Origin of the sequence: Salinisphaera sp. S4-8 (assembly GCF_040361235.1) — a bacterium.
Classification (GTDB): domain Bacteria; phylum Pseudomonadota; class Gammaproteobacteria; order Nevskiales; family Salinisphaeraceae; genus Salinisphaera.
Genome location: NZ_APNF01000002.1, coordinates 57,672 through 173,014, shown reverse-complemented (window position 1 = coordinate 173,014; position 115,343 = coordinate 57,672). Strand labels below are relative to the sequence as shown.

Here is a 115,343-nt window from a genome sequence, read left to right as displayed (position 1 = left end):
ACAGGCGGGCTGTGCGGCCACATTGGCGACCGGATAGATCTCATGCGGCATGCCGGCGCGCTCGCTGACACAACCGCAGACTTCGGCGTCCGGCTGTTTCTGGGCTTCGAACAGCAGCCGGGTGGCCAGCATCCGGCTCATCTTCACGGGTTTCACGCCTGGATCCTTTATCTGCAAAAGACGCGCATCATAGCGCCCGATACCAATTCAAACGAGCGCGGCACGCGCACAGGGCTAGTGCGCGGTACGAATCGCGTTCGCGCAACGCTCGGCGCTGACCGGGACCAGTTCGAAATCCAGCAGGCGCCAATCCAGTGACTCGATATCGCGGCGTGCGCGTTCGAAGCGCTCAAGCACGTCGTGCGTTTGCGGGTGTGGGCAGACAAAGGCAATACCGGTCAGGCGCCGGCCTTCCTCGCGCAGGCGTACCCGGGCTTCGGCGACCCAGTCCAGCGCTTCGAGATGATCGCGCAGTTGCTGGCTCAAGGGATCGACTTCGCTGGTGCCGAGCTTGCGCGGCACCTCGTCGATGAGATCGCACACGGCGGTATGCAGATGGCGCAGGCCGTGACGCAGGATATCGGCGCCGATGATCAGCGTGGCCACGAAATCCGCCCACCACAGCCCCAGGCCGATACCGAGTACGCCCACAATGGCCGCACCGCCCGCCAGCCAGCTCGCGCGGCCCATGGTCGCATCCGCATACAGGCCCTTGTCGTGCAAATCGATCGCCAGACGCTGGCGCGAGCGCCCGGCAATCACCGGTACGAGCATGCTGTAGGCCAGCGCGGCGAGCACCGGCCAGCCGGCCCAGTGCCAGATCGGTGTTTGCCACCAGCTTTGAAGGGCCGGATGCTTGAGTTCGATCAGGCCGCGCAAGCCGACATACAGCAGAAACAGGCCCATGGCCGATAGCGCCAGCGCGCCGCTGAGAAAGGCGATGGTGCCGGCACGATAAAACCCGTAGGGAAAACGCGGCCGGGGCGGCAGACGCTCGACCCGGCAGGCCACGAGAAACGCCACGGGCGGCAACAACGCCCACAGGCTTTTCAACCAGATGGCGGTGAGTGACTGGGTCGTGCCCAGCGCGAGATACAGCGCGCCCACCGCCGTGATACGCAACATCAGCGTCAGCCATTCGACACGCCGTGCCCGCGCGAGCGCGCGTTGTTTGGCCGCGGGCAGGCGGTTCGGGTCGCGCGGTGCGTGTTCGGTCATGACCGGGCCGCAACGCCGACGAATGCCGGGTACGCGTTGCGATCAGGGATAAATATGAATCCGCGTACCATCGCTCACGCGCTCCCAGATCGTATCGATCGCTTCGTTGGAAACCGCGATACAGCCGTTGGTCCAGTCGCCCTCGCGCTCGCGATCGTCGTAGTCCGGCTGGCCGTGGATCATGATCAGATCGCCCGGATCGGTGCCGCGGGCGGCGGCATCGCGACGGTCGCGCTCGTTCGGATACGAAATATGGATCGAGCGGTGGAAGATGCTGTCCGGATTGCGCCAGTCCAACCGGTAAAAGCCTTCAGGCGTGCGGTTGTCACCGCGCTGACGCTTTGTGCCGACAGGATTCTTGCCGAGCGCGATCGGAAACTGATCGACCAGTTCGCCATCGGCATACAGATACAGCACGCGATTGGCCTTCATCACCACCACCAGGTCCACTGGTGGTCGGTTGCCATCGTCGGCATAGTCCTGGGCGGGCGCGGCCGTGGCCAGCATCAGCCCCAGTGTTGCCAGCGCAAAGAGCAGCAAACGGATCGTAGGGGTTGCTTTAAAGCGCATGGCGAGCTCGGTTGAAAACGAAACAACGCGCAGGGTGCGCGCGGCAGATGGCAATTCTGCCGCGCAGTGCGCGCTTGCGCCAACCGTAACAATGCGCAGGGTTCAGGCGCCGCGCTCGCATGAAACCGCGACACGCCCTAGGATGAGCTCAGCAGCATACGTATCCCGAAGGCGCGCCGCCGGGCGGCGGTTCGTCGCGCCAGCCTATTTAGCAATCTAGAGGAATCGACATGAGCAAGACGCCGGTCACAGTCATCAAGGGCGACGGCATCGGCCCGGACATCGTCAACGCGGCACTGCGCGTGCTCGACCGTCTGGATACCGGTTTCGACTACGAAGAGGTCATCGTCGGCCAGGCCGCGCTCGACGCGGGCGAGTCCGACGTCATGCCGGAGTCCGCACTCAAGTCCATCGAGCGTACGGGGCTGGTACTCAAGGGCCCGGTCACCACGCCGTCCGGCAAGGGGTATCGCTCGGTCAATGTGGCCATGCGCAAGCATTTCGATCTCTATGCCAATGTCCGGCCGACGCTGTCGATGCCCGGCACGCAGTCGCGCTACAACAATCTCGACATCATCACCGTGCGCGAAAACACCGGTGGCATGTATTCCGGCCAGGGCCAGAAGGTCTCCGAGGATGGCAACCGGGCCGAGGCGCTGTCGGTGATCACCCGCTCCGAATGCGAGCGCATCATCCGTTTCGCCTTCGATATGGCGCGGGCGCGCGGTCGGCGCAAGGTTACGCTGGCGCATAAGGCCAACATCATGAAATCTACCTCCGGTTTGTTTCTGGAGGTCGGGCGCCAGATCTCGGAAGAGTACGACGATATCGAGCACGACGAGGTGATCGTCGACGCCTGCGCGATGAAGTTGGTCATGCATCCCGAGCGCTTCGACGTCATCGTTACCACCAATCTGTTCGGCGATATTCTCTCGGATCTGTGTGCCGGGCTGATCGGCGGCCTGGGCCTGGCGCCGGGCGCGAATATCGGCGAAAGCTGTGCCATGTTCGAAGCCGTGCACGGCAGCGCGCCGGATATCGCCGGCAAGGGCATCGCCAACCCCACGTCGGTGATTCTGGCCGCGGCGCTCATGCTCGAGCATGTCGATCAGGCGGAAAACGCCAATCGTCTACGTCGCGCGGTGCGGTCGGTGGTTGCCGAGCATGATCGGGTCACCCCGGATCTGGGCGGCAACGCCACCACCGAGCGCTTTACCGACGCGGTCATCGAACGGTTGGGCTAGCGCCCGGGCAGGGTGTGGCGTTCTACCCGGCGCCGCACCCTGCGCCATGACTGCCGGGCGCGGATACGCCTGTTCTTAATCGATTCGGCACCAAAACAGCTGACTTGGACCGCTGTTTTCAACGCCATTGAAAAACGAATGACCGCACCTTGCCGGTTGTGCGTGGTTCGGCGGCTTCGCGGTCTTCGGCCGCGCCGCGCAAGCGCTCGCATGTGCGTATTCAAGTCGGAAATCCCCTGTGTTTATGGCGGGTTAACAAGGCCTTAGAACGGTCATGGGCCATGGCGGGCATGGCATGGCTGATGGGCCAAGCTCGATGCCTGGTGCGAATGCCCCATGTTCGTCGGCGCAATGCTAGGCGTTGCTGCATTGTTGCTGGTGTATGCCAGCAATGTCGCGCAATGTCGGTATGGGTAATAATGAGTACAGGCGCGCATCGCGATTGCGGCCTGTTGCCAACGCCGACGGGGAGATGAAGATTACCGTGGCAAGCGCGCGCAACATCTGTAACGTGCGCGGAAAGTAACCGAGTCGGCAAGGCGTTGGCACGGTTTCGTGCATTAACTTGTCTCGAACGTGCTGCAAGCGTTCGGATTTCGATACGACGTCGGCTGCGGGGAATCGGCTAGCGCATGAACGATTACCATTATCTGGCCGAGCACAGCCCGGCGGCGCTTTTACTGGTGCAGGCCACGGGCACGATCATCGCAGCCAATCCGGCGGCCTGTCGGATGCTCGGCCGGCAACGCGAACAGTTGCAAGCGCTGGCGGTCGATGACTGGTTGCAGCACGCCAGCCAGGTTCTCTCCGTGATCGCCGCCGCGCCCGACAAGGCCGTTGCCGTGACGCTGTATACAGGCGATGGCGCGCAATTGGCAGCACAACTGCATGTGCGCTGGTCCGAGCACGCCGATCACGGGCGTGTGGCCAGTCTCGCCTTGAGCCGGATCGCCACCCAGGCGCGGCGGACCGACGATCGTGCGCGTGCTGCTCGCACCGCGATCGAGCATATGGACGAGGCCGCGGTGCTGCTCGATGCCGAGGCGCGTATTCGCGCGCTGAATCCGGCCTATACGCGTATCACCGGTTATACCGAAGCCGAAGCCCTCGGCCAGCCATTGCAGTTGCGCGATTCGCAGCACGAGGAGGGCTTTCTGCTCGATCTGCTTGCCGGGCTCGAAGCCGGCCAGGGATGGGCGGGAGAGATGAATAGCCGCCGCCGCGCCGGCGAGTATTACCCGGCCTACGTCAAGATCACCGCGCTCGATCGTGCCGATAAGGATGGCGATCGGCTATTCGTGGCCGTGTTTCGGGATCTGAGCGCCGACAAGGCGTATGAAGCACGCATCGAGTATCTCGCCCATTACGATACGCTCACCGGTCTGGCCAATCGCACGCTGATCGAAAAACGCGCCGAACTCGCGCGGATCGCGGTGGCCCGCGATGGCCGGCACCTGGCTCTGTTGTTTCTCGATCTGGACGGTTTCAAGGCGGTCAACGATTCGCTTGGCCATGCGTTGGGCGACGAGCTGCTCTGCCATGTCGCCGACCGTTTGCGCAGTGCTGTCAGCAAGACCGATATCGTCGCGCGTCAGGGCGGCGATGAATTCGTGATTCTGCTCGACTCGATTTCCAAGCCGGAAGATGCCGCCTATGTGGCCACCCGCATCCAGGAAAAGTTGCGGGTGCCGTTGACGCTGGGCGACCAGACGGTGTTCACGACCGCCAGTATCGGCATCAGCTGTTACCCCGACGACAGTCAGGACCTGACCACGTTGCTGCGTAATGCTGACATGGCGATGTATCGCGCCAAGCGTCAGGGGCACGGCCGCTATGTGTTCTATCGGCCCGAGATGGATGCCAATGCGCACTGGATGCTGCAGCTGCGCAACAACCTGCATCGCGCGCTCGAACGCGACGAGCTACATGTGTATTACCAGCCGTTCGTGGATGTCACCACCGGGCGGGTCACCGGCATCGAGGCACTGCTGCGCTGGCAAAGCGACGAGCTGGGCATGGTATCGCCGAGCGATTTCGTGCCGATTGCCGAGGAAACCGGGTTGATTCTGGAAGTCGGTGAATGGGTATTGCGCCAGGCCTGCCAGCAGCTTCAGCGTCTGCACGCCCAGGGCTACGACCATTTGCGCGTGGCGGTGAATCTGTCCGCGCGCCAGTTCCGCCAGACCGATCTTGTCGCCCAGATCGCGGCCGTGCTCGAACAAACCGGCCTGGACGGACGCCATCTGGAACTCGAGATCACCGAAACGGTGCTCATGGAACAGGCCGGCGCGACCCTGGATACGCTGCATGCCCTGCAGGCGCTGGGTGTTGCGGTCGCGCTCGACGATTTCGGTACCGGCTATTCGTCGTTGAGCTATCTGCGCCGGTTCCCGATCACCTATCTCAAGGTCGACAAATCCTTCGTCGACGGCATCCCTGGCGAAAAGGGCGATCTCACCATCACCCGCACGATCGTGGCCATGGCTCGCAGCCTGGGCATCCGCGTAACCGCCGAAGGCGTGGAAACCCTCGAACAGCGAAAATGGCTGCGCCATTGGCACTGCGAAGAGGCCCAGGGTTATCTCTACAGCCTGCCGCTGGCCGCAGACGATCTGGAATGGCTGCTGAGCAATCACGAGGTGTTGCCGCTGGGCAACGAAACCGGCACGCTGGCGAGTGAACCAACTCAACTGAGCAAGGAATAGACGTAGTGGCGAAGCGAGAACTCGTAGCCACGCCGCGCCTGGCGACCGGTGTCGAAGGCCTGGACGCCTTGCTCGGCGGTGGCTTGCCCGATCGACGCCTGACCCTGTTGTACGGCGGTACCGGCGTGGGCAAGACCGTGCTCGCGCTGGAAATACTGGTCAACAGTGCGCGCGAGGGGCTGCCCGGCGTGGCCGTGGGTTTCGAAGAAGGCCCGGACGAACTGGTCGAAAACCATGTCTCGTTCGACTGGGGCCTGGCCGAGACCGTGGACGACAAGATCCATCTGATGGCTGCCCGTGTCGAGGACGAGTTCTATAATGCCGGCGCTTTCGATATTTCCGGTCTGCTGGCCGCTATCGAAGCCAAGGTCAAACAGACCGGGGCGCGCTGGGTACTCATCGATGGCCTCGATGCGCTGCTGGGTACGCTCGGCGACCGCGTGGCGGCGATGCGCGAACTGTTCCGGCTCAAGCACTGGCTCACGGGCTGCGGCGTGGCGGTGATCATGACCGCCAAGCTCGATCACCCCGATACCACCGGCGGTACGCATTTTCGCGATATGCCTTATGTCGCCGATTGCGTGATCAAACTCAGCAACGTCGCCCACAAGCGCACGTTTGCGCGCACGCTGCGGGTGGTCAAGCTGCGCGGCGGCCAGAGCAGCAGCGCGGAAATGCCGTTCGTGATTCGCAGCAGCGGCGTGCTCGTTGCCGAACGAGAAAACTACCCATTGACCGCCAAGGTGTTCGACGAGCGCCTGGGCACCGGCCTCGATCGGCTGGATACCATGCTCCGTGGCGGGTTGATCCGTGGCAACAGTGTGCTCGTATCCGGGCCGCCGGGCGCAGCCAAGACCAGTCTTGCCGCCTGTTTCGCGCGCGAGATGGCCGAGCGCGGCGAGCGTGTGCTCTATGTGAGTTTCGACGAGGCAGGTGATCAGATCGTCGAGGATTTGCTGTCGGTGGGTATCGACCTGCGTCCCTATGTGGGCAGCGGCTTGTTGCAGATCCACGGCATCCTCGCGGGTGCGACGAGTGCCGAAGCGCACTATATCGATATCCATCACGCGATTCGCGAGTTCGCGCCCGCGCATATCGTGGTCGACCCGATCTCGGCGCTGGTCAAGGCTGGCGGCCTGGAGATGGCGGTCGATGTCAGTGATCGGCTGCTCGATCTCGCCAAGGCCAGCGGTACTACGTTTTATGTCACCGCGCTGTCGTCGTCGCGGACGCCGGGCTCGGATATGGAAAGCCATCTCGCCAATATCGTCGATGTATGGATCGGCGTGAGTTATCGCGTCGATGAGGGCGAGCGCAATCGCGCGCTGTCGGTGATCAAGGCGCGGGGTATCAACCATTCCAATCAGATACGCGAACTCACGCTCGACGACAGCGGGCCGAGCCTGGCCGATGTGTATATCGCCAGCGGCGAGATGCTGATGGGCTCGGCGCGCCTGCGCGAAGAACAGGACGCCGCCGCGCGCCGACGCAGTGAACAGCATCGCTACGAACGCGATCGTCAGCGCGTGGAAAACGAGATCGCCGATACCAGCGAGCAGATCGCCACCCTCACGCGCAAGCTCGATCAGCAGCGCGTCGATCTCGAACAGCTCGAGCGCCACGCCCAGGACCATCTCGAGCAGCGCGTACAGGATCGGGGACGCCTGCTGCGCAGCCGCGGCGCGGATGCCAACGATCGCCGGTTTTCCGATGAGTGGCCGTCATGAGCGAAGTGCAGCCGGTGAACTGTGACGCAGAGCCGACGCAGGCCCATCCTCGGGTTCAGTTGTTCGTCGCGGGCGATTCGCCCAGCTCGCGGCGGGCGCGGCGTGCGGTCGAGGCAGCGCTGGGTGCGCAGGCACAGTCATCGGGCCTGCGTTTCGAGGTGGTCGATGTATTACGCGAACCCGAACGCGCGCTCGAATCCAAATTGCTGGCCACGCCGACGTTGATTATCGAACATGGCGGTACCGTCAGCCGCTATGTCGGCGACCTGTCCCAACGCGAAGACGTCGCTTACGAACTGGCTCAGGCACTCGAGCGGGACTGAATCGGCCCGCGCTCATAACCGGGCACAGGTGACCCGCTCGTTACCGCCCAGGTCGCGGATCGTTTTCACGTTTGCCCAGCCGCCGAGCAGGCCACGTACGGCCGCGCCCTGATCGGCACCGTGTTCGAGATACAGCGCGCCCCCGGGATTGAGATGATCGCGCGCGCCGGCGACGATCTTGGCCAGATCGGCCAGGCCATTGTCGGCTGCGACCAGCGCGGCCTCGGGTTCGTGGCCGAGCTCGGGCGCGGCCAGATGTCGATCGCCGGGCGCGACATAGGGTGGGTTGGATACGATGATATCGAAACGCTGATCGCCTATGGCGCCATACCAGGGCCCGCGGGCGAAAACGACCGTTTCGATGCCCAGTCGTGTTGCGTTGGCCTCGGCACAGGCGAGCGCCGCGGCGCTGGCATCGGTGGCTACCAGCCGCCAGTCGTTGCGTTCGCTGGCCAGCGCCAGGGCGATGGCGCCGCTGCCCGTACCCAGATCCAGCACATCACGACGCTGCGCATCATGGTGCTCGAGTACCGCTTCCACCAGCGTTTCCGTATCCGGGCGCGGAATGAGCACCGCCGGCGTGACCGCGAGGTCGAGTGTCCAGAAGCCGATATGGCCGGTGATATAGGCCAGCGGCTCGCCGGCGGCGCGGCGCGCGAGCAGGGTATCGAAGCGCGCGCGCACGGCATCGTCAACGCGCTCATGCGCATGAATCAGCAGCCAGCTGTGGCCCACGCCCAGCGCGTGTTCGAGCAATCGGATAGCATCCAGATCGGGGCTGTCGCTGTGTCCGCGCAGGCGTGTACCTGCGGCGCGGCGCAGCGTCTCGACGGTCGCGTGCACGCGGTGTTTAGGCTGCGCCCATTTCGGCGAGCAGGTCGGCCTGGTGTTCGCTGGTCAGGGCATCGACGATCTCCTCGAGATTGCCGGCCATGACGTCGTCGAGCTTGTAGAGGGTGAGGTTGATACGGTGATCGGTGACGCGGCCCTGCGGAAAGTTGTAGGTACGGATACGCTCGGAGCGATCGCCGCTGCCCACCAGTTTCTTGCGCGTGGCAGCCTGTTCGCTGGCCTGTTTGTCCTGTTCGGCGGTCAGCAGCTTGGTCTGCAGCAGGCTCATCGCGCGTGCCCGGTTTTTATGCTGGGAGCGTTCCTGCTGGCACTCGACCACCACGCCGGTGGGGATATGGGTGATACGAATCGCCGAGTCGGTCTTGTTGACGTGCTGGCCGCCCGCGCCGGCCGCGCGGAAGGTATCCACGCGCAGATCGTTGGGGTCGATCTTGATCGCCTCGATTTCGTCGGCCTCGGGCAATACCGCTACGGTGCACGCGGAGGTATGAATCCGGCCCTGGGATTCGGTGGCCGGTACGCGCTGAACGCGGTGCGCGCCGGATTCGAACTTCAACCGCGAAAAGGCGCCGCTGCCGATCAGGCGCGAAATGACTTCCTTGTAGCCGCCATGTTCACCCTCGCTGGCCGACAGTATCTCGACCTGCCAGCCCTGTTTTTCGGCATAGCTGGAATACATGCGCAATAGATCGCCGGCGAACAGGGCGGCTTCGTCGCCGCCGGTGCCGGCTCGGATTTCCAGATACAGATTGGCATTGTCGTTCGGGTCGCGCGGGATCAGGTGCTTGCGCAATGCGGCTTCCAGGCCGGTCAGGCGGTCGCGGGCATCGTCGAGTTCCACCTCGGCCATTTCCCGCAACTCGGCCTCGTCGGATTGTTCCATTTCCTCGAGATCGGCGATTTCATCGACCAGAGCGCGCCAGGCGCGATAGTCCGCCGCCAGCGACTCGAGCTGGGCGTATTCCTGGGACATGCGGCGGAACTTGTCCTGATCGCCGATGACCTCGGGGTCGGCCAGCGAATGCGCGAGGTCCTCGTGGCGTTCGACCAGTTCCTCGAGTTTTGCGCGCAGGGAATCTTTCATTCGTTGTCTTCTATATTCGTCTTGGAAAACAGGTCGCGCGCGCTGTAGGGCGGCGTTTCGCGATCGAGCTGGAACAGCTGCCGGGCGCTGGTCAGCAGTTCCTGCTGGTGCGCGCCGCGGGCCTTGCGCAATGTGGCGCTCGGCTCGTGCATGAGCTTGTTGGTCAACGTGTGGGCCAGGTAGGCGAGCACGTCGTCGGCGGCTTCGCCCCGGCCCAAACGCCGTCTTGCCTTGGCGAGCACGTCGTCGCGATCGGCATAGGCCTGATGGCGCAGATCGCGAATGGTATCGATCGCCTGGCGCGAGTCCAGCCAGTCTATATATTCCTCGATACGGACATCGAGCATGCCGTCGGCCAGCGTGGCCGCCTTTTCGCGCGAGCGGCGATTATCGTCGATCACGCTTTGCAGGTCATCCACCGAATACAGGTAGATATCCTCGAGCTTGCCGGCGGCCGGGTCGATATCGCGCGGCACGGCCAGATCGAGCGCGAACATGGGCTTGCGTCGGCGTTGTTTGACGGCGCTGCGTAGCTCGTCGAAGCGCACCAGATAGCCGGGCGCGGCGGTCGAGGAAATCAGCATGTCGGCTTCGGCCAGATGGGTGGCGACATCCTCGAGTGCGATGGCATAGCCGTGATAGCGCGTGGCCAGGGCCTGGGCGCGCTCGATGCTGCGGTTGGCGAAGATCATGCGTTGCACGCCGGCCTCGGCCAGGTAACGCGCGGCCAGATCGACGGTTTCGCCGGCGCCGATGAACATGGCCGTGGTTTCGGTCAGGTCGGCAAAGATCTGGCGGGCGAGGCTGACCCCGGCATAGGCGACCGATACCGGATTGGCGCCGATATCGGTCTGGGTGCGAATCTGCTTGGCGACGGCAAAGCTGTGCTCGAACAACCGGGTGAGCAGTGGCCCGGCGCCGCGCGCGGCACGGGCGCTGCGGTAGGCGTTTTTCATCTGTCCGAGAATCTGCGGCTCGCCCAGAATCATCGAGTCCAGGCCGGCGGCTACGCGCAGGCTGTGGCGCACGGTTTCCCGGTCGCGATGAATATAGAAATAGGGCGCCATATCGTCGTCATTGAGGCCGCGCTGTTCGCACAGCCAGTGCCGCAGGCAACCGTCACCGGGGGCGTCGGTTACCGCATAGAGTTCGGTGCGGTTGCAGGTCGACAGGATCGCGCCCTCGTGCACATGCGGCAGACGCAGAAAATCGTCGAGCGCGGCATCGAATTGCTCGGGGGGGAATGCCGCGGTCTCACGTACCGAGAGCGGGGCGGTGATATGGTTCAGGCCGACGGTCAGCAGCGTCATTGCACTATTCTACCGCTACAGTCACTTACGACGCGCGCTTTGCATAGCCGCTGGCTGGATCGTCGCGCTATCATTGATTCATGCATATTATTAATCCGGCACCAAAACGGCTGACGGTGTCAGCTGTTTTCAACGCCATAGGAAAAAGAACATCGGCGCCTGTTCGTCGTTCTTTTCCTATGGCTTCGCGGCGGCTCCCCGCGGCGTCGCTCGTCCTGGCTGTGTTGCTGGCCAGTGGCTGCGCGAACACGTCGGCCATGCGCGCCGATACCGATGTACGTATCGACGCCAACGCCATGCCTGCGAGCCCGGTAAGTCGCCGCGAGGCCTACGAATATCACGTGCTCGCCGGCGAAATGGCGATCCAGCGCGATAACCGCGTCCTGGCTGCGCGCGAATATGTGGCCGCGCTCGATTATTCCAACGACCCGGCGCTGGCACGACGCGCCACGCGGATTGCGCTGTTCGCCGAGCAGCCCGCGCTGGCGTATCGCGCGGCCGGCACCTGGGCGCGCACCGCGCCGGATTCGCTCGACGCGCAGCGTACCGCTGCACGCATGGCGGTGGCCAACGAAGATGCCGAAGGCCTGGCGATCTATGCGCCGGCGCTGGTCGCGGCCGCAGCTTCGCCGGATATCGGTTATCGCCTGCTTGCCGACGTGGTCAGTGGCGCGCCGAATGCCACCGACATGGTGCTCGATACGCTCACCGACATGGCCCGCGCCGATCGTGACAGTGCGCCCGCGCAATACGCGCTGGGCGTGGTCGCGCTGCGTTATGGTCGCAGCGAAATCGCCGCGCGTGCCGCCGAGCGCGCGCTCGCGCTCGATCCGAACTGGAACGATGCGGTGCTGCTACAGGCCGGGGTCTGGATTCGTGCCGGCGAAACCGAAAAGGCTCGGCAGCTGGTCGACCGGCTGCCCGGTAATGCCGCCAGCCGTGCCCAGTACCATCTGGCGCTGGCGCGGCTGCTCATCGAAGCCGATCAGGAAGATGCTGCGCTCGGGGAATTCGAACAGGCAATCGAGCTGCAACCCGACAATACCGACGCCCGCTATGGTCTGGCGATTCTGTCGTTGAGCCTGGGCCAGCTCGCACGCGCCGAAACCGCGTTCGAGCGGCTCTACAAAAATGGTGAGCGTGCCGACGACGCAGCCTTCTATCTGGGTACGATCGCCGAACAGCGCGAAGACTATGGCCAGGCCCAGCGCTGGTATCAGCGGGCCGAAAACGGCGGGCATGCCTTCGAAGCCCAGGTGCGCGCCGCACGCATGATCTTCATGCAAGACGATCTGCCGGGTGCACAGCGACGGCTCGCCGAGTTGCGCACTACCTATCCCGATCTGGTCGAACAGCTCTATGCGGCCGAAGGACAGCTGCTCTACGAGGCCGATGAGCCGCGCGCGGCGCTGGATATCTACAATCACGGCCTCGAAGAAGTGCCCGATAGCAGCGAGCTGCGCTATGGGCGCTCCATGGCCTACGAACGCCTCGGCGATATCGAAGCGGCCAAGGCGGATTTGCAGGCCGTGCTCGATGCCGAGCCGGACGATGCCCGCGCGCTCAATGCCCTGGGTTATCTGATTGCCAATCACGGCACCGATTACCAACGCGCCGCAGACTATATCCAGCGCGCCCTCGAAGCCGAACCCGACAATCCCGCGATTCTCGATAGCATGGGTTGGGTGGCGTATCGTCTGGGTGATCTGGACGCGGCCCGGCATTATCTGGAGCGTGCCTATCGCGAATTTCCGGATGCCGAGGTGGCTGCGCATCTGGGCGAGGTGCTCTGGCAGCAGGGCCAGTACGAGGCCGCGCGGCGCATCTGGCAAAAGGCCATGACCGACAATGCCGAGCACCCGGTGCTCACTGAAACCATCAAGCGTCTCGACCCATGAAGAAACTGTTTATCGTGCTGCTCGCCGCGGCCGTGCTGTCCGGCTGCGCGATCATCCGCAAGCCGCCGGAAACCGAAGCCGGTGTCGTCAATGCTGCGGCCTGGGCCGCGCACAAGAAGGAATTGGCCGATTTTCGTATCTGGTCGCTGCAGGGGCGCGTGGCCACGGGCCAGTTGCTGGGCTGGACCGGCAATCTGAGCTGGCGCCAGCAGGGCGACGCGTTCGATGTGCGCCTGTCCGGGCCGCTGGGCGCCGGCGGGTTTCGTGCCAAGGGCTCGCTGGACGACGTGGTCGTTATTCAGACCAAGGATGAACGCTTTGTCACCACCGAGCCGGATGTGCTGGTCGAGCGCACGCTGGGTTGGACGTTTCCGCTCGAGCCGCTGCGCTTCTGGGCGCGTGGGCTACCCGCGCCCGGCGGCTACGATCGCATCAGCGTGAATGCGCAGGGGCGCATGATCTCGCTCGAACAGCAGGGCTGGGCGCTGTCGTTTCCAGACTATGTCGAACCTGAAAACACCCCGGCCGTGCCGCGCCGCATCGTGCTCGACAACGGCGAAACGCGTATTCGGCTGGTGGTCGATCGCTGGTTCGATATCGATGCTGTATCGCGCGCGAATTGACACCGGCCGGAGCAGTCAAGAAAATACGCGGCCTTCGAGCCGGATGACGATTGGTTTTCAGCCGGCTTGAACCAAAGCAACGACCGATGGATGGTCGTAGCCAGGCGGTAAGGCATCGGGTTTTGATCCCTCTGCGCCGCAGGCACGATGATCCCGCAGGTTCGAGTCCTTGCGCGCAGCGGCAGGATTCGAACGAACGAAGACGATGAAGTTAGATGGGGTGGTGCAAGCGGTAAGGCATCGGGTTTTGATCCCCCTGCGCCGTAGGCACGATAATCCCGCAGGTTCGAGTCCTTGCGCGCAGCGGCAGGATTCGAACGAACGAAGACGATGAAGTTAGATGGGGTGGTGCAAGCGGTAAGGCATCGGGTTTTGATCCCCCTGCGCCGCAGGCACGATAATCCCGCAGGTTCGAGTCCTTCCGCGCAGCGGCAGGATTCGAACGAACGAAGACGACACAGTTTAGATGGGGCGTAGCCAAGCGGTAAGGCATCGGGTTTTGATCCCGTGTACCGCAGGTTCGAATCCTGCCGCCCCAGCCATACAAGCGTTCGCGTGAGCGGACACGAGAGACAGCCGGGGCGGCTGGATGAGGACCTGCAAGGTTCGACGCAGCGCGCGAAGCGAACAGCATCGCCACGCGCAGCGCGACGACATGACAGGGCTCAGGCGATAACGCTGCGCCGCCCGCGCTTGACGCAGATTAATCGTCCGCAACGCGGATCGCTCATTTTCAATTGACAGCACGGCAGCACGAACGCATGGCGGACTCCAGGTTGATGGTCTTTACCGGCAACGCCAATCCGGCGTTGGCCAAGGATGTGGCCGGTTACCTCAAGCTGCCGGTGGGCAAGGCGAGTGTCGGCAAGTTCTCCGACGGCGAGATCGCGGTCGAGATCGAGGAAAACGTGCGCGGGCGCGACGTGTTCGTGGTGCAGTCCACCTGCCGGCCCACCAACGACAACGTCATGGAACTGCTGATGCTCATCGATGCGCTGCATCGGGCATCGGCAGGCCGTATTACCGCGGTGGTTCCATATTTCGGCTATGCCCGCCAGGATCGACGCCCGCGCAGCGCGCGCGTGCCGATTTCGGCCAAGGTTGTCGCCAGCATGCTGGGCGCGGTGGGCACCGATCGCGTACTCACGGTCGATCTGCATGCCGATCAGATCCAGGGCTTTTTCGACATGCCCGTGGATAACGTCTATGCCTCGCCGGTGCTGCTCGGCGATATCTGGCGTCAGAAGGACGAAAAGCTGATTGTCGTCTCGCCCGACGTGGGCGGCGTGGTGCGCGCCCGGGCGCTGGCCAAGCGTCTGGACGATGCCGATCTGGCGATCATCGACAAGCGTCGTCCCAAGGCCAACGAGGCCAAGGTGATGAACATCATCGGCGATGTCAGCGGCAAGACCTGTATCATGGTCGACGACCTGGTGGATACCGCCGGCACCCTCTGCCAGGCGGCCGATGCGCTCAAGAATCAGGGCGCGACCAAGGTCAAGGCCTATGTCACGCATCCGGTGCTTTCGGGCAAGGCCATCGAAAACATCAGCAATTCGCGCCTGGACGAGTTGGTAGTCACGGACACCATTCCGCTGTCGCCCGATGCGGCGGCCTGCGGCAAGATTCGCCAGCTGCATATTGCCGCACTTCTGGCCGAAACCATCCGCCGGGTAAGCAACGAGGAGTCCGTGTCCACGCTGTACGTGGACTAGACGCGTAACCGGCGCCTGCCCGGTCGCGCTGCGGGTCGTGCATTTGCCGTTCAAGCGCGTATACTACGCGGTCTTTTGAGGCCGGTGGGCGGCGGCCCGCCATAAAACACAACGATCGAGCGGTCGACGGAGCGTCCGGCGGCCGTCCTTATTATTGGAGCGAATCGATATGGAAGCTTTCGAGCTGAATGCGGAAAAACGTACCGCGAAGGGCCGCGCCGAGAACCGTCGCCTGCGTCGTGAAGGCCGCGTGCCGGCCATTATCTATGGCGGCAACGGCGAGCCGGTGATGCTCACGCTAGAGCATAACGACCTCGACCATCATCTGGATAACGAGGCGTTCTTCTCGCACATTATCAAGATCAAGATCGACGGCGGTGCCACCGAAGAGGTCGTACTGCGTGATCTGCAGCGTCACCCGGCCAAGCCGTTTATCGAGCACGCCGACTTCCTGCGCATCGTCGCCGGCGAAGCGCTGCGCATGAGCGTGCCGCTGCACTTCGTGGGCGAAGAAGAGTGCCCGGGCGTGGCCGACGAAGACGGCGTGGTCCAGCACAACATGAACGACATCGAAATCGAATGTCTGCCGCGCGATCTGCCGGAGTACATCGAAGTCGATTGCTCCAAGCTGCATCTGCATGACTCCGTGCATCTGAGCGAGCTGGTGCTGCCGGAAGGCGTCCAGATCGTCGAACTGATGGGCGACGAGGAAGACCAGACCGATCGCACCGTCGTGTCGGTTCAGGTGCCGCGTGCGGCGATCGAACTCGAAGCCGAGGAAGAAGCCGAAGCCGAGGCCGAGGCCGAAGCGGCTGTCGTGGAAGGCGAAGAAGGCGAGGCCGAAGACGGCGAATCCGAGGGCGAAGACGCGGGCGACGCCGCCGACGAAGACGAAGACAAGTAGTCTTCGTCTCGCTCGGGCGAACGTGCGCGCAGGCACCGCGGTGATGGCGTGAGCGAGTCGATTCGCGCGGTCGTGGCGCTGGGTAATCCCGGCGCCGATCATGCCAGCGACCGACACAATGTCGGTTTCTGGCTCGCCGATCGGCTGGCCGAGCGCTGGCGCGTTGCGTTTTCTTCCGAGCGCAAGTTCAAGGGCGATCTGGCACGCCACGGCATGGGCGATGCCAGCGTCTGGCTGCTCAAGCCGACGACGTTCATGAACCGCAGCGGCGATGCGGTGCAGCCGTTATGCGCCTTTCACAAGATCGCGCCGGAAAGCGTGCTGGTCGTGCACGACGATCTCGATCTGCCGGCTGGCACCGCCCGCTTCAAGCAGTCGGGCGGTCACGGCGGACATAACGGCCTGCGCGATATCACCCGCGTGATCGGCGCCCAGTACAAGCGCCTGCGCATCGGTATCGGCCATCCGGGTGATCGCGCTCAGGTGTTGTCCTACGTGCTGGGCACGCCGTCTCCGGATGATCGCATCGCAATCGACACCGCCATCGATGCCGGTATCGAGGCGCTCGAACTGGCCCTCGACAAGAGCTGGGATCACGGCGCGCAGAAGCTCAATTCCCGCAAGGCGCCGTCCGCTTGACGCGCGCTTGGTAGCGCGGCCCGCGTTACACGCCATCAAAAGGTAGATCAAATGGCTCTTCAGGTCGGTATCGTCGGTTTGCCCAATGTGGGCAAGTCCACTCTTTTCAACGCGCTTACCGCGGCCGAAATCCCGGCCGAGAACTACCCGTTCTGTACGATCGACCCGAACGTGGGCGTGGTGAGCGTGCCCGATCCGCGCCTGGCCGCGCTGGCCGGTATCGCCAGCCCGGAGAAGACGATCCCCACCGCGATCGAGTTCGTCGATATCGCGGGCCTGGTCGCGGGTGCCTCCACCGGCGAGGGGCTCGGCAACCAGTTTCTGGCCAATATCCGCGAAACCGATGCGATCCTGCATGTCGTGCGTTGTTTCGAAGACGACGATGTCATGCATGTGTCCGGCCGGGTCGACCCGATCGCCGATATCGAAACCATTGATACCGAACTGGCGCTGGCCGATCTGACTACGGTCACCCGTGCGGTGGATCGCACCGCAAAGGCCGCCAAATCCGGCGACAAGACCGCGAAGCGCAATTTCGAGCTGTTCGAGCGCGTGCGCGATCATCTGGACAGCGGCGCGCCGGTGCGGGCGATGGATTTGAGCGATGACGACCGGCTGACGCTGCGCGAGCTGCATCTGATCACCGCCAAGCCGGCCTTGTTCGTCGCCAATGTCGACGAGAACGGCTTCGAGAACAATCCCTTGCTCGATCGCGTGGCCGAACATGCAGCCGCCCAGAATGCGCCGGTCGTGTCGGTATGCGCGTCTCTGGAAGGCGAGCTGGCGCAACTCGATGGCGACGACAAGAACGAATTCCTGGCGGATCTCGGCCTGGAAGAGCCCGGCCTGGATCGCGTCATTCGCGCTGCCTACGAACTGCTCGGCCTACAGACCTTTTTTACCGTCGGGCCCAAGGAAGTGCGCGCATGGACCGTACGTCGGGGCGCGACCGCGCCGCAGGCGGCGGGCGTGATCCATACCGATTTCGAACGCGGCTTCATTCGCGCGGAAGTCATCGGCTACGACGACTATGTCACCCTCAAGGGCGAGAAAGGGGCCAAGGAAGCCGGCCGTCAGCGTCTCGAGGGCAAGGAATACATCATGGTCGAGGGCGATGTGGTGCACTTTCGTTTCAACGTCTGAAAACAGCCCGTTGGGTGCAGCGTTGTCGCCTGTCACGAAAGGGTTGACACAACGGCCCTCGGCGAAGAAACTACGCGGCTTTCCGGCTATGTAGCTCAGGGGTTAGAGCATCGCATTCATAATGCGAGAGTCGGTGGTTCAAATCCACCCATAGCCACCAGGCGACGTGCCCCTTCGATCATCTCGAAGGGTAAAAAGGGATCCGGCGGGCGCCGGATCCCTTTTTTTATGCCCGCCCGCGTGGGCTGTTACGGTACGCCGCGCGTATGGGTATCGATCCTGATCCGGCAAGCGGCGGCGACCTGATAGACTGCCAACTTTATCCGGCGTTCCGAAAGCCCGTATGCCCAGCAAGTCCGACCGTAACCGGAAGCCGCTCAAGCTCAAGACCGGCTCCTTCGACCGTAATGCCGCCATGGCCCGTATGGGCGTCATGGCCGGTGCTTCGTTTGCTGGTCATACGCTGGGCAACATGTTCCGCAGCAAGGAAGGCCGCGAGCGCCGCAACCGCGAGTTCTACGTCAAGCAGGCACAGTTTCTTGCCGATGAACTGGGCCAGCTCAAGGGCAGCGTGATGAAGGTCGGCCAGATGCTGTCGGTCTATGGGCAGTACTTCATGCCGCCGGAAGCCATCGAGGTATTGCGCAGCCTGCAGGACGACAGCCCGCCGGTGGCCTGGGAAGAGCTCGAGCCGGTGGTCGTCGAGCGCCTGGGCGAAAAGCGTCTGGCCGAGCTGGAGATCGACCCGGAGCCCATGGCCGCGGCGTCGCTGGGGCAGGTGCATCGGGCCACCCGCAAGTCGGATGGCATGGAGCTGTGCGTCAAGATCCAGTACCCGCGTCTGGCAGACGCGATCGACAGCGATATCCGCACCCTCACCCAGATCGTGCGGCTCGCGCGGCTCGTGCCCAAGGGCATGGAGCTCAACGCGATCATGGAAGAAGTGCGCGAGATGATCTACCGCGAGGTGGATTACGACCGCGAACTGCGCATGACCCGCGAGTTCGCCACGCGCCTGGAAGGCGACGACCGCTATGTGGTGCCGCAGGTGTTTCCGGAATACTCGACGGAAACGGTGCTGGTGACGTCCTATGAAAGCGCCCATCACGTGCAAAGCGAGACGGTGCAGGGCCTGGAACAGGGCCGAAAGAACGAGATCGGCCGGCATGCCCTGGATCTGTTCTTTCGGGAATTCTTTGTCTGGGGCATCGTTCAGACCGACCCGCATTTCGGCAATTACAAGATTCGCCTGCGCGACGACGGGCCGGATCAGATGGTACTGCTGGATTTTGGCGCCACGCGCGAATTCGCCCCGCGTTTTCTCGGCTCCTACTACGATGTGGTGGCCGGCGCCTTCGAAAAGGATGCCAAGCGGCTGATCGACGGCGCGATCGGAATCAACCTGTTGCGCCGCGATTCGCCCCAGCATGTTTTCGATGCCTTCGCCAAGGTCGGCATGCTCATGATCGAGCCGTTCGCCGATGATGCGCCGGATGAGCTGACCACGCCGGACGGCGCCTATCGCTGGGGCGAATCCGACCTGCCGTTTCGTGTATCGCGCGCGGTATCGGATGCCGCGATTTCACGCTGGTTCCGGATTCCGCCCCGCGAGATCGTGTTTCTGCATCGACGCATGGGCGGTGTGTTCGTACTGCTGGCGGTGCTTGATGCCGAAATCGACGCACACGACATGCTCGCCAGCTATCTTTATCGCGAAACGGAAGTCGACCCCGAGCGCGCCGGCTGATACGAGCCGTTGCGCGCTGCGATTCATTCAAAGGAAAAGCATAAATGAAGTTTGAGGAAACCTTCGATTTCGATTATTCGCTCGAAACGGTGATGACCATGTTCACCGACGAGAACTACTTCATCGCCAAGTACGAGCGCATGGGCACGCACAAGCCGGAGCTCGTGAACTGCGAAAAGAAGGACGATCATTTCTCGATCACCGTACGCCACGCGCTCGATGCCAACCGGCTGTCGTTCCCGGAGATCATCCAGAAACGCATCGGCGATCGCGTAATGCTGCGCCAGACCGATGCCTGGGACATCCCGCGCCGTAGTGGCCGGATCGATATCGACATCGAAAAAACGCCGGTCAATATCGCCATCGATATGCGTCTGACCGACGATTCCGGTAAGGCGCGTCTGAAGCTGGCCTTCGATATCGACGCCCAGGTGCCGTTGCTCGGCTCCAAGATCGAAAAGGCGATCGCCGGCCCGATCACCGAACGCTTCAAGCGCGATATGCAGATATCGAACAAAATGGCGGCCGAGTACGCCAGCGCCTAGGTCATGAGCGAACACAAGCGCCCGCAAGAACAGGACTCTGAGACCCGGCGCCCGCCGACGCTCTGGCAGAGCTGGATGAGCGTGCTGGCCGCGTTTTTCGGCGTGCAATCGAGCGCCAACCGCGAGCGCGACTTTACTCGCGGCAAGGCCAGCCATTTTATCCTGCTGGGGGTGGTGGCGACCGTGTTGCTGATCGCCTTGCTGATCGGGCTGGTGAAGTTCGCGACGTCGATGGCCTGAGCGCGCCGAGCGCGGCCAATCGCGGCTTAGCCCGGCTCGCCGCTTTGCGAGGCCAGACGCTTGAAGCGGTAGAGCAACTCGAGCGCCTCGCGCGGGGTGAGTTCGTCGCAGTCGAGTTCGGCCAGTGCTTCGTGGATCGGGTCGGGCTCAGCCGGTTGTTTTTCGCTGGGCGCTGACTCGAACAGGCCCAGCTGTGGGCCGGATTGGGCACGCGACTGAGCTTCCAGCTCGGCCAGATGCTTTTCGGCCTGGCGAATCACGGTTCGCGGCACGCCCGCCAGCGAGGCCACCTGCAAACCGAAACTGCGCGAGGCAGGCCCGGGACGGATTGCATGCAGAAACACCAGTTTCTGCTCGCCGCCGCTGTTGTAGTCGGCGACTTCGAAATGGGCATTACGGCTGGCGGGCCAGTCCTCGGCGAGCTGGGTGAGCTCGAAATAATGGGTCGCGAACAGCGTGTAGGCCCGGTTGTGACGGGCCAGGCGCTCGGCCACCGCGCGCGCCAGGGCCAGGCCGTCGTAGGTCGAGGTGCCGCGCCCGATCTCGTCGAGCAACACCAGCGAGCGCTCGGTGGCGTGGTGCAGGATCTGCGCGGTTTCACTCATTTCCACCATGAAGGTGGACTGGCCGGCGGATAGATCGTCGCCCGCGCCGATGCGGGTGAAAATACGATCGAGCGGCCCGATTTCGGCAGCCTCGGCCGGCACGAAACTGCCGATATGGGTCAACAGCACGATCAGCGCGGTCTGGCGCATGTAGGTGGATTTGCCGCCCATGTTCGGGCCGGTGATCAGCAGCACACGGCAATCGTCGTCGAGCTGGGTGTCGTTGGCGACGAAGGGCGTATCCGAGAAATGCTCGACCACCGGGTGGCGTCCGCCGGTGATATGAATACCGGGTGTATCGGTGAGCGTGGGTGCGACCCAGTGATAATCGAGCGCACAGCGCGATAGCGCGCAGAGCACGTCGAGGCTGGCCAGCCCCGCGGCGATCGCCTGCAGTTTGGGCAGATGCGTGGCCAGGGTCTCGACGAGCTCGGCATACAGCGCCTTCTCACGTGCAAGCGCGCGCTCGCGGGCCGACAGCACCTGATCCTCGAACTGCTTGAGTTCGGGCGTGATATAGCGCTCGACCGCCTTGAGCGTCTGGCGGCGTTGGTAGTCGATGGGCGCCGCATCGGCATGTACGCGGCCCATTTCGATGTAATAGCCGTGTACGCGGTTGTAGCCCACCTTGAGCGTATCCACGCCGGTACGCTTGCGTTCACGCGTTTCCAGATCGGCGAGATAGCCGTCGGCGTTGGCCGACAGATCGCGCAGTTCGTCGAGTGTGTCGTCGTAGCCGCGCGCGATCACGCCGCCGTCGCGCACAACGACGGGCGGCTCGGCGACCACGGCGCGCTCGAGCAACGCGCGCACGTCCTCGGCCGGGTCGATCTGTTCGTGCAGCGCGGCCAGCAAGGGCGCATCCAGGTCGGCGAGCGTCCGGCGAATGGCCGGCAGTGCGCCCAGCGCACGGCTCAGGCCCGATAGATCGCGCGGGCGTGCCGAGGCCAGGGCGATACGGGTGGCGATACGCTCGACATCGGGAATTTCCTTGAGGCGTTCGGACAGCCCGGCATGGCTACCCGAGAGCAGCGTTTCGATCGCCAGATGCCGGTGGCGCAGGATATCGAAATTACGCAACGGCTCGGCCAGCCAGCGGCGCAGGGCTCGCGCGCCCATGGTCGTGGCACAGTGATCGAGCAAACCGACCAGGCTGTGCCGGCTATCGCCCGAGGCGCTGCGTTCGATTTCCAGATTGCGGCGCGTGGCCGCGTCCAGCACCAGCGTATCGGTGACCGCATAGGTGCGCAGACTCTTGATATGTGACAGCGCCGCCTGCTGTGTCGCCTCCACATAATCGATGAGCGCGCCGGCCGCGGCGATTGCCCGCGGCAGATCGGCACAACCGAAGGCATCCAGCTGGGCGACTTCGAAGAATCCTTCCAGGCGCCGGCGTGCGCTGATTGCATCGAACAGCCAGGCCGGGCGATGGGTGAGAGCCACGCCGTCGCTGGGCAATGCCAGCGTGGTCTGCTCGCTGATCACGATCTCGGCAGGATCCAGGCGGGCCAGTTCCGCGGCCAGCGCGGTTTCATCGGCGACCTCGGTGACCGCGAAATCGCCCCGCGCGAGTTCCAGCACGGCGATACCGATCGCCCGTTTGGCCGGCGCGATAGCCACGATCAGATTGGCCCGACGTGCATCCAGCAGGGCATCGTCGGTGACCGTGCCAGGGGTGACCACGCGCACGACTTCGCGCTTGACCGGGCCCTTGCTCGCGCCCGGCGCTTCGAGTTGTTCGCAGATCGCCACCGACTCGCCGCGCGCGATCAGGCGTGCCAGGTACTGTTCGGCGGCGTGGTAGGGCACACCGGCCATGGGAATCGAGCGCCCCGCCGATTCGCCACGCGCGGTAAGGGTGATATCGAGCAGTTCGGCGGCGCGATGGGCATCGTCGAAGAACAGCTCGTAGAAATCGCCCATGCGATAGAACAGCAGCATATGCGGATAATCCGCCTTGATGCCGAGATACTGGCGCATCATCGGCGTATGCGCGGCGTGCGCGCTCGCTTGGCTGTCCGTCGATGATTCGGTGCTGGGGCGTGCGCTCATGAAGCAGTCTGTATGGATAAACAAGCCAGGGCAGGCCCGGAACGGGCCGCAGCGCGCAATTGTAGACGCGTGCGCCCTTGCGCGCAGAATCCTGGCGGCCTGACAGGCGGGGTCAAGCTTGAATTACGATTCATGCGATCGATTGCGCAACACCCACGGGGCTGATGCGCGGTTTTCCAGCGCCGTTAAAACCAGCGCTGCCGGGCGCTGTCGTAGGGTCCAAGGCCCTGCAAGCGCTTGCGGCAACGCGGTGTTCAAGTCGCCGCGTCGATATTTTCCTGGCCGATTAACAGGCATAATACTGTCATGACCGTACCTTACGATGCCCGACGTTCGATTGCCTCGTTGGTCGATCAGCTCGCCACACTGCTGCCCGGCCGCGGTGAAACGCTGGCCACCGCCGAGTCGTGCACCGGCGGCCTGATTGCGGCTGCCTGTACCGAGCGGGCCGGCAGCTCGGAATGGTTCGAGCGGGGGTTCGTGACGTACTCGAATGCGGCCAAGCACGAGAGTCTGGGCGTGGACGCGGATCTGATCGAACGCCATGGCGCGGTCAGCGAGCCCGTGGTCGCGGCCATGCTCGAAGGCACGCTCGGCCATAGTCCGGCCGACTGGGCCATTGCCGTATCCGGCGTTGCCGGCCCGAGCGGCGGCAGTGCGGACAAGCCGGTGGGCACGGTTTTTATCGGCTGGCGCGCGCGCGGGGCAGAGCCGGAAGTCGTGCGCTATCAGTTCGAGGGCGACCGGGACGAAGTGCGCAGCCAAAGCGTGGTCGCGGCCCTCGTGGGCCTGCGCGAGCGTATCGACGCCGGCTGAATCGAACCCCGGATCGTTCGTGGTCGACACGCAACCGCCGAGCGCAAACGTACAACGGCTGTTCTTTGCCTTGATGCCCCCGGCCGGGATCGCCAAGGCGATCGCAGCTCGTGGCCAGACGCTGGCGCTCGACGGGCGTGTGGTCGAAACCGAGCGCTTGCACCTGACTCTAGCGTTTCTCGGCCGCATCGAGGCCGAGGCCTGTACGCAGCTATGCGAAAAAGCCAGCCGTGTGCAGGCGCCGGCATTTACGCTCGTGCTGGATCGGCTGGGCTGTTTCGTACGCCCGGGTATTGTCTGGTTGGGGCCATCGGTCGTACCGGGCCCATTGCTGGACTTGGCGGCGAAACTGGATAAAAATACAGCGTCGGCTATTGAGAAGGGGCGCTACCGGCCGCATGTCACGATCAGACGCAAGGCCATGGCCGTCGAAGGCCGAGCGATCGCGCCGATCGAATGGCCGGTCAGCGATTTTTCCTTGATTGCCAGCGGTGAATCCGGCCGGCCGGGCGTCTATCGCGAGCTGGGCCGATGGCCATTGGGCGCCCGCTCGGTTGGGCCGCGCGGGCTATGAAATAATGGCGGGGCGCGTCACCATATCGCTGTGATCGATACGGCGATCGTATCCACGAACGACAAAGCGACGAGAATTATGGACGAAGATCGTAAAAAAGCACTGGCCGCTGCGCTGAGCCAGATCGAGCGCCAGTTCGGCAAGGGCTCGGTCATGCGGATGGGCGACCAGGACACCAGCAATATCCCGTCCATCTCCAGCGGTTCGCTCACCCTGGATATCGCGCTGGGTATCGGCGGTTATCCGCGCGGTCGCGTGGTCGAAATCTACGGCCCGGAATCGTCGGGCAAGACGACGCTTACGCTACAGGCGATCGCCGAATGCCAGAAGGCCGGCGGCACGGCCGCGTTCATCGACGCCGAGCACGCGCTGGATCCGACCTATGCCGAAGCGCTCGGCGTGGATATCGAAAACCTGCTGATTTCCCAGCCCGATACCGGCGAGCAAGCGCTCGAGATCGCGGACATGCTGGTGCGTTCGGCGGCCGTGGATATCGTGGTGGTCGACTCGGTGGCAGCGCTCACGCCCAAGGCGGAAATCGAAGGCGAAATGGGCGACTCCCATGTCGGTCTGCAGGCGCGCCTGATGAGCCAGGCACTGCGCAAGCTCACTGCGAACATCAAGCGTACCGGCACCACGGTGATGTTTATCAACCAGATCCGTATGAAGATCGGCGTGATGTTCGGCAGCCCCGAAACCACGACCGGCGGTAACGCGCTCAAGTTCTATGCTTCGGTACGCCTGGATATCCGCCGTATCGGCGCGATCAAGAAAGGCGACGAGGTCATCGGCAACGAAACCCGGGTGAAGGTGGTCAAGAACAAGATGGCGCCACCGTTTCGCAAGGCCGAATTCGAAATCCTCTACGGCGAGGGCAGCTCCCGCGAAGGCGAAATCATCGACCTGGGCGTGGCCAACAACCTCATCGAAAAAGCCGGCTCCTGGTATTCCTACAACGGCGATCGTGTCGGTCAGGGCAAGGACAATGCCCGCAACTTCCTCAAGGAAAACCCGGAAATCGCCCAGCAGCTCGAAAACGCACTGCGCGAAAAGCTGCTCGCGCCCAAGCGCAAGAAGAAGGACGAGCAGCCCGAGGCCGAGGCTGCCGAGGGCGAAGCCGCAGACGATCTGCTGGGCTCGGCCCAGGGCGGCAAGAAAGGCTAGCGCCATGCCGGTTCACGCAGCGACAAAGCGATGAGCCAGCCAACCTATAGCGACGAGCCGCTCGACCCCGAGGCCGAGCGGCTCGCAATCCGAAAACGGGCGATGGATATGCTCGCACGGCGCGAGCATGCGCCGGCGGAACTGGCGGCCAAGCTGTCCAAGCGCGATCACGAGCGCGATCAGATCGATTCAGTGCTGGACGAACTGATCGACGACGGGCTGTTGTCGCCGAGCCGCTATGCCGATGCCATGGTGTCGTCGCGCGCGTCTCGCGGCATCGGCCCGGTGCGCATCCGCGCGGAATTGGCGGCGGTACAGATCGACGACGCCGAGATCGAACGCGCACTCGCCGACAGCGAAACCGACTGGAACGTGCTCGCCGAGGAAGTACGCGCCAAACGCTTTGGCGCGGCCCAGCCCGAGGATTTTCCCGCCAAGGCCAAGCAGATGCGTTTTCTTCAACGCCGCGGTTTCGATATGGACATGCTCAACGCAGCCTTTGACGATTGAACGGCCGGGCGTCGACGCCCGGCCTGCCGGTGCCAAGGCATGCGTGACCACGCGCAAATGCCGGCAGGCCGCATCCGCAGCAGACCGGGCAGGTTGCCAGCGATCAGCTTCGTTCGGTCCTGTTTCATCAAGCAAACCGGTCCGCGAATGAACGCCAATAAACGCGAATACGAGCCAGCACTTTTTATGTAAACCGTTGAGCATGCCGCGCGAACAGCAAGCCAAGTGGCCTGGCGCGATCTGTCTTTCGCCTTATTCGCGTGTCTTCGCGTTCATTTGCGGACAACCTGCTTGCTCTGTGCATAGCCAGCTGCGGTTCATGCATAGTCAACAGGTAACTTTTCAGCCCAAGCGTTGCCGCCGCGGAGTGCCTCATGAAAATCACCGCCGAAATCTGTGTCATTCCCATGGGCGCGGGTGTGTCCGTATCGCGTTTTATCGCCGCCTGTCAGCCGATTCTCGACAACGCCGGTCTGAATCCGGTCGCGCATGCCTACGGCACGAATGTGGAGGGCGAGTGGGACGATGTGTTCGCCGCGTTCAAGCAATGCCATCAGACCATTCATGACCTGGGCGCGCCGCGCGTGTTCACCACGATCAAGCTCGGTAGCCGCAGCGACCGCGAACAAAGCAATCAGGACAAGCTCGATAGCCTGCGCCAGCAGGCTGACTGACGAGGCATTCAGCGGTAGGGCAGGCGGAAAGGCTCTGTTAAACTATCGCGCTATTTGCTTCCCGCTGATTTCGTAAGAGGCGCCTGCCCATGATGTCCACCAACGCGTTGCGTGCGCGTTTCGTCGAATATTTCGAACGGCACAAGCATCGATTCGTCGCCTCGAGCAGCCTGGTGCCGGCCTCCGACCCGACGCTGCTGTTCACGAACGCCGGCATGGTGCCGTTCAAGGATGTGTTCCTCGGCCGCGACAAGCGCGACTACAGCCGTGCGGTATCGTCGCAGCGCTGCGTGCGCGCCGGCGGCAAGCACAACGATCTCGAGAACGTTGGCTATACCGCGCGTCATCACACGTTTTTCGAGATGCTCGGGAATTTCAGCTTCGGCGATTATTTCAAGCGCGAAGCCATTCATTTCGCCTGGGAATTTCTCACCGTCGAACTGGGCCTGCCCAAGGACAAACTGTGGGTGACCGTCTACGAGGAAGACGAGGAAGCCGCGCGTATCTGGCTCGATGAAATTGGCGTGTCCGAGCAGAGTTTTTCGCGTATCGGCGCCAAGGACAATTTCTGGCAGATGGGCGATACCGGCCCCTGCGGGCCCTGTTCGGAGATCTTCTATGACCACGGCGATCATATTGCCGGCGGCCCGCCGGGTACGCCCGAAGAAGATGGCGATCGCTTTGTCGAGATCTGGAACCTCGTGTTCATGCAGTACGACCGCCAGCCGGACGGCACGATGGTCGATCTGCCGCGCCCGTCGATCGATACTGGCATGGGCCTGGAGCGTATTGCCGCGGTCATGCAGGGCACGCATGACAATTACGGTATCGATGTTTTCCAGACGCTGATTGCCGCCGCCGCGGATGCCGTGGGTATCGATGCCGACAAGGCCGAGCCCGCACACCAGGCGTCGCTCAAGGTGGTGGCCGATCATATCCGGGCCACCGCATTTCTGATTACCGATGGCGTCATGCCGTCCAACGAAGGCCGCGGTTACGTGCTGCGCCGGATCATGCGGCGTGCGATTCGCCATGGTCACAAGCTGGGCGCGACCGGCACGTTCTTCTACAAGCTGGTCGGGCCGCTGGTCGAACTCATGGGCGAGGCCTTTCCCGAGCTGGCCGAGGCGAAGGCCCAGATCGAGCGCGTGGTCGAGCAGGAAGAACAACGCTTCGCGCTCACGCTCGCCCAGGGCCTGCGTATTCTCGAAGACGCCATCGGCGCGATGAGCGGTACCGAAATCCCCGGCGAGACGGTATTCAAGCTCTACGATACCTATGGCTTCCCGGTCGATCTGACCAACGACGTCGCGCGCGAACGCGGTTTGACCCTGGATACACGCGGCTTCGATGCCGAAATGTCGGCCCAGCGCGAGCGCGCACGGGCAGCCAGCCAGTTCGGTGCCGACTATCACGCCAAGATCGACGTGCAGTCGCCTACCGAATTCATCGGCTACACCGAAACCCGAGGCAATGCGCAGGTGGTCAGCCTGGTGCAGAACGAACAACCGGTGGAACGCCTGAGCGCGGGTGACGAGGGCGTGGTCGTACTCGATCGCACCCCGTTCTACGGCGAATCCGGCGGTCAGCTGGGCGACCACGGCGTGATCGACGCCGAGGGCGCGCGTTTCGTGGTCACGGATACACAGAAACAGAATGGTGTGTTCCTGCACTTCGGCCGGGTCGAATCCGGCGAATTCGCCGCCGGCCTGGCGGTGGATGCCCAGGTGGATACCGCCCGCCGTCAGGATATCGAGCTCAATCACACCGCCACCCATCTGTTGCACGCCGCGCTGCGTGAAACGCTGGGAACGCATGTACGCCAGAAAGGCTCGATGGTCGCGCCCGACCGGCTGCGTTTCGACTTCGCGCACTTCGAATCCGTCACGCCCGAGACGCTGGCCGATATCGAAGCCCAGGTGAATGCGCGCGTACGCGAAAATATTCAGGGCCAGTTCTATACCCGCAGCTACGACGAGGCCATTGCTGAAGGCGCGTTGGCCTTCTTCGGCGAGAAATACGGCGATGAAGTACGCGTTGTGCGTTTTGGCGATTACTCGGTCGAGCTGTGTGGCGGCACCCACGTGCCGGCCAGCGGCGCGATCGGCCTGGTCAAGATCACCGAAGAGCGCGGCGTGGCCGCGGGCGTGCGCCGCCTGGAGGCCGTGACCGGCGCGCATGCGCTCAAATGGGTACAGGACACGATGGCCCGCGAGATTCGGGTGGCCTCGCGTCTCAAGGCCGCGCCCACCGAGCTCGAAGACAAGCTCGATCGCATGCTCGAGCGTGTGGCCGGGCTGGAAAAACAGCTCGACCAGGCCAACCAGAAGCTTGCCGCCAGCCAGGGCGATGATCTGGCCGATGCCGCTCGCGAGATTGGCGGCGCCCAGGTCGTCATCCGGCGCATGGACGGCGCCGATCGCAAGGTACTGCGCGATACCGTGGATGCGCTCAAGAACAAGCTCGACAATGCGGTGGTGGTCCTGGGTGCGGCCAGCGACGGCAAGGTGGCCCTGATTGCCGGTGTGGCCAAGAATCAGAGCAAGACAGTGCCCGCGGGCGATCTGGTCAATTTCGTGGCTGAACAGGTCGGCGGCAAGGGCGGCGGCCGTCCCGATATGGCCCAGGCGGGCGGCAGCGACGCGAGCAAGCTCGATGAAGCGCTGGAAAGTGTCTACGCTTGGATCGAGCAGCGACTCGGGTAAGCTTAGGCGTACCAAGATTCACGACAGGCGCGATTGCGCGCCCGACAAGGAAAACGGGATTCATGGCACTCATTGTCCAGAAATACGGCGGTTCCTCCGTCGGCACGGTCGACAAGATCAAGCGTATCGCCGAAAAGATCAAAGGCTATCGCGACAACAGCGACGAAGTCGTGGTGGTGGTTTCAGCCATGGGCGGCGAAACCGATCGCCTGCAGGGCCTGGCCGAGGAGCTTGACGGCCGGCCGGTACCGCGCGAAATGGATGTGCTGCTGTCCACCGGCGAGCAGGTCACTATCGCGCTGTTGTCGATGGCCCTGCGCCATGCCGGCGTCTCGGCGCGTTCGTTTACCGGCTGGCAGGTGCCGATCCTCTCGGACGACGCGCACTCCAAGGCGCGTATCCAGAAAATCGAGCCCGCCAACCTGCGCAGCGCCCTGGATGAGGGCGATGTAGCGGTGGTCGCCGGTTTTCAGGGTATTACCGAGTCCAACGAAATATCGACCCTGGGACGCGGCGGTTCGGATACGACGGCCGTCGCCCTGGCGGCTGCGCTGGATGCGGACGAATGCCAGATCTATACCGACGTGGACGGTGTCTACACCACCGATCCGCGCGTGGTATCCGGCGCGCGTCGTCTCGAACAGATCACCTTCGAAGAAATGCTGGAAATGGCCAGCCTCGGCTCCAAGGTGCTGCAGATTCGCGCGGTCGAGTTCGCCGGCAAGTACGGCGTGCCCCTGCGCGTGCTCTCCACCTTCGACGACGGCCCCGGCACGCTCATTACATTGGAGAAACAAGTGGAAGAACCGATCATCTCCGGCATCGCCTTCACCAAGGACGAAGCCCAGCTCACCGTACTCGGCGTGCCCGACAAGCCCGGCATTGCCTACGCGCTGCTCGGCCCGATCGGCGAGGCCAATATCGAAGTCGACATGATTCTTCAGAACGTGTCGGGCGACTCGTCCAGCGATTACACGCTCACCGACTTCACCTTTACCGTGCATACGCGCGATTTCGATGCGGCCAAGGAGCTGCTCGAGAAAGCCGCCAAGGATCTGGGCGCGCGCGAAGTCTCGGGCCAGGCCGGCATCGCCAAGGTATCGCTGGTGGGCGTGGGCATGCGTTCGCACGCCAATGTCGCCGCGCGCATGTTCAAGGCCCTGGCCAGCGAGAACATCAACCTGCGCATGATTTCGACCACCGAGATCAAGATCTCGATCGTGATTGAAACCAAGTACCTGGAACTGGCGGTACGCGCGCTGCACGATGAATTCGAGCTCGACGAAGAGCCCAAGAAGGTCGAAAGCGAACTCACGCCGAGCGCGGAACAGAGCTGATCGCGCGCCGTGCTGATCTTCGAACGTCGCGCCGGCGAGGGCGTACAGATCGGCGACGAAATCGAAGTACGGGTGCTCGATAGCGACGGCGAGCGGGTGCGCATCGCCGTCGAAGCCCCGCGGGATGTGCGCGTTGAGAGCATCGACTCGGCGTACGAGAACGGCGAATCGACAGACGATATGAAATGAAGTGGAATAAGGGGTTTACCCGCAAGGCTTAGCCGGGTATTATTCGCGGCCTTGAACGAATGAGAGTTCGTTTTCGCAAGGCCGCTACTCCGGTAAGTCGGTTTGTCGAACAGTCGACGCAAACGGCTTTTTAGAACGGCGATTGCGTTTCGCAGGACAACGATTTTTGGAGAGGTGGCCGAGTGGCTGAAGGCGCTCCCCTGCTAAGGGAGTAAGGGGTTTATAGCCCCTTCGAGGGTTCGAATCCCTCCCTCTCCGCCATGACAACCAGTCAAGGGCCCGTAGCTCAGTTGGATAGAGCGTGCGGCTACGAACCGCAAGGTCGGGAGTTCGAATCTTCCCGGGCCCGCCATGCTGAAAAGACCAGAAGCCATCGGCCTCTGGTCTTTTTTTTGCGCGCTAACAGCGCGTTAGCTTTGCTACTGCCCTCCGTGGTCGCGCTAGGCCGTATTTCGAGGGTGGGTGCCTCCGGCGCTCGATCGAGCTCTGTGCCCATCTCGTGCCCATTCCGCGCCCACATTCCTCAGGGCCGTTTTTGCGCGCACGTCGATTCGACTCTGAGGCTCTTTGCCCAAGTGACCCCTTCATTTTTCTGCAACGAGTTCGAAGAGGTCGCCTACTTCGCATTCAAAGAGGCGGCATAGCTTCTCGATTGCGTCCAGATCTACGCGGGTAGCAGTTTCCTTGTAGAGCAGCGTGACGGTATTGCGGTGTAGCCCAGTCTCTCGCGCTACGTCCATCACTTTCACTTTGCGCTCCCCCATCATCCTCGATAGATGGCATCTGATCATCTTCGCTTCCTAAATGTCGTTTAGAACGACAAAACGTTGACAACCGAGGCGTCTAGTCATACTGTAGGACATACAGGATGACAAAACGCATCGTAGGCAAGCGTTTTGCTGGCCTGAGAATCATATCGTTATTTGCCAGGAGGCGACAATGACCAACGAGATCTATCTCACTACCGAAGAGTTGGCACAGCGAATCAAGTATGACTGCCGAACGATCCGAGATCGGCTTAAGGATTCGGTGTTAATTGAGGGCAAGCACTATTTTCGGCCATTCGGTGGCCGAAAAATTCTCTATATCTGGAGCGCGATTGAGCGCGACATGAAAGCGGGTAGTGCGCCTCAGTCAGCCCCGGTTCAGACCGCCGGCATTCCGATGGCGTCGGGAGGGTTCTGTAATGTCTAGTATTCGAGCGCGGGCGGATACCGGACTGCTTTTCTTCGACTTCCGGCTGAAAGGGAAGCGTTGTCGTGAGCAGACGATGCTGCCGGATACGAAACGGAACAGGAAACGGCTGGAAAAAATTCTCGACCAGATTGATGCTGAAATCACGTTAGGTGATTTTGAGTATCGCAAGTACTTCCCCAATAGCAGCCGGGCTACTCAGTTCGATTCCAGTGTTGGCCTACCCGAAGGCGACTCGTCACGAGGCTCGCCGCTGTTCAAAGACTTCGCCGACACGTGGTGGCGCGAGAACGAATTACGCTGGCGCCGCAATACGATCTTGGGCAACCGAGCTGTACTGAATCGCCATTTGCTCCCTGCATTCGGTGACCGGCCGGTCGGCGAAATCACCAAAGCCGATGTGCTGACCTTCAGGGCTGAAGTTGCCCAGTGCGCGGGCCGTTCCGGCAACGCGACGCTGTCGCCCAAGACCATCAACAACCTGATGGGCATCCTGAACATGATCATGACCGAGGCGGCTGACCGCTTCGAGTTTCAGAATCCTGTTCGGAATATCAAGCGACTGCGGCTGCGCCGGAAGGATATCCAGCCGTTCTCACTCGACGAAGTCCGTCTGATCCTCGACACGGTTCGCAGCGACTACAAGCAGTACTACACGCTTCGGTTCTTCACGGGCATGCGTACAGGCGAGCTTCATGGCTTGAAGTGGTCACGCGTCGATTGGGATGCACGCCAGATACTCGTGCGAGAGACCGTAGACAAGGGCGTCGTCGACTACACCAAGACCGATGGCTCCCAGCGCGAGATCGCCATGTCATCCGTCGTATACGACGCTCTGCGGGCCCAGCACGAGGTCACCGGAGAAAGCGAGTACGTCTTCGTCACTCGAGACGGCACGCCACTCGACACGACCAATGTCACGCAGCGTATCTGGTACCCGCTATTGCGATATCTGGAACTCGCGCCGAGGCGTCCGTATCACTGTCGCCACACCGCAGCCACGCTCTGGCTCGCCGCAGGCGAAAATCCCGAATGGATCGCTCGGCAGATGGGGCATACCACCACCGAGATGCTATTCCGCGTGTATTCGCGTTACGTCCCTAATCTCACGCGCCGGGATGGGAGTGCATTCGACCGTTTCGTGTCGGGCGCGCTGAACGGCGGTCTGGATTCGGGGGAGCAATCATGACGCGCATCGCAAATTGGCCCCACGGTGTCGGCTGCCCGGTTCGAGGCTGTTACCGCGTGCTCGCTATACGACCGGCTAAGACCCCTGACGTGAGTATGCCGCAGAGCGTCCTACGCGTCGCCGACGCGACGGGTATTGGTGACTGTTTGATTAACGAGCCCGTCGACGCCGTACGTTCGCAGGTCGGAAAGGGTGTGCCCGTGATGCGCCTCGGGGGAATGATCGTCGAAGCGTCTGGTAGCAAGCAACTGCTCGTCAGTGACCTGGCGCCATTCGATGGCATGCCTCAGCCGGAATGGGCACTGATCCCGCTCGCGTGGGTCCCCGAGAATGGTCGTCCCGCGTTTGCCCGATTGCAGCGACTGCTCGACGGCCTGAATGATTCGGCCCTGCGCGCATTTGTCGGCAGCGTGTTTGCCGATTCCCGGATCGCGGAACCCTATATGTGTGTGCCCGGGAGCCGAGCCCACCATCACGCTTACGATGGCGGGCTGCTGATCCACAGTGTGCAGGTTGCAGAGACAACGGCAGCGACCGCTGCTCTTCATGGCGCGACCGCGCGTGAATGTGAACTGGCCGTGGTGGGAGCGTTGTTTCACGACATCGGCAAGATACGGCTCTACGCCCGTAGCATCGCGGGTATGAGTCCCCTTCAGGGGACGGATCCCGAAGCGCTGAACCTGGAGGTGCTCGCGCCGGCGCTGTCGTGTCTTGATGCGCGCTGGGGCGAGGGAGCGGCGGCTCTTCGTTCGATTCTGGCGCCGGCGCGCAGTTATACGCACGCCCCTTATCTGATGACGGATCTGGTGCGAGCGATGGATCGACTCAGCGCGGGGCAGGATCTGCGTGAACACGCGTTTCAAGATGCCGAAAATTGGCAACGCTATACGAGTACGGAACGCGGACAGCTACTGGCCCGGCTCACGCCCAAAGCAGTTGTTTCCCCGCAGGACTGGGTGGGGGCGATCATATGAGTAATTTCTGGCCACATGAAAACGATGCAGCAGAACAGCTGCCAGCCCGTCGCCGCACGCCTCTGGTAAAGGTATTCGACACGGACGCGGCGCATGACGCGTTCGAAGCCGAAAATAGTCAGTCGACACGTCGTGAAACGCTGAACCGACTGCGCACGAGCGGCCCGGATCGTACGCTCACGCTAATCCAGCCATCGATGCTCGACCAGCTCGATTGCATGGTGGAAAGCCAGCCTAATTTCGCGCCGGTCATCGATCATCTGCGACGACAGTTGGCTCTTTGTCGGTTGGCTCTGCCTCCGGTCCTTCAGTGGGCGCCTTTGCTGCTGGATGGCCCGCCGGGGATCGGCAAGACCTTCTTTGCTAGAACGCTCGCCGAAGTGCTCGAGACCGAGTTCGCTGTGATTAACTGCTCTTCAGTTACCGCGAGCTTCGTGCTGGGCGGCAACAGTCCCAGTTGGCAAGGCAGCCGGCCGGGGCGTGTTTACGAGGTCTTGCAAGGTGGCAGTTGCGCGAACCCTATCGTCCTGCTCGACGAAGTCGACAAGCTCTCTACTGACGCACGATTCGACGGGTATGGGCCGCTTTATCAACTCCTGGAGACGGGGACGGCCAGAGAATTCGTCGACGAGCATGTGGGGTTGCCGATGGACGCATCCCATATCGTTTGGATTGCGACCTCCAACAACGCTGACGCCTTGCCGGGGCCGATTCGCTCGCGATTTGACGTGATTACGGTAGATGGCCCCAGCGCAAAAGATTTGAAGGCGATTGCGCAGTCGGTTTACGCGGGGATCCTCGCCCAAAATCCGGGTTGGAGTGCGGCCTTTCGGGCAAAGCTACCGGACCACGTGTTGAACCGCTTAGCAGGCATGCCGCCACGTAGCATACGAAAGCGTTTGATCGACGCCATGGGGGCGGCTGCTTTACAGCGAAAAGGGCGTAATCGACTTGTCCCGGATGCGGGGGGAACTGATTCGAATAACCTGAACTCGCGGCGCTCGATCGGGTTCTTGGGCTAGGGTCGCTAAAGCAGCGCGCAACCAATCTGCGTTCGAAAAACTCCCGTATCCCCGATGTCTAGTTGTTATAGGTCATCAATACGCGCGCTGGAAGACGTTTCGAGGTCAATTGAGCCAGGGCGTGCTCTGCCCGCTAGAGAAACTGCGTGCGCATATCTCGGGCCGCAAACTCAGTTCGATAGCATTTCTGCTAACCCGCGTTCCCCACCAGTGGCGCTTTTGCTACTCTCGCTCGCTCGCCCGTATCGTGCACGTCTATACGGCTCGCGCGGCCGGCAAACCAACGATCTCTCGATTCAGGCAGCCTTGGGGGCCTATGTCCGATCTCTATACCCTCGCCGATATAATGGGTGGTATGACCCAGGGTCGGTTTTTCTCCATCCCGGATTATCAGCGCGGATATTCTTGGCAGAACTCCCATCGCGAGGATCTGCTGGACGATATCGGCGACCTCGCGAACCATCAGGCGATGCATTTTACGGGGACGATCGTCGCTGCCGGGCCCGAAAATGCGAATGACACGTTCAGCGTGGTCGATGGCCAGCAACGCTTGACCACATTGCTCCTTCTAGTTGGACGGCTGCTGTTGGAGCTAGAAGCGAACGATGTTTTCACGCTCAACAATGGGGTCGGCCTCGAAGCCGCAAGGGCACAGTACCTGGTGGCGGGGTCGATCGGAAATGCGGTGCTGCGCCTGACACCCAACGGCGGTACTGCTACGCGCTTTGAGCGGTTAATTTCTAAGCACCAGATTGACTCCCACTCTCGTCCATCGCAGAACAAGGCCGACGATAATCTCGTGGATGCGGCAGAGCAGTTCGATCGTTGGTTGAGTAGACGTAATCCCGAAGAGCTTTGCCAGGTTTTTGATCTCGTTACAGAGCGACTCGGTTTCTTATTCTATTCCCCTAAGAACACGCTCGAAGTCGGACTGATGTTCGAGGTCATTAATAGCCGAGGTAAGCCTCTGAGCGAGTTGGAAAAAGTCAAGAATTTCTTGATTTTTTACGCAAATCGCCATGGCTTTAAGAAGCTACACGCACAGGTGAACACCGCCTGGAGCCGAATCCTTACTTCCCTGAATAGCATCGGATTGACAACCAATGGCGAGGAGCAAGGCTTCCTACGCGCGTGCTGGGTGGTGTTCGGGGATCCCAGTCCGCGGCCGAGAAACCCGGTATACGAAACTTTGCGGCTTAGAGTTGGTGGTATGGATAAGAACCAAGGATGCGAACTCCTGCAGGAGTTTGTTGAGGTGCTTGAATATGCTGCCGAGACCTACCGTTGCTTGTATTCTCAGACCGAAAATCACGCGCTGTCAGTCGACGCCGAAACGCGCTGGCTGAGACCGCTTGCGTTTCACCCGCGTCTCGCAGGCGTACTCCCACTAATTGTCGCGCTTGACCAAAAAGAACCGGGCGACAGAAATCTCGAAGTGCGCGCACAAACGTTAGAATTGATAGAGAAGCTCAACTTCCGTTACTTCGTGCTTGGTATAGCGCCACGAGCTGACTCCAGTCAGGCTGAGCTCTTCGACATGGCGCATCGCTATTTCCACGACGAGCAGAATGCGTCAGGAAATGTCATCGACAACGCAGAACTTCAGACGATGTTGAAGGGCTTCATCGGTCGACAGGCAAAGGTCGGCAGTGTTATCAAGCATCTGGTTCTCGAGGCGGATGAGAACTGGGACTTCTACGATTGGAATGGCCTTAAGTTCTTCCTTGCCAGTTATGAACAGAGTCAACGCGAGAAGCGTAAGGAAGGGGGCTCACTTGCGGCCTTATTGCGCCGACGCGATCCCAAAGCCTATAACGACTTCTACCATCTCGAGCATCTAGTCGCCCAGCACCATGATGAAGGCATCGAGGATGAGTGGGTCGATTATCTGCAGCGTCGCCTGGGGAATTTCATACTGCTTCGTGAAGGTACTAATAAGGCGGTTTCGGCATCGCGAGTCGAAGAAAAGGTTTCAAGGAAATATCGATCTTCCGACCATACGATGCTCTATCAGGTACGCGAACTGGAATCGGTTTGGCAGGCGGCGAAGAAGTATACGTTCAGTGCGGATGGACTGGACTGGAGGAACTCGACTACGGGATCAAGAACACAGGTTCTTCAGCGATTCGGTGATCTGCGGGAAGAAGAGCTCGTTCGGTTTGCCTTATCCCGATGGCACGTGCCGGCTGTCGATGGTGAGTCGCCCATGACGGTGTCCGTTCAGTCTACGCATAGACGCAGTAATGAATATGGCGCTGATCTTCAGTATGCCAAAGCGAGCTGATAGCCGAACGACTAATTAGTTACGGACTATTTAGAATAGCGCGTGCGAGTTGGCGGGTGATCTTCTCAATCTCATCAGCTCGCATGCGATTACCATGCCGGAAGTGCTTGGGACAGTTCTCCCCATCCCGCTAGACCGCTATATGCGATTCGAATCTCGTGTGTATCTAACTAGCGAGGTGTGACTAACCAAATTCCCGCGTGCCGAAAGTACCTCGGAAATTTTGCGTCTCCGCTCTGAATCTTTCGTCGACGCTGCGACTCGCTCTACTCCGTGGCGTGTCAGCCCAATGAACTACCCTGCCGACCAGCGCAGCGGTCAAACGATGACGAAGAAAACCGCCTGAGGGTAGGCAAGTTCACCGATTGATTGCCTGGTATTTAGCCAACACGACCGACTCAGTCCTTTATTCTTGCTTGACCTGCTCGAGGGCCCGAGTCGGATCTCTAACAGGTCAGATTGAACCTTCGGATGTGCGTTCGACGTTACAGCGTTTCGAGAACGGTGATATGCCGGCGTGCCGCGGCGCCCATCGCATACGGCCAGCCTGGCCGAGCAGCGGGCGCGAATAAATGCGCCGCATCAACGGCGAAATTCACGCGGCCACGGAGTCGCCTATCGACCTTGCTCTGGTTCTCGCCCAGACATGCGTCGGGAAACGTTTCGTAGTCGTGACGTTTCGCGCCGTCGATGATCGTCGACCATAACGGATCGAAGCCATAATAATGGTGCTCCTGTCGGTCCACGAGCAGTAGAGAATGCGAGCCAGCGCCCACGTCTGCGACGACCACGCTTTTCGAAAAATCGATGCATTCCAACGCTGCCTCCACGGACTGCGGTGGGCGGTTCGCTTGACGATCAGGGACATGCCTTGCCTTGACTCCGCAGCGTGTCTCGATGCCATCCATAGCGATTCGCCAGTCGGCGGGGCGTTTGTGGCCTCCGCCACCGATGCCTTCTTCCTCGAGCGCAGCATGTAGAAGCCGAACGGCGAACAGCGGAACGAGTTGCTTGTCGTCGAGCACACAGGTCAACCCGTTGATCACAGTCGTCGGCCAACAGCTATTGTTCTGGGTCTGATAGTTGAGGGGTTGGCGTTGTTTTCTGAGTGTCATCGAATCTCCCCGATAACTGGTTGTTATCGGCCGTTAGTCCGCGCGCTGGAAGACGTTTGGGAGATGCGATTCCATTTGCTACGGCGCAAGGTCTTCAAGAAAGTCCGAAGACGGGTTGCGCCCTGAAAGTAGTAAGGTATCGCGAGCCCGCGTCATTGCGACATACAGAAGATGTCGTTCCGTTGCGAAGATTTCTTCGTGGGTTGCAGGGTCCGCCGCCGAAGCGAGCCGTGTGTATGAAGGTAGTACATCATCGTCGCAAGCCATAATGGCTAGTGCGCGGAACTCGAGCCCTTTAGCGATGTGCATGGTGCCAAGGGCAATGGCGTCGCCAGGCGGACTAACTTTCTCGTCGAGCATGGCAAACTTGAGCCCGCTTTGTTCAATTGCCTGACGGCCGCGATCCAGTTCTTCTTCAGAGCGAACAAGAACAGCGATTTCTCCAGGCTGGAGAGCGACTTCGACGCGGGCACTTAGCCAGTCGGCAACGTAACGTACCTCATCCGCGGCATCGTCGAATGTCCTGATCTCGGGAGTCGGCCCCTCGAATAACGAAACCGTACCGGTACGTGCTTCGGTATTGCCATCGACGTCAGAGAGCTCTTGGTCGAGCAGCCGGTCTGCGCTCATCCTGATTTGTTGTGAGGTCCGATAGTTTATTTTCAGCGTGGTCGAACGCCCCCGAATTTCCACACCGAGCGACGACCACGAAAAGGGCGTTTGAAAGATCCGCTGCCCCAGATCGCCCGCGAAGAAAAGGCTGTTCTCGTGGCCGGGTGAAAGGGCCGAGAGGAATCGCAACTGAGCCACTGAAATATCCTGAGCTTCGTCGACCACGAGGTATTCGTATAGGGGGTGTCGGCGACTAGCAAGATTTTTCGTAAGCGCGGCATATAGTTGAGGCATGGTGATTAGCTTTTGGCTAGCTAACCGCTTGCTCGTCTCAGCGAATATTGTCCAGAGCTTTTCGCGCTTAGCTTCGGGTAGGCGCGTTTGCCGGCCCAGTCGACGGATGTGCTTGTAGCTTTCCCAGGTATAGAGCTGCCATGCATCGACGACTTCTCGCCATTCGGTGAGCAGGAATTCTGGCGTGAACTCGTCGAGTGCGAGTGCATCCGCTGTGGCACTCAGTGCCTCGCGCAAGTGGTGGCCTGCAGCAATGTTTGGCGAGCCGATATGCTTCTTATACAAATGCTGAGCCAATTTATCGATCGCACGGATTTCAATGCGCTCTGCAAGAGTGGGCTGATGTGCCACCAGCCGCCGCAGCTTATGACGAAGGGCATTCGCCAGAATTTCATTGAATGTGGTCAGAAGTACCCGTGCGTCGTCGTTCCGCCGGGCTAAGGAAACCGCGCGATGGAGTGCGACTATGGTTTTTCCTGTGCCTGCCGAACCCGAAACGCGTGCCGGGCCGTTGAAGTCGCGCTCGACCAACGCCTTTTGTGATGGGTGAAGGAAAATAGTCCACTTGTCCCAGGGGTAATCGAGCGCAACAGCCAAATCGTCCCGGTCAGTGACCGTGTGAAAACGCCGCTGAGCGTCCGGATGCTCAAAGGGATCTTCTGGGACGCCATCGGTATAACGATCAAGTAACGGCGTACCGCCCGTAGCCAACTCGATCAATGCCTCGGATGCTTCGGCAGGCAAGTGGTCGGTTAGCTTGAACAGCCCGTCCTCATCCCGGACTTCTCGTACGTCGGATAGCCAATCAGCCGGCACGCCATAGTCCAACAAGTCATCGTCAGTGACCGCCGCAAACAGGGGGGTGCTAGCCCCAAGCTGTTCACTAGGCTGCACGTAGTTGGGTACGACGACGTCTTCGTATGTTTCGCGTACCTCAACAATCTGAGCGGCGCCGGTATTTGGGTGCGTGGTGATCTTGCGGCGTTCGGCCCACTGATAGGCCTTGTCATGATGGTCCACGTAGCAGAGCAGTAAACTCGCGGCAGTCTTGTGTACGACAAGGCGTATGTCACGACTGGCCCGGACCGACCAAAAGCTGGAATCCTTGGAACGATCTATCCGGTGGAGCTTCATGCCAGGATTCGCCGGATCGAGTTGTAGTTCGAACGCAGTGTCCTTTGCCGCCTTTTGCTCGTGACCAGCAAGCTTGCGCAGGCTTTCTGTGAATGTGTCGGCGATTCGAAAATGCATTATTGCTCTGCGTTGTTGAGGGCTGGGGTCAGTAAGACAAGACCAATGCACATGCCGCAACGCGTTCTGTATTCAAGCGATGGACGTGGTTGGCCCAAAAATTTCTGGCTTTAAAGCCAACCTGCGGCAAGCCACTGTCGATTCTCTGGGTGTAGATCGGTATTGCTTGCTGTATCAAGCCGGCGATCGGCGTGTTCGGAAGCGGCCCGGAGCATTGCTTTTAGTCGGCTCGCATCGGGTGTCTTTCCAGCCACCGCTTCACGCGGTTGCGCCAGCCAGTCCGACACCTCTGGTGTGTTCGCGCGGCAGCGACCATCCTGAGCAATTTGTACCGCGAGAAACTCTTGTCGCATCCGCTGAGCCAGCGTGTTTTGCCATCGCAGTACGCCAGCGAAAAAGCCCGCTCCTTGAAGATCCGAAATCGCGGCGGCGCGCCCGCCGAAAGCCAATGTTTTTGCGCGCTCAAGCAGGTGCTGCATCAAGGGTGAGCTCAGATCTAGCATGTGAACATGGGCGCGTTGTGCGGCCCATTCACGGTCGAGAGTGACGCGTAATCGTGATCGCATCCCGGGCACTGCCTGCTGTACCGTCGATGGAAGTTGTAGCTCCCACTCGCGGCCTTGATGGAAACGTTGGGTGATTTCCACGCCCGTGTGTTCCAGCATGCTTTCCACGAACGTAAGGACATGACGTTTGTCGATCGCAAGGCTCTCGCGGATTTCGGACGGATCGTAACCGGCGACGTGCGAGAACATTTCGACTTGTCGTTCTGTGGCCTCACGCGCCTTGCGTAGCGCATCGTCGATGCGCGCCTGGCTACGTGTGATATCCGCGCCGCGCGCTTGCTCAATCACCTGTTCGATGTCCAACTCCAACAGATCGGCCATCTGACCCAGAATGTCGTCTTCGAGCCCGTCCCGGAACTCGCCGCCCAGGGTGGCCATGTCTCGCGCGACCTGCGCCAATCGCTCGTACATGATGCCTACGACCTCTGCGTCGATCGTCTCTGGCGCATGCATATTGAATACGATGACGCGTTCCTTCTGGCCATACCGATAGATGCGGCCAATGCGCTGAACCAGTCGCATGGGGTTCCATGGCAGGTCATAGTTGACCATTACATGACAGCGCCGTTGCAGGTTGATGCCTTCGCCACCAGCCTCAGTGGATACCAGAAATTGCGCGCTATCCTCGAAGCGCTCGATAGCGGCTCGGCGCTCGTCGTGCGATTGGCCACCATGGATTAGCTCGACACAGGTATCGCCAAAACGCTGCTCCAGCGCCGCCTGTACATACGCCTGCGTGGCGCGGTATTCGGTAAAGATAAGGATCTTCGTGCCAGCTTGATTTTCATCGACTATCGCTACCAGTTGCTCCATGAACACACGAAGTTTCTGGTCCTCCTCAAGCAGCGACTTGGCCTGCTCGATCAGCGTTTCCAGCGCATCGCGCTCGCCGACGAAGAAGGTCTGGCCGGATTGGCCAGCGAATTGCTCTTCGAGCTCGCCGAGATAACGTTCATCGGCGGTATCGTCAAATAGCGAGTCGGCGCCGAGGAAAAGCTCCGTAGCCGAATAGTCCGCCTCCATTTCTGCCGAAATTCGCATCAGTCGGCGCTGCAAGGCGGCATGTATTGCGGCTACGCTCGACGCTGCCAATTTGCGGTAAACCGTCATCACAAACCCGATGGCGTTGCCTTTGCGGCCTAGCGCCCGCCCGGCTGCGTAGCCGCGGCGTAGATAGGATTGCAACTCGGTATCAAAAGCGCGAGCAGCCTCGCCTACCGGAACCGAGACGGCATGCGTCGTTTTGCCTTTGAAAATGAAATTGCCGTCGGCGTCAGTGACATCCGCCTTGTTATTGCGGATTACCATGTCCGACAGAATTTCAGGGTTTAAATCCAAGTGGCGAATATCGTGTTTGCGGTCCGGTCTCAGCAATTCCAACAGCGCTTGAAACTTGTCCTGCATGCCTTGGTGAGGCGTGGCACTCAACAGCAGGAAGTTATCGCTACGTTGTCGCAGCTTCGCCGCGAGGTCGAAGCGCTGCGAGGAGTCAAACTTGTGTCCGTATTGGCGGCGACTCAGCCGGTGGGCTTCGTCGAATACGATTAAATCCCAAGGAGCTGCGGAAAGAAGCGATTCTAGATGCCCCTCCTGCTTGAACCGGTCCATCGAGCCTATGACACGGTCGTAGAGCTTCCACTGATGCGGCTCGTTTACCTCGAAATCTCGACCGTGTACCACGAAATCATCAAAGTCGAACTTGTAACGCAGCTCGTCTTGCCACTGTTGGGTAATACCGGGCGGGCAAATAATCAGTATCCGTCGGAACGTGGCTCGCTGGGTGAGGGCGGAGAGCAACATGCCGACTTCGATCGTCTTGCCGAGGCCGACATCGTCTGCGATCAGCCAATTGAGATTGCCGGATCTCAAAATGCGGTGAACTAGATGAATCTGGTGTGGCAGCGGATCGATGCTCAGGTGCGATAGCGCGCCGGTATTTTCATTCCAGAGTTCGATCGCATAGGCGAGGCAGCGCAGGCGCAGCGCTTCCGCGCCGCCGCTGTCCGGACGGCCACGATTGAAATGGTGCTCGACGCTATTGATAGCTTTCAGATGGGGAGTAGGTAGCCAGACCAATCGGCCTTCTTCGGGAAAATCGACCAATGCCTGTTCGCGGCCGCCCAAAACGCGAAGGTCTCGTACCTCGCCTATGCCGAGCGTGCTAGCGATGACCGACTCTGGATGGTGCTGAACGGTTTGTCGGATGGACAACCCGCTAGAAAGTTGCCCTGGTTCGTACCAACGTGTTCCGAGCTGACGCGGTCGCAACCATTGCACCTGGACCCGCGCCGACCCGTCGTCGATGAGCTTTCGATTGGTGATGCAGCCGAGGGACTTCTTGCCATCGTACTGGCTCCCATCGGTCACCAAGGCGCCAACACAAGGCATCAAACCCCCGAGCGATGCTTTCATATCGTTCGTGTACTCATGACGTCTCTTCTTTCTTTGCTTTCTTGTTTTGTGGGATCGGTTTCGAGTAGACATACACGGGGCGCGACGTCATCGGGCGCTCGATGCCGTGACCCCGAAGCGCCTCGCAAGTCGTAGACCACGACGCACGCGATTCCAGTTCATTGAACGGGTCCTCCAGGGCGTCGTCGCTTGTGAAGCTGAACTCGGGCCAGTCCTGAAGCGTGCCGTCGAGATAACCGGTCGCATAGCCGAGATAGAGCTGAAAGCTGGTGAAGCTACGTTGAGACACGCTATTGCTATGCCAGAGATCGTAGAGGTCTTCGAGAAAGCATTCGACCTCGGCCGCGTCGGGGTACGCCGGCCAGGAGTCGGCGAGCCGCGCGGCTCGCGGCCAACTCAGCTGCGACATCGCTTCTTGCGTATACACCCAGCTTTCGCCACGCGCGTTCGCCGGCGGTGAAGACTGGCCGAACTCCGGGTGGTCGCGCCAGATACGCCGTATTTCAGTGGCCAAAGCCAGCGCCGGTGCGCTTACCCCGGCAGTTAGCAAACGCTCGATCGAACGTTGGGTAATCGGCCAAGGGCTTTCCTGAAAGATATCGAGTAGCACGGGCCAAAGCTCGTCTGCCTGGTCGTCGAAACGTCTTGCGGTTTGCGCAGCCAAGCGTTTGGCTTTGTCGTACTCGCTGAGCCGAGCGCCGCCCACGTCCACATCGTAGAGTGGTGCGTCGTCTTCTTCGTCGTCAGATCCGACGTCCCATATGTCTGGTAGGGCTTCGACAAGGTCGTACTCGTCGTCGATCTCTGTATCGATATCATCGAAGCCGCCGGGCATATCCTGTTCGATAAGCGGTTCGAGGTCGCCAGCTTCCAGCTCGAGTTCATACTGCTTGAGCGCTGTTGGTTCTTCGTCGTGTGAAAGTGCGGCGGTTGGCAGGCCATTATGTCCGCCGGCATCCGACTTGCTTGGTGGCTCATCGAAAACGCTCGCCTGGGCCTCAGCGCCGTCGCGCGATCTGTTTCCGTCCGGCTCGTAATCTGGTGGCGTCGTTTCGTTAAGAACGGGCGGTGCGGTCTCGCTCTCACTCGACTCCGAATGCGTGGGCGATCTAGCAACTCTCGCGCTATCGGACGGCTCGAACTCCGGCGCGATGGCCGGCGGCGTCGCCACCTCCGCTAACGAGGGTCGCGAACTCTCCGATTCATTGTCGAATGCCTTGTCGTCGAGGGCGGTTAAAGGCTCGACCGCGGTACGTAGGTCGTGCTGCTCCGTTGCACCCGCTTCAATTAAATCCAGATCCTCGTCGTCCCACTCGAGCGCAGCCATCGATCGGTCTTGACGATCAATTTGAGCCGACGCGGTTTTAAACGAATGCGGAGGTGTTTTTACCGGTTTGATATGCCGAGTAGATGCCGCTGCAATCGGCGCCCGCGGGCGTCGGGTTTCAGTGGCCACGACCGCAGTTTCTGGCATCACAGCGAGCGCTGGCGCCGCGCCCGGTACGAAAGAAAGAACCTCGGGTTCTGTCGCCGTACTGAAAAGCGAGCCGTCGTAACAGCTTTCGACATTATTTAAGTAGCTCGATGTTTGAGGGCGGCGTCGCCAACGGCGAACACCGAGCCACAGCATCAAAAGAACGCCGCACGCGATCATCGCGCCGGCAGTGCTCCCGGTCATCTTTCGATCCCCCTAGACCGCAATATGCGATCACGCCATTTCGCGTGTTTTGAATCCGCGATTGCGACGAACTAATCTCCCGATGCGTAAATATCTCAGAATTTTCGCGCGGGCGCTCTGAATCTTTTGTCGACCCTTCGACTCGTTATACGCGCAATACCTTCATGACCTCATCACCCAAATGGTTGATCACCTTGACGGCGATGCGGCCGGAGTCCGGGCGGCTGAATGCGCGTGAGGTGGCGCTGTGGAGCGTATCCCAGGCTTCTTCGTCGATCTCGGCCTTGAGCGTGGTCTTGAGCGATTTGTACGGGTCGGACTGGCCCAGGAAATAGGCGTGGCGGACGAAGAAGGATTCGCTGTCGTAGTCCGTGTCGATGAACCAGCAGGCAATGCCTTCCGGCCCGTCGGAGCGGACTTCGCCGGTGTTCGGGTGGAACACGTCCACGCCCTTCACCTCGACCACGATTTTTCCGGTCGGGATTTCCGGTGCGAATTCGATGAAGCTTTCGGTCCGCTCTTTCTCGGCACGTACCTCCGAAATCGGGCGCGCGTTCTCGTCCTTCTTCTTGTCCTTGCGTGCGGCCAGTTCGGCGGCGAGCCGTTCGAGCCGGTGCTCGCGGTCCTTGATCGTATTCTGTAGCGCTTCGCTACCGCCTTCGTGGATCTCGATATCCGGCTCGCCGAAGATGACGAACAGATTGCCCTTGCCGGTGTTCTTCAAGTCCTCGGCCATGTGCAAGTCGGCGTTCATGCGGGCCTTGAGCACGGGCACGCGACCGAGTTTCTCGAACTCGGTGGTATGAGCTTCGAAGTTGAAGGCACAGGCGATGAGCACGTCGAAATCCGCATCCGCCGCTTCGCGGGCGGCCTCGACCAGATCCTGGCGATCGACCGTGCCGAATTCGGGGCCGACGAAAATGGCGGCGCGCTTCTCGTTGGCGGCGTCGTCCTCGCCTTCCACATAGCGGCCTTCGGCACAGACGAGATCGCCCGGCCAGGGGGTGACCGACGTGAACTGGATCGCATCGTCCTTGTGCGCCTGCTGTACGCCGGCGGTGCGCAAGTTGTCCAGAATCATGGACACGAAATCCTGAGGCTCGTAGTCCGCGGCGTTCTCCCGAATCTTGTCGGCCGGGTCGATCGGTTCGCCGTCTTCGTCCACGCCCAGCGTGCGATGAGGCGAGATGGATTCCACCGTGAACGGCCCGGCCACGCGGACTTTCTTCCTGTCTTCGTAAGGCTTGTCGTAGAGATATTCTGCATCAGCCTTGGCGGCGATGGAGGCATCGATCTCTTGCTGGCGGGCGATGCGCTGTTCCCACCAGTCGGCGTGGGCCTTTTTGGCCTCGGCCGGCCAGTCGTCGCCGGCCTCGCGCGGGATTTCCCATTCTTCCCAATCTTTGCCGAGTGCGCTGTTCAACTGTTTTCTCAGCGGTTCCATCTTTTTCTGGAAGCGCTCCCAGATCACGCTGATCTCGGCGTTGTTGGCGATGGACTTGAGCGTGATATGCGGCACGCGCTCGTAAACAAATCCCTGGCGAATATCGCCACGCGTCGGCGCCGCCGACGGCGCGGTGCGGGTGATCTCGGCTTCTTTCTGCTGACCTTCCGACGAATCGGCCAGGAGATAGTAGGGGTAGCGGGCGCCCATGATGCGAGCGCGAGCGAGGGCGAGAGCGACTCGGGATGTGTCGATAGTGATCCAGCGGCGGCCCCATTGTTCGGCGACGGTGGCGGTGGTGCCGGAGCCGCAAGTTGGGTCAAGCACTAAGTCTCCGGGGTCGGTCGCCATTAATAGGCACCGCTGCACTATTTTCGCCGTCGTTTGCACTACGTAAACTTTCGCATCAGCGTAGCCACCGGTTGCGGTGTCCAGCCAAGTGTCACTTACAGGAAAAACTGGATGATCCGACACGTATCGCCGGTAGCTCAGCGTTTTTCCATAGGCTTCTAGCCTGTCTGCTTTTGCCAAATTTTCCAGCCCCGATACGCTGGTTTTCCAATGGCCACCCCCCGGCGAATAGAAGGTTTCACGATACTCAAACGACCCGGACGTTGTTTCGTTACGGTCAGGTGATGTTAGAGGTGAGCGACGGTATACGAGTGCGCCATCCAGCAAAGAGACGCGGCCTCGCTTTTCATCTTTGTTAATTTTTCGCCGCACCCCATCCGGCTCGAGGACGAAATCGTAGTTGACCCAGTCATACCCCTCCCTGGGTTGAAACAGCGACCGGAACTTCATCGAGCTCCGCGAACGTGCATACCAGAGGAGGAAGTCATTTGTTCCTGGCAACCGGTCGCCTGACTGAGTGGTTGTTTTGCGGAAAATTATCATGGTGCAGAAGTTGTCTTCGCCAAACACCTCATCCATCAAAGCCCGAACCCTATGCACATTCTCATCCCCAATCTGGACAAAAATCGATCCGGACTCGTGCAATAAATCTCTCGCGACAGTCAGACGCTCCCGCAGATAGGTCAGATAAGAATGAATGCCGTCCTTCCAGGTATCCCGAAACGCCTTGACCTGCTCGGGTTCGCGGGTGATGTGCTCGGCCTTGCCGTCCTTGACGTCGCGGCTGGTGGTGGACCACTGGAAATTGGAATTGAACTTGATGCCATAGGGCGGATCGAGATAGATACACTGCACCTGCCCGCGCAGGCCCTCGCGCTCGGCGAGGCTGGCCATGACCTGGAGCGAGTCGCCCAGGATCATGCGGTTCTGCCAGTTGGCGTCGAACTTGTAGAACTCGGTCCGGTCGGCGCCCTTGGGCAGGCCGTTGAAGTCCGCGAACAGGTCGGGCGTCAGCTCGCCGTCGTCGTGCTCGCGCTCCCGGGATTCCTTCTGCAGTTCGTCGATCAGCGCCTTGGGGTGCACCTTCTCCTGAATATAGAGCGGCGGCGCGTTGACCATGAGATCCGACGCGTCCTGCGTATCCTTCCCACGCCAGACGAGCTGCGGGTCCAGATCTCGATTGCGCCGCTCGTACGCCACGCGCAGTGGCGCTTGGGTCTCCTTGTCGAGCAATGGCTGGTGCTCGGCCGTGGGGATGTTCTTGCGCCGGGCTTCCTCGTGGGTGAGCGTTTCGACGGATTTGGACGTGGCGGTATTCTTCTTGGGCATGGTTCAGAGTTGCAGGTTATTCGAGGCGGCTTCGCTGGCCACGGGTTCGGGAGCGACCGGACTGTCTTCATCGTCATGTTCGTCTACGATCGCGCCCGGTAGTGGCTCGAAGGCCACCGGGCGATGCATTGCCGATGAAATGAGTTCGGCGAGCGCGCGCTTTCGATCTCGATAGAATGCGTCGTAGTCGTTGTTGCGTAGGTGTGCCGGGTCGACTAGATGTGTACGTAATAGGTCGTCGAGCTGGTCGCTAGTCAGACCGTGGCGCTGCTCAACAAAACGCAGGTAGTCCGACGGCGCCGCACCGCCGATCGCGCGGTTGGAGCCACCGAACAGCGGTGTTTTGTTGACGATGCTGTTGAAGTTATTCGCACCGTGTTTGCCGCACCAGTTGCTCGGAAAGATGTGGTGGATATCAATCGGGTCATGGTAATAGGTCATGACCTCGGCGCTCTGGCCGGTCACGAAATCGCGGCAGCCGTGGCGCAGCAATAACGCGTTGATGGCTTTGTAGGCAGCCGACTGGCGGCTATAAAGTGATTCGAGCCGCTCCTCTTGGAAGATGCACTCATCGATACTGCGAGGCGCCGGCCCGTCTTCGCTGATCCAGCGGATTAGTTCCGGCACGTCCCGCGCGATAGTGGTTTCTGACGATGAGCCGTAGTACTCGCCGAGCGCGGTGGACCAGAACCAGAGTTCCAGCTTTTCAGCCGCGGGCATTGTGTCAGCCTGTTTGCCAAGGTCGGCGTATACCGCGGCCAATGCGACGAGTTGATGCGAGTAGGGGACGTCCCGGCTACGCATCATCTTCAGTCCCGCCATCAACCGGCAGGCCCGTGTGAAGCCATGCTCGACGGCGTTGTTGTATCGCTCGTAGGCAGTAAATGGCAGGTCTAGCATATCCTCGTGGCGGCAACTCACGAACGGCAGTTCCCGGCCCGTCTTGCCGGCACGCTCGGCTTCACGCCGATTTTCCAGCATATGCAGCACGGTGCACGCCTGAAGAAAATCCGTGCTTTCGACGTGTGCGAGCACGCCGTCTTCTCCGCTGAACTGCAGAAGGCGTGTTTTGCGTCCAGGGCTCTGTTGCTGCTTGTCGCCCAACCAGTCCTTGCGAAGGTCGAACCCATCGGCGGCATAGATCGCGGTAAGCAGCTCGAAGGCGTCGAGCTTCTTGCCGCCGGTATTCACTTTTTCGAAGACCACGCATACAGCCTTGCGGGTGCTTTTTCGGCTCAGACGAATGAATGGCACTTCGTAGTGCTGGATGCGATGCAGCAGGCCGCTACCGAACGGGCTCGCCAATTCCCGGAAGAAACCGCCGTCACGCTCCATCCAGTGCTGCATCCATCCGTGATACCAAATGGTCGAATCGAAGCTTTCATTCAGCGGGAAGAAGTGATGCTCGAACTGGCCTTCTTGGGTCGAAAGGTCACGCACGATGTCCCGGTTGAAATTAGTGCGTTCGACCTTGTCCGCCGGTAAGACGACGATGGCTTCTTCGGTGATCGTCTCCTGCTCGAGCGCCTTGCGAATATCCAGGAAGAAAAAGCGCCCGCCTTTCGTGTGTTTGACTTGAACTGCATCCGGCGAGAACAGCGTTTGATACAGCGTGGTCATTCGCTGCTGGCCGTCAAGCAAAAGCTCGTCGGGCGCGGGCGGCCGTTCCGATAACTTCACGCCCTCGATAGGGCGCGGGGCAAACGATACGTCGCCGCCGGTTTGCAACGTCAGTAGTGCACCTACCGGGAATCCGTTGAGGACGCTTGCCAGCAAGCTCCGCATGGCGTCTTCTGGCCATACCCAGCCGCGTTGGAAATCCGGCAGCTGGATATCGCCCTCATGGACGCTTGCTAGCAGCTTGTGCAGCTGTTCTTTGGTGCTTTCAAACACGGTCTATCCCCTCAAATACTATTCTGTTACCAACTGGCTCTGGCCGGATGTGTGCTACCAGTCGGTCATAAATGCCGGTCACCAGCGCGTGCAGTTCTCGTCGACCGGCGGTGCGCACAAAAAAGCCCCAGGGGTTCGGCACGCACTCAGGATTCGTGAGCGGGCGTACTGCCAAGGGGCGGATGTGCTTAAGACGATGACGTAGCGCAATGTGGAATTCAAGCGTGGCCTGTAACCGGGGATCACGCTGGCTCCTGAACAACGCGCTCGACGATATCGTTGAATCGGGTTTCGACTTCTCTTTCGAATTCGTCGGCCATTTCAAAGACGTCGCCAAACTCTGCGAATGCCCAGCGCCCGTATGTGCCAAGGTGGTTGACCCCGGGTACCCAGTAGCTGTTCATGGTGTCGCGTTTGGTCTTGGCGTCTTCGCCGCGATAGCCCTTGATTTCGACCACAAGGTTGAGCGGGTCATCTTCGCCGCTGCCGTCGTCGATCAGCACAATGAAATCCGGCCGGTAGGTGTGTGCCTCGCCGGCCATGCGATAGGGCACATCGAACCCTAGGTTGTGGTTCTTCACGTAGCGGAGCACGCGCGGATGATTCTCGGCAACGCGGCAAAATTCCGCCTCCCAGCCGCTGTCTAGAATCACGCGATTAACGTGGCATTTGTCGGCACGGGTGTCGTACCGATCGGTCTTCGACGTGTTAAATCCGACATTCGCCGTGCTGCCGGTCGGGTTATAGGGCGCGGGAATGGCGCGCACGGGTTTGTCTTCGGCAGCCATGGTGCGAGTGATCGCTGCTTTGATCTTTTCGCAGGCGCGCTCACCGATATCGCGATACATGAGCTGCGCGGGAAAGGTCTTACCTTTGCATTTCAGGCACTCGTTGATCCACTGGCTAACCACTCGCTTGAGCGGCATGAACAGATGCATCGGCGGCTCTTGCCCGGATTCGCGCCAGTGTTCGAGCAAGGCTGTGGTCAGGTTGTAGACGATGGCGGAGTGCCGCATCTCTCCGGTATGAACCAGATTGAGCTTTTCCTGCATGCCGACAATGCCGCTCTGTTGAACCTCCGAGGGCCCGATGAGTTCGGGAGTGAGTTCCAAAACCGAATCTTCGGTAAATTTCACCTCGACCTTCTCCGGAGGAAGGTCGACTCGATACCCGGCAATGTGCGGAAAGCGGATTTCGAGCGCGTCGCGCGCGGGGCGCACAGCTTCTACGCGAACCGTATCGGCCGGGGGTTGCGGCGGGGCGTCCGTACGCTCGGACGCAAAATCGAAGGGAATACCCAGAATATCTGCGTATCGGGGTTCGAGCCGTCCGTGTTCATCCGTGTTGTGCGATTCGCGGCGCAGGGCTCGGCCAACCACCTGCTCGCAGAGCAGCTGTGTGCCGAACGCACGCACACCGAGCACGTGGGTCACGTTGCTAGCGTCCCAGCCCTCGGTGAGCATGGAAACCGATACCACGCAACGGATCGATTCGCCGAGTTGGCCCGGCTTGCCCACCGTGTTCATCACCTCGCGCAGCAAGTCTTGGTCGGTGATGTTTTCGCCATCGGCCGCGTTGCCGGTTCGTTGTATACGCTCGCGTTTGAAGCGTTCGATTTCGTCAGCGGCGGCTTCCCGGAAGTTCTTGTCCAGTGCCTCACCGGATTCGAGTTGCTCGCTATCGATGAGGAGCGTGTTCGGTCGGGCCAGGGGATCGCCGTGCTCGTTGTGATTACGGAAAAGTTTCAGCCGACCAGGCACGTGCGTCAGATTACCCTGGTCGTCCTCGCGATCGAAGCCGCTGACGTAGTCATAAACAAGCTTGGACGTCGCTGTGTTGTTACACACGATAATGAAGCACGGCGGGATCGACATCCCCGATTTCTGCCATAGATCGGATGTCTTTTCGTAGTGGCCGTAAAGCGCTTCGAGCGCGGTCAGAAGTGGCGTCGGCAGGCGATGCGGATCGTAATCTTTTGCCTTGCCGCGACCTTTCTTTGGCATATCCTTGCCGATGTGCTCCCAAAGGTTGCGGTAAAACGGCACATCCGCAGTCGGGAGGTTGTCATCGATCGGCACACGCGGCAGTTTTACGATGCCGCATTCGATCGCATCCATGAGCGAAAAGTCGCTCATCGTCCAAGGGAACAGCGTGCCTTCTATATAGCCGGACCCTGCGAGAAAGAACGGGGTGGCGGATAAATCGAATACGGTATGCACGCCGACGTGCCGCTGTAGCGCTTCCAGGCCGCTGATCCATAAGCGCGCGGCTTCGGCGTTCTTCTTGGCTTCGTCTTTCGCGTCGCCCTTGAGTTTCTCTGTCGTGTTGTCGACCTCGACGTCGCCAGGCTTTTCGCGATAACAGTGATGGGCCTCGTCATTGAGTACCATTACGCGCTTCATGCCCAATAGCGGGCTGGCTACGCGCCCAAGCATTTCGCTCTCAGATTCCACGGTATCCAGTCGCGGACCATAGCGTCCTTCCATAAGCGCGCGACCGCCCTTGGACAGGTCGCCTTTTTCCCGCTGTTTGAACGCGTGATAGTTAGTAAGCACGATTTGGGCGGCATACAGATCCCGAAGCATGTCGGTCGGCACCAGTTCGCGGCTTTCATAGTAGCTATCGGGATCGTTAGGTTTGAGCACGCGGAGTCGGTCGCGAATCGTGATGCCGGGCGCGACAATCAGAAAGCCTTTGGTAAACAACTTACTGTTCGGCCGCCGAACCGCATTGACTGTCTGCCAGGCGATGAGCATCGCCATGACCGTGGTCTTGCCGGCGCCGGTCGCCAGCTTAAGCGCAATTCGGTACAGATCGGGATTGGCTTCGTCGTTCGCGGTGCGCAAATAGTCGAGATAGTTTTTTCCGGTCTTACCGATCTTCGGTGCGACCTCAGTAAGCCAGATAGCGGTTTCTGCAGCCTCGATCTGGCAGAAGAACGGGCGAAGATTGCTGAACTCGTGGTGTCGCCAGTGTTTGAGCAGCCGAGCCGTTTCCGGCGTGACGCGCCATTGCGCTTCCGGCAGACGCCGCCAACGATCGACCTGATCGCGTACGCCATTGATGATCCCCGAGTGGTAGCGCTGCTCGGCCGAGGACAAGCCTTTCTCGTCGGCGAGTTCAAGCGATTGTTGATCGCCGCGCGTCTGACGTTTGGCTTTCGGGATCGGTGTCATGAACTGCGCTGGACGACGCTTGTTGATCACCTCATGCGTAGGCTGGCCATTTGCGTCGATCTCCCAGTGTTCATCGGGATACTCGTACGGCGTATTGAGAATGGGGCGTTTGAAAAAAGCGTCGGACATAAGGAGTCAGCGACCTTGGTTGGGATACGCTCCGTGAGCGGCTCGGAGCGGCGCCTGCTGATGCGGGTCATCAAGCACGTGATCACATATGAGATTCATACCTTGGCCAGCTCGCGCATCGCCGTTTGTGTGATCGATGTGCCGGTGCCGAGCAGGATCGATGTCGTATTCGCAAATGGGATGTTCCAGTACTTAGACTCCCGGCCTCTATCCGTTACGCAATGGACGCGACCGCCTTTCATCAATACCGGACAGTGTTGCAGGTAGTAAAGATTTCGCGCGCTTGGAATGCAGAATCGTCTTTAGATCGATTCGCGCGAGATCGTTCATCAGCCGCATCCTTCTGCGGCCGAATCTAAGTGATATCTGGCCCGGTGGGCAAATCTCGCGAACTTACCGGCTCCTGACCCTTCGCAGCTCTTACCGGGAGGCTTACGTCAAGCTCTTGGGTGAGATGTTTCTGGAATGCGCGCACTAACGGGGTAGAACCCATACGACACGCGTTGTCGCAGAATCGGACTAGTCTTACGCGAACCGATTTGAGCTTCCTTGCCCGTCACAGTGCGCAGATCCGCGCTGCTATCGATCTCGTAGGGGCTCGTTCCGTAGCGATGATGCGATGCAGTTCTCAAGACGCCAGTTTCTGACCCTAGGATTGACCGGCAGCGCAACCCTCGGTTTGCCAGCCTTACGAGCCGCAGCGACCGCACGTTGGACAGCAAGACGCGCGCCCGTCGTTTCCGTATGGGACGTGAATGCGGTTCAACTCGATAACTCGTACGCGATAAGCGGTGTTAGCCTCAGTTGCCACGAGGGGTATCCGGTCGAACGCGACAGTGTCGGTCGCCAGCGAATAGAACGATTAACGTGTGAAAGTGAAGGGCATTCGCTGAGGGTCGTCGCGGCCGGCCAGAAAGCACACCAGGTGTTGACGGAGCTACGAAGCGGGCAGGCCGCGACGGATCTGCGCTTTGCCGACATAACGAACGTACCGCTCCAGCCAATGTGCGATATCGCTATTTTTGTTGGCGACGCCGACGATCTGAGTTGGTTGAATCCGGTAGCTGCCGATACTGCGTTTTGGCCGATAGCGATCGTTCTCGACGCTAACAGTGCAGATGAGCTGGTTGCGCGGAACGCGCACGCCTTCAACTATCGGCACTTGTTCTTTGCGGGTGCCGCTAAGGATGGACGCCAGCTGGGCGCTGCCGCCGATATGCTCGACATGGTGGCCGCGCTGATCCTGCGCCATGGCATGATCGGAACCGATCTATGCGATATTCGTCGCATGCTCACGTCCACGGGCGAATGTCATTTCGAGTGTCGTCGCGGCACTAGTCTCGAGACTCTTTACAGCACAATCGATACGGTACTGGCCGACGTCACGCTGGACGCTCGTACGACCGGCGTCCTCGCCATGATCGTCGGGCCGCATGAGGTAGCGATCAATGACTTCATGTACCTCAACGATCGGCTTGTGCCGGCGGCCGGCCAAGCCGAAGTCTTAGTCACTCTCAAGACCCTAGAAGGGGGGCCGCAAGATCAGTTCGCTGTCGCGCTTTGGACGATTAGCGATGATCGATTCCCCGAAATCTGTTGAGCGCGCGTGATAGTGATTTGAGACGGATGTCCGGCCGCCGCTAGGCGTATTGCGCTGCTGCGTCCGTGAGAGCTTCGCCCACACGTAGACGAAGCTCTTTAGGCTGCACGACTTCAACGGCGGGACCGAAACCCAAGACCCACCACGTTAGTGCGTCGGTATCGACCACGCTGGCCGAGACACGCGAGCGGTCGTCTTCCGCCGGGGCGATCCGCTGATTCGTGCTGAGTGGTCGCTCGGCTAGATGAAGCGCCGCATCATTGTCCATCTCGAGCACGAGTTCTATGCGGCCCTCCCCGGTGGGGTAGCTGAATCCTTGTTCGCTACCGATATAGTCGTCCAGGTCAAAACCCTTGGGCCAGTGGCAATCGGTGTCGAGCGGGGTGAGTGTTCGTACACGCTGCAATGCCAATTGCACGACATTTTCGTAGTCCCATAAGGGGCCGACGAGATAAATGACGCCCTCGCGGCTGACTAAGCCGAGCGGACTGAAGTGGTAGGTTTTCGTCTCGCCCCCATGGCGTGGGCTGTAGGTGATTTCGACGCGCCGTTCGTGAAGCAGGGCGTCGTACATCGCACGCTGGATATCAACGTCGATCTCCGCTGCGGCCAGTTGTGGCCCGGTCCCGAGTACTCGTATTTTGTCGGTCCAGTCGTGTAAACGCCGCGCGCTATCGCTCTGAAGTATGTCGCGTGCGCGTGCAAAGTAGGGCGCCAGTAGTTGTATCGTCGACGGCGGGAGTAGCTCTGCCAAGTGTTGCTCGGCGAGGTTGAATGCGAGTGCCGTGTTCGGCTCGAGCCCAGGGATGTCGATACTCTTGAAGTCACCCGGCCAAAACCAATGATTCGTTCGTCCGGCGGTATCGCTCGTATAGCCAAAGATTGAGGAAAGCTTGTCCAGGTCGCGTTCGACGGTGCGTGGCGTGGTATCGAACCCCTCGATTTCGAGCGCTTGATGAACCTCGCGCGTCGATGCCATCCGCGGATGGCGTGGGATAAGACGCAGCATGGTCCACTGCCGGAAGAGGGTGTCGCGATTGTCGGCCATCGTTATAGTGTTGGAATTGGCTAAGGTAAGTCGTCGCCGAAGCCTACATCTAACGCTGTCTGGCGAGCGAGATCCAGGCTTGAGAGAACACGTGCATCGAACAAGTGAAAACCGTGTCGCAGCGTGAACTCGGCGCCAAGCTGATATTCAATAGCGCCGCCATTGACGACAAATGCACGAGCTGTGGTTCGGCCGAGCTTCCGCAAGTGTGACCCGGCGCGCTCTCGTCGTGCCGTCGTCTCGATTTGGAACGGTAACGTTGCCACGGTGGTATGTGGCATGCCGTTCGTTGCCAGATATTGGCATACTGCCCGTGCTGCACAGCTGCCAGCGAAGCCGCCAAGGCAGGCAAGGATGACGATTGCCTCCCTAGAGCTGTCGTTGAGGCAGAGAGTGTCAAGGAATCCACGTAAGTCAGTGTGGACGTGCGCGACAGCTTGCTGTTCAGTACGGTCGTCTTGAATATGCATCCATACGGGCATCGGTGAAATGGATATGGCTTTCCAGTGGCCCGTGCTTAGGTCCGAGTGATACGGCCCCAGGCCAGTCGTATCGACCGCAAAACACCTGGTCGCGGGGCTTGTTGGCAAACGCGACCGCTGCAGTAGACGCGCGGCTGACGTGCCGCAAGCGAAGACTGTAAGCCGCCGGGCGCCATTTGCAGCGGAGCCGGATGAGGCTGTCGTGGTTGGATTCGTCATGTACTCAGCGCACGAGAGTCGGCCGCCTCTTTTAGAATCCGTGCCGCGATACGTTTATTGATGTGTCTGGAATTCGCTGCCTCGGCCATCTCGTACTCCTCTGAAAAGATTTCCGCGCAAGATATCGAGGGAATGCGACAACAAATGTCGCAAGTAAGCGTCGAGTTCGTTAAGCCGGTTCTGTGCCGTGCGGTCCGGCGTACCGGCGCGCTTTTTAACTCGTAAGCGACATGACGTGTCGCTCGTATACGAATACTAGTAACGGCTCGTAGACGCGATGCGTCGCGGCGAGCGAACTAACTCAGGGGAATGAATGAACGACGGATTGGACTTCATTGGTGACATCCATGGTCATGCCGATGAACTCGAGGCATTGCTTGGTCGATTGGGCTACGTCGAACGGCAGGGGGTTTATCAACATCCCCGACGATGCGTGGTTTTTCTGGGGGACTTCATTGACGGTGGTTCGAAAAACAAACGCGTTGTCGAGATCGCGCGGGCCATGGTGAGTGCCGGGGGCGCCTTTGCGATCATGGGCAATCATGAGTACAACGCGATTTGCTACCACACGCGTGATCCAGAGGACCCGGACAAGTGGCTGCGATCTCATTCCGAAGACCATCGTCGCCAGCACGAGACAACGCTTGCGGAGATCGAAGGCGATCCCCAGGCGATTGACGACATGGTGGGGTGGTTTCGCACGCTACCGCTGTATCTGGACCTTGAAAGCGTCCGTGCGGCTCACGCGTGCTGGGATCACCGGTGGATTGCCTATCTAGCCAACCGGCTCGGTGCATCAGTAAAGATGGATGATGCGTTTCTGGCCGCGTCGTCTAAGAAAGGTACGGCAGAACACGACGCAGTGGAGACCGTACTCAAAGGTGCCGAGATCGAACTACCGGCGGGCGTCGCGTTCCCTGACAAGAACGGGAAGATGCGAAACGAGGCGCGTGTTCGATGGTGGGCCAGCGAAGCGAAAGATCTAGCCGGCATGGTCATCGGACCGCCGAGCCTGTATGAGGAAACCCGCGGTCTGCCAGCCACGCCTGAAGCGCTCCAAGCCTACCCACCGATTGAGCCACCGGTTTTTTTCGGCCACTACTGGTTTACTGGCCAACCGGACCTTCAGGCACCGAACGTAGCTTGTCTCGACTACAGTGTGGCCCGCAACGGCAAACTGGTGGCGTACCGCTGGGATGGGGAGCATGCGTTAGATCCGGCGTCCTTTATCTGGTGATGCGAAGGCGTAAGTAATCACTTTGATAAGGAACTGCTATGCCTGATCAGGACCAGAGTCGCGCACTCCGGATCGATGAACCGGTCACGCGCCATACCAACAGCCGACAAATTGATGCACTCGATGAAATCCGCCGGACCACGATTCGAGAAGAGACGCTGAGTCGTTTCGCTTATGAGTATCCGGACGCGTTTTGGCACTGGCTCGATAACCACTCTGAGGTCGTGGAATCGAGCCCAGATCTCGACGCCTTCGAGCTTTTACCGGCTTCGTCCTATGCCGGCAACACACACTACGGCCTCTGCCGCGCGCGTGCCATGCGTGACCTCGCCTGTGATCCGGATTGGCCCCGGCCCCCAGCTAATGAATGTCTGTTCTGCACGCGGTCCGTTGTCGACACCGGTGGCTATCGCTGGGTCCGAACCGCGCACGTCAGGGTTGCCCTCGTACCGGACGAGCTTTTGCACGCTGTGGTTCCCGTGACAGTCGCTAGCCGAACGCAGCCGCTGTTCGACGAAGGTGGCTCGCTCAGCGTCATCCTCTGGAAACGGAACGAGCGCGTTACGACCAAGGTACTTGACCAGGCTGTACGCACATTCCGCGAGTGCCGTTTGCCGTGGTTCTGTCAACGGTGTGGATCCATCGAGTCACGCGCAAAGCCGAGCGCGGCCAGTGCCAGCGGTTGGCTCGTCGTTGACGATGGGTTCATCCGCACGCTCGCGGAGACTCGCGTTAATTCGTACTGACTCTAAGTCCGCTCGGGCTCCATGGCTTGGGCTGAAACGTTCACAGCCGAACACAACGCGACGTCCAACTAAGTCTCTGACCGAACAAAGTGCGCTGCGACATCTCACGCCTGCGCCGGGTGGGGGCCTTCGTTTTACGGCTCGAGTACCGACCACTCGCTGTCACGAGTACTCCGCCCACGTTATTTGATCGTCTCCGGAATCCGTTGTCCCCCTGCCAATGGCTCGGCAAGCGGCGATTCGGCGTCGACCAGCAGTTCCAATCGAACGGTGGCTCGTGTCATGCCGCAAAACAGCAGGCGGCGGGTATCGCCTGCGCTATGAGCCGTAGCAGCGGCGTCGATTAGTATCACCGCTGGCGCATGGCCGCCCTTGAATCGAAGCACACTGTCGAAGCGAAGATGTCCGTCGCTGAAGATCGGCTCTGAGGTCTCCGTGTCGTAGTGAAGGAAACGGCGCAGTCCAACCCCCGCGAGGGTGTCGCACTCGTAGATTGCCGAATGCCGGAAACTACTGCAGGTGAGTATCAGGATATGGTCGTTGTCGAAGCCATCGCGGCGCAACATGTTGATGCAAGCCTCAAGCCGTTTAATCAACTGGCGGTCACCCGAGTGGGTCGTCACACCTACGCCGAGCCCCGGAAGACCGGTGCCGCATTCAATAGGAATCCCGAGGGTGGTCTCGATGAACGTCGCGATGGAGCGCGGCGTGCGATAGCTCGTATCGGCCCGGTACGTTACCAGGGCTGGTGTCTCGATCGGTTCGATGGCAAATACGTTCTGGTTCGGATCCTCAAGCCAGAGCATCTCGTAGTCATCGGTCAAAAACAGCCGCAGCACCTCGAACCAGTGCGCACGAAAATCCTGGCCTTCGTCGATGATGAGTGCGTCGAATTTCAACGCGTCGGGGATATCCAGGCCGAGCACGGAATCCACAAGTTCGTCCCAGAAAGTGTGATCGTCGGCATCCGTGAACACGACCGGCACCCCCGCCGCTTCGCGAGCAGCATGACATAGGCCGTGAAAGGTATGGATCGCGTCAGCGCGCGTTGGGAATTGCGAGAGCAAAGCGTCGCGTAGAACGCGGTTAAAGCACACGTAGAGTGGGGTGCGTCCGCGGTCGAGCCAGCGCTCCATTATTCGATGCGCGGCCAGAGTCTTGCCGCAACCGGCGATCCCTTGGATGCGAAGCCTGTACGGTTCGAAAGAAAGCCCTTCGACTATTTCAGAGAGCCCGCCAGCCAACCGCGTATAGCGCGTCTCGTTGAGTCCGATCCGTCCGGCAACGTCGGGGACCACATCCAGGCTCTGGTGAAAGAAGGCGTGCACGCGTTCCGGGTCTGGCAGCTCTAGCTCTCGTTCATCGGTGAACAGCGATTCAATCGCCGGCCCGAGACCATCCCGCGCGCTCGCATCGACGACTCGCGTTTCGTCTAACGCGCTGCCGTTCACGCGCAGCACACGATGATCGGGACAATAAAGAAGGCAGTTCACGAACAGGCCGCCTTCGCCCGGGTTCTGGGACGCGAATTTTGTTCGGATCGCGTCGAGAGACCGCTGTATCTGATCGCCTACCGACTTGCGACGCGTGCCGTCGTAGCGCTTGTACAGGCCGTTGTCATCCTCCTCCAGCAGGCCGTTCTTCTGTTCGATGACAACGATACGGCCCGACTCGTCGACGACCAGGAAGTCGATTTCGCCGTAGCGGGTCGCAAAGCGCGAGACCGACGACCAATGCACGCCGTGAAAGACGGTCAGTGTGTCTGGCAGGCCCGTTTGCAGCGTTTTCAGTGTCGCCAGCTCGGCGGCGTGGTGATCCGCTGTGCCCTCGAAAACGTCGCTCGGTATCAGTACGGCCATCAGGTTGCTTGTTGAATCCCAGCGTGCAGCTAAGCAAACCCCGCTAGGTTTTGTCGATTGCCGCGGTAAGTCGGTCGGGTAAGACATACGACACAGGTTGTCGTGCGGCAATGGTTAGATGGCGGCGAAGAGTAGGGAGGGGTTTATGAAGGATTTTATCGAGCGTTTCCGATTGTACGAACTGGGTGACGAATTAGCTTCCGTACGATTGGATGCCACTGGAGTGAACTCGTGACAGTCGAATCCTCCGATACCGGTGTAGCGAGCCGGTTGGTCGGCGCCGTCCGCCGAAATGCTCAAAGCACATCGGCGTTCATCGTATTGCAACGTATGGGCTACCGGCGTGTACGCGCGCGTCATCTTTCGCGACTCGCAGCTGTGGTGGGCGACGATCTGCTTGGACTTGATCAACCGTCGTTTGATTTCCACTACACCGCCGAGGGCTTCGCGAGAAAGTTGTGCGAAGTGCTGGAAATCGACCGAGGCACCAGTGAGCGCGGTATTACAGCACTTCGAGATTGCGTCACGAATCGCCGAGCCTACGTGCCGTATCTGTTCGTAGATACGGATTTCCGTCGGGCCTCTCAGCCGATCTTCGTGCTCGCGGCTATGGAGGGCCAGCGACGCTTGATGTTCGCGCGCCACTTTCGAGATCTCAGTTGGGACGCGCAGATCGAAATGGCCGGCAAGCGGGCGCGTCAGCACTATGTGCAGGCCAAAGGTGCGCTGGCAATCTGGGGTGATATCGAGCGTTATCACCTTTATCAGGCGCCTGGTCGGGTCGTTACCCTCAATACCTGCGGTGCGTTCATCACGGTACGAGGGGCTGTATCCATGCCCCGCGCGACGATGTCGCACGGCACACGCACGATTGAGGCCGGCGTCATCGGCGCATCCGGTGGAGCGACACCTTGATCAATAGAAAACGAATCAAAAATTGGTCGCGCACAAGTGACCATCGTGAAAGGGTTGGACCGATTCCAAGGCCGCCACAGCTTCGTGAGGCTTGTCTCTGGTTGTTGCGCCGAGACGCCGAATTATTTTTCGTGAATGGTTCATGTGAACCGATCGACCGTCTTGCGACATCTATGTCAGCCGTCGCGCTCGTGGATGACGGTGTGTTTGCTTGTGATGCGGCGGAGATCATTCAGTACGACGAAATCGTGCCCGACGAAGCCGTAAAGATTGACGAATACGATGACTTTTACGATCTAGACTACCTGCTTGGCGCCACGATCCTCATCGAGGCTGGGCGCTTGGGCCGCGTGGCCTGTTATGTCCCCGGGCGCAAAGGCGGTATTCACGAGCAAGTTCTACGATGGAAGGGTGGCCCTTGGCACGCTCGCGTTGTGGTCGAGCCGTTGGAATCGCCTTGCTGAGCTCGACCATCTCCGGTTTTGGTAGCGTCGCGATTTAGAGTCCCAAGGTCCAATGACCCTCTCCCCAATAGCCGCGTTTGTCGCGATCTGGGCGGAGTAACGCTGTACCTGCGAGTGTTTGAGGGAGAAGATCATCGCGAACACATTGTGTGTCTTGCCTAAACGAAAGTGGGGGTTACATGTGGGAGGACGTTGAAGCTCGTGTAGTCGAGAACGATGCGAAGCAAGAAAACGCGGTCCGACAAGAATTTCTAGGCATCGTCCGTGACAGCGGCGTCCTGCCCAACGGTGGCGCAACAAAATATATGGTGGGTTTCGCGTGCGCGGACGAGACTACGGTTGTTTGGGAGCTGACTGGCCAAGCCAAGAACTTTTTTGTCGCCCCGAACTGGCGAGACGCAATTGAACGCGCGGGCTTTAGATACGAGGAAAAGCCGTTTCTAAATGACTTGAAGGATGGGGGGCGCCACTCCGGTCTCAATAGACACTGGTCCTTCCCGGGATCCGACTGCCTCTGCGTGAAAATTAAAGGGCCGGATGAGCTGCGTGGTCTTCTTGCTGCGCTTGGCGTTCGGGTGGGAGAGCCGAAAGCCGGTTTTTTACGAAGCAGAGTCGAGGCCGCAATGGATGCCTTCGACCGCTATCGTATGAGCGGGGAGAACGTGGGGCTCTTCGGCCACTTTAGTGATCCGCGCGAATTCTGGGTACGTTCTACGCGTGAGCGTGAGGATCGTGTCTATCCAACGAAGCCCGTCGTAGCACACGTACGGAACTCGACCGACTTGAATGGCGGGTGGAGCACTAGGCACAGCGCGGCTGCCTACCTGCACAACGCCGGGTTTATCATCGTCGATCATGAGGACAAACCTCTTGCGCCGCCCGTAGACCAGGATCACCTCGTACGCGGAGCCGAGCGTATACGGCTTTGTGCTTTGAATTACTTTATCGAACCAGCACGAGAGCAGGGCGTCTCCGAGGTCGCGATATGCGCTGGCGATCTTGCCGCGGCCATGGGGCTGGAAGATGCATTTCCAAACGTTTGCCAAGCCCTCGGTGGCAATAAGTTCCAGCAGCTAGCCCGTGTGCCACCGCCGGTGCATACCGAGCCCAACCCGAGTAGCTCGACCATTTTCAGATACAAGCTTGAACCGCAAACTAAGGCCGATACCGTGATAGAAGAAGTAACAGAGCCAGCGCCTTCGGCATCCAACCTGATCCTTTACGGCCCCCCCGGCACGGGCAAGACCTACCGAACGGCATGGGAGGCGGTTCGGCTTTGTCGCGGCGAACAGGTGGCGGCGGAGTTGGAGGGCGAGGAGAAGCGTGAGGATCTGATGGCCGAGTATCGGCAGTTGGCGAGTGAGGGCCGTATCGAGTTCGTGACCTTCCATCAATCGCTGTCGTACGAAGAGTTCGTCGAAGGCCTGCGGCCGAGCACCAGCGACGACGCCAGTGATGGGCCGGAGGAAGCTGTGATCACCACAGGCTTCCATCTGAATGCCCACGACGGTGTGTTCAAGCGGGTGAGCGAGCGCGCACGACTTGATCAGCCCGCAGGTGGCCCCTCAGGGCGGCTAGACCGTTCCGCCCGTGTGTTCAAGGTCGCGCTTGGAAGGCGGCAAGTCGAACAGGAGAGGGTTCGCTTCGGATTGGACCACGGATTGATCCATGTTGGTTGGGGCGGGGATATCGACTGGTCAGACGAGCGGTTCGACGATTTCGATGAAATCGTCTCCGAATGGAGAGCGCGGAAGAACTCCGACGCCACCGGGCACGATGGAAACATCGTGATTACCTTATCGCTCAGGGCCGACATGCAGGTCGGCGATTATGTTGTCATCTCTGATGGAAGGGACCGGATCCAGGCTTTGGGCAAGGTGACTGGTGACTATTTCTACGATCCAGATGCCGCATTCCATCCGCATCGGCGCCACGTGGAGTGGCTTTGGCGCGACGATAAGGGGATTGACCGCAGCCGCTTCTACCCAAACGGTTTCAGACGCCATGCCGTTTACAAGCTGAAACAGTCACTCGTGGACTGGGATGCGCTAGAGGCGATTGTCCAAGGCGATGAAACCCTTCGCGTAAGCCCGTCTGCACAGGGCCACGTCCTCATCATCGACGAGATCAACCGGGCAAACATCTCAAAGGTCTTCGGCGAACTGATTACGCTTTTGGAGCCGGACAAGCGGTTGGGGATGCCAAACGAGATCCGTCTGGTCTTGCCATACTCGAAAAAGCACTTTGGAGTGCCTCCTAATCTACACATCATCGGCACGATGAACACAGCAGACCGGTCTATTGCGCTTCTGGACACCGCGTTGCGCCGCCGCTTCACATTTCGTGAGCTGATGCCAAATCCTTCGGTGCTTGCCGCAAATGTCGGTGGCATCGACCTACAGCGACTCTTGAGCAAAATAAACGAACGCATCGAGTATTTGTTTGATCGCGAGCATCAGATCGGGCACGCATATTTCACCGGCTGTGCGACTCGGGGCGATGTTGAGGAGGTCATGCGTCACAAGGTGATCCCTCTGCTGGCCGAGTATTTCTATGAAGACTGGTCCAGGGTTGCCGTCGTTCTCGGTGAAACGGAACAAGGCCCCGCGCGGTTCTTGAAAGCAGAACGGCTTGTCGCGCCTGCAGGCATTTCCGAGGAAGAATATTCCGGCGAGAAGCTACGCTGGCGCGTCCAGGACGGGTTCGATTTCTCAGAATTCGAGTCCTGATGCCGTCCTACACTGTGCGTGAGTGGGAGACGCTGCCCTACGGCGTGGGTGATGGCTACATTCCGTCGAACCTGGCTGCCCGCCTGGTGGCGGTAGCTAAGAGGTCACGTTTCGCCGGCCGGGGTGGGACTGGCGTGCTGGAGGATCGACGGCACGAGCTGAGGGCCCGTGGTGTGGTCGGCGTGCTGGCGGCGCAGAGCTGTAGCCTGGAGATACTTCCGAAAATGGATGTCGCATCGGATGAAGACCCGGAGCGTGAGATAGCATCCATTCGCAAGCGCCTTGTCCATATGTTGGCGGTCGCGCTTGATCTGAAGATCGAGACAGGACGAGTTACCGACCTCGACTGGCAGCGGGAGACGGTTCTCGAGATTCTGATCCGGGTGTTTTCCAACAAACTGACCGAGGCGATCCGCCGCGGCGTGCCGCGGCGCTATGTCGATCAGGAGGACGACCTGCCAGCCCTGCGCGGTACGCTTGACGTACCGCGGCAATTCACCCACTACGCAGCGAATCCGGGACGCCTTGCCTGTCGCTTCGACGAGTTGTCGGAAGACATCGCACTCAATCGCATCATGAAGGCGGCGGTTGGGCACTTGGCGAGATTGGCGCGCAACCCGACTAGCCGTCAGCGCCTTCGAGAGCTCGGATTCGTCTATGCGGACATCGCGGATGTACCTACAGGGGACCTACCTTGGGAGAAGGTCGTCATCGACCGCACGAACCGTGCTTGGCGAGAACTGTTCACCATGGCGCAACTGTTCCTTCAAAACCGGTACCAGACGACCAGTAGCGGGTCAGGCCATGGAACGGCGCTACTATTCGAGATGAACACGCTTTTCGAAGAGTACGTTGGCCGGCTCGTCAGGCGAGCGCTGGTTGGGACGCCCTACCACGTTAGCTTGCAGGGGGGGCGGTTGTTCTGCCTGACCTCCCTTAACGATAACCGCGACGTATTCCAGACGAAGCCCGATATCTTGATACGAAGCCGCGGGCAGATTATTCAGGTGATCGATACGAAGTGGAAACGGATATCCGACCGGATAGATGATCCGAAATATGGTATTTCCCAAGGAGACGTCTACCAGATGATGGCTTACGCCCATATCTACAAGGCGCCCCGGCTTACACTGCTCTATCCTCATCACCACAGATTAGGTGGAGCCGAGGGTGTCCAGCAGCAATTTCGGATCACAGGTCGGAAAACGGTCATCGAAGCGGCAAGCGTCAACGTCGCCGATGGGAACGACTTGGTCACGCGCTTGAGGAACACTATTCTTCCGGCGATCAGGGAAGAGCAGTTGGTCACTCGATGAACGCCCGCGCTCGATTTGTGTGGCGCCTAGGACGATCGAGCAGGACGAGACCAGAGCGAGAGATTCCTGAAATGTTTCGAATGGAAGAAGTCAGCCCAAAAACGAGCCTACTTCGAAGTGTCGCATCTAATGGGTTCGTACCCTGACGACTATGGCGACGTTAAAGTTCATCCACGCAGCTGACATTCATCTGGATAGTCCGCTCAACGGCCTTTCAACGGATGATGAAGTGGCCGCCGAGCAGATACGTCTCGCCACCCGGTATGCGCTCGAGAACCTCGTGACCGAGGCGATCGACCGTGCCGTGGATTTCATGCTCATCGCGGGCGATCTCTACGACGGCGACTGGCGGGACTATCGAACCGGGCTGTTCTTCACCCGTCAGATGGCGCGATTGAAGTCAGCCGAAATACCGGTGTTCGTGATACAGGGTAACCACGACGCCGAGAGCAAGATGACCCGGCATCTGCAGCTGCCCGAGAACGTCCATCTGTTCGGTTCCAAAAAGCCGTCTACGAAAACGCTCGACGATCTCGGCGTAGCGATCCACGGATATAGCTACAAGACCCGCGACGTCACCGAGAATCTGGTGCCGCACTATCCGGCACCCGTACCGGGCTTGTTCAATATCGCGCTTTTACATACGGCGCTCAATGGGCGGGCGGGCCACGCGAACTACGCGCCCTGTACGTTGGCCGAATTGCAGAACAAGGGCTACGACTACTGGGCACTGGGTCATGTGCACGCGTACGAACTGCTGAGCGAAGCGCCGCACGTGGTGTTCCCAGGAAATCTGCAGGGACGCTCAATACGCGAAACCGGCCCGAAGCAGGCCTTGGAAGTCGTGGTCGAAGATGGTCGGGTCGTCGACACCACCTCAATGTATTGCGACGTCGTGCGATGGGCCGCGGTGGATGTACCCATCGATGACTGCGACCGGCTGAATCAGGTCTATGACGCAATCAGCGAGGCGGTTCAGTCAGCGGTGGCGCAGCATGCCGAAAACCGCCTGCTGGCGATGCGCATTCGACTCGTCGGTACCAGCGCACTACACGGCGAACTGACCGCGCGCGGCGCCGAACTGATTGCCCAGGCCCGCAATGCGGCGCAAAGCCTCGGCGCCGGGGCGGCGTACATAGAGAAACTCGTTGTCGCCACCGAGCCGAGCGTGACCGCGGAGGCAATGCGGGCACGCGAAGACGCTCTGGGGGAGCTGCGACGGCTTATGGACGGTGCGGTCGACGACCCGGAACTGGTGAAGATTCTGGACGACGATATCGGTGCGCTCGTGCGGAGTCTGCCCGCGGACGTCCAGGCGCAGGTGGAAGAGCCGATTCTGCAGGCGGCAATCGACGGCGAAACGGCGACGATGCTGCAGGGTGCCAGCGACTATCTTATGGGCCGATTGACGGCCCCCGGAGACCGCTGATGCGTTTGCGTCGTCTTGACCTGATCCGCTACGGCCGATTCACGGGTCAGAGTATCGAACTGCCCGCGAGCGAACCCGACCTGCGCGTGATCTACGGGCCGAACGAGGCGGGCAAATCGACGACGCGCGCGGCGCTGAATGACCTGCTATACGGTTTCGGTCAGACCTCGGACTACGCCTTTCTTCACCCCTACGGCGCATTGCGTATTGGTGCGGTCTTGGAAGCCGACTCAGGGACGCTGGATTTCGTGCGCAAGAAGGGCCGTAAGAATACGGTGCTCGACCGCCACGACACACCCGCGCCGGCCCTGGAGGCCTCGCTGGGTCGAGCATTGGCGAATACCGACCTGGATTTTTTCGAGCGCATGTTCAGTCTGGATCAGGAACGGCTTCGCGAAGGCGCGGCACAGTTGCCAGGCCAAGGCGGGGATGGCGATACTGGCCTGCTGGCGGCCGGCGCCGGCATCACCGATCTGCTGGCGCGACGCCAGGCACTCGCAGCGGAAGCCGACAGTCTCTGGGGACCGCGCGAAAAGCAGAGTCGCGCCTATACGCAGGCCGCGAACCGTCTGAAAGCGGCGGAAAAGACGATGCGGGACCTTGAGGTCAGCGCAGCGCAGTGGGAGAAACTGAGAAAGGCGTACCAGACAGCCGATGACGACTATGAAGCGCTGAAGAAGCGTCTGCGCGAGACACGGGCCGAGCGGACCCGGCTGGAGCGGATTCGCCGCGTGATGCCGCATATCCGGCGATACCTGGATCTCGGTGAAGAGCTTGCAGCACTTGGTGACGTGACGGCGCTAGATGAGAGCGCGCGCGGCGTGTTTGATGCGGCGCTTCATGATGTTCACCGTGCCGAGGCAGGCGTGCGCGAGCAGCAACGGCGCATGGATACGCTCAAGGAAAGAATCACCAACACGCCTTGCGACGATCAGGTACTGGCTCGCGCAGCGGAGATCGGCCAGCTCGCCGAGCGGCGGTCTCGCATAATCGAGGACGCGGATCTGCTCACGCGATCCCGCGTGGAGCTGGAAAGCACCGAAAGGACGCTGTACAGCGACGCTACTTCGCTCGGGTGGGCGCCGGAGTCGATCGAAGCCCTGATGAAGCGGCTGCCGAATGAGAGCGATCTTGCGCATGCGGTGAATCTTCGAAACGCCTACGGGGAAAAGGCCGAGCGAGCCGAGAGCGCTTCCCAGCGCGAACAGGACACACGAGTTCGCCGGCAGCAGATGCGCGCACGGCTCGAGACCCTGGGTCAGCCGGCAGACGTCGAGGGTCTCGACGCGCTGGCGACCACACTAAAGGGCGATACCGGCCCCCACCTTCGGCTACAGGCCGCGTGGGAGAGCCGGGACCGATACCAGAACGAAATCGATCGTCTACTCGAGCGGATGACACCTGCCATTGACGAAGCCGGCCTGCGCGCGTTCGAGCCGCCGCCAGCCTACACAGTCGAGGAATTCGTCGACTCGCTTCAGGATGCCGATCTTGCCCTTGCGAATGTCCGCCAGGCGCGTGACGACACCGCACAGACGCTGCGCCTGGATCGTCGTGCCTACGAACAGGCGTTGGCGAGCGAGAAGCTGGCCACGGAAGCGGAACTCGAGGACCTGCGCCGCCAGCGCGAGATGGGCTGGCGTTTTGTTCGAAACCGGTACATCGGCAACGCGCCCCCCGATCCAGACGAACTCGAATCTTATGTCGGAGACCACCCGAACCTTGCCACTGCGTACGAGCACGCGGTTCGGACGGCCGACGAGGCCGCCGACCGCCGGTTCGAGAAGGCCGAAACGGCCGGTCAACTGAAGGAGAGATCGCGTAGCATCGCCGTCCAGGCCGAGCGGTTGGAAATGCTGGAAGCCAAGGTAGGTAAGGCCGAGCAAAGCCGCGATCGCCTGAGGCATGAATGGCGCCAGCTTTGGGAAAACGCCCCGTTCGAACCCGCGCCGCCGGCGGCGATGCACGACTGGCTCGACCTGCGGGCCCAGCTGCTGGAGCGCATCCGCGACCGTGAAGCCACGGCTTCGAGTGCCGACCGGTTGGAGGCCGGCCTCGTTCAGGACTGCGAGCGGCTGCGCCTGGCCCTGCGCAGTGCGGGTCGGAACACGGCCTCATTGAAAGACGAGGACTTCGCGTTGCTGATGGCGCGAGCCGAGCAAGTCCTGAAAGAAGAGCATGCACGTAAGCAGGACCGCCAGACTCTGCACCGAGATCTCGCTGAGCTCGATCCTCAACTCGCTCAGCGCCGCGAAGCAGCCCGGACGTGCCAGGACGAACTGAACGACTGGGCAAGAGATTGGACACAAGCCCTTGCGCGGCTCGGTCTCGACGACACATTGACCGCGCGCGACGCCCAGCAGCCGCTGGCTACGCTGATGCGCCTGCGCCAGACCATCGATCAATGGCGTCAACACGACGCAGGCATCGCCGACATGGAGGCGCGCGCGCAGGCATTCGAGGATGCCGTCCTCCAACTGGTCAGGGAGGTCGCGCGTGATCTGCACGATCAATCGGCGCTGGCCGCTTCGAACGAACTGAGGGATCGATTGGTGCTGGCCCGCCAAGTGCGTCAGAAACTCGATGACTGGGCGGTGGAGTTGGAATCGACCGGACAGCGTGTCCACGAGCTGGAGCAGACCCAGGTAGAGGCGGGCGAAACGTTGCAAAGATTGCACGCGCTGGCCGGAACCAGGAATACCGCTGAACTCTCAGGCGCGATCGAGCGATCGGATGAACACCGGCGGCTGAAGGCGCACCAGAATGACCTTCAAGAGACCGCCGTGGCCCAGGGCGACGGTCTGGCGCTCCAGGAACTGCTCGACGAGTGCAGTCGATACAATCCCGGCGCGCTCGCTCGCGCGGCGTCCGAGGTCCAGGATCGGGCCTCGGAACTGGAGTCAGAAGAACCGCGCCTTTTGGAAACACGAAACGAAGCGCGCGATGCCTTTGAGTCCGTCGGGGGTGACGATGCCTACGCCGTGGCCGCGTCCGAGCGATCGCAGGCGCTAGCGGATATGCGTGAAGCCGCCGAAGCCTACGCACGGGTCGGTACCGCCTCGATTCTTCTGCGCTGGGCCGCGCAGCGCTACCGGCTGGAAAAGATCCAGCCGCTCATGACGCGAGCCGGCGAGATTTTTTCGACACTGACGCTTGGGTCGTTCGACGCGTTGATTCCAGTCTTCGACGAAGACGACGAAATGCACATCGCAGGACGCCGGGCTGACGAGGAGGCTGTGCGGGTCAAGGCAATGAGCGAGGGCACGCAAGACCAGCTGTTCCTTGCGCTGCGCCTGGCGTCTGTTGAAGAGTACCTTGAGCGCGGCACGGTACTGCCGTTCGTGGCCGACGATCTTTTCGTGAATTTCGATGACGACCGAGCTTTGGCAGGCCTGCGCGTTCTCGCCGAGTTATCGAAGAAAACCCAAGTGTTGTTCTTTACACACCACCAGCACCTGTGCGATCTGGCACGTCAGGCCACCGAGTCTGATCGCTGCGTGATTCGTGTCTAGGTGTGCGCGGGCTGTTTTAACGTGGCGTCGAAACAACAAAATCGGTGAGCCGGCGCGCGTTCGCGCTCGAGGTCGCATACGCAGTCAGTGCGCGCATACACAATCGAGTATCTGGCGTGCCTGCTAAGGTGACCTTATGCCGCCAGAATGGTCTATGGGCGGGCCTTGATACGAGAACTTATCTGTAGCGGAGCGCGAGCGCGCTCTATTAAATGTTTTTCTAGCGTCTAGCCAAGACCTGAAAAAGTTCCAATAGCGTTAAAAGATCGACGCATGCTTTAGGAGAAGCGCCGCAAAGCTTTGACTCGCACTTTGCGGCGCCTCTTCATGGCGCAGTCGACATACTGGAGCTGTTCCGGGATGTAAACGTCTGACGGTGGCTCTAACTTCCCTGGCGCTACATCGTGGATAGCTGATTTTCTAGCGCTTGGATTTGCCGCCGAATCCGGTCACGTTCTTCGCGACCAACCGTCGTATTTGCGGCGTGTTCGAGGTCATGCCATACGTCAGGGTCATGGGGTCTTAAGATATCGACATTGAGACCCCAATCGTCTGCGCGGCGTAGGAGCGCATCTTCCAAAGCGCGACGCTGCCGATCTTCGCCATGTTGAAGAAACACGGTTGGCGCCATCACTTGGTCGGTCTCTTCCTTGAACGTATGGAATAACCAGTTCACCAAGTCGGATTGGTCTCCATGTGCCGAATACCCGTCAAGACGCTGGACTTCCGCCTTGATTTCGCTGACCGGTAGGCTTGCGACGTGGCCGCCATTCGGTTGTGCCCAGTGGATCTCATCGTTACGGAGTGCACGATCGCCGGGCGAACTATTCATCACCTCGAGAAATTTCCCGCAGGCTGACGACGGGGCGCAGTAACCACTGGGCGCGATCAGGTTACGCGGGTGACGTGCGAGCGATGGCAGCCAGTGTGCGGCCGGTCCGCCATCGCCCATTCCGGAAGTCATCAAGACAACTCTGGGCCGGTTGCCGGTTTGGCGAATCTCTTCGTTTCGGTCTTCGGCTACTCGGAAGAGGGGTCGCCAGGCGCGAGCGACCGCGTTACCCGCCAGTATCTTCTTGGCGGCAAGTCGGTCGGTGCCGAGAGCCATCTCGCATATCGCCAGAGCTGACCGAACATCGTCGGGGTTTTTGTGATCGAGTTCGAGCTCTCGAAAGACCTGCTTGCCGAGCCAACTTGAGAACGTCTTGCCCGTATGTTGGACAGTCTGCGTCTTACGCAGCGCACGCAGGGTTATGTCATTCACCGCAAGCGCGCTGGGTGAATCCAGAACGAAATCGATCGCACCGTACTGGTCTGGGGCGTTCGCGACGATGTGATGCAGGTCGAACATGATGTCCTGGGTGCGCCCGACGGCGAAGGCAGTGATCGCGGCGGTCCCGTTTGATTCGAGTACGCGATCGAGCAGGGCGCGTAGCCGGTTGCGACGGGCCTCGGGCGATCGTTGTTCAACGCATCTGTTCTTGTCGCCATAAGTGGATTCGAGCACTGCGAAATCGGCTGGCGCTGGATGCTGGCGAGGGCGCAGGAATGGAAGGACTTCGTGATCTTTCGAGCCGGGCCCGATGTCACCAGAGAACACGATGCTGCGTTGATCGCCGCCGGGCGGGCCCCACAGCACCGTGATGCTGGTCGAGCCAATGATGTGACCACTGGGAAAAAAGCGGATGAACAGATCATCGTCGACCGGGTGATAGGCGCCAAACCGCGTATCGCCGTTCGGGGTATGCCACCGCACGCGGTCGACATCTTCGAGCGCATACGGCGTGTCAGGGAAACTCGCCGCGTCCTTGAGCAATAGCGTCGCGAGTTCTTCCGTTTCCTTTGTGCAATAGACCGTGCCCGAGAAGCCGCGTTTATAGAGCTCGGGTATCAGGCCGCAGTGGTCGACATGCGCATGTGTGAGCAGGACGAACTTGAGATCGCTCGGTTCGAAAGGCCAATGGTCTCCGGCGTTCCAACTTTTCGCGGTGGCCTCGCTTTGCTGAATGCCGCAATCGACAAGAAAGCTCCAGTTCCTGGCCGTGTCGCGCATCCAGGCGCAGGATCCCGTGACTTTGCCGAGCGGGCCTAAGAATTGAATTTCCATAGCGTGGTTCCTTTTTGGTAGTGCGTGATCGCAATCGCACTTTGGAATGCGCGCTACAGCAATGCAATTAAAATGCAATGCAATGCATCGGTGCAGTAATCAATGCATTCTCGCCGTTTCGACGATATAGTTCGATGCGCAACCGGGAGATGCTATGGGATTAGTCAGACAGGCAATGGCGAACCACAACGTGGTGTCGTTCGATGAACTCGGCGCGCAGCTATGCGAACGGTTTCCAGATCAGGATTGGCCCAAGCCACGCTCGTTGGGGGTAAAGCTCGGCGAACTCGACCGTGGTCGAACTGACTGGTGGCTAAAGCGTGATGCGTTTGTCGAAAAGCTCACTGCTTTTCTCGAGTGTTCATCGAAAGACCTGGGGCTCCATGCGGCTGACCGCGGCCGCGCGATCTATTCTTTCGACGATTTCCCGGAGCTCAAGCCGCTCGATCTTACGCGGGAGTCGCCGTGCGATATTGGGTATTGGACAACCTCTGCTGGCGACGACCCCGACACAGAGATTCGAACCTGGTTCGGATCGCCAGTGAGGGGCTTACGCACTGGGGCGCTGGCGCCGGGCGTTACGTGGCTGCATGTCTCGTCGGGCACCGGGCGTACCCTTTTCTGGGAGCGTCTCAAACGGCACTCGCCGTACGCGTGCCGAACCGCTTCAACTGTAGCTTCCGCGCGCGAACCGCTCGCGCAGGCGCAAGCCGTGTGCCTATACGTTAGCGATTCCGCGGGCGAGCGCGACGCTTTGGCACTGGCACACAAACATCCGGAGTGCGCCGTACTCGTGTGTGCGCCCTTCGAATTTCAGGCACCGGACGACCGGCAATCGATGAGCGAATACAGCTGGACCTATCAGACGGCCTCGACCGATGAACGCGCGAGGTTGCGGCTGACCCAGTCAGGACCCTTCTTCGGCGAGGGCAAGCTCAAGCAATACCGTTGGCAGTTACACGCCGACTGGCGCTCGCGCCTGCTTCAGTGGATTGATCGACGACTCGGGGCGCAGGGCCCAGGGTTTGACCCGCAACATCTCGAACGGTGGCTGGCCGAATCCGGGGAGCAAAACCTGGTTGATACGCCCGCCGATCTGATTGCGATCTGTCGTTTCGCGCACCGATTCGGCAGCCGCAACCTGCCAAGAATGAGTGAGCGTATCGCAGGCGGCCGGCTTCTTGAATTGATCGGTGATTCGAGGCCGGACGTGCGCGCCGATTTCAAAGCGATCGTCGTCGAATGGCTCATGGCAGCCCACGTGCCGTGGGGGCGCTCGATCGATGCAAGATCCTGGCGAGGCATTTCAAGCGCGAGTCGTCACCCGGGCGAATCGGATGATCTCATCGAAGCGATCGCGCAGGAAGCGGACGGCGACAAGCGCCGCGTGTTCGCCGAGCAGATAAAACATCGATTGAGTGAGTCGCCGCGTTCCGATCTAAGCGATACAGAATTTTTGCTTCAAAATCATTTGGCTGAATGGCAGCTACGCCCGAAGCTCCTCGCTCATCTGGTCGCGCGGGACGAACTTCTACAGCAGATCATTCAACACCCACACACGGCGTGGGGCCACCTGTATTTCGACGCAACCCGACGCCCCGTCGTGGATGACGCGCTCGCGTTGCTGAAAGTCGGCGAGTTGAACGATGTGTGTCGGCGCTTGATGACGGCGGGGTCGGGTGATGCCGCGAGCATCGGAGCGGCCGAGGCGTTATTTTGCGCGGTCGGTTTTCGCGACATGTCGGACACAACGCCGGATGCGGAGGTGCTTGAACACCTCGGCGCTCGGGTTATTGAGCGATTGAACGGCGACGACGTGTATATGCCGCCGCAGGCCTGGACATCGATCAATACTGACCGATCTGCTTGGCAGGCGGTGTGTTGGGCATGGAGCCTGACTACGCCTCAAGTTACGGAAATACCCGAGGAATGGGCTGCCTATTTCCCTGGTTGGGTTCGGAAGTTCGATGCGCCTGATTGGACGTTCGCAGTGACCTCTTTCGACGCCGATCGCAGCCTTTCCGAGTTGGCGCCCTCGGACCGATTACTGGTCCGACAGGCACGGCAAGTGGTTGATGTATTGGCTCCATTGGAGGTCGATGCGCCTGGCGTATTGATTCCCGATGCACTGGTGCGTTGTGTGACCGACGAAGCGAGGGTGCCGGATGACTGGTGGGCGTTTGTCTTTAATCATGAGTGGGCTCGCGAGATCGTGGAGCATCGGCTGGGCCAGGTCTCGGGCGATCTGACACCCGTGCTCCTATCCTTTACGGAAGCCGTCGCTAGTTTGGCTAAAAATGAAGTGTTGAATGCGCAGGCCAAGCGATCGTTCATAGGGTTGGCGATGGTGCGGGGCACGGCGCTTCGAAAGACGCTCTTCGACCGATCGAACGCGGCAGCGTTTGTGGACGCTATCTCGGCCGATGCGCATATGTTTGTATGCCAGAACTTCGTCTCACTGCCAACGAACTACCAGCTTGCCTTGTTGAAGCAATGGCAAAGCCGGCCCGATGAGTTGTATGGGTGGTGGGTTCGTATCGCGCCCGACCTCCACGCTGAATTGATTGATGCACTCGTCCCTTGGCTAGAGGAGCGGGGGGCTCAGTACATGTTCGCACCGTTTGTATGGAATGTGTCTCCTGATAAAGCCAAGGCTCTATTGTTGGGGGGCGGCAGTCGAAGTCTGAAACGTTCTCTCATTCTTGCATTCGACATCTGCAGCGATCAGATTGACCCCTTCGGATCAGCATTGGCCGATGTCGTCGAGGTTTTAGCGCGCGATGCCGAGCTCTTGTCTGAGGTGGAGCGTAGGGAGTGGGTAACGCGGCAGTTGCCCCGTTCGGGGTGGTTGGCACCCAGGTTGCTCGCTTTGGTGCCCACACCGGCCGCTCGATAATCGAGCGAGTTCAACGCTCCACAATGCGGCAGGGGTTCTCAACCGTCCGCCGAAACGGGGTAGAACCCCCGCTGGGTGCAAAGTAGTCTGGCAACTTAGCCGCGTCCTCATGATAGACGGGCGTTCGACCACCAAGGTCCCGCTTCAAGGGTAGTTCGCGACAGCTGCCGCGCATTGACACGCTATCTGCCGCTGGCGGTCGTCGAATAGCCGGTGCGGAGATGTCTCGCGAAAACGCCGGTGGCGCTGTCAGCGCCTCCGTGGCCGTGCCATCGCCCGGGCGTGTTATCGCGCGATGAAGCAAGTGCAGATCGGGCAGTGCATATGCGCGAGGCGGTCTCGGCGCTCGGAGATATGAGGGTGCGCGTACCGGCACCCCGGGCAGCCGTCTTCGATCGCCGTTACGCCTTCAAACAGATACGCCGCTTCAATGCCGTCGGCGACATCGCGATAACCGCGCACAAGTGCGCCGAGCGCAGCTGGGATGCTCCGCCCACGCGCGGTCGGCCCAGTGTTGTACCAGCCGTCATCGATTCGACGCTGCATACGCGCGGCGTATTGATACGTGCCGAGAATGGGTCGCAACGCGACACGCCAGTGGTCGCTCACGAGCGGAAAATAGTACGCGCGAGGTGAATGTCCGGGATTGGGCATCGGACGATAATGACTGTATGTGTGTACAGTTCGCAAGGCGATCGTTGCGCGCTATGCTCGCCATATGTGTGGACGCTATGGTCGGTACAGCGCTGCGGAGCAATACGCCGCGATCATCGATGCGATGGTCTCGCCTCAACTCGAGGACAGTGCGCGCTACAACCGGCCGCCGGGTACGTTTCAGCTCGTTGGACTGGTGAACCCGGATGACGGCAACACCACGCTCGGTCCCGCCTGGTGGGGGTTCGTGCCGAACTGGGCGACGGACACAAAGCTGTCGCCTATCAACGCGCGGTCTGAGACCGCCGGCGAAAAGAAGCTGTTTGCGCGATCCTTTGAACAGCAGCGCTGTCTCGTCGCCGCGGACTACTGGATCGAGTGGCAACGCAACAGCGACGCTAAACAGCCGTATGCGATTCGCCCCAGCGACGGCCATCCTTTTTTCTTCGCGGGCATCTGGTCGAAGGCGTCACGTCTGTCGCTAGACCATGCCGCAGCCGGTCAGGTCACGTTCGCCATCCTCACCGGGCAGCCGAACGACGATATCGACCACATCCACGATCGCCAGCCTCAGGCGCTCACGGCGGAAGGTGCCCGGCACTGGATCGATCCGGACCTTGATGTCGACCGTGCGCATGAGGTGTTGAACGACGAACGCCACAAGACATATCAGGCATGGCCCATTGGCCGGCGAGTTGGCAATCCAAAAAACGACGACGCAGGAATTCTGGAAAGGATCGTGGCGGGCTGAGCGATTTCCACACCGGTTTGCATCTGTTTGAGTTCGACTTGCCCGGGTCAGCAGACAGTTTTGCCTACGATTGGCCAGGACCCAGCAGAACGAATGAGCATCGATCAGTCGCATGGCGTCGGCCCAGATCGTAAGCATCGTAAAGCCGGAACCTGTCCGGTCTGAACTAGCGGGGTTGATTGCCGTTGGTCTCTAGCCCTCCTATGTGGTTTCAGGACGTTGCGGAACCCGCCGAGTCCAATAGCAGGCCAGAAGTGCATAGGAATCCGGACAAGTCCAATTGGACGCTGCCACCACCAACCCGTCGCGTCTATCGTCAGCCCTGTATACAGGCGTTGAAACTGGTATTCCGATAGATATCGATTGCTCGGATCTTAGCGTTGCGATCAGACACGACCGGTTTGGTATACGCCTCCGATACCACGAACTTTGTGAAGTTCGTCATTAGCCGTTTGAGTTCGGGATCAAGATCAGTGCGCTGATTGATCGCTTCTTCATCCCGCCTGAGAGCTGTGGGCAAGTCGACGCCAGACTGCCTGGACGCCATTGCCCGCTCAGCGGAATCGTATGCGGCATCGCATAGCTGGCGCTCAGCCTGATCGGCCAGTACTTGCTGAGATTGCGAGAACGCAACGCCGGATGAAAGAACGCAGACAACTGCCGCGATCACGATTTTGGTTGACACCGGGAAAACCCCCTTTTTAAAGCGCGGACGTCGCGCGATTGTTCGAGTTATAAGCGGCGACCGTTTAGCGCGAGCTCGGGCTAGCAGCGCCCGCAAAGCCGGACATTATCTGCGTCAGCAAGGCGCGACGCTGCTCATCGGGTATGGGTTTGCCGTTGATGACGATCTCATCGGTTGTGGCACACCGGTATTACCGATACGGGTAACGTCTAATACACCCGAGCCTTTCGCTTCTCGGCCGAGTCGTATCGCCCCATTATCGGTTTGGCAGGCAAGAACTTTAATGTATTTCGGGCATTGCGTGCCAGGCTGAAAAGCATCGGTGGCGATAAATGCCACCGGCGGGCAAACGAACTGTGGGTCATTCCACACGGCGACGGGATACGGTTGTGCGCGGCCGCACGATATTAACCGGATCATGCATTTTCAGACCGTGGCTATGGGCTGGGTCAGAAGTTGACCCATGGGGCGGTCCATAATCGCTGCGGTCATGTGTGCTAGCGGTAGAAGGGATCGAATACATGAAAGCTCTTGTCCAGTCACTCAAACCAAACGCCGCAGGCCGGGACTTCGTCGTCGGCGACATCCACGGCTGCTTCTACCTGCTCGAGGCACTACTTGCTCACGTCGAATTCGATGAAAAGACCGACCGTGTTTTTTCCCTTGGCGATCTCATCGATCACGGTCCCGAGAGCGAACGGGTTTCCGAATTCCTCTTAAAACCGTGGTTCCACGCGATCCGCGGTAACCACGAGTGGATGCTGCTGCGCGGCGCCCACACCGTGGAGCAGGCCCCGGTGGATATGGCAGCGGCTCAGCAGTGGCTATCGAACGCCGGCTCGTGGTTTTTTCAAATGCCGATCCCAGATCAGGAAGCAGCCTATTTCGACATTTCGCGGCTGCCCGTCATGCTGGAAGTCGAAGATGCCGAGGGCATAACGCACGGTTTGATTCACGGCGATGTCATCGCCGACGACTGGGGTGTAACGCGTGACCGTATTCAGCCGACAGACCCCGATCGGAATTTCGTGCAATCCCTTGAGCACGTGCTCTGGTCACGCGAGCGCTACGCCCGCCTGAGGTCGGCAGCCGGCGCCGAAGCGAACACCGTCGGTGTCGCGAATATCGATATCGTCTGGTTCGGCCACACGCCGCTCCCGCAACCGACCCGATCCGCCAATACCCGCTGGCTCGATACGGGGGCGGCCAAGGACGGCACGCTCTCCATTGCTGAGCTGGCGACCGATGGTCGGGTCTGGTCGATCGCCGAGGATTGCCTCACGGTAACGACCGAATGGAGCCGGCGATGAGACTGCGAGTGCTCTCCGATCTGCACCTTGAGTTCTACGACGTCCCCGAGCGCGCCGGTATCCGCGACGATGTAGACTGCGATCTCCTCGTGCTGGCGGGCGACATCCATGTAGGAACCCGGGGTATCGACTGGGCGGCGCATACCTTTGAGCGCCCCGTGCTTTATGTGTTGGGCAACCACGAGTTCTACGGGCAGGACTACACAACGCTGGTGCACGGGGCACGTGAAGCCGCCGCCTCTTACCCTAACGTGTCGCTCCTCGAGAACGACGAGGTCACGGTCGATGGCGTGCGATTTCTAGGCGCCACGCTATGGTCGGGGCTGGAATCCCCGCATTACACCAAGGCCGAGGTCGCCGCACTCGGGCGTTCGATGCTGATGGATTTTCGTCGAATCCGGGACGGGGATGGCTACATCACACCCGAGATGCTCTCCCGCCACTATCACGAAACGACGGGCTGGCTGGCCGCGAAGATCGATCGGGCAGCACCCGCCGTAGTGATTACCCACTTCGCACCGAGCGCAGCTACGCCGTTGCTTCATCCGCAGTTTGGGGATCACCCATTGGCACCGTACTTCCACAACAATCTCGAGCACCTGATGGGCGCCGGGGTAACCGCCTGGATCTACGGCCACAATCACTGGTCCGCACGCACCGACATCACAGCTCCCGATGGCTTCTCGACGTCGGTGTTATCCAACCAGTTGGGCTATCCGCACGAGCGGGCCGGATTCGACCCGGGCTTTGTGCTCGAGATTGAATGAGTCGGAGGGCCTAGCCAAACCTATAGGTTGTGGTACACGCTGCGACGCCACGCGGGCGAAAAGCGGCTTTATCGCGATGCTCACCTCGTCGGCTGAAGTCCCATTCCAAAAAGGTGTTGGTATCGCCGATCGACTATCGCGCTGCATTATAGTCGTACGACTATAGGACGCTTTCGCATGGCCTTTGGTCGACGTTTTCTGTCGCCATTAGCCAACTTTCATTTGAACAGCGTAGTGCTTCGAAGCGTTAGCCAGTGTCAGCTTGCGGCCAATAGCGGACCTAATTAGGTCTCATGAAATAGTAGGCTGGGCCTCCTAGTCTGGCAGCAGTTCTAGTGTTCGAGCACGAAAAAGATCACCTCACGAAACACGAAGGCAGCCGCGCCCCAGGCCAGCAGGCTGGCGGCACCGATGCCGACGAACCAGAGCAGGCGTCGCGGAGTTTCACTGATGGCGAATCCTTTACGCATGACTAGTGATAGCCCATGTCACGGCTGACCTTGCCGCGAAATATCCAGTACGACCACCCCGTATAGAACAGGATGAACGGCAACAGGATCACCAGGCCCACGAGCAGAAAACTCTGTGTTTCCGGCGGCGAGGCAGCGTTCCATATGGTCAGATGCGGCGGAATGATATGCGGCCAGAAGCTCGCCGCGAGCCCGCCATAGCCGACGATGAACATCGCCAACGAAAGCAGGAAAGGCGCGTACTCCCGCCGCCGGCTCACGCTCCAGTACAAGAAATACGACACCACGATCGCGGCGATCGGGAACGGCACCAGCCACAGCGCATGCGGGAAACCGAACCAGCGCTCGGCATAGTTGCCGTCGAGGAACGGCACATAGATGCTCACCACCGCCATGAACACGATCACGGCCGTCAACAGTACGCGCGACCAGCCATAGGCGCGCCGCTGCAACAGGCCGGTGGTTTTCATCACCACCCAGGTCGCGCCCAGTAGTGCATAGCCGGCCACGAGTGCAGTGCCGGTAAGCATCGTGAAGCCCGAAAACCAGTCGAACGCGCCGCCGACATACTGGGCGCCGTTGGCCTCGATGCCCTGCACGATCGCGCCGAGGGTCACGCCCTGGAAGAAGGTCGCCAACACCGAGCCGAGAAAGAACGCCGTGTTCCAGCCGAACTTGCGCCGCGCCTTGAAGCGGAACTCGAAGGCCACGCCGCGAAAGATCAGCGCGATCAGCATGCCGGTCAGCGGCAGATAGAGCGCCGGCAGCAGCACCGTATAGGCCGGCGGGAAGGCCGCGAGCAGCGCGACGCCGCCCAACACCAGCCAGGTCTCGTTGCCGTCCCATATCGGCGCCACCGAATTCATCATGATGTCGCGCTCGGCCTCGCCATAGGCCACGCCCGACAGGATGCCGATGCCGAGCACGAAGCCGTCCAGCAGCACGTACATGATCACGCCAAAGCCAATGATCCCGAACCAGATCAGCGGCAGGATTTCGACCGTACTCATCGTTTTTCTCCCACCGGCTCATCGGGATACGACAACGGCCGGGCCGGCGTCGCATATGGATCGGGCACCGGATGCGCAGGCGCCTTCTCGGGCCCGGTACGCACCACGCGCACGATGTAATACAGCCCGGCGCCGAAGACGATGCCGTAGACGATCACGAAAGTGATCAGTGTCGCCAGCACGCTCGGCGCCGCCACCGGCGACAGCGAGTCGGACGTGCGCAGCAGGCCATAGACCGTATACGGCTGGCGCCCGATCTCGGTGGTGATCCAACCCGCCAGCACCGCGATGAAGCCCGAAGGAATCATCGCCACGAGATAGCGGTGATAGAGGCGCGAATCGAACAGCCGACCGCGAAATGCCAGCCACAGACCGAGCATGCCGGCAATCAACATGAGGATGCCCAGCCCCACCATGATCCGGAACGAGAAGAAGATCGGCGCGACCGGCGGACGCTCGCTCTCCGGGAAATCTTTGAGCCCGACCAGCTCGCCGTTCCATTCGTGGGTGAGGATCAGGCTGGCGAGATTCGGCACCGCGATCTCGAAGTGATTGGTTTCGTTCTCGGCATCCGGCCAGGCGAACAACGCCAGGGCCGCGCCCTCTTCGGTCTCCCAATGGGCTTCCATGGCAGCGACCTTGGCCGGCTGGTATTCCAGCGTCTTCAAACCGTGAAAGTCACCGGCGACGATCTGCAGCGGCGTGACGATGGATACGAACGCCACACCCATGATCAGCATCACGCGCGAGGCCTCGTGGGCCGTGCCCTTGAGCCGATACCAGGCGCCGACGCCCAGAATCACGAACGCCGTGGTCAGGAAGGCGGCCAACACCATGTGCACCAGCCGGTACGGGAACGACGGGTTGAACACGATCTTCCACCAGTCAACCGGATAGAAGATACCGTCGCGCAGTTCGAAGCCGTCCGGCGTGTGCATCCACGAATTCGCGGACAGAATCCAGAAGGCAGACAGCATGGTGCCGATCGCGACCATTGCGGTCGCGAAGAAATGCAGTTTCGGGCCGACCTTGTTCCAGCCGAACAGCATGATCCCGAGGAAGGTCGCCTCCAGGAAGAAGGCCGTCAGCACCTCGTAGGAGAACAGCGGGCCGAGTACCGGCGCGGTGGCTTCCGCGAACACCGACCAGTTGGTGCCGAACTGAAAGCTCATCACGATGCCGGAAACCACGCCCATGCCGAACGACACGGCGAAGATCTTTACCCAGAAGTGATACAGCCTGCGAAAGACATCGCGACCGGTGAGCAGGTGCATGCCTTCGCACATCGCCAGCCAGCTCGCCAGACCGATCGTGAATGCCGGGAACAGGATATGAAACGACACCACGAACGCGAACTGTATTCGCGACAGGATTTCCGGATCGAGAGCCATGCTTTTCACCTAGGAAGCTGCTTATCGAAGTATACCGGAGGGGGTATATAGCGTCACTATCCAATCGCGACTTAAATTACATGGCGGCTACGGAGAATAAGTCGGACCGCAGGGAGACGGTTGATTCAGATATGACGCACTAAGGAGGCTGTCAATGTATAATTTAGTAGGGCTTATTTCCTAGCTAGTAAACACAATGTCCGAAAATGCCGACATCCTTCCTTTCGACCAGGAATGGGAAGCCAGCAAGTCCGCACTCATTCGGCGTCTGAAACGCGTCGAGGGGCAAGTTCGCGGCTTGCAGGCTATGCTGGAACGTGATGCCGAATGCGAGGACGTAGCGGTTCAAATGACCGCTGCCCGCAAAGCGCTCGACCGTACCTTCTATAACATGCTGTCCTGCGTAATCGAGCGAGAGCTGTCTTGCCAGAAGCTTGATGCGGCCGATGCGCGCGAGCGTCTTAAGTACGCAACGGAGCTATTGTCACGCTACGGCTAGGTACGAGTTGCCAAAAGAAACCGATCGGCTAGCCACCCACCCAATAATATGGCGGGGAGAAAGATAGCGGCTTCTCGAAAGTTGAATACCAAGGCTGCCAAGGCCGGTCCGGGGCAATAACCTGCTAGCCCCCAGCCAACTCCAAAGAGGGCGGCGCCCGATAGTAATCGTCGATCGATAGTCAGCGAGCTGGGTCGGTGGAATGTAGACCCGAATAGCGGGCGTATCCGTTTTCCCAAGAAAGCATTCGTAAGGCTGAATACGGCGAGAGCCATGGCCATGACCAGAGCAAGGCTCGGATCCCACCGGCCCACGGGATCCAGAAAAGCGAGCACTTTCTCCGGGTTCACCATTCCAGAAATCGTCAGCCCGATACCAAAGACCAGGCCGGACGCTAGCGTGATCACGTACTGCATCCGCTCAGCCCGTAAAAAGATGTCGCGTGATAACCGCTGTAACCACGCCGCAGATAAAGAAGACAAGGGTGGCAGCAATGGATCGCGTCGAACCGCGCCCAATTCCGCACACGCCGTGGCCGCTGGTGCAGCCTGACCCTAATCGTGTGCCCATGCCAACCAGCACTCCGCCAGCTATGAGCAGAGGCGTCGGAAAGTTCGTGCGTTCCGGCACGGCGTTCGCGCTGAATAGGGCGATTAGTACAGCGCCGCCGACTATGCCAACCAGGAACATACCTCGCCGCATACGGTCGTCCGTGCGACGCCTTACGACACCGTGCAAATGGCCCGAGACGCCAGCAATACGGCCCGTTCCGATCCATAGCAATGCCGCCGCCACGCCGATAAGCGCACCGCCGACCGACGCAGTCAGTGGCGTAAAATAAAACACCTCAAACACGACGTTATTCCGTTAGATCCGGGCGTGGCTTGGGTTTCGGCCAGTGCCAGTCCAGCCCGCGTAGCATGACCTGCCAGTACAGGGCGGGGAAGAATTGGCTTTTGATTGGCCAGTACATTCGCCGCGAAGTGCGCGGATCCAATGGGAAACTAGAGACCACTTCACCACCGTAGCGGAATTCGGCCAGCATGACCTTGCCATGGGCGACCGTGAGTGGGCACGCCCCGTAACCGTCGTAAGTACGTTTTTTAGCCGATTCCCCCAGGGCCGCGCGCAGTTCAGCGACCACGACTGGGAACTGGCGGCGTACGGCGGCCATGGTCTTCGCATTAGGGGTGTCGGTGCAGTCACCCAAAGCCAGCACATTATCGTAGCGGGTATGCGTGAGCCGGTTCTTATCGACGGTGACCCAGCCGGCGTCGCCCGCGAGTGGACTTCCCTTGATAACGTCCGGCGCAGACTGCGGCGGCACCACGTGGAGCATGTCGAACGCACGCGTTACTGGCCCATCGTCAGTCGAAAAGGTGGCTTCGTGCTTTTCACCGTCCACGGCCACTAGATTGTGTTTGAAATAGGGCGTCGCTCCATACGAAGCAATAACTTTATCGAGCTCCCGTGCATAGGCGGGGACCCCGAACATCGCACCGCCTTGATTATAGAACCCGATCTCCGCCGATATCCCGCGTTTGCGCAGTGTATCGGCGGTCAAGTAAAGCGCTTTCTGCGGAGCGCCGGCGCACTTGATTGGCATAGCCGGCTGCGTAAACAACGCCTTGGCGCCATCGGTCAGCGATTGGGCCAACTCGTGGGTATAGGGTGCGAGGTCGTATCGATAGTTCGAGGTTACGCCGTTGCGCCCCAGTGTCTCGGACAGACCATCAATGGCTTGCCAGTCGATCTGGAGGCCTAGTGCCACTACCAAAAAGTCATAGGTGACCGACTCGCCGGAGGCCAACTCGACGCGATTTTCGTCGGGTGCGAACGCACTGATCGTGGCCCGGATCCAGCGGGCCTTGTCCGGCATAACTTCTTCCTCGCGCCGCTTTGTGTCTTCGGCCCGCATGTCGCCACCACCTACGAGCGTCCAGCCCGGCTGGTAGTAATGCACGTCGCTCGCCTCGATTACAGCGACATCAAGTTGAGGCGATTGCCTCAGTAGGGCGGCGGCGACTGATAGCCCGGCTGTACCACCGCCCGCGACAACGACGCGATGATGGCTTGTGTTGCTCGACATGATTTACTCCGTCTTGCGACGTATACCCCTAAGGGTATAATAGAACCCGAAGGCATTTGCAAATAACCGATTCTTAGGTTGGTGCAATTCTGGTTTCCACAGATTAGAAGGAAGACAACCATGGCGAGCGGCACTCCGGAAGTCGTCGGATTCTTCGACGAAAAGACTTTCAGCGTTCAGTACGTCTGTGTCGATACAGTCAGCAAACACTGTGCGATCATCGACCCGGTACTGAACTACGACGAGAAATCGGCGAGCACGAGCACGGAATCCGCCGATGAGATCGCGGCGTTCGTGCAGTCGCGCGGGCTCACGGTCGACTGGATTCTGGACACACATCCGCATGCGGACCATCTCTCGGCAGCGATCTATCTTCAGGGGCTTTTCGACGCGCCGCGCGCGATCGGCGAGCACGTCATCGACGTCCAAAAGCTCTGGAAGAAGATCTACAACTTCGGTGACGACTTCAAAACTGACGGACACCAGTGGGATCGGCTTTTTGGCGATGGCGACACGTTCACTGTCGGCGAGCTTGAGGCGAGGGTTATGTATTCGCCGGGTCATACCCTGGCCTCGATCACCTACGTGATCGGCGATGCCGCGTTCGTGCACGACACGCTGTTCCAGCCCGACTTCGGTACCGCACGAGCAGATTTCCCAGGCGGCGATGCAGCCACACTCTATCGCTCGATCCAGGCCATTCTTGAGTTGCCGGACGAGACTCGCCTTTTCACCGGTCATGACTACATGCCGGATGGGCGAGAACCGCGCTGGGAGTCCACGGTGGGCGAACAGCGGGAGCGTAACCCGCATCTGCAGAACATGGACGAATCCGCGTATACGGCCTTGCGAAACAAGCGTGATGCGGAACTACCGCTGCCCGCGCTCATGCTCGCCGCGCTTCAGATCAATACGCGGGGAGGGCGCCTCCCTACGCCGGAGAATAACGGCACCGCGTACCTGAAGATCCCAGTGAACGCTTTCTAAAGAGAGCGAGGCAATGCGCAACGTTCCTCACCGACGGGCCGGAGCGAGTCGCACACCTACTCATTCAGCATCTGGAGAACGATATGAGCTCGATTAACACCGGGATAGATGAAGAAGGTCGGATGAACACCGGCGAAGGTTTGAAAAAATTGCTCGCTGATTCTTATACGTTGTATCTGCAAACGCATAACTTCCATTGGAACGTGACCGGCCCGCGCTTTCGCGAGTTGCATCTTATGTTCGAGGAGCAGTACACGGAGTTGGCTGCGGCCGTGGACGAGATCGCGGAGCGCATACGCTCGCTCGATCAGGTCGCGCCGGGTACATATCGCCAGTTCTCGACTTTGAGCTCGATCTCCGAGGTCGAAGACGTGCCTAATGCAGATCGTATGGTCGAGGTTCTAGGTGCGGGACATGAAAAGGTCGTGATGACATGCCGGGATGTACTGCAACGCGCGCAGCATGCCGGTGACGAGTCTTCGGCGGCTCTTGTCTCTGATCGTATGCGCGTGCATGAGAAGACGGCTTGGATGTTGCGGGCGATGGCTAGCTAAGAGAGCGCACGAACATTCTTACTGGGGCACGACAGCGTAGCCGCGACTTTGAAAGATCACCAGATCGCTGAGCGCCGACAATGCAACATCGACCTCATTGTTGACCCATGACTGATCGAACGCATGCTTGGCGAGCGCCTGGCCACATACGTGCAGGGTAACGCCCGCCTTGCGTAGGGCGGCGATCAGCGCGGTGTTGGGGTTGGCCTGTCCGAACTGCTTCTCGTATTGGGCGTCATTCAGAATACCGGGTGTCGCTGGTCCGTGAACCACAACCACGAAGTCGAGCTTTTCAGCGGGCACGCCGGCCGATGCGAACACGTTCACGGCCCGTGCGACGCGTTCCAAGCCCGGGTTCAGCTGGTCGGGGCTCTTCGCTGCTTTGGTCACATCGAATACGGCTTTGTGCTCGGCCTTGACTGAGGGCTGATTGGCTGCTTCGGGGAGTGGTTTGATGCCGCCATAGCCTTCGATGGCCGGGTAGCGCCAGTCGCCCCCTGCGGCCAAGGCGGGGCCAACACTAGCCAATGCGACACTCAAGATGATGAGAGTTGTACGAAACATTGGGGTCATAACGAGCTCCTTTATGCGTTACTGAATGGTTGAACACTGGGCTGGGTGCGCTCGATCCAGTGCCTCCCAAGGCTCTGGGTCAATGTCAGCCCGGGTGTGCCGGATATCGGTTGATACGGCCACCCATGCGACTCCAAACTAGCCAGTCTTCGTTCGAACGTTAGGCGACGCTCGAGAATTCGAACGACGGTGGCCTTAGCCGACGTGGTCGTATTTGCGTCGGTAGCAGTGGGATCATCGATTCGCTCACCCAACGCAGGAATGGCTTTTTGCTGCGCCGTGACTGCCGTTGGCAGGTGCAACGCGTCAGCTGAAGATGCCTTGATGACCACGATTGCCGCGCTGAACGCCCTGATCAGGGTTTGGGTCCCAGAATCTTCTCTACGTCGTCGCCGCGTGGCATGCCCTGTTTGAGTCCGATATCCCCGTTGGTCTTGCGATAGAGAATCGTCGGCGTGGCGAAATAGCCCAAGGCCTCCATGAGGGCGTTGTTGTCCTGGACCTTGTCGCGAGCGGCGTGCGAAATATTCTCGGTGACTTCGATACCGCCGCTGGCGTAGTTGCGCTCCTGGCGTTCCAGTGCAGCCTCCGGATCATCAGCGCCGACGATCGTGGCGGCCTTCGGCACGCTGTCGGCTTTGAGAATACCGACCATGACGTGGCGGATCTGGACGTCACCCGCTTCCACCCAGGGGCGTGCTGTCTGCCAGAACTGGTTGCAGTAAGGGCAGTTCGGATCGGTGATCTCGTAGACGATACGGGGCGCGTCGGCGTCACCATCACGGACCCAAGTGGCGTCTTCCAACTGGTCCCAAGCCTTCTTGTTCTGCGGTCCCGACGATATACGCTCCAGAGGGTCGGCCGTCAGATTGTTGCCCTGTTCGTCGACTAGCGTGCCGAGTACTGCATGCTTGCCGTCCTCCGTTACATAAATCGCCATTGGCCGGCCCTGGACGGTAGCGGCGTATCCGGTCAGCCCGCTTGGGGCATCGAAAGAGCCGAGAATATTCATTCCACGATCCTCCATCGCCGCCACGGGCGCCGGTGAATCGGATTCTTCTTCGGGGGCGGCCCATGCGACCAGCGCGTACATGCCGATGGCGGTAGCGGTGATCGTCAGGATTAGAGATAGTCGTGCGGTTCTGGTCATGGTTGTTCCTCATCATCGTGAGAAGAAGCAGTGGGCGCCGTGTCGAAACGTTCGAGAGCGGCGGTGAGAGTCGCGCGCGACAGCTGGCCCAGATGGCTGTCGACCAAACGCCCGTCGCCGTCGTAGAACAGTGTCGTAGGCAATGCGGCTGATCCGGCCTGCTTGGCCAGATGCCCGCCCGAGTCGCGCAGCACGTGTTCGATGTGCAGATCCTGACTGTCCAGGAAACTCTGGATGGTGGGCGTTGCCTCGGCCTGGTTGGCGAACACGAACAGCACGTCGTCGCGCTCGTTCTGGGCGGCCTCGAGGACGGGCATCTCCGCACGGCAGGGCGGACACCAGGTCGCCCATAGATTGACCACCATCGGCCGGCCCTCGGCTTCGGCCTGTAGCGTAGCTAGATCGGTGGCGCGGCCATCCAGCGTCTGCAGCCGTGCCTCGGGCAGGCTCGCCGCCTGCTGTTCGATCAAGGTGAGCGCGCCGCCGGTCAGCCCCCAGGCGAGGCCGCCGGCGACCAGCGCGGCGGCCAGCGGTGCGCGCAGCAGCGGCCGGCGCCAGACCACGAAGCTTGCGTAGGCGGCCATGCCCAGCAGCCCGCCGATCGCATCGAAACCGCCGTCACGAATGTCGAAAATGCCCAGCGGCGCCGGGCGGTATTCGCCGAAATAGCGGATCACGAACACCAGCCGGGCCGCCACCGCGCCGGCCAGCGCCAGGTTGAACAGCGTGTCGGTGATCGGCACTTCACGCCGGCGCGCGGCAACCTTGCCGGCTATCAACGCCGTAATCAGCGCGAAAAGCATCAGGGCATGGGCGACCGAGATCGCCAGCGGGCCGAGGTTGAAGGACAGCATCAGGAATTCTCCAAGTCGTCACGTGCGCGCTCGAGGTGATCGAGGAAGGCCTCGGCGTCCAGCTCGCCGACGATGCGCGCGCTGCGGGCCTCTTCGCCGTCCGGGCCGATCAGCAGCAGGGTGGGTGGGCCGACGACGCCGTAGTGGCCCATCAGCGCGCGGTCGGCGGCGTCGTTGTCGGTCACGTCCGGGCGCAGCAGCTGCACGTCGTCCAGTGCCGCCTGTACGCGGGCGTCGCCGAAGACTTCGGATTCGATCACCTTGCACGAGATACACCAGTCGGCGTAGAAATCCACGACCGTCCAGCGGCCGTTTTCGCCGGCCTTGGCCACTTGCGCATCAAGAGCGTCGAGATCGGACACGGGCTCGAAACGGGCCATGAAGTCGTCTGTCTGCGCACCGGCTTCGCCGCCCGCGTCGGTCGTGTTCGCGGGCGCGCCGGCAAAGGCCAGCGGCCGCATCGGATCGCTGGCGCCACCGGCGGCGCCGATCACCAGCAGCGCGCCCCAGAGGCCGATCAGAAGGCCGGCTACGCGCGCGATCATCGCTAGCGGTAGCGTCGCCAGGGCGGCGCGCAGCGCGACCTGATAGAGCGTGGTGCCGATGGCGAGCAGCCACGCGCCCCACAGTCCGAGCATCCAGGGGGCGGGCGTCACGCGGGCGACGAACCACAGCGCCATGCCCAGCAGGACGAAACCGAACACCGCCTTCACGCCGTTCATCCACGGCCCCGGGCGTGGCAGGAATCGGGCCCCGAGGCTGCCGGCGAGGACCAGCGGCGCGCCCATGCCCAGGCCGAGCGCGAACAGCGCGCTGCCGCCGATTAGCACGTCGCCGGATTCGGCGATGAACAGCAGCGCCCCGGCCAGCGGCGCGGTCATACACGGGCCGACGATCAGCGCCGATAGTGCGCCCATGACCGCCGCGCCGCCGAGGCTGCCGCCGCGCTGGGCGCTGCTGGCGCGATCCAGCCGGTTACGCAGGGCCGCCGGCAGCTGCAACTCGTAGACGCCGAACATCGCCAGCGCGAGTGCCACGAACACGAGCGCGAATGCGCCCAGCACCCAGGGAGTCTGAAGTGCGGCCTGCAAGTTGGCACCGGCCAGCGCCGCGGCGACGCCGAGTAGGGCATAGGTCAACGCCATCGGCAGCACATAGGCCAGCGACAGAGTCAGGCCGCGCCGGCCGCGCGCGCCGCTGCCCACGATCAGGCTGGTCAGGATTGGAACCATGGGCAGTACGCAGGGTGTGAATACCAGCAGCAGCCCGAGCCCGAAGAACACCAGTAGCACCCAGGCCGTGTTGCTGTCTGACAGCTGCGCGGCCAACGACTGATCCTCGCCGAGGGCGTCGGATTTCCCGGCTTTGGCTTGCGCCGTCGTAGTGCCGGCGCCTTCGTCGTTCGAGTCCACGGGGGCGGCCGTGCCGCCGCCCAAGTTGTAGTCGGCCAAATCCAGCGTTGCGCGCTGCGGTGGATAGCATAGGCCGGCCTCCGCACAGCCCTGCCAGGTCAGTTCGACGGTTTGAGCGTTACCGGGGTCGACGCGGACCGCGACCGAGTCGTGATATACCTCGGATTTGCCGAAGAATTCGTCCTCGATGGGCTGGCCGTGCGGCATCTCGACGGCGGCCACAGGTGCCGGTTTGCCGGCAAAATCGAATTGATGCCGATACAAATAGTAGCCGTCAGCGATCGTCCAGCTTACGGTCAGCGTGTCGTCCGCGTTGACCGAGACGTCATAAGTAAAGGCCTCGCCCACGGAAAGGAAATCGTTTGACGAAGCCGTACCGGCGGCCAGCGCACTGGGACCGCACAACAAAATCAAGACCACAATGGCCAGCCGACGATACGGGAAAAGAGTCATCTAACGCGCTCCTGTCTGCACTGATGCACAAGATAAGGACCGCGGTTAAGTCAGGATTAAAAAGCCTCTCGCATCAGCAACGGCGCTAGGTGATGATCCACCAGCAATGCCGTGAACAGTGCCATCAGGTAGAAGATCGAATAGCCGAAGGTGCGCATCGCCAGCCCCGGCTTCGGCGCGTATTTCAGCCGGATCGCGTAGATCAGGAACCAGCCGGACAGGCCGATCGCGCTGATCAGATACAACGGTCCGCTCATGCCGGTCGCGAACGGCAGCAGCGACACGATGAACAGCAGCACCGTATAGAGCAGCACCTGGGTACGGGTGTACTCGAGCCCGTGGGTAACCGGCAACATCGGAATATCGACCTCCGCATATTCGCGATGGCGCTCGATCGCTAGCGCCCAGAAATGCGGTGGCGTCCAGATGAAGATAATCAGGAACAGGATCAACGCGTGCACGTCGACTGTTCCGGTGACGGCGACCCATCCGAGCACCGGCGGAGCCGCCCCTGCCGCACCGCCAATGACGATGTTCTGTGGCGTCGCACGCTTGAGATAGACGGTATAGACGCCGGCATAGCCGACCAGCGTGACCAGCGTTAGCCAGGCGGTCAGTGGGTTGACCAGCCAGAGCAGGATCGCCATGCCGATCAGGCCGATGGCGGCGGCAAAACGCGCCGACTGCACCATGTCCAGATGGCCAGTGACCAACGGGCGCTTGCGGGTACGCGCCATGCGCTGATCGGCCTTGCGATCGAGCATCTGGTTAACCGCGGCGGCGGAAGCTGCCATCAGCCCGATGCCGAGCGTGCCGAAAAGAAGTGCATCGATCGGCACCATACCGGGCGTGGCCAGAAACATGCCCACCATCGCGGTGAACACGATCAGAAGCACCACGCGCGGCTTGCACAGCTCGTAGTAATCAGTAAGACGCGTAGGCATGCGCATTATTGAATCGATGCGCACGAAGAATAGCGCGCTACGCCAGCTCGCGCGGGTCGATCTTCGGCGGCTGCTCGAAGGTGTGGTACGGCGCGGGCGATGCCACTGTCCATTCCAGGCCTCGTGCGCCTTCCCATACACGTCCGGTCGCCTTCTTCCCGGCACCGCGCATGCACATGATCATGTTGTAGATGAACACGAACTGCCCGAGGAAGAACAGCAGTGCGCCCAGCGACGAGATCATGTTGAAATCGGTGAACTGCACCGCGTAATCCGGGATACGACGCGGCATGCCGGCCAGACCCAGGAAGTGTTGCGGGAAGAACAGTACGTTGATCCAGACCGCACTCCACCAGAAATGGAACTGGCCGAGCTTCTCGTTGTACATCACGCCGGTCCACTTCGGAATCCAGTAGTAGATGGCTGCGATGATCGAGAAGATCGCGCCCGGCACCAGCACGTAGTGGAAGTGCGCGACCACGAAGTAGGAATCGTGATACTGGAAGTCGACCGGGGTGAGCGCCAGCATCAGGCCCGAAAAGCCACCGATGGTGAACAGCACGACGAAACCGAGCGCGAACAGCATCGGCGTCTCGAAGGTCATCGAGCCACGCCACATGGTGGCAACCCAGTTGAACACCTTCACGCCTGTCGGTACGGCGATGAGCATGGTCGCGAACATGAAGAACAGCTCGGCCGAGACCGGCATGCCCACGGTAAACATGTGATGCGCCCACACGATGAAGCTAAGGAACGCGATCGAGGCCACGGCGTAGACCATCGAGTCATGCCCGAACAGCGCCTTGCGGGCGAACGTCGGGATGATGGTCGACACGATGCCGAAGGCCGGCAAAATCATGATGTAGACCTCCGGATGCCCGAAGAACCAGAAGATGTGCTGGAACAGGACCGGGTCACCACCACCCGCGGCATCGAAGAAGGTCGTGCCGAAGAAGTGATCGGTCAGCAGCATCGTGACCGCACCGGCGAGCACCGGCATCACCGCGATAAGCAGGTAGGCGGTGATCAGCCAGGTCCACACGAACAGCGGCATCTTGAGCAGCGGCATATCCGGCGCGCGCATGTTCAGGATCGTGACCACGATGTTGATCGCGCCCGTGATCGACGAAATACCGGCCAGATGGATGGCAAACACCATCAGCGGCAGCGCGTTACCGGTCTGCATGACCAGCGGCGGATACATGGTCCAGCCCGAAGCCGGCGCACCACCGGAAACGAACAGCGTGCCCAGCAGCATCGAGAACGCGAACGGCAGGATCCAGAAACCCCAGTTGTTCACGCGCGGCAGCGCCAGATCGGAACAACCGATCATCATCGGCACCATCCAGTTCGCAAGCCCCACGAACGCCGGCATGACGCCGCCAAAGATCATCACCAGCGCGTGCAGCGTGATCATCTCGTTATAGAAGCCGGGGTCGACAAACTGGATGCCCGGCGCGAACAGCTCGGCTCTGATTATCAGCGACATCACGCCGCCGATGAACAGCATGGTCAGCGAAAAGATCAGGTACAGCGTGCCCAGATCCTTATGGTTCGTGGTGCCGATCCAGCGTTTCATCCACGGCCATACGCCATCGGCCAGCGTCACCGGCCCGTGGTGGTGATCGTCATGACCGTGGTGGTCGTGGGTATCGGTCGGATTGACAGTACTCATCACAAACTCTCCAATTCGTAGCGCCCGACTTAGCTCGTTACTCCGTGACTAAGATTCGATCGAGCGAGCGGTAACCCACTCCTTTAGCCGTTCGGCTACCTCAGCCCGTTCCTCTTCAGTCAGGAGGGCCCCGATCTCGCAGCCGTGCCCGTGGCGTGTTACGAGAAGGCGCGACCGGCCATTTCGATGAACACTGCTGGAAAGCCGAACTTGTGTGAGTAGACGCGGAAATTCCCATTGGCGCTCGGGCTTAGCAGTACCCGCGACGATCTCAATACGTTCGTCGGTGATCGACACGATTTCCCGGTAGCTGTTCGCTTTTACGCTCGCATAGAGAGCGGTGCCGAGGGCCGCCATCTCGAGGCCGGCGAAGGGCAGAACTGGCCAGAGCCCTAACGTCATAAAAAACAGAGCGATAGAGAAAGAAACGCCGCACATGGCTAAGAAGCACCACTGTGCCTGTGCTCTCGTCAGCGATGCATTCGGGGCGATGACGAGACGACGGGTGGGCGTGTTGGATATTGCGTCGACCATAGCGATCTGGCTTCTATGGCAATATGGCTCGTGTTCAATAACATATACCCGTACGGGTATATAAACAATGGTCATGCAGGCAAACCTTTGCCCGCGGTTAATCCTCACTTCATCGGCTTCGGGATGATCCCAAGTACGCAAGAAAGAACTACTGAATGCATATACTTCTAATCGAAGACGATGCGCTAGTCGGGGCCGGTATTCGTTCTGCGCTCGAAACCGTTGGGTACACGGTCGATTGGGCGACAAGTGGGGAAGAGGCGGGGTTAGCTTTGAGTGCGGTGGCGAGCGATATCGCCATACTCGATCTCGGTTTGCCGGATATGGACGGCGTCGCGTTATTAAGGGATTGGCGCAAGCGCGGTGTCGCGCTCCCAGTGCTAGTCCTGACAGCGCGTGATGGTCTCGCGGATCGTGTGAGCGGGCTGCAAGCGGGGGCAGATGATTATTTACTGAAGCCCTTCGATCTCGATGAACTTATCGCGAGAGTACAGGCGCTGCTAAGGCGGGCAGGGGGCCACGCCGGACCGATTGTCGAGCATGGTCCAATCACTCTCGATCCCACGACGCAAACAGTGTATTGCGAGGAGCGGGAGGTTGAACTCACCCGCCGCGAATATGCGCTTCTGTCCAAGCTTCTGCATGCCCGGCGATCAATTCTCACAGCTGAGCAACTTAAGGACGCCCTCTACGGTATTGAGGCCGAGGTCGAAAGTAATGCGATCAACGTCCATATCTATCATCTGCGGCGAAAGCTAGGCGCTGGCCTCGTGCGCACGGTGCGGGGCTTGGGTTATCGATTGGGTAACGCTTCGGACATCGGTAAGCGGAGCACGCCTTGAGTTTACGCTGGCGTCTTTTATTAACACTGGGCCTGTCCTTTGCGGCGCTGTGGGGGCTCGTTGCCGTCTGGCTATATAGCGACTTGCAAGATCAGGTGCGCGATACATTGGACCAGCGTCTGGCTGCTTCCGCCCGGATGGTGGCGGGCCTGGTCGCCCAGTTGCCCGACTCGGCCTGGCAAAATACGGGCGACCCTGTTCTTTCGGTACCGAGCAGCGCTGGCGTAGCGTGTCAGATCAATGCGCCGAGCGGACGCGTTCTGATGCGCACCCACGGCCAATTCGACGATGGCCTCGAGTCGCCGGCACCCGGTTTCACCGACCGCGATATCGACGGCGAACGCTGGCGCTTGTTCACCTACGTTCAGAACGGCGTGCATATCACGACCGCTGACCGACTCGTCGAGCGTAGCGCCCTCCAACGCAACGTGATCGCGGTCGCAGCTGTGCCGTTTGCCGTAGCACTGCTCGGCAGCCTGGTAGTGCTCTGGTTCGGTATAAGACGCGGACTCCGCCCGCTCGAGCGTTTGCGTGGCGAACTGTCCCGACGAGCGCCGGATACACTCATACCAGTCGAAATCGACGATGCGCCTAAAGAGCTCCGACCTGCGGTCGATACGCTCAACCAGCTGCTCGCCCGAACCGGCGAGACGCTCGCCCGCGAACAGCGTTTCACCAGCGATGCCGCACACGAACTGCGCACTCCGCTGACAGCAATCAAGACCCATGTTCAGCTTGCCAAACGGCTCGACGGAAATGAGGCGTACGCCGCGCTCGCACAGGCCGAGGCGGGTATCGCGCGGCTGCAGCGCACGCTCGAGCAATTGTTACTGCTCGCACGGGTCGAGGCTGGCGAGTCGCATTTCGATATGGCGCAGGCGACAAGTTCGGCGATCGCAACCGCAGCGTTGGCTGATCTGCCGAACGGCGGACGCGTCGGGATTCATGAGAATGGTGTGGCGATACCCGTTGCGGTGCCCAAGGCGCTCGCCACTGCCGCTCTGCGCAATCTGCTCGATAACGCGCTGCGGCATACGCGAGCCGATCGTGAGGTCTCGCTGGCTATTGAAGTCAAAGCGGCGCGCGTGACGTTCGTCGTTTGCGATCAGGGTGATTGGCCTGCCGATCGTGACACGCAACCCCTGACCCAGCGCTTCTGGCGTGGCGAGGCGTCGCGCGCGGGCGCCGGCAGCGGTTTGGGACTAACCATTGCTGCCGCGATTGCCCAGCGCTTTGCCGGCGAGCTCGCCTTCGAGCCACGTCCCGGCGGCGGCTTGGCGGTGCGTCTTTCCTGGCCCCGAGCGGCACCGTCTTAGACGTGACCGGCCGATGACGCAAGCCGATGTCCTCACCAAATGCATCGTATATCGAGAACCGATCTAGTCGTTCAAAGTGGCGTCTCAGAATAGGAGGCGCAGGGTTTTCCCGGATACAGTCCTTAACGGCAAGACCTTATGTTGGGTCTGCGTAACATAGAGGCATCTAGGAGATAGTAGTGAGGAGTTCGGCATTGCCTGACGTGGTGGGCGTTGCGGCGCTGAGCACGATTTTACTGGCCGGTTGCACAGGTATGGGACGTACTGGGCCCGCTGCGGAAGTCGATGGCAGTCCCGACAGCATGAAAACGAACGTGCTCGAGGCCGGTGCAGACGCGTTACAGACCGATGCGCCGACGGATCAACTCGATATTTATCTGGTCGGGTTCCACCCGATGAAGAACAAACCAGAAGAGCAGTTTGAGGCGCATCACTTTTGCCAGCAGGTGAACGAAGATTTCGCACAATGCTCGCTCTATGACGGTAATACGTCCCACGCGAACATGACGGGTATCGAATACATAATTTCCGAAAAACTGTTCAAGCGGCTACCGGAGAAGGAAAAGCAGTACTGGCATCCGCATAACGGTGAAATTCTTTCGGGCCAGCTTGTCGCGCCCAATCTTCCCGAAGCGGCTGACCACGAGCTGATGAAGGAGAAGATGAACAGCTACGGCAAAACCTGGCATACCTGGAATACAACACGTAGTGCTGAAGGAAAGGTGCGATTACCCTTAGGCGAACCGTCTCTGGCGTGGTCGTTCAACCGCTTCGGTGAGCCCAAACCTGGGTTGGTCGAGGATCGTGATAAGCGAATGAATATCGATACGGCCGACCGTCGGCGGAATCGGCAGGATCTGCTGCCTTTGGCGAAACCGCAGCAGGGCGTGGATGTGCTCAAAGGGCAGTTTCCGCGAGGCACCCAGGCGATTCCGGGTGTCGAAGATAAGTCGTCAAACGTGCAATCGCAGTGAATGCATGCAGAGCGAGGGGCTGAGCCTTAGGCCCTCGATCATTTTCGGGTGCCTGTCGAAGCCTTACGGTTGGGGAGCGGGGACTTTATTCCCGTGCAACGCGTGACCTCGTATCGCCAGGGCGCAACGTTTGTATCCAAATAGCGCTTATTTGGCGGGGTGTTTGCTAGCGAGCCCACGGAAGTGCCAAGTGAGTGGTTTCGGCCCCTGAATATAGCCGGAGTCGAGCGTGTCTATGGAAAAGCCTGCGTCGGTCAGTAACTCGGGTACGTTGCGATCCAGGTGACAACCGCCTGCAATATGCCGCCACGCCGGCGTAAGGCGCTGCTGCCAACGCGCCACTTTCGCCTCCGGCGAGCGGCCGTGTTCGCAGAACAGCATCGTGCCGTTCGGTTTGAGCACGCGGCGCATTTCGCGCAGGGCTAAGAACGGATCGGGAATACTACACAGACTATAAGTCACTAGCACGGTGTCGAAATGGTCGTCTTCGGCCGGTATCTGTTCGGCGCTAACGGCCATTAGCGATACGGATAGGCGCGTTTCGGACAGCCGTCGCCGCGCACGCGGATGCATTTCAGCCGCGGGATCAAGCCCGACGATCGTATCCACGTTCGCTGGGTTGTAGTGGGGCAGGTTACGGCCGGTCCCGATACCGATTTCGAGCACACGCCCGCGCGCCTGAGGAACCAGACGCGCGCGTTCACGCTCTACGGCAGGCAGGCCGCACGCGCAATCAAGCACGTGCGGCAGGATATAGCGGTTATACAGACCCATGCGGCAGACTCAGTCGAGTTTCTTTTGTATCGCGGCGAACAGGGGCGACTCGGGGTTTAGGCCCGCATCCAAGCCGACCTGAAGCGCTTCGTCCGCGTTTTTACCCTGAAGGTAGCGTGCACGATAGGCCATAAGCCCGCCCACGCGGTTCGAGCTCCCGCAATGCACGATTGCCGGGCGCTGATCCTCTGCGAGTGCTGCGTCAAGCGTGCGCGCACTCGCGTCGTTGATGTCCTCGGGGCCGGCGACAGGAATATGAACGTAATGCATTCCTGCTTCGGCTATCAGCGCGGCTTCATCGAACTCATCGAATTCGCCGGCGGGCCGCAGATTGACGACGGTTCGCACACCGCCAGCCAACGCTTCTTTCAGCTGTGCCGCTGACGGCTGGCCGGCTGCGACCACGTTGTTCTCAAGCGGGTGGGCATTGGCTATGTTCGAAGCGTAATCGGTCATGGGGTCTCCTTCGGTTCGAATGCGCGATTGGTCACGGCTGGTTCACCTTGGCGGCCGTTCCCGAGGGTGGGGCATCTTGACCGAGCACGACGCCGTTCACGGTCTGGCCGTACATCGAGTGCTCGCCGTGATATTGCTCCGCGGTCTCGCTGACCGATCCGGTGAAACGCGGATCCTGCGGGCGCTCTTGGCTATCGATAAATCGGGCCACATCCCAAGCCTGTTGATCGGATAGCGTCGCCGCGCCCAGCGGCATGTTGGCCTTGATGAAACCGGCGGCGGTGTTCACGCGATGCATGCCCGCGCCCCAGTTGTAGGAGCGCGGTCCCCACAGAGGCGGAAACGCCAGACTGCCGTCCGCCGCTCGCTGACCTTGCCCGTCACTGCCATGACACAGGGCGCAGTGGTCGGCGAACACCTGTTTGCCGCGTGTGAAGCTTGGTGGCTGTTCGGGGGCCTCGAGTTCGGAATAGCCGCGCCCCGGGAGATTCTTGGCAACCGGCGCGCCGCTGGCCAGCCAATAGGCATAGGACTCGAGCGCGACGAGCACCTCGTCACCGCGCGGCGGCGGTGTGCCGTTCATGCTGTAGCGAAAACAGCCTTGGATACGCTCGGCGAAATCGTTGACGTGCTTGTTCTTGCCACGATACGCGGGGTACATCGCCCACGCCGCCCAGAGCGGTGCGGAATCCGGCCGACGGCCTTCGTCTAGATGGCAATTGGCACATTGCAGGTCGTTACCGACGAATTGATCGGCGTGCTGCTGCGTGTCGGTGAAGATGTCGCGGCCTTTACGAACCATGGCGCCGAACTCGTCGTCCGGGATCTCGCTGCGTGCGGGTGGGGCAAAATCGTCAGCCGCACTCGCAGCGCCGGGCTGCGCCGCGCCCGGAAGCGGTTCGCTTCTCTCGGACGCCGCGTTACCCGATACAGCCACGTCCTCAGATTTCGTGGCGCTCTCTGTCGTGTCGCCTCTAGCTGCGGGAGCGGCGTTCGCAGTTTTTGCCTGTGCTGGCGTCGGCGCGCTCTGATCCCGCGTGCCAACCCAGAAAATAACTGCGGCGAGCATGGCAAACGACACCGCGACCGTTAAAAGCGGAATACGATTACTCATGATCTAGCCCCTTGGCGGGTGCCGGTGATTGCGCAGCGAAGTATTGGGCGACTGGCTTGATATCCGATTCGTCCAACTTAGCGGCGATCGACGCCATCAAACCCATGGGCCCGCCGGGTCGCTTGCCATTGCGCCAGGCCCGCAACTGACCTTCGAGATAAGCTGCTGGTTGGCCGGCGAGGGCGGGGAAGTGCTCGCCCACACCCACACCCGCCGGGCCATGGCATTGGACACACGCGGGAATATCGTTCGCCCAACGGCCATGTTCCGCGAGCTCGGCGCCAGTATCGGGTGGGTTATCCGATTGTCCTTTGCTTGCCTGCGCGCCTTCTGCGGAAAGCTGACTGTAATAGGTGGCCATCGCGCTTCGCTGGTCCGTGGACAACGCACTAGCAATCGGCTGCATGACCGCATTCTCGCGCGCGCCGCTGGCGAAGGCGTCGAGCTGCGCCTCGAGATAGGGCGCGCCGAGCCCGGCAAGGCGGGGAAAGCCGGCGGCCGCATTGCCTTCGCCATGCGCGCCATGGCAGCTACTACAGGGCGCGATGTTCTCGCCGAGGCCTTGATTCGCTATATCGCTTGGACTTGCCTGTACCCAAGGCGAGACCGATAGAAGCCACACAAGCGCAGAAAGGGTGCATTTACGTATTGCCATTGTTAGAGCCTCCGCTTGGACCATTCCATCGTACCCCTACACGTATCTGTATACTACCGAGGCATAAAGATAGAGCAATTAGTTCTATCGGAATTGATATCCAGATGGTGGATGAGCGCCATGAGTGTGATTTTCGGAGTTCTGGTAGGCCTTGCCCTTGGCCTGACAGGCGGAGGCGGTTCGATTTTCGCAGTGCCGCTATTGATTTACGGCCTCGGCGAACCGGCGCAGGCTGCGATAGCGGTATCGCTCGGCGCAGTCGCAATTACCGCGGCGTTCGGGGCAGCAGAGTCCTATTGGCGCGGGTTAATCGAACTCAGAGCAGGACTCATCTTTGCAGTGGCAGGAGTTGCGACTGCGCCGGTCGGCGTCTATCTGGGCGATCTGGTTGACGAAGCTACGATTACGGCGCTATTCGCTGGCGTGATGATCCTCGTGGCTACAAGGATGTTTCGAAGCGCGCGCCGTGCGGGTGATGACTCGAAAGTCGTACGGGCGAGGCCGGCCGCCGACGCTCATGACGACCCGGGCACCGTTTGTCACTACAGCCGCGATGGCCAACTCCGGCTGAACGCGCCATGTAGCGCAGCGCTTGTAGCCGTCGGAGTTCTCGTCGGTGTCCTCTCCGGCTTTTTCGGCGTGGGTGGCGGCTTTCTAATCGTACCGGCGCTGATCATGATCACCGAAATGGGAATTCACAGAGCCGTCGCAACTTCCCTTTTGGTGATTACGCTTATTGGGTTATCTGGACTCACATCAGCGGTTTTTTCCGGTCGTGATATCGACTGGGCACTGACCGGCTTATTCATACTCGGTGGTGTTTTGGGGATGATCGGGGGCCGTACGTTGTCACGCTATATCGCTGGCCCGTCGCTACAGCTGGTTTTTTCGATCGCCATGCTGCTCACTGCCGGCTACATGATATTCAAAACGTTCTCGTAATTGAGGAATCACACTGACCAATGGCCGCATGCGGCCAAGAGCGGACATACGGCACTGACCTTTTTTTGCAAGGCTTGGAATTAGAATTCTCGAATTAGCTTTCATTATTGAAGCAGGTACTAGCTCAGAAATCGAGCGGGTCTCGTTCTCTTAATCCTAGCCATACATCGAGAAAGTATTGCAATGTACGAAGCGCTTCCCGGTCTTCGGGGAAATTAGCGGCATCAATTGCATCGCACCTCGTCTTCGCCAGCTCAATGCCGACGAATTCTTCGATTGTCGATTTATCGAAAGTGTGCCGAGGCGTGGCGACTCGATCGCCCATGGAATGAACGGTGCCGCGATTCATCATCCGTGTGGTAATTCTTGCGAAGCCTTCGTCTGTTCTAATTATCTTAGCCACCCATTCCCGAGGCTCTTCCGACGAGGCTGCGTAGTCTTTCCAACGGTAGAGCAGTAACATTAGATTTGGGTCGTTGATTAATGTTCCCTCGCGAATCGCAAGGCGCCTAATCGCTTGCAGCCACTCGGCTTTCATCGTCTCCAGGGTGTCTAGATCGAGCGGCGGATCGAACCTGCCACTTTGGCCTTCCTCACGATCTGCGGGATCGCTTAAGTGGATTAACATCGCCGCGATGGACAGTGCTTCAGTTTGGCGCAGAGCACTGACTGCTATACCACCGCGTGCTTCAGCTGGAATTCGTCTTAAAAACCAACTCGTTGCCCGCCAGGCGGAAACCCAAGGAGAACTGAATGGATCATCCATTCTAGAACCTGAAAGCTTCTGCGCGATCGTGAACATCTCGGGTAGCAGCACAGTGGCGTTTTCTACGGGCAGGCGTTCAACGGACTCGTCGAGCCTCGCAGCGAGTGACGGCAACAGCTTTCTCCTTTCAATATCGGCTATCTCTGCTTTAAGCTCATTTTCTCCTGCCGTCGCTTCAAGAAACGCGACGAATTGACGCTCAGATATTTCACCCATTGCTGTCTGAAGCTCGAAATAGCGCGGAAAGTAACGCTCAGTACATACCCGCTTTGCTTCTATCCAATTCTGCCGAGAGTCGTTGGCATAACGCATTCCTCCATAAGCCCATTCGAGCCCGGGGAATAGCTCTTTGATAGCGTCCCGCGTAACGTTGCGGCGGTTTTCAGAAACTAAATTGAGAAGCCGCTCCGCTGCAAACTTATTTTCATCATCCATTCGATCACTTGGGTAACGCCCTATTTGAAGAACGAGTTCTTTTTCTCGAAATAACGCCTCGTGCAGTCTAGGCTCAAAGACTCGAAGTGCCTCCAGAAGAATAAAGTCGATTATATTTACTTCAAATACATCACCGGCGACGTGTAAGGGAATATGCACAGCAATCGAAGAGATCAGTCGCCGAACGTCTCGTATGTTATGCAGCATCGGCTGAATACAGCCTACAAAAACATTTCCCCACCGAGTTTCTGAAAACCCGTTTGCGTCGGTGGCGTAAGGCTCCGCCAATTTAGAAAGTTCTTCCCCGAAAATTTTATGCACTGTCGGTACCGGCACCGCGGGTAAATCGAAGCTGGTTTGCACAACTTTTTCTAGAAAAGCTCGGCCATCACCGTCAGCAACTGGATCGAGCGCTCTTTCTACGATGCTGGATTGGAAGAGAAGAACAAAAACAATATTCGGCAAGTTCGCGTTCGCCTTTACCTGACGAAACACCATGCGGATTTGTTCTGGCTCAAGCCGGTCTATGTCGTCTACGAAGACGATCAACGGCCGCTCAAGTTCACGTAGATGCCTCTCTAGGGATTCGCGTACTTTATCTAGCGAGTCCCTGCGGTGGTCATGCGCGAAATGGGAGAGTAGTCGTCCGACTAGAGACAATACGGCGGCGATGCCAGCAAGAATGCCTACGATTTTCGCGTCCGTGGGAAGGCTAAATCCTATTGCCGAAGCAATACCGATTATTGAGGAGTGAGTGAGCACCATCGAGATGAGATAACTTCCATCTCGTCCTTCTTTGAGTGGCGCGGCAGTACCCGTGAGAATCGCGCCGTAGTTTCGCAAAGCGTCGGCGCGAGCCAGTGCGGCCTTAGAATGCGCACCCCCTAACCGGTCAGCTATCTGGGTGAAAAGGGCGCGGGCGATCGCGTCGCCGTCGCCCCATTGCCACGGATTAAAGTCGAGCCAGTCTGCGCTAGCGCTTCTTTTGCTGAGGTACTCGATGATCAAATTTTTAAGGGAAGACTTGCCAAAGCCCCATCCGCCACGGATGGCGAAGACCCTGCCTTCGCGCAATTTTAGTTCAGAAAGTACTGTGGCTATTCGGCCTGCAAAGTCGGTTCGTCTTAAGCGGTCCTCGGAAGCGTCGAGGATAGCCTCGTCGGCACCGATGCTCGCCTCAATCGGCAGCTCAGGCCCAGAGCCCTTTTCAAACCGAGCTATTCTGCGACGACAGCACCATTCCGAGAGACGTCTCAATAGTTGCATCATTGCTTAACGCCCCCGTGAGGAAGTAATTATTTCGCCGAAAAATGGGGTGGTGGCAAACCGGTCTATTCAAGCTCCATCGTTTCTGAGCCGCGTTGCTTCTCGGCTTAATTCGAGCTTAAACGACTATGTTGCTCAAGCCCTACACGATATAAGCGACCGCTTTGGGTCGCTACCTGATCACGGGTAATCGGTCGGATATTGATGGTTCCGTTCATCAAAAGGAATCGTCATGGAGTATATCGACCAACGGAAAGGCACTCATTCTAAAGGGTCCATCATTCCGTGGAACAAAGGCCGCCTAGTCGGTCCAAAACCGCCGCTAAAGCTCAAGGAGATCTGGGGCATTCGGGTACGGCTACAGCTTGCGACCCAGACGCGGGATCTCGCACTGTTTAACCTCGCGATCGACAGCAAGCTACGCGGGTGTGACCTGGTTAGGCTCAAAGTTCAAGATGTCGCGCACAGTGGCCGCGTACTGTCCCGTACCGCGATTGTTCAGCAGAAGACGGGCCGACCTGTACAGTTCGAACTGACAGAGCAGACACGTACCTCGATCGAAGCATGGATAAGCGCCGTCGCGCTGCGAGCCCATGATTATTTGTTTCCGAGCCGGGTGTCGGGTTCTCCACATCTATCCACGCGGCAATACGCCCGAGTCGTTAAATCGTGGGTTGAGAGCATCGGCCTTGATCCTCTCGAGTACGGTACGCACTCGATGCGTCGCACGAAAGCGACGCTGATATATAGGCGAACGCGCAATTTACGCGCCGTGCAGCTCTTGCTGGGACATACGAAGCTGGAAAGCACGGTGCGCTATCTGGGCATCGAGGTCGATGATGCGCTCGAGATGTCGGAGCAGACAGAGGTATGAAGGGCATCGCTGCCGAACGAGTTAGCTCTAGGCTCGTTCGGCGCGTACGCCTACCGGCCAGAAGCCGCCGTCGTGATAATCGATTCGGGTGGTTTCCAATGATGCTGGACACTCTGGATGGGTGCGCTACGCGATAGCAGGGTATGTTCGAGGCCCGGCTCGGAGTGCTGCTTTGGATTCGAAGAAAGCCTGTAGTCGCAGAACCAATCGACGACTACAGGCATGTTCTTATCAGGCGGCGAGTTTCCCGCCAGGGCCGAAGAACTCGTAATGCACATCCTGTTCAGGCACGCCGCGTTCGCGCAGCAGTGCATGGACATGCTCGAGCATTGGTGTCGGGCCGCAAAAGTAATAGGCCGCTAGCTGTTCACCGACCATCTCGTCGAGTAGCGTTGCGTCGATCAGGCCCTCGCTGTCGTGCAGCCCGGCGGCGCGATCGGCCTCGCGAGGCGCGTCGTAGCGCACATGAACGCTGAGGTTCGGGTGCTTGGTCTTCAGCACCTTCAATTCGTCCGAAAAAGCTTGGACGGCGCCGTTGAGCGCACCTTGAATAAAAATGATCGGACGCGTGTTGTTCGAGTTTTCAACGGCGGCGTGCAGCATCGAGATCACAGGCGTCACCCCCACGCCGCCGGCGATGAACACCAGCGCCTTATTATCGTTATCAGGGATGTCGAGCGTGAATTCGCCACAGGGCGGGCTGAGCTCTACGCGATCGCCGGCATAGATGCGATCGTGCACGTAATTCGAGAAGATGCCGTGCGGTGCCTCCTCCGCGGCTGCGGGCTCGCGCTTGACGCTGATGCGGTAGTAATCGCTGCCAGGCGGATTCGAAAGGCTGTAATTGCGCATGACCGTCTGGCCATTCGCGAGAGTCGCACGAATGGTTATGTACTGTCCCGGCGCATGGGCAGCTAACGGTTGGCCGTCCAGCGGCTTGAGATAGAATGACGCGATGTTGTCGCTGCTTTTCTCGCGCCGATCAACGATGAACGACTTGAAGCCGTGCCAGCCGTATACCGTGTCCTGGGTGCTGTAGATCTGTTTCTCGCGGGCGATAAATATGTCCGCCAGTACGGCGTAAGCCGCTGCCCATGCGTCGATGATGTCGTCGGTCGCGGCTTCGCCGAGCACTTCGCGAATCGAAGCGAGAAGGTTGTCGCCGACGATCGGATAATGCTCGGGCTGGATGCTCAGCGATGCGTGCTTCTGTGCGATCAGTTCGACGGCGTCGCCGAGCACGGCCGGGTTATCGATATGCTGCGCATACGCCAGGATCGCGCCGGCCAGAGCGCGCTGCTGGCTGCCCGAGTGCTGGTGCGCCGGGTTGAAATAGTCACGTACCTCCGGATTGACGCGAAACATCCGTTCGTAGAAATGCCGTGTCAGCGTTTCGCCGTGCGCCTGCAATACCGGTACCGTCTGTTTGACGATCGATTTTTGTTGATCCGTAAGCACCGTTGTCTCCAAATAGGTAAGTGACATGCCAATTAATAATTGGTATGTTAGTTACCGAATTAAGAAAGTCAAGCCGTCATGCAACTGACCACACATACGGACTATTCCCTGAGGCTGCTGATCTATCTGGCGGTTCGAAAAGAGGGCATGCCGGCGACGGTTCAGGCGGCGGCCGATCGCTATCGTATTTCTGCGAACCATATGGCGAAGGTGGCTCAGACCCTTGTGCTATATGGCTATATCAACAGCCAGCGAGGCCGCGGTGGTGGGCTGTCGCTCGCAAAACCGGCGAGCCAGATCAATATCGGTGCGGTGGTTCGTCGTACGGAAAATCTCAGGCTGCTCGAATGCTTTGGCCCGAACTCGACCTGTCCGATCGATCCCGCATGCCGGTTGAAGAATATTCTGGGCCGCGCGCAGACCGCGTTTCTTGAGGTGCTCGATGAGTATTCGCTGGATGCCCTCGTAACCAACGAAGACGAATTACGGATGTTGCTCGGCGGCGCGTAAGCGCCACGGCGGTTTCGATTCACACCAGGCGGGAGCAGACCATGAGCCAAACACCGGGACAAAAGCGCAAGGAACTGACACCGGATGCCGAGCAGGCGTGGCGAACGTTCAGCAAGGCGGTATTTGCCGAGGGCGAACTCGATGCCAAGACCAAGCAGCTGATTGCCGTCGCTGTGGCGCACGTTACGCAGTGTCCACACTGTATTGAGGCGCATGCTCCGGCGGCCAAGCGAGCCGGCGCGACCCAGGGTCAGGTCATGGAAGCAATCTGGGTGGCCGCAGAAATGCGGGCCGGCGGCGCTGTCGCGCATTCACATCTTGCGCTGGATGCGTACGACAGCGCACCGGATGACGGCTAGATGTACGGCGCCTTGAAAGAACTGTTGGGTATCGAACATCCGATCCTGCTGGCGCCCATGGGCAACGTCTCAGGCGGTGCGTTGGCGGCTGCCGTGAGTCATGCGGGCGGTCTCGGCCTGATCGGCGCGGGTTACGGCGATGCGGACTGGTTGGATCGTGAATTTCAGAAAGCAGGCGAAGCGAGGATCGGTGTCGGCTTCATAACCTGGGCGCTGGCGCGCAATGCGTCTCTGCTTGATCTGGCGCTCGCCTACGAGCCCGAGGCGGTGATGTTCTCGTTCGGCGATTGCACGCCATTTCTACCCGCGGTGCGCAAGGCCGGTGCGAAGATTATCTGTCAGGTCCAGACGTTGGCGCAGGCGCGTGATGCCGCGGCTGCCGGCGCGGATCTGATCGTGGCCCAGGGTACGGAAGCGGGCGGGCACGGTGGGACACGGTCCACATTGACCTTGGTTCCGGCCGTCGTGGACGCCGTGGCGCCAACACCGGTCGTCGCTGCCGGCGGTATCGCCGACGGGCGTGGACTGGCTGCCGTATGCATGCTCGGGGCTTCGGGTGCGCTGATTGGCACGCGGTTTTTTGCCAGCGAAGAGGCGTTGGGCCATGCCAACGCGAAACGCTGTATTGTCGAAAGCCAAGGCGATGCAACAGTAAGAACGCGCGTGTTCGATATTGTGCGCGGCTATCCTTGGCCGGTGCATATCACCGGTCGCGTGCCGCTCAACCGCTTCTCGGAGCAGTGGCATGGGCGTGAAGATGCCTTGTCTGCCGATCTGGCCCATCAGCAGATACGCTACCGCGAAGCCGAAGCCGCGAACGATACCGATACCACGGTTGTGTTTGCCGGCGAGGCTGTGGATTTGATCGATACCATCGAGCCGGCGGCAGCGATCGTCGCGCGGCTCGCAAGCGAGGCGTACCGGCTGATGGGGATTCCTTCTACATCCGACGCGAAAATTGGGAGCGTGCGATGAGCCAGACATTCAAGGTTGGCGATCATGTCGCCTGGAATTCCGAGGCCGGCCAGGTCAGCGGGCGTATCACCAAGGTCCATACGCGCGATTTCGAATACAAGGGCCATATGCGGCGTGCGTCCGTCGACGAACCGCAGTATGAGATCGAAAGCGACAAGACCGATCATATCGCGGCTCACAAGGAATCCGCGTTAACGCGGATCGAGTAAAACAGCGCCGTGTCGAGTTCTGTCTTCTATACCGTCGGCCATTCGACGCGTACGCAGGAAGAGTTGATCGATCTGTTGGGCGTGGGCGGGGTCGATCATGTTGTTGACGTGCGAGCCATGCCGCGTTCGCGCACCAATCCGCAGTTCAATCACGATGTCTTCGCGATGAGACTCGCGGCCTCGGGTATCGGCTATGACCATAGCGAGGCACTGGCCGGTCTGCGCAAACGTTCGAAGACGGTCGCCGACGAGATCAACGGCTTTTGGCGCAACCGCAGCTTTCATAACTACGCGGATTACGCGCTGAGTACGCGCTATCAACAAGCGATCGAATCATTGATCGAACTGGGCCAATGCCATGTCTGTGCGCTCATGTGTGCCGAAGCCGTATGGTGGCGCTGTCATCGACGCATCATTGCTGATCACTTGCTCCATCGCGGCGAGCGCGTCTGTCATCTGATGAACAAGGATCGTATCCAGCCCGCCGAGATGACCTCGGCCGCACGTACCGGCGACAATGGCATGTTGATCTACCCCGCGGCCGAGTGAGTGCCGGGCCGCCTCGCTTATGCGCTAGCACGGCGATACCCATACGCGGGACGCCGAGCACGCACAATTTGATCGCCCGGCAGGCGTACCAAGCGTTGCGTCTGGTCGAACGCCTGCCTACCCTGTGTCGTCGAGGCCACGACCTCTCCCAGCTATGGGCCGGAAACGACCGGGACGACCCGGCACCGCAGGAGACGCGTGCCCTGGATCATATTGTTCGCTGCCGGCCTGTTGGAGATCGTCTGGGCGTTCTCAATGAAGCAATCGGCCGGCTTTTCCCGACTCACCCCGTCGGTCGTAACACTCGTTGCGATGGTGGCCAGTTTTGGTCTGCTGGCGATTGCGATGCGCACGCTGCCGCTTGGCACGGCCTATACGATATGGATCGGGATCGGCGCGGTGGGCGCGTTCTTCGTGGGCGTGTTGGTGCTCGGAGAATCGGCAAGCACACTACGCATTCTGGCGCTGATCCTGATCGTGGCTGGTCTTGTTCTGATGAAACTCGCGTCCGAAGGATGATCTATCGCTGAGACGCGGATGGCTGCTCCGTCTTCTCATCGGATTCGGCGAGTGATTCCAGCGTTTCGGTTAAATTCAGCCTTCGTATCGCGCTGATCGCCACCTCCAGCGCGCCTTCGCCGCAGAGCCCGGAGATTGAAGCGTCCTCGTAGCCGGTCAACGCAGCTTCGCTACAGGCATCGCGCACGCCCGCGGCGATTGTCAGCTCATCGGTGTTCACGGCTAATGCCTTCGCGACTCACACCGAGCGATAGCGGGCTTCGGGTTGATCGCGCACCTCGAGCACACGCAGCTTGAGCGTATCGCCGCCCGGCACCTGCCACTGGATCATCTGATCGACTGCAAGACCGAGCAAGGCGCTACCCACCGGCGCGAGTATCGATACCTTCCTTGGGCTGCCGTCCATATCCTTCGGATAGACGAGCGCAAGCTCGAAACGCTTCCCGCTATCGACGTTTTCGAACGCGATGGTGGAATTCATCGTCACCACATCGGCCGAGATTTCGTCGGAGGCTACAACATGAGCACGCGCGAGTTCAGCCCGCAACTCGGGTATGCCGGGCACGCTGTCGCCGGTTTTTTCGAGCAACGCGTCGATACGTTCGTAATCGGTTTCGGTAACGATGATCGGTGGCTGATCCATGAGACTATCCGAAGCTTGTCGCGCTATCAGCGCGACTTTATGAGTGGGTCAACCAGTTATTAAAGCATAGTACAAGCGGTGCCGGAACAAGTCGTCGACAGGCAGTATCGCGGGCGCCGATTGGTTCCGATCCGTCGGGTTTCGACCGCTGGGGCTGCCATGAGCAGGCTTGCCGCTGCTTTCCGCTCGTCGTACTGCCCATATCGGGGCTGGCACCAGTTTGGATACCACCCGAACTGGCACTCGGCTTTTTCTACCTTGGCGCCTTGCCTTCGGCGGTTTCTTCGTCGATAGCATTTACGGCAATGGCCGGCGGTAATGTGCCCGCGGCGGTCTGCAGTGCAGCGGCCTCGAACGTCTTCGGCATGATGATGACGCCGTTTCTGTTAATACTTCTTGCGCAGACTGCCGGCGGTGATGCATTCGCCGTGGGTGATGCCTTGCGGGATATCGTCGTGCAGCTTCTCCTGCCCTTTGCCGCGGGCCAGGCCATCAGGCCTTGGGTCGCCGACTTTATGGACCGGCATGAGGCACTTTCGTCACGCTACGATCAAGCAGTGATCCTGCTGATCGTCTACGCCGCGTTTTCGAAGTCGGTGGCCAGCGGACTGTGGCACGACCTGCCGCTGGGTGCGATTGCACTCGCAATTGGTCTGTGTGCAGTTTTACTCGCGGCCATGATCGGTATCGCAATGGGCTTGTCACGGAGACTTGGCTTCAACCTCGCGGACGAGACCGCAGCAGTATTTTGCGGCTCGAAGAAGAGCCTGGCGTCGGGTCTACCCATGGCGAATGTTCTGTTTGCCGGTAATCCGGCGCTCGGCATGATCGTCCTGCCTATCATGGTCTACAACCAGATCCAGATCGTGGTCGGTGCGTTACTGGCCAAAACGTATGCGAAACGCTTGCGACGCCAGGCGGTGAAGGAGTCAGACGCATAGTTTCGTGCGGTGCGCTTCTATGAAGGATTTTCCCAGCGGGCGTGTCCGCTTTGGGTCGGTAGCAGCCAATAAAGTCTGATCGAACTCGCAAGCAACTACGAACTCGCGGTCGGTGATTGAACGAGCCAAACCGCTCGGACTAGCTACTAGTCGTCCCCGCTACTGTGTCGGAAGTCACCCGGTGCGGGATACTGGTCCCCTGAGGTGTAAGCAAATTGGAGCTGGTTAAGTGGCTCTCCACCTTTATGTGGGGGGCAACTTTACGTGGGCACTTGCGGTATCGATTGGAGGCGTTTGCTGCAGTTCGTCCAAGGGCATTGGTTATTGCTGATCGGCTATACAGACGGTTTCTAGTCTATCGAATATAGGTGATCTGGTTTATGGCCCTTCTTGGCTTTTGCTGGCGCTCCGAGCTACGGTGCTTTTCCGTGCTGCCCGCTGTTCGAGTGAAGATCCAAAGGCCGGCAGGCACGCCGCAGCCAAGCTTAGTCGCCCCAGGCCCAAGGTCCTTGCGAAGGGATCTCGTCCGAACGTGCCCGGGCACGTTGCCGTTCGTTGCCTTCAAGCTTCACCAGCTCCAACGGACTGATCGGAGTATAAGGCAAAATATTAGGGTATCCGGAATCTACTGTGGATTGGGGTAAGCTGCGCTGTAACTCGTTCGTTCTCACGTTTGTGGATTTCCGTGGTTTATGCCAAGTCACGGCAGGTCCCGAGGATGTGGGTTCTCGGAACGTCTATTCGAAGTAACCTGCTTCCAGAAGCCCACAGAGGGTAGGAATATGGGGGCCGTACTCGATTGTCCGGCTCTCTGTCGTCGTGGAAGCAGCAGCACGAGTGAATGTCAGGTAATCGGTCGCAGAGGTATCCGGTAGCGCAGGGGTCGACCGGGCGCGTTGTCGTAGGGGCTTGCGGTTCGGGCGGCGGGCCTTCTCGTCGTATACCAACCGGGCACGGATCACATCGAAGCTATAACCTCGGCCCATTCGATTCATGTCCTTCGCGAGGCGGTTGATGGACTCAGTATAGCCATTCGAGATGGGATGCTCGTAGTAATTGAATACCGGTTCCCACCAATTGCGAAGGGCGGTAGCAGTCTCTTTGAACTGAGGCGCCACCAACTCAGGTATGCCGTTTAACCACGCCTGGGCCGCTCTTTCAGCTTCCCGGCGACAATCATGCTCGTATAGGCGATGGAACGTCTCTTTCGCCTCGTAGGCCGCCCCCAATGCTGGGAACTGTGCAAACCAGCGATCGAGAAGCTCACATTGAGCTTCGTCAAGATCCCGCTTACGCGCCAACAGCAGAAAACGGTCATCCTTTAGCTTGAGGCGAGTCCGTGTATCCAAGCCCTTGCGGATGAGCTTGCGAACCTTCTCCACGGCATCGTTTGTCATCCGAACGACATGCCAGCGATCAGCAACGATCAATCGACCCGGTAGCTGCGCATCAATCACCTGTCTATATACATTCCACAGATCCATCGTGACGACCCGCACCCGATGTTTATCCGGGAGCTGCTGAAAATACGCGAGCAGATCCGCCTTCTTGCGCGTCGGCAGCATATCGAACAGGGCGAGTTCGGTGACGTTAGTGATCATCGCCCGGTACTGGCCGATGATCTTTAGTTCGTCGATTCCAAGCACTTCGGGCGTTTCGAATTTCACTTCCCGTGAGAGCCGTTCGACATAATCGTCGAAGATGTGGCGGATCGTGCGCTCGTCCACGCCGACATCGCGGGCAATCTCAGCGAAGGTGCGGCGCAAGCAATGTTGCTCGATGTAAGCGATCAGGCGGGAGGTCGCTTGACGCTTCGAATCCACATTGAGCAATCCACTGAATGTGGTTTTCCCGCAGCGCTTGCACCGATAGCGGCGCCGCTGGATCTCGATCAGGACACGCTTGCCATGCATCGGTGTGTCGATGAATTTTTGTGTTTGGCGCCCGTGCCCTTGCATGCCGTCATGTTGACATTGTGGGCAGCAGGGCGGCTCGGCCTGCCCATCTGCTAGCACTCGGTAATGATCGCCCAAGTCATCGATTTCCAAGGCCCGGAGCGGCCGCAGGTTCAAGAAGTCCTGAATCATCCTGGCTCCTTAGGACCGTATCTCAGCTCGTTCGCACACATCTATAACGTCGATCAGACTACGCTCACCGGCATAGTGCTTGGCTCGCTGCCACCAGAACGTATCAAGGGGCGACGTGTGCCAACCTGAAAGTGCAGGCTAAGCCGATATTGGGGCACTAATTCGGAGCATCTTTCCGCCTCTCCGGCCGCCCGGATGCCTGACTACAGCGCGCCATCGAGATGCCTGACCCTTGCGTGGCAGTTTGTGTGGCCACCAATTTGGGTTTTTACAGGGCTCGCGGCGTGCATAGCCCCCAGGTGATCATCACTTCCGGTGACACTTGGGTAACATAGCCTGCCGTACGGCATCGCGGACCGTGTCGGGTCGCTCCACGGGCAGGAAATGGGTCGTTCCGGCGATGGTGTTCACTTCGGCGCAGGGCAATAAGGCGCGCAGGCGCTGGCGCGCCCTTGGCGAGAAGGTCGAAGCGCGTTCCGCGGCCAGTGCGATCACCGGACACTGCAACCGACGGATGCCGGGCCAGGGGTTGTGTTCGGTATGGGCGAAGGTGGTGCTCTCCCACTCGGGCGCACAGGCCAAGCGAACGTGATCGCCACGCTGCACGAGGCCGTGCTGGACATAGGCTTCAAGCCACGCCTCGGGCCAGGTCTTGAAGCCACCGCGGCCACGAAAGTTGGCAAGCGCCGCGGCATGCGAGTCGAACACCCTGCGCCGGCGTGCCGCGCCGGCGGCCAGTGAGAACCGGTGCGACTGGCGAAGCAGCTTGGCCAACCACAACTGCCAGCCCTGCCAGCGATCCATGATCACGGGCTCCGCCAGGATCAGCCCCAGCACCTTGTCCGGCCGTCGGGCCGCGGCCATGATGCTGGTGGTGGCGCCGATGGAATGGCCGGCCAGCCAAATCGGCTCATCCAGGCGCTCCAACCAGGCGGTAAGGTCCTGGTAGTAGGTTTCCCAGCCACGGAACGTCGCAATATCCGCGGCCTCGGCGCTGGCCCCGTGGCCGCGCATGTCCCAGGCCAGCACGTTGCAATCGCCCGCCAGCTCGTCGAGCAGCGGCCGGTACAGCCGACCATGGAAACCTGTCGCATGCGCCCAGTGCAGGGTGGGGCGTCCGTCCGATTGCGGCCAGCGCCACAGCACGATTTCCCGGCCGTCCGGGGCCGTGAAGCCGTCGCGTTCGATCACGCCGCGCGTCTCAGTAGGACTTGGGCAGGCCGAGGACATGTTCGCCGATGTAGTTGAGCAGCATTTCATTGTTGATGGGCGCGATCTCCATCAGCCGGGCCGAGGGCCATAGCGTGATTATGTCGTAGTCCTTGTCGAAGC

At 60.2% G+C, this 115,343-nt stretch carries 100 protein-coding genes, 4 tRNA genes and 1 pseudogene (2 of these 105 cut by a window edge); 58 read left to right on the top strand and 47 right to left on the bottom strand.

What is annotated here, in order from left to right; translation table 11 throughout:
• The 3 genes from S4A8_RS03445 to S4A8_RS03435 all read right to left on the bottom strand — a co-directional run.
• Positions 1 to 156: the 5' end (the start) of a M67 family metallopeptidase gene (locus S4A8_RS03445; RefSeq protein WP_353219039.1), read on the bottom strand. 255 nt of this gene lie to the left of the window's left edge; 156 of the gene's 411 nt are visible here — the first part of the coding sequence; it begins with the start codon at positions 154 to 156; its stop codon lies off the left edge, out of view.
• A gap of 78 nt (positions 157 to 234) precedes the next feature.
• Entirely contained in the window at positions 235 to 1,218 is a 984-nt protein-coding gene (locus S4A8_RS03440; RefSeq protein ID WP_353219038.1) for a cation efflux transmembrane domain-containing protein, read from the bottom strand.
• 42 nt (positions 1,219 to 1,260) lie between these two features.
• Positions 1,261 to 1,788, bottom strand: coding sequence for a L,D-transpeptidase family protein (locus S4A8_RS03435; protein WP_353176868.1), 528 nt, complete (start codon positions 1,786 to 1,788; stop codon positions 1,261 to 1,263).
• A 230-nt stretch (positions 1,789 to 2,018) separates the two neighbouring features.
• Between S4A8_RS03435 and S4A8_RS03430 the strand changes: the two genes are divergently transcribed.
• Positions 2,019 to 3,032 (top strand): isocitrate dehydrogenase, encoded by a 1,014-nt coding sequence (locus S4A8_RS03430; protein ID WP_353219037.1) that lies wholly within the window; start codon positions 2,019 to 2,021, stop codon positions 3,030 to 3,032.
• Positions 3,033 to 3,386: 354 nt separating this feature from the next.
• Here the strand turns inward: S4A8_RS03430 and S4A8_RS03425 are convergent, their stop codons facing one another.
• Complete coding sequence (locus S4A8_RS03425; RefSeq protein ID WP_353219036.1) at positions 3,387 to 3,593, bottom strand: hypothetical protein; 207 nt, start codon at positions 3,591 to 3,593, stop codon at positions 3,387 to 3,389.
• Between the two features lie 71 nt (positions 3,594 to 3,664).
• On the opposite strand from S4A8_RS03425, the gene S4A8_RS03420 reads away from it, so the two are divergent.
• From S4A8_RS03420 to S4A8_RS03410, 3 genes are read left to right on the top strand one after another with little or no spacing between them, the layout of a single operon-like run.
• Positions 3,665 to 5,737 (top strand): putative bifunctional diguanylate cyclase/phosphodiesterase, encoded by a 2,073-nt coding sequence (locus S4A8_RS03420; protein ID WP_353219035.1) that lies wholly within the window; start codon positions 3,665 to 3,667, stop codon positions 5,735 to 5,737.
• 5 nt (positions 5,738 to 5,742) lie between these two features.
• Positions 5,743 to 7,464: a circadian clock protein KaiC gene (gene kaiC, locus S4A8_RS03415; protein WP_353219034.1), complete on the top strand. Its 1,722-nt coding sequence runs from the start codon at positions 5,743 to 5,745 to the stop codon at positions 7,462 to 7,464.
• On the top strand, positions 7,461 to 7,787 hold the full coding sequence (locus S4A8_RS03410) for a circadian clock KaiB family protein (protein WP_353219033.1): 327 nt from the start codon (positions 7,461 to 7,463) through the stop codon (positions 7,785 to 7,787). The genes kaiC and S4A8_RS03410 overlap by 4 nt, the downstream gene beginning before the upstream one ends.
• 12 nt (positions 7,788 to 7,799) lie before the next feature.
• On the opposite strand, the gene prmC is transcribed toward S4A8_RS03410, so the two are convergent.
• Genes prmC through hemA form a run of 3 tightly spaced genes read right to left on the bottom strand, consistent with a single transcriptional unit; the run spans position 7,800 to position 11,033 of the window.
• On the bottom strand, positions 7,800 to 8,630 hold the full coding sequence (prmC, locus tag S4A8_RS03405) for a peptide chain release factor N(5)-glutamine methyltransferase (RefSeq protein ID WP_353219032.1): 831 nt from the start codon (positions 8,628 to 8,630) through the stop codon (positions 7,800 to 7,802).
• Between the two features lie 7 nt (positions 8,631 to 8,637).
• Complete coding sequence (gene prfA / locus S4A8_RS03400; RefSeq protein ID WP_353219031.1) at positions 8,638 to 9,723, bottom strand: peptide chain release factor 1; 1,086 nt, start codon at positions 9,721 to 9,723, stop codon at positions 8,638 to 8,640.
• Positions 9,720 to 11,033 (bottom strand): glutamyl-tRNA reductase, encoded by a 1,314-nt coding sequence (gene hemA / locus S4A8_RS03395; RefSeq protein ID WP_353219030.1) that lies wholly within the window; start codon positions 11,031 to 11,033, stop codon positions 9,720 to 9,722. Before hemA ends, prfA begins: the two co-directional genes overlap by 4 nt.
• A 257-nt stretch (positions 11,034 to 11,290) precedes the next feature.
• Here hemA and S4A8_RS03390 point away from each other — a divergent pair, with 257 nt between their 5' ends.
• The 11 genes from S4A8_RS03390 (at position 11,291) to S4A8_RS03340 (ending at position 20,487) form a co-directional block, all read left to right on the top strand.
• Positions 11,291 to 12,931, top strand: coding sequence for a tetratricopeptide repeat protein (locus S4A8_RS03390; protein WP_353219029.1), 1,641 nt, complete (start codon positions 11,291 to 11,293; stop codon positions 12,929 to 12,931).
• Positions 12,928 to 13,554: a lipoprotein insertase outer membrane protein LolB gene (gene lolB / locus S4A8_RS03385; RefSeq protein WP_353176885.1), complete on the top strand. Its 627-nt coding sequence runs from the start codon at positions 12,928 to 12,930 to the stop codon at positions 13,552 to 13,554. Before S4A8_RS03390 ends, lolB begins: the two co-directional genes overlap by 4 nt.
• Before the next feature lie 467 nt (positions 13,555 to 14,021).
• Positions 14,022 to 14,096 (top strand) — tRNA-Gln (locus S4A8_RS03380).
• Positions 14,097 to 14,315: 219 nt separating this feature from the next.
• On the top strand, positions 14,316 to 15,269 hold the full coding sequence (locus S4A8_RS03375) for a ribose-phosphate diphosphokinase (protein ID WP_353176886.1): 954 nt from the start codon (positions 14,316 to 14,318) through the stop codon (positions 15,267 to 15,269).
• Positions 15,270 to 15,438: 169 nt separating this feature from the next.
• Entirely contained in the window at positions 15,439 to 16,173 is a 735-nt protein-coding gene (locus S4A8_RS03370; RefSeq protein ID WP_502950698.1) for a 50S ribosomal protein L25/general stress protein Ctc, read from the top strand.
• 48 nt (positions 16,174 to 16,221) lie between these two features.
• Complete coding sequence (gene pth, locus S4A8_RS03365; protein WP_353219028.1) at positions 16,222 to 16,812, top strand: aminoacyl-tRNA hydrolase; 591 nt, start codon at positions 16,222 to 16,224, stop codon at positions 16,810 to 16,812.
• Between the two features lie 51 nt (positions 16,813 to 16,863).
• Positions 16,864 to 17,955 (top strand): redox-regulated ATPase YchF, encoded by a 1,092-nt coding sequence (ychF, locus tag S4A8_RS03360; protein ID WP_353219027.1) that lies wholly within the window; start codon positions 16,864 to 16,866, stop codon positions 17,953 to 17,955.
• A gap of 84 nt (positions 17,956 to 18,039) precedes the next feature.
• Positions 18,040 to 18,115: transfer RNA gene (locus S4A8_RS03355), tRNA-Met, on the top strand.
• 183 nt (positions 18,116 to 18,298) lie between these two features.
• Positions 18,299 to 19,702: an ABC1 kinase family protein gene (locus tag S4A8_RS03350; protein WP_353219026.1), complete on the top strand. Its 1,404-nt coding sequence runs from the start codon at positions 18,299 to 18,301 to the stop codon at positions 19,700 to 19,702.
• Between the two features lie 44 nt (positions 19,703 to 19,746).
• Positions 19,747 to 20,247 carry a DUF2505 domain-containing protein gene (locus S4A8_RS03345; RefSeq protein WP_353176891.1) on the top strand — a complete coding sequence of 167 codons (501 nt, stop codon included), beginning with the start codon at positions 19,747 to 19,749 and terminating at the stop codon, positions 20,245 to 20,247.
• A 3-nt stretch (positions 20,248 to 20,250) separates the two neighbouring features.
• On the top strand, positions 20,251 to 20,487 hold the full coding sequence (locus S4A8_RS03340; protein ID WP_353176893.1) for a DUF2970 domain-containing protein: 237 nt from the start codon (positions 20,251 to 20,253) through the stop codon (positions 20,485 to 20,487).
• Between the two features lie 26 nt (positions 20,488 to 20,513).
• Here S4A8_RS03340 and mutS read toward each other — a convergent pair whose 3' ends face one another.
• Complete coding sequence (gene mutS / locus S4A8_RS03335) at positions 20,514 to 23,144, bottom strand: DNA mismatch repair protein MutS (protein WP_353219025.1); 2,631 nt, start codon at positions 23,142 to 23,144, stop codon at positions 20,514 to 20,516.
• 306 nt (positions 23,145 to 23,450) lie between these two features.
• Here mutS and S4A8_RS03330 point away from each other — a divergent pair, with 306 nt between their 5' ends.
• The 10 genes from S4A8_RS03330 (at position 23,451) to S4A8_RS03285 (ending at position 31,465) form a co-directional block, all read left to right on the top strand.
• Positions 23,451 to 23,960 carry a CinA family protein gene (locus S4A8_RS03330; RefSeq protein WP_353219024.1) on the top strand — a complete coding sequence of 170 codons (510 nt, stop codon included), beginning with the start codon at positions 23,451 to 23,453 and terminating at the stop codon, positions 23,958 to 23,960.
• A 19-nt stretch (positions 23,961 to 23,979) separates the two neighbouring features.
• Positions 23,980 to 24,534 (top strand): RNA 2',3'-cyclic phosphodiesterase, encoded by a 555-nt coding sequence (gene thpR, locus S4A8_RS03325; RefSeq protein ID WP_353219023.1) that lies wholly within the window; start codon positions 23,980 to 23,982, stop codon positions 24,532 to 24,534.
• Between the two features lie 78 nt (positions 24,535 to 24,612).
• Entirely contained in the window at positions 24,613 to 25,698 is a 1,086-nt protein-coding gene (recA, locus tag S4A8_RS03320) for a recombinase RecA (protein WP_353219022.1), read from the top strand.
• A gap of 30 nt (positions 25,699 to 25,728) precedes the next feature.
• Complete coding sequence (locus S4A8_RS03315; protein ID WP_353219021.1) at positions 25,729 to 26,208, top strand: regulatory protein RecX; 480 nt, start codon at positions 25,729 to 25,731, stop codon at positions 26,206 to 26,208.
• Positions 26,209 to 26,582: 374 nt separating this feature from the next.
• The gene (locus tag S4A8_RS03310) at positions 26,583 to 26,882 is read left to right on the top strand and encodes an MTH1187 family thiamine-binding protein (RefSeq protein WP_353219020.1); all 300 of its coding nucleotides are present in this window, start codon (positions 26,583 to 26,585) and stop codon (positions 26,880 to 26,882) included.
• A gap of 89 nt (positions 26,883 to 26,971) precedes the next feature.
• On the top strand, positions 26,972 to 29,587 hold the full coding sequence (gene alaS, locus S4A8_RS03305; RefSeq protein WP_353219019.1) for an alanine--tRNA ligase: 2,616 nt from the start codon (positions 26,972 to 26,974) through the stop codon (positions 29,585 to 29,587).
• Between the two features lie 62 nt (positions 29,588 to 29,649).
• Entirely contained in the window at positions 29,650 to 30,924 is a 1,275-nt protein-coding gene (locus S4A8_RS03300; RefSeq protein ID WP_353219018.1) for an aspartate kinase, read from the top strand.
• A gap of 9 nt (positions 30,925 to 30,933) precedes the next feature.
• On the top strand, positions 30,934 to 31,113 hold the full coding sequence (locus S4A8_RS03295) for a carbon storage regulator (protein WP_353219017.1): 180 nt from the start codon (positions 30,934 to 30,936) through the stop codon (positions 31,111 to 31,113).
• Between the two features lie 168 nt (positions 31,114 to 31,281).
• Positions 31,282 to 31,374: transfer RNA gene (locus S4A8_RS03290), tRNA-Ser, on the top strand.
• Between the two features lie 14 nt (positions 31,375 to 31,388).
• Positions 31,389 to 31,465, top strand: a tRNA-Arg gene (locus S4A8_RS03285).
• A gap of 232 nt (positions 31,466 to 31,697) precedes the next feature.
• On the opposite strand, the gene S4A8_RS03280 is transcribed toward S4A8_RS03285, so the two are convergent.
• The gene (locus S4A8_RS03280; protein ID WP_353219016.1) at positions 31,698 to 31,904 is read right to left on the bottom strand and encodes a helix-turn-helix domain-containing protein; all 207 of its coding nucleotides are present in this window, start codon (positions 31,902 to 31,904) and stop codon (positions 31,698 to 31,700) included.
• 148 nt (positions 31,905 to 32,052) lie between these two features.
• On the opposite strand from S4A8_RS03280, the gene S4A8_RS03275 reads away from it, so the two are divergent.
• From S4A8_RS03275 to S4A8_RS03255, 5 genes are all read left to right on the top strand, one after another.
• Positions 32,053 to 32,307 (top strand): hypothetical protein, encoded by a 255-nt coding sequence (locus tag S4A8_RS03275; RefSeq protein ID WP_353219015.1) that lies wholly within the window; start codon positions 32,053 to 32,055, stop codon positions 32,305 to 32,307.
• The gene (locus tag S4A8_RS03270) at positions 32,300 to 33,496 is read left to right on the top strand and encodes an Arm DNA-binding domain-containing protein (RefSeq protein ID WP_353219014.1); all 1,197 of its coding nucleotides are present in this window, start codon (positions 32,300 to 32,302) and stop codon (positions 33,494 to 33,496) included. Before S4A8_RS03275 ends, S4A8_RS03270 begins: the two co-directional genes overlap by 8 nt.
• A gap of 95 nt (positions 33,497 to 33,591) precedes the next feature.
• Positions 33,592 to 34,470: a TraI domain-containing protein gene (locus S4A8_RS03265; RefSeq protein ID WP_353219298.1), complete on the top strand. Its 879-nt coding sequence runs from the start codon at positions 33,592 to 33,594 to the stop codon at positions 34,468 to 34,470.
• Entirely contained in the window at positions 34,467 to 35,492 is a 1,026-nt protein-coding gene (locus tag S4A8_RS03260) for an AAA family ATPase (protein ID WP_353219013.1), read from the top strand. The genes S4A8_RS03265 and S4A8_RS03260 overlap by 4 nt, the downstream gene beginning before the upstream one ends.
• Before the next feature lie 316 nt (positions 35,493 to 35,808).
• Positions 35,809 to 37,776: a DUF262 domain-containing protein gene (locus S4A8_RS03255; RefSeq protein ID WP_353219012.1), complete on the top strand. Its 1,968-nt coding sequence runs from the start codon at positions 35,809 to 35,811 to the stop codon at positions 37,774 to 37,776.
• 485 nt (positions 37,777 to 38,261) lie between these two features.
• Here S4A8_RS03255 and S4A8_RS03250 read toward each other — a convergent pair whose 3' ends face one another.
• From S4A8_RS03250 to S4A8_RS03215, 8 genes and pseudogenes are all read right to left on the bottom strand, one after another.
• Entirely contained in the window at positions 38,262 to 38,891 is a 630-nt protein-coding gene (locus S4A8_RS03250) for a hypothetical protein (RefSeq protein ID WP_353219011.1), read from the bottom strand.
• 78 nt (positions 38,892 to 38,969) lie between these two features.
• Entirely contained in the window at positions 38,970 to 41,048 is a 2,079-nt protein-coding gene (locus S4A8_RS03245) for a 3'-5' exonuclease (protein WP_353219010.1), read from the bottom strand.
• A 110-nt stretch (positions 41,049 to 41,158) separates the two neighbouring features.
• A complete protein-coding gene (locus S4A8_RS03240; protein WP_353219009.1) occupies positions 41,159 to 44,026 on the bottom strand; it encodes a helicase-related protein in 2,868 nt (955 codons plus the stop codon).
• Between the two features lie 13 nt (positions 44,027 to 44,039).
• Positions 44,040 to 45,704 (bottom strand): hypothetical protein, encoded by a 1,665-nt coding sequence (locus S4A8_RS03235; protein WP_353219008.1) that lies wholly within the window; start codon positions 45,702 to 45,704, stop codon positions 44,040 to 44,042.
• Positions 45,705 to 45,849: 145 nt separating this feature from the next.
• Positions 45,850 to 48,828: a site-specific DNA-methyltransferase gene (locus tag S4A8_RS03230; protein WP_353219007.1), complete on the bottom strand. Its 2,979-nt coding sequence runs from the start codon at positions 48,826 to 48,828 to the stop codon at positions 45,850 to 45,852.
• Between the two features lie 3 nt (positions 48,829 to 48,831).
• Positions 48,832 to 50,721 carry a GmrSD restriction endonuclease domain-containing protein gene (locus S4A8_RS03225; RefSeq protein WP_353219006.1) on the bottom strand — a complete coding sequence of 630 codons (1,890 nt, stop codon included), beginning with the start codon at positions 50,719 to 50,721 and terminating at the stop codon, positions 48,832 to 48,834.
• A 242-nt stretch (positions 50,722 to 50,963) separates the two neighbouring features.
• The gene (locus tag S4A8_RS03220; RefSeq protein WP_353219005.1) at positions 50,964 to 54,026 is read right to left on the bottom strand and encodes a BPTD_3080 family restriction endonuclease; all 3,063 of its coding nucleotides are present in this window, start codon (positions 54,024 to 54,026) and stop codon (positions 50,964 to 50,966) included.
• Positions 54,027 to 54,127: 101 nt separating this feature from the next.
• A pseudogene (locus S4A8_RS03215) lies at positions 54,128 to 54,356 on the bottom strand (type I-F CRISPR-associated endonuclease Cas1f); the annotation flags it as partial.
• A 289-nt stretch (positions 54,357 to 54,645) separates the two neighbouring features.
• Between S4A8_RS03215 and S4A8_RS03210 the strand changes: the two are divergent.
• Positions 54,646 to 55,626: a hypothetical protein gene (locus S4A8_RS03210; protein WP_353219004.1), complete on the top strand. Its 981-nt coding sequence runs from the start codon at positions 54,646 to 54,648 to the stop codon at positions 55,624 to 55,626.
• Between the two features lie 40 nt (positions 55,627 to 55,666).
• Here S4A8_RS03210 and S4A8_RS03205 read toward each other — a convergent pair whose 3' ends face one another.
• Both S4A8_RS03205 and S4A8_RS03200 read right to left on the bottom strand, forming a co-directional pair.
• Complete coding sequence (locus S4A8_RS03205; RefSeq protein WP_353219003.1) at positions 55,667 to 56,674, bottom strand: helix-turn-helix transcriptional regulator; 1,008 nt, start codon at positions 56,672 to 56,674, stop codon at positions 55,667 to 55,669.
• A 20-nt stretch (positions 56,675 to 56,694) separates the two neighbouring features.
• On the bottom strand, positions 56,695 to 57,144 hold the full coding sequence (locus S4A8_RS03200; RefSeq protein ID WP_353219002.1) for a hypothetical protein: 450 nt from the start codon (positions 57,142 to 57,144) through the stop codon (positions 56,695 to 56,697).
• Positions 57,145 to 57,688: 544 nt separating this feature from the next.
• On the opposite strand from S4A8_RS03200, the gene S4A8_RS03195 reads away from it, so the two are divergent.
• Together S4A8_RS03195 and S4A8_RS03190 are read left to right on the top strand one after the other, a co-directional pair.
• Positions 57,689 to 58,612 (top strand): metallophosphoesterase, encoded by a 924-nt coding sequence (locus S4A8_RS03195; RefSeq protein ID WP_353219001.1) that lies wholly within the window; start codon positions 57,689 to 57,691, stop codon positions 58,610 to 58,612.
• Positions 58,613 to 58,650: 38 nt separating this feature from the next.
• Positions 58,651 to 59,358 (top strand): hypothetical protein, encoded by a 708-nt coding sequence (locus S4A8_RS03190; RefSeq protein ID WP_353219000.1) that lies wholly within the window; start codon positions 58,651 to 58,653, stop codon positions 59,356 to 59,358.
• Positions 59,359 to 59,540: 182 nt separating this feature from the next.
• On the opposite strand, the gene S4A8_RS03185 is transcribed toward S4A8_RS03190, so the two are convergent.
• Positions 59,541 to 61,217: an ATP-binding domain-containing protein gene (locus S4A8_RS03185; protein WP_353218999.1), complete on the bottom strand. Its 1,677-nt coding sequence runs from the start codon at positions 61,215 to 61,217 to the stop codon at positions 59,541 to 59,543.
• A gap of 231 nt (positions 61,218 to 61,448) precedes the next feature.
• On the opposite strand from S4A8_RS03185, the gene S4A8_RS03180 reads away from it, so the two are divergent.
• From S4A8_RS03180 to S4A8_RS03155, 6 genes are all read left to right on the top strand, one after another.
• Entirely contained in the window at positions 61,449 to 62,132 is a 684-nt protein-coding gene (locus tag S4A8_RS03180) for a hypothetical protein (protein ID WP_353218998.1), read from the top strand.
• Positions 62,129 to 62,596 (top strand): hypothetical protein, encoded by a 468-nt coding sequence (locus S4A8_RS03175; protein ID WP_353218997.1) that lies wholly within the window; start codon positions 62,129 to 62,131, stop codon positions 62,594 to 62,596. Before S4A8_RS03180 ends, S4A8_RS03175 begins: the two co-directional genes overlap by 4 nt.
• 179 nt (positions 62,597 to 62,775) lie before the next feature.
• A complete protein-coding gene (locus S4A8_RS03170) occupies positions 62,776 to 65,325 on the top strand; it encodes a DUF8426 domain-containing protein (protein WP_353218996.1) in 2,550 nt (849 codons plus the stop codon).
• Positions 65,325 to 66,641 carry an McrC family protein gene (locus S4A8_RS03165; RefSeq protein ID WP_353218995.1) on the top strand — a complete coding sequence of 439 codons (1,317 nt, stop codon included), beginning with the start codon at positions 65,325 to 65,327 and terminating at the stop codon, positions 66,639 to 66,641. Before S4A8_RS03170 ends, S4A8_RS03165 begins: the two co-directional genes overlap by 1 nt.
• A 151-nt stretch (positions 66,642 to 66,792) precedes the next feature.
• Positions 66,793 to 68,070, top strand: a complete 1,278-nt coding sequence (locus S4A8_RS03160) for a metallophosphoesterase family protein (protein ID WP_353218994.1) — start codon at positions 66,793 to 66,795, stop codon at positions 68,068 to 68,070.
• On the top strand, positions 68,070 to 71,582 hold the full coding sequence (locus S4A8_RS03155; protein WP_353218993.1) for an ATP-binding protein: 3,513 nt from the start codon (positions 68,070 to 68,072) through the stop codon (positions 71,580 to 71,582). The genes S4A8_RS03160 and S4A8_RS03155 overlap by 1 nt, the downstream gene beginning before the upstream one ends.
• Positions 71,583 to 71,979: 397 nt before the next feature.
• Here S4A8_RS03155 and S4A8_RS03150 read toward each other — a convergent pair whose 3' ends face one another.
• Positions 71,980 to 73,689, bottom strand: coding sequence for an MBL fold metallo-hydrolase (locus tag S4A8_RS03150; RefSeq protein WP_353218992.1), 1,710 nt, complete (start codon positions 73,687 to 73,689; stop codon positions 71,980 to 71,982).
• A 175-nt stretch (positions 73,690 to 73,864) separates the two neighbouring features.
• On the opposite strand from S4A8_RS03150, the gene S4A8_RS03145 reads away from it, so the two are divergent.
• Entirely contained in the window at positions 73,865 to 76,585 is a 2,721-nt protein-coding gene (locus tag S4A8_RS03145) for a hypothetical protein (RefSeq protein WP_353218991.1), read from the top strand.
• 285 nt (positions 76,586 to 76,870) lie between these two features.
• On the opposite strand, the gene S4A8_RS03140 is transcribed toward S4A8_RS03145, so the two are convergent.
• Complete coding sequence (locus tag S4A8_RS03140; RefSeq protein ID WP_353218990.1) at positions 76,871 to 77,194, bottom strand: hypothetical protein; 324 nt, start codon at positions 77,192 to 77,194, stop codon at positions 76,871 to 76,873.
• A 64-nt stretch (positions 77,195 to 77,258) separates the two neighbouring features.
• On the opposite strand from S4A8_RS03140, the gene S4A8_RS03135 reads away from it, so the two are divergent.
• Complete coding sequence (locus tag S4A8_RS03135; RefSeq protein ID WP_353218989.1) at positions 77,259 to 77,990, top strand: SOS response-associated peptidase; 732 nt, start codon at positions 77,259 to 77,261, stop codon at positions 77,988 to 77,990.
• A 316-nt stretch (positions 77,991 to 78,306) separates the two neighbouring features.
• On the opposite strand, the gene S4A8_RS03130 is transcribed toward S4A8_RS03135, so the two are convergent.
• Positions 78,307 to 78,675 (bottom strand): hypothetical protein, encoded by a 369-nt coding sequence (locus S4A8_RS03130; RefSeq protein ID WP_353218988.1) that lies wholly within the window; start codon positions 78,673 to 78,675, stop codon positions 78,307 to 78,309.
• Positions 78,676 to 79,196: 521 nt separating this feature from the next.
• Between S4A8_RS03130 and S4A8_RS03125 the strand changes: the two genes are divergently transcribed.
• Positions 79,197 to 79,985, top strand: coding sequence for a metallophosphoesterase (locus tag S4A8_RS03125; protein WP_353218987.1), 789 nt, complete (start codon positions 79,197 to 79,199; stop codon positions 79,983 to 79,985).
• An 8-nt stretch (positions 79,986 to 79,993) separates the two neighbouring features.
• Positions 79,994 to 80,752, top strand: a complete 759-nt coding sequence (locus S4A8_RS03120; RefSeq protein ID WP_353218986.1) for a metallophosphoesterase — start codon at positions 79,994 to 79,996, stop codon at positions 80,750 to 80,752.
• Positions 80,753 to 81,084: 332 nt separating this feature from the next.
• On the opposite strand, the gene S4A8_RS03115 is transcribed toward S4A8_RS03120, so the two are convergent.
• From S4A8_RS03115 to S4A8_RS03105, 3 genes are read right to left on the bottom strand one after another with little or no spacing between them, the layout of a single operon-like run.
• Positions 81,085 to 81,222 carry a DUF2474 family protein gene (locus S4A8_RS03115; RefSeq protein WP_353180944.1) on the bottom strand — a complete coding sequence of 46 codons (138 nt, stop codon included), beginning with the start codon at positions 81,220 to 81,222 and terminating at the stop codon, positions 81,085 to 81,087.
• A 2-nt stretch (positions 81,223 to 81,224) separates the two neighbouring features.
• Positions 81,225 to 82,232: a cytochrome d ubiquinol oxidase subunit II gene (gene cydB, locus S4A8_RS03110; RefSeq protein ID WP_353180945.1), complete on the bottom strand. Its 1,008-nt coding sequence runs from the start codon at positions 82,230 to 82,232 to the stop codon at positions 81,225 to 81,227.
• On the bottom strand, positions 82,229 to 83,623 hold the full coding sequence (locus tag S4A8_RS03105; protein WP_353180946.1) for a cytochrome ubiquinol oxidase subunit I: 1,395 nt from the start codon (positions 83,621 to 83,623) through the stop codon (positions 82,229 to 82,231). The genes cydB and S4A8_RS03105 overlap by 4 nt, the downstream gene beginning before the upstream one ends.
• Before the next feature lie 196 nt (positions 83,624 to 83,819).
• Here S4A8_RS03105 and S4A8_RS03100 point away from each other — a divergent pair, with 196 nt between their 5' ends.
• Positions 83,820 to 84,122: a metal-sensing transcriptional repressor gene (locus S4A8_RS03100; protein WP_209065014.1), complete on the top strand. Its 303-nt coding sequence runs from the start codon at positions 83,820 to 83,822 to the stop codon at positions 84,120 to 84,122.
• Here S4A8_RS03100 and S4A8_RS03095 read toward each other — a convergent pair.
• Genes S4A8_RS03095 through S4A8_RS03085 form a run of 3 tightly spaced genes read right to left on the bottom strand, consistent with a single transcriptional unit; the run spans position 84,119 to position 86,211 of the window.
• Positions 84,119 to 84,538 (bottom strand): DUF6691 family protein, encoded by a 420-nt coding sequence (locus tag S4A8_RS03095; protein ID WP_353162969.1) that lies wholly within the window; start codon positions 84,536 to 84,538, stop codon positions 84,119 to 84,121. The two genes, S4A8_RS03100 and S4A8_RS03095, sit on opposite strands and share 4 nt — an antisense overlap.
• A gap of 4 nt (positions 84,539 to 84,542) precedes the next feature.
• Entirely contained in the window at positions 84,543 to 84,977 is a 435-nt protein-coding gene (locus S4A8_RS03090; protein ID WP_353162967.1) for a YeeE/YedE family protein, read from the bottom strand.
• Positions 84,978 to 84,981: 4 nt separating this feature from the next.
• Positions 84,982 to 86,211: an NAD(P)/FAD-dependent oxidoreductase gene (locus tag S4A8_RS03085; RefSeq protein ID WP_353162964.1), complete on the bottom strand. Its 1,230-nt coding sequence runs from the start codon at positions 86,209 to 86,211 to the stop codon at positions 84,982 to 84,984.
• 120 nt (positions 86,212 to 86,331) lie between these two features.
• On the opposite strand from S4A8_RS03085, the gene S4A8_RS03080 reads away from it, so the two are divergent.
• Both S4A8_RS03080 and S4A8_RS03075 read left to right on the top strand, forming a co-directional pair.
• Positions 86,332 to 87,198, top strand: a complete 867-nt coding sequence (locus S4A8_RS03080; protein ID WP_353162961.1) for an MBL fold metallo-hydrolase — start codon at positions 86,332 to 86,334, stop codon at positions 87,196 to 87,198.
• Positions 87,199 to 87,281: 83 nt separating this feature from the next.
• Positions 87,282 to 87,752, top strand: a complete 471-nt coding sequence (locus S4A8_RS03075) for a Dps family protein (RefSeq protein ID WP_353162959.1) — start codon at positions 87,282 to 87,284, stop codon at positions 87,750 to 87,752.
• A gap of 18 nt (positions 87,753 to 87,770) precedes the next feature.
• Here the strand turns inward: S4A8_RS03075 and S4A8_RS03070 are convergent, their stop codons facing one another.
• The 7 genes from S4A8_RS03070 to S4A8_RS03040 form a co-directional block, all read right to left on the bottom strand.
• The gene (locus tag S4A8_RS03070; protein WP_209065004.1) at positions 87,771 to 88,325 is read right to left on the bottom strand and encodes a DsrE family protein; all 555 of its coding nucleotides are present in this window, start codon (positions 88,323 to 88,325) and stop codon (positions 87,771 to 87,773) included.
• Positions 88,326 to 88,680: 355 nt separating this feature from the next.
• A complete protein-coding gene (gene dsbG / locus S4A8_RS03065) occupies positions 88,681 to 89,475 on the bottom strand; it encodes a thiol:disulfide interchange protein DsbG (protein WP_353162954.1) in 795 nt (264 codons plus the stop codon).
• Positions 89,472 to 90,329, bottom strand: coding sequence for a prolipoprotein diacylglyceryl transferase family protein (locus tag S4A8_RS03060; protein ID WP_353162951.1), 858 nt, complete (start codon positions 90,327 to 90,329; stop codon positions 89,472 to 89,474). The genes dsbG and S4A8_RS03060 overlap by 4 nt, the downstream gene beginning before the upstream one ends.
• A complete protein-coding gene (gene dsbD / locus S4A8_RS03055) occupies positions 90,329 to 92,194 on the bottom strand; it encodes a protein-disulfide reductase DsbD (protein WP_353218985.1) in 1,866 nt (621 codons plus the stop codon). The genes S4A8_RS03060 and dsbD overlap by 1 nt, the downstream gene beginning before the upstream one ends.
• A 56-nt stretch (positions 92,195 to 92,250) precedes the next feature.
• A complete protein-coding gene (gene cyoE / locus S4A8_RS03050; RefSeq protein ID WP_348767896.1) occupies positions 92,251 to 93,138 on the bottom strand; it encodes a heme o synthase in 888 nt (295 codons plus the stop codon).
• Between the two features lie 37 nt (positions 93,139 to 93,175).
• A complete protein-coding gene (gene ctaD / locus S4A8_RS03045) occupies positions 93,176 to 94,813 on the bottom strand; it encodes a cytochrome c oxidase subunit I (protein WP_209064995.1) in 1,638 nt (545 codons plus the stop codon).
• Positions 94,814 to 94,861: 48 nt separating this feature from the next.
• Positions 94,862 to 95,422, bottom strand: a complete 561-nt coding sequence (locus tag S4A8_RS03040) for a DUF2244 domain-containing protein (protein WP_353162946.1) — start codon at positions 95,420 to 95,422, stop codon at positions 94,862 to 94,864.
• Positions 95,423 to 95,502: 80 nt separating this feature from the next.
• On the opposite strand from S4A8_RS03040, the gene S4A8_RS03035 reads away from it, so the two are divergent.
• From S4A8_RS03035 to S4A8_RS03025, 3 genes are all read left to right on the top strand, one after another.
• Positions 95,503 to 96,189, top strand: a complete 687-nt coding sequence (locus S4A8_RS03035) for a response regulator (protein WP_353180948.1) — start codon at positions 95,503 to 95,505, stop codon at positions 96,187 to 96,189.
• Positions 96,186 to 97,505: a sensor histidine kinase gene (locus S4A8_RS03030; RefSeq protein WP_353218984.1), complete on the top strand. Its 1,320-nt coding sequence runs from the start codon at positions 96,186 to 96,188 to the stop codon at positions 97,503 to 97,505. The genes S4A8_RS03035 and S4A8_RS03030 overlap by 4 nt, the downstream gene beginning before the upstream one ends.
• Positions 97,506 to 97,759: 254 nt before the next feature.
• Positions 97,760 to 98,479, top strand: a complete 720-nt coding sequence (locus tag S4A8_RS03025; protein ID WP_353180950.1) for an OBAP family protein — start codon at positions 97,760 to 97,762, stop codon at positions 98,477 to 98,479.
• A 147-nt stretch (positions 98,480 to 98,626) separates the two neighbouring features.
• Here the strand turns inward: S4A8_RS03025 and S4A8_RS03020 are convergent, their stop codons facing one another.
• Genes S4A8_RS03020 through S4A8_RS03005 form a run of 4 tightly spaced genes read right to left on the bottom strand, consistent with a single transcriptional unit; the run spans position 98,627 to position 101,478 of the window.
• The gene (locus S4A8_RS03020; protein ID WP_209064990.1) at positions 98,627 to 99,253 is read right to left on the bottom strand and encodes a class I SAM-dependent methyltransferase; all 627 of its coding nucleotides are present in this window, start codon (positions 99,251 to 99,253) and stop codon (positions 98,627 to 98,629) included.
• A gap of 9 nt (positions 99,254 to 99,262) precedes the next feature.
• A complete protein-coding gene (locus S4A8_RS03015; RefSeq protein ID WP_209064989.1) occupies positions 99,263 to 99,709 on the bottom strand; it encodes a protein tyrosine phosphatase family protein in 447 nt (148 codons plus the stop codon).
• Positions 99,710 to 99,740: 31 nt separating this feature from the next.
• Complete coding sequence (locus S4A8_RS03010) at positions 99,741 to 100,823, bottom strand: c-type cytochrome (protein WP_353162934.1); 1,083 nt, start codon at positions 100,821 to 100,823, stop codon at positions 99,741 to 99,743.
• The gene (locus S4A8_RS03005) at positions 100,816 to 101,478 is read right to left on the bottom strand and encodes a c-type cytochrome (RefSeq protein WP_348767509.1); all 663 of its coding nucleotides are present in this window, start codon (positions 101,476 to 101,478) and stop codon (positions 100,816 to 100,818) included. Before S4A8_RS03005 ends, S4A8_RS03010 begins: the two co-directional genes overlap by 8 nt.
• Positions 101,479 to 101,598: 120 nt before the next feature.
• Between S4A8_RS03005 and S4A8_RS03000 the strand changes: the two genes are divergently transcribed.
• A complete protein-coding gene (locus S4A8_RS03000) occupies positions 101,599 to 102,420 on the top strand; it encodes a sulfite exporter TauE/SafE family protein (protein WP_209064986.1) in 822 nt (273 codons plus the stop codon).
• A 124-nt stretch (positions 102,421 to 102,544) separates the two neighbouring features.
• Here S4A8_RS03000 and S4A8_RS02995 read toward each other — a convergent pair whose 3' ends face one another.
• Positions 102,545 to 104,890 carry a KAP family P-loop NTPase fold protein gene (locus S4A8_RS02995; RefSeq protein ID WP_353218983.1) on the bottom strand — a complete coding sequence of 782 codons (2,346 nt, stop codon included), beginning with the start codon at positions 104,888 to 104,890 and terminating at the stop codon, positions 102,545 to 102,547.
• A 229-nt stretch (positions 104,891 to 105,119) separates the two neighbouring features.
• On the opposite strand from S4A8_RS02995, the gene S4A8_RS02990 reads away from it, so the two are divergent.
• Positions 105,120 to 105,761: a tyrosine-type recombinase/integrase gene (locus tag S4A8_RS02990; RefSeq protein WP_353218982.1), complete on the top strand. Its 642-nt coding sequence runs from the start codon at positions 105,120 to 105,122 to the stop codon at positions 105,759 to 105,761.
• 231 nt (positions 105,762 to 105,992) lie between these two features.
• On the opposite strand, the gene hmpA is transcribed toward S4A8_RS02990, so the two are convergent.
• The gene (hmpA, locus tag S4A8_RS02985) at positions 105,993 to 107,219 is read right to left on the bottom strand and encodes an NO-inducible flavohemoprotein (protein WP_353218981.1); all 1,227 of its coding nucleotides are present in this window, start codon (positions 107,217 to 107,219) and stop codon (positions 105,993 to 105,995) included.
• A 78-nt stretch (positions 107,220 to 107,297) separates the two neighbouring features.
• Between hmpA and S4A8_RS02980 the strand changes: the two genes are divergently transcribed.
• The 6 genes from S4A8_RS02980 to sugE all read left to right on the top strand — a co-directional run bounded on the left by S4A8_RS02980 (position 107,298) and on the right by sugE (position 110,340).
• Complete coding sequence (locus tag S4A8_RS02980) at positions 107,298 to 107,729, top strand: RrF2 family transcriptional regulator (RefSeq protein WP_353218980.1); 432 nt, start codon at positions 107,298 to 107,300, stop codon at positions 107,727 to 107,729.
• 41 nt (positions 107,730 to 107,770) lie between these two features.
• A complete protein-coding gene (locus tag S4A8_RS02975; protein ID WP_123592102.1) occupies positions 107,771 to 108,088 on the top strand; it encodes a carboxymuconolactone decarboxylase family protein in 318 nt (105 codons plus the stop codon).
• Positions 108,089 to 109,063, top strand: coding sequence for an NAD(P)H-dependent flavin oxidoreductase (locus tag S4A8_RS02970; RefSeq protein ID WP_353218979.1), 975 nt, complete (start codon positions 108,089 to 108,091; stop codon positions 109,061 to 109,063).
• Positions 109,060 to 109,272 (top strand): hypervirulence associated TUDOR domain-containing protein, encoded by a 213-nt coding sequence (locus S4A8_RS02965; protein WP_123592104.1) that lies wholly within the window; start codon positions 109,060 to 109,062, stop codon positions 109,270 to 109,272. Before S4A8_RS02970 ends, S4A8_RS02965 begins: the two co-directional genes overlap by 4 nt.
• 9 nt (positions 109,273 to 109,281) lie before the next feature.
• Entirely contained in the window at positions 109,282 to 109,821 is a 540-nt protein-coding gene (locus S4A8_RS02960) for a DUF488 domain-containing protein (protein WP_353218978.1), read from the top strand.
• A gap of 198 nt (positions 109,822 to 110,019) precedes the next feature.
• The gene (gene sugE, locus S4A8_RS02955) at positions 110,020 to 110,340 is read left to right on the top strand and encodes a quaternary ammonium compound efflux SMR transporter SugE (protein ID WP_353218977.1); all 321 of its coding nucleotides are present in this window, start codon (positions 110,020 to 110,022) and stop codon (positions 110,338 to 110,340) included.
• A gap of 1 nt (position 110,341) precedes the next feature.
• Here sugE and S4A8_RS02950 read toward each other — a convergent pair whose 3' ends face one another.
• Positions 110,342 to 110,560, bottom strand: coding sequence for an acetyltransferase (locus tag S4A8_RS02950; RefSeq protein ID WP_353218976.1), 219 nt, complete (start codon positions 110,558 to 110,560; stop codon positions 110,342 to 110,344).
• Between the two features lie 18 nt (positions 110,561 to 110,578).
• Positions 110,579 to 110,983 carry a nucleoside diphosphate kinase regulator gene (rnk, locus tag S4A8_RS02945; RefSeq protein WP_353218975.1) on the bottom strand — a complete coding sequence of 135 codons (405 nt, stop codon included), beginning with the start codon at positions 110,981 to 110,983 and terminating at the stop codon, positions 110,579 to 110,581.
• 119 nt (positions 110,984 to 111,102) lie between these two features.
• Here rnk and S4A8_RS02940 point away from each other — a divergent pair, with 119 nt between their 5' ends.
• Positions 111,103 to 111,924 (top strand): bile acid:sodium symporter family protein, encoded by an 822-nt coding sequence (locus S4A8_RS02940; RefSeq protein ID WP_502950704.1) that lies wholly within the window; start codon positions 111,103 to 111,105, stop codon positions 111,922 to 111,924.
• A 737-nt stretch (positions 111,925 to 112,661) separates the two neighbouring features.
• On the opposite strand, the gene S4A8_RS02935 is transcribed toward S4A8_RS02940, so the two are convergent.
• The 3 genes from S4A8_RS02935 to S4A8_RS02925 all read right to left on the bottom strand — a co-directional run.
• Positions 112,662 to 114,008 (bottom strand): ISL3 family transposase, encoded by a 1,347-nt coding sequence (locus tag S4A8_RS02935; protein WP_293617899.1) that lies wholly within the window; start codon positions 114,006 to 114,008, stop codon positions 112,662 to 112,664.
• Between the two features lie 309 nt (positions 114,009 to 114,317).
• Complete coding sequence (locus S4A8_RS02930; RefSeq protein ID WP_353218974.1) at positions 114,318 to 115,241, bottom strand: alpha/beta fold hydrolase; 924 nt, start codon at positions 115,239 to 115,241, stop codon at positions 114,318 to 114,320.
• On the bottom strand, positions 115,213 to 115,343 hold the final stretch of the coding sequence (locus S4A8_RS02925) for an acyl-CoA dehydrogenase family protein (RefSeq protein ID WP_353218973.1). The gene runs 1,003 nt beyond the window's last position; 131 of the gene's 1,134 nt are visible here — the last part of the coding sequence; its start codon lies beyond the right edge, outside the window; it ends in the stop codon at positions 115,213 to 115,215. Before S4A8_RS02925 ends, S4A8_RS02930 begins: the two co-directional genes overlap by 29 nt.

Bases quoted from the DNA above. Each gene is read 5' to 3' on its own strand.
- S4A8_RS03410 (WP_353219033.1), top strand. From the start codon at position 7,461: ATGAGCGAAGTGCAGCCGGTGAACTGTGACGCAGAGCCGACGCAGGCC.
- S4A8_RS03155 (WP_353218993.1), top strand. From the start codon at position 68,070: ATGCGTTTGCGTCGTCTTGACCTGATCCGCTACGGCCGATTCACGGGT.
- S4A8_RS03040 (WP_353162946.1), bottom strand. From the start codon at position 95,422: ATGACCATTGTTTATATACCCGTACGGGTATATGTTATTGAACACGAG.
- S4A8_RS03440 (WP_353219038.1), bottom strand. From the start codon at position 1,218: ATGACCGAACACGCACCGCGCGACCCGAACCGCCTGCCCGCGGCCAAA.
- S4A8_RS03150 (WP_353218992.1), bottom strand. From the start codon at position 73,689: ATGGAAATTCAATTCTTAGGCCCGCTCGGCAAAGTCACGGGATCCTGC.
- S4A8_RS03095 (WP_353162969.1), bottom strand. From the start codon at position 84,538: ATGCAGTACGTGATCACGCTAGCGTCCGGCCTGGTCTTTGGTATCGGG.
- lolB (WP_353176885.1), top strand. From the start codon at position 12,928: ATGAAGAAACTGTTTATCGTGCTGCTCGCCGCGGCCGTGCTGTCCGGC.
- S4A8_RS02965 (WP_123592104.1), top strand. From the start codon at position 109,060: ATGAGCCAGACATTCAAGGTTGGCGATCATGTCGCCTGGAATTCCGAG.
- S4A8_RS03205 (WP_353219003.1), bottom strand. From the start codon at position 56,674: ATGGCCGACAATCGCGACACCCTCTTCCGGCAGTGGACCATGCTGCGT.
- S4A8_RS03145 (WP_353218991.1), top strand. From the start codon at position 73,865: ATGGCGAACCACAACGTGGTGTCGTTCGATGAACTCGGCGCGCAGCTA.
- S4A8_RS03280 (WP_353219016.1), bottom strand. From the start codon at position 31,904: ATGATCAGATGCCATCTATCGAGGATGATGGGGGAGCGCAAAGTGAAA.
- S4A8_RS03235 (WP_353219008.1), bottom strand. From the start codon at position 45,704: ATGACCGGGAGCACTGCCGGCGCGATGATCGCGTGCGGCGTTCTTTTG.
- S4A8_RS03070 (WP_209065004.1), bottom strand. From the start codon at position 88,325: ATGACCCCAATGTTTCGTACAACTCTCATCATCTTGAGTGTCGCATTG.
- S4A8_RS03195 (WP_353219001.1), top strand. From the start codon at position 57,689: ATGAACGACGGATTGGACTTCATTGGTGACATCCATGGTCATGCCGAT.
- S4A8_RS03300 (WP_353219018.1), top strand. From the start codon at position 29,650: ATGGCACTCATTGTCCAGAAATACGGCGGTTCCTCCGTCGGCACGGTC.
- S4A8_RS03080 (WP_353162961.1), top strand. From the start codon at position 86,332: ATGGCGAGCGGCACTCCGGAAGTCGTCGGATTCTTCGACGAAAAGACT.
- dsbG (WP_353162954.1), bottom strand. From the start codon at position 89,475: ATGACCAGAACCGCACGACTATCTCTAATCCTGACGATCACCGCTACC.
- S4A8_RS03060 (WP_353162951.1), bottom strand. From the start codon at position 90,329: ATGCTGTCCTTCAACCTCGGCCCGCTGGCGATCTCGGTCGCCCATGCC.
- S4A8_RS03330 (WP_353219024.1), top strand. From the start codon at position 23,451: ATGACCGTACCTTACGATGCCCGACGTTCGATTGCCTCGTTGGTCGAT.
- S4A8_RS03190 (WP_353219000.1), top strand. From the start codon at position 58,651: ATGCCTGATCAGGACCAGAGTCGCGCACTCCGGATCGATGAACCGGTC.
- S4A8_RS02990 (WP_353218982.1), top strand. From the start codon at position 105,120: ATGGAGTATATCGACCAACGGAAAGGCACTCATTCTAAAGGGTCCATC.
- S4A8_RS03345 (WP_353176891.1), top strand. From the start codon at position 19,747: ATGAAGTTTGAGGAAACCTTCGATTTCGATTATTCGCTCGAAACGGTG.
- S4A8_RS03220 (WP_353219005.1), bottom strand. From the start codon at position 54,026: ATGTCCGACGCTTTTTTCAAACGCCCCATTCTCAATACGCCGTACGAG.
- S4A8_RS03435 (WP_353176868.1), bottom strand. From the start codon at position 1,788: ATGCGCTTTAAAGCAACCCCTACGATCCGTTTGCTGCTCTTTGCGCTG.
- S4A8_RS02975 (WP_123592102.1), top strand. From the start codon at position 107,771: ATGAGCCAAACACCGGGACAAAAGCGCAAGGAACTGACACCGGATGCC.
- S4A8_RS03370 (WP_502950698.1), top strand. From the start codon at position 15,439: ATGGAAGCTTTCGAGCTGAATGCGGAAAAACGTACCGCGAAGGGCCGC.
- S4A8_RS03115 (WP_353180944.1), bottom strand. From the start codon at position 81,222: ATGCGTAAAGGATTCGCCATCAGTGAAACTCCGCGACGCCTGCTCTGG.
- S4A8_RS03270 (WP_353219014.1), top strand. From the start codon at position 32,300: ATGTCTAGTATTCGAGCGCGGGCGGATACCGGACTGCTTTTCTTCGAC.
- S4A8_RS03125 (WP_353218987.1), top strand. From the start codon at position 79,197: ATGAAAGCTCTTGTCCAGTCACTCAAACCAAACGCCGCAGGCCGGGAC.
- prfA (WP_353219031.1), bottom strand. From the start codon at position 9,723: ATGAAAGATTCCCTGCGCGCAAAACTCGAGGAACTGGTCGAACGCCAC.
- S4A8_RS03005 (WP_348767509.1), bottom strand. From the start codon at position 101,478: ATGGCAATACGTAAATGCACCCTTTCTGCGCTTGTGTGGCTTCTATCG.
- S4A8_RS03240 (WP_353219009.1), bottom strand. From the start codon at position 44,026: ATGAAAGCATCGCTCGGGGGTTTGATGCCTTGTGTTGGCGCCTTGGTG.
- S4A8_RS03210 (WP_353219004.1), top strand. From the start codon at position 54,646: ATGCAGTTCTCAAGACGCCAGTTTCTGACCCTAGGATTGACCGGCAGC.
- S4A8_RS03035 (WP_353180948.1), top strand. From the start codon at position 95,503: ATGCATATACTTCTAATCGAAGACGATGCGCTAGTCGGGGCCGGTATT.
- S4A8_RS03390 (WP_353219029.1), top strand. From the start codon at position 11,291: ATGCGCGCCGATACCGATGTACGTATCGACGCCAACGCCATGCCTGCG.
- S4A8_RS03010 (WP_353162934.1), bottom strand. From the start codon at position 100,823: ATGAGTAATCGTATTCCGCTTTTAACGGTCGCGGTGTCGTTTGCCATG.
- alaS (WP_353219019.1), top strand. From the start codon at position 26,972: ATGATGTCCACCAACGCGTTGCGTGCGCGTTTCGTCGAATATTTCGAA.
- S4A8_RS03265 (WP_353219298.1), top strand. From the start codon at position 33,592: ATGCCGCAGAGCGTCCTACGCGTCGCCGACGCGACGGGTATTGGTGAC.
- S4A8_RS03200 (WP_353219002.1), bottom strand. From the start codon at position 57,144: ATGCATATTCAAGACGACCGTACTGAACAGCAAGCTGTCGCGCACGTC.
- S4A8_RS03185 (WP_353218999.1), bottom strand. From the start codon at position 61,217: ATGGCCGTACTGATACCGAGCGACGTTTTCGAGGGCACAGCGGATCAC.
- S4A8_RS03310 (WP_353219020.1), top strand. From the start codon at position 26,583: ATGAAAATCACCGCCGAAATCTGTGTCATTCCCATGGGCGCGGGTGTG.
- S4A8_RS03020 (WP_209064990.1), bottom strand. From the start codon at position 99,253: ATGGGTCTGTATAACCGCTATATCCTGCCGCACGTGCTTGATTGCGCG.
- S4A8_RS03315 (WP_353219021.1), top strand. From the start codon at position 25,729: ATGAGCCAGCCAACCTATAGCGACGAGCCGCTCGACCCCGAGGCCGAG.
- S4A8_RS03275 (WP_353219015.1), top strand. From the start codon at position 32,053: ATGACCAACGAGATCTATCTCACTACCGAAGAGTTGGCACAGCGAATC.
- ctaD (WP_209064995.1), bottom strand. From the start codon at position 94,813: ATGAGTACTGTCAATCCGACCGATACCCACGACCACCACGGTCATGAC.
- S4A8_RS03350 (WP_353219026.1), top strand. From the start codon at position 18,299: ATGCCCAGCAAGTCCGACCGTAACCGGAAGCCGCTCAAGCTCAAGACC.
- S4A8_RS03260 (WP_353219013.1), top strand. From the start codon at position 34,467: ATGAGTAATTTCTGGCCACATGAAAACGATGCAGCAGAACAGCTGCCA.
- S4A8_RS03170 (WP_353218996.1), top strand. From the start codon at position 62,776: ATGTGGGAGGACGTTGAAGCTCGTGTAGTCGAGAACGATGCGAAGCAA.
- S4A8_RS03255 (WP_353219012.1), top strand. From the start codon at position 35,809: ATGTCCGATCTCTATACCCTCGCCGATATAATGGGTGGTATGACCCAG.
- S4A8_RS03165 (WP_353218995.1), top strand. From the start codon at position 65,325: ATGCCGTCCTACACTGTGCGTGAGTGGGAGACGCTGCCCTACGGCGTG.
- S4A8_RS03230 (WP_353219007.1), bottom strand. From the start codon at position 48,828: ATGCCCAAGAAGAATACCGCCACGTCCAAATCCGTCGAAACGCTCACC.
- hemA (WP_353219030.1), bottom strand. From the start codon at position 11,033: ATGACGCTGCTGACCGTCGGCCTGAACCATATCACCGCCCCGCTCTCG.
- mutS (WP_353219025.1), bottom strand. From the start codon at position 23,144: ATGAGCGCACGCCCCAGCACCGAATCATCGACGGACAGCCAAGCGAGC.
- S4A8_RS03160 (WP_353218994.1), top strand. From the start codon at position 66,793: ATGGCGACGTTAAAGTTCATCCACGCAGCTGACATTCATCTGGATAGT.
- S4A8_RS03340 (WP_353176893.1), top strand. From the start codon at position 20,251: ATGAGCGAACACAAGCGCCCGCAAGAACAGGACTCTGAGACCCGGCGC.
- dsbD (WP_353218985.1), bottom strand. From the start codon at position 92,194: ATGACTCTTTTCCCGTATCGTCGGCTGGCCATTGTGGTCTTGATTTTG.
- S4A8_RS03015 (WP_209064989.1), bottom strand. From the start codon at position 99,709: ATGACCGATTACGCTTCGAACATAGCCAATGCCCACCCGCTTGAGAAC.
- S4A8_RS03085 (WP_353162964.1), bottom strand. From the start codon at position 86,211: ATGTCGAGCAACACAAGCCATCATCGCGTCGTTGTCGCGGGCGGTGGT.
- cyoE (WP_348767896.1), bottom strand. From the start codon at position 93,138: ATGCCTACGCGTCTTACTGATTACTACGAGCTGTGCAAGCCGCGCGTG.
- S4A8_RS03025 (WP_353180950.1), top strand. From the start codon at position 97,760: ATGGGACGTACTGGGCCCGCTGCGGAAGTCGATGGCAGTCCCGACAGC.
- rnk (WP_353218975.1), bottom strand. From the start codon at position 110,983: ATGGATCAGCCACCGATCATCGTTACCGAAACCGATTACGAACGTATC.
- ychF (WP_353219027.1), top strand. From the start codon at position 16,864: ATGGCTCTTCAGGTCGGTATCGTCGGTTTGCCCAATGTGGGCAAGTCC.
- S4A8_RS03075 (WP_353162959.1), top strand. From the start codon at position 87,282: ATGAGCTCGATTAACACCGGGATAGATGAAGAAGGTCGGATGAACACC.
- S4A8_RS03420 (WP_353219035.1), top strand. From the start codon at position 3,665: ATGAACGATTACCATTATCTGGCCGAGCACAGCCCGGCGGCGCTTTTA.
- S4A8_RS03375 (WP_353176886.1), top strand. From the start codon at position 14,316: ATGGCGGACTCCAGGTTGATGGTCTTTACCGGCAACGCCAATCCGGCG.
- S4A8_RS02995 (WP_353218983.1), bottom strand. From the start codon at position 104,890: ATGATGCAACTATTGAGACGTCTCTCGGAATGGTGCTGTCGTCGCAGA.
- S4A8_RS03000 (WP_209064986.1), top strand. From the start codon at position 101,599: ATGAGTGTGATTTTCGGAGTTCTGGTAGGCCTTGCCCTTGGCCTGACA.
- cydB (WP_353180945.1), bottom strand. From the start codon at position 82,232: ATGAGTACGGTCGAAATCCTGCCGCTGATCTGGTTCGGGATCATTGGC.
- S4A8_RS03250 (WP_353219011.1), bottom strand. From the start codon at position 38,891: ATGACACTCAGAAAACAACGCCAACCCCTCAACTATCAGACCCAGAAC.
- S4A8_RS03425 (WP_353219036.1), bottom strand. From the start codon at position 3,593: ATGCACGAAACCGTGCCAACGCCTTGCCGACTCGGTTACTTTCCGCGC.
- S4A8_RS03245 (WP_353219010.1), bottom strand. From the start codon at position 41,048: ATGCATTTTCGAATCGCCGACACATTCACAGAAAGCCTGCGCAAGCTT.
- recA (WP_353219022.1), top strand. From the start codon at position 24,613: ATGGACGAAGATCGTAAAAAAGCACTGGCCGCTGCGCTGAGCCAGATC.
- S4A8_RS02970 (WP_353218979.1), top strand. From the start codon at position 108,089: ATGTACGGCGCCTTGAAAGAACTGTTGGGTATCGAACATCCGATCCTG.
- S4A8_RS02930 (WP_353218974.1), bottom strand. From the start codon at position 115,241: ATGTCCTCGGCCTGCCCAAGTCCTACTGAGACGCGCGGCGTGATCGAA.
- S4A8_RS03105 (WP_353180946.1), bottom strand. From the start codon at position 83,623: ATGGCTCTCGATCCGGAAATCCTGTCGCGAATACAGTTCGCGTTCGTG.
- S4A8_RS03100 (WP_209065014.1), top strand. From the start codon at position 83,820: ATGTCCGAAAATGCCGACATCCTTCCTTTCGACCAGGAATGGGAAGCC.
- S4A8_RS02980 (WP_353218980.1), top strand. From the start codon at position 107,298: ATGCAACTGACCACACATACGGACTATTCCCTGAGGCTGCTGATCTAT.
- S4A8_RS03430 (WP_353219037.1), top strand. From the start codon at position 2,019: ATGAGCAAGACGCCGGTCACAGTCATCAAGGGCGACGGCATCGGCCCG.